Annotated in this window: 76 protein-coding genes and 3 pseudogenes; 39 read left to right on the forward strand and 40 right to left on the reverse strand. The window is 56.0% G+C overall.

What is annotated here, in order from left to right:
* Positions 1-720: 720 nt before the first annotated feature.
* Positions 721-2,121 carry a Fic family protein gene (locus tag V6N02_RS20355; protein WP_371228888.1) on the reverse strand — a complete coding sequence of 467 codons (1,401 nt, stop codon included), beginning with the start codon at positions 2,119-2,121 and terminating at the stop codon, positions 721-723.
* 150 nt (positions 2,122-2,271) lie between these two features.
* Here V6N02_RS20355 and V6N02_RS20360 point away from each other — a divergent pair, with 150 nt between their 5' ends.
* Together V6N02_RS20360 and V6N02_RS20365 are read left to right on the forward strand one after the other, a co-directional pair.
* Complete coding sequence (locus V6N02_RS20360; RefSeq protein WP_371228891.1) at positions 2,272-3,240, forward strand: hypothetical protein; 969 nt, start codon at positions 2,272-2,274, stop codon at positions 3,238-3,240.
* The gene (locus tag V6N02_RS20365; protein WP_371228893.1) at positions 3,237-3,632 is read left to right on the forward strand and encodes a hypothetical protein; all 396 of its coding nucleotides are present in this window, start codon (positions 3,237-3,239) and stop codon (positions 3,630-3,632) included. Before V6N02_RS20360 ends, V6N02_RS20365 begins: the two co-directional genes overlap by 4 nt.
* Before the next feature lie 562 nt (positions 3,633-4,194).
* On the opposite strand, the gene scpB is transcribed toward V6N02_RS20365, so the two are convergent.
* Together scpB and V6N02_RS20375 are read right to left on the reverse strand one after the other, a co-directional pair.
* A complete protein-coding gene (scpB, locus tag V6N02_RS20370) occupies positions 4,195-4,797 on the reverse strand; it encodes an SMC-Scp complex subunit ScpB (RefSeq protein ID WP_371228896.1) in 603 nt (200 codons plus the stop codon).
* Positions 4,794-5,747, reverse strand: a complete 954-nt coding sequence (locus V6N02_RS20375; protein ID WP_371228899.1) for a DUF1403 family protein — start codon at positions 5,745-5,747, stop codon at positions 4,794-4,796. Before V6N02_RS20375 ends, scpB begins: the two co-directional genes overlap by 4 nt.
* Positions 5,748-5,873: 126 nt before the next feature.
* Between V6N02_RS20375 and V6N02_RS20380 the strand changes: the two genes are divergently transcribed.
* Entirely contained in the window at positions 5,874-7,004 is a 1,131-nt protein-coding gene (locus V6N02_RS20380) for a tyrosine-type recombinase/integrase (RefSeq protein ID WP_371228902.1), read from the forward strand.
* Between the two features lie 6 nt (positions 7,005-7,010).
* Here V6N02_RS20380 and V6N02_RS20385 read toward each other — a convergent pair whose 3' ends face one another.
* The 8 genes from V6N02_RS20385 to V6N02_RS20420 form a co-directional block, all read right to left on the reverse strand.
* On the reverse strand, positions 7,011-7,346 hold the full coding sequence (locus tag V6N02_RS20385; RefSeq protein WP_371228905.1) for a type II toxin-antitoxin system RelE/ParE family toxin: 336 nt from the start codon (positions 7,344-7,346) through the stop codon (positions 7,011-7,013).
* Entirely contained in the window at positions 7,343-7,600 is a 258-nt protein-coding gene (locus V6N02_RS20390; protein ID WP_371228908.1) for a type II toxin-antitoxin system ParD family antitoxin, read from the reverse strand. The genes V6N02_RS20385 and V6N02_RS20390 overlap by 4 nt, the downstream gene beginning before the upstream one ends.
* 55 nt (positions 7,601-7,655) lie before the next feature.
* On the reverse strand, positions 7,656-8,939 hold the full coding sequence (repC, locus tag V6N02_RS20395) for a plasmid replication protein RepC (RefSeq protein WP_371228911.1): 1,284 nt from the start codon (positions 8,937-8,939) through the stop codon (positions 7,656-7,658).
* 233 nt (positions 8,940-9,172) lie between these two features.
* On the reverse strand, positions 9,173-10,216 hold the full coding sequence (locus V6N02_RS20400) for a ParB N-terminal domain-containing protein (RefSeq protein ID WP_371228914.1): 1,044 nt from the start codon (positions 10,214-10,216) through the stop codon (positions 9,173-9,175).
* The gene (locus tag V6N02_RS20405) at positions 10,213-11,568 is read right to left on the reverse strand and encodes a ParA family protein (RefSeq protein ID WP_371228917.1); all 1,356 of its coding nucleotides are present in this window, start codon (positions 11,566-11,568) and stop codon (positions 10,213-10,215) included. The genes V6N02_RS20400 and V6N02_RS20405 overlap by 4 nt, the downstream gene beginning before the upstream one ends.
* A gap of 227 nt (positions 11,569-11,795) precedes the next feature.
* Positions 11,796-12,134, reverse strand: a complete 339-nt coding sequence (locus V6N02_RS20410) for a DUF736 family protein (protein ID WP_371228920.1) — start codon at positions 12,132-12,134, stop codon at positions 11,796-11,798.
* Between the two features lie 1,296 nt (positions 12,135-13,430).
* Entirely contained in the window at positions 13,431-13,715 is a 285-nt protein-coding gene (locus V6N02_RS20415) for a hypothetical protein (RefSeq protein ID WP_371228923.1), read from the reverse strand.
* Positions 13,715-14,614 (reverse strand): LysR substrate-binding domain-containing protein, encoded by a 900-nt coding sequence (locus V6N02_RS20420; RefSeq protein ID WP_371228926.1) that lies wholly within the window; start codon positions 14,612-14,614, stop codon positions 13,715-13,717. The genes V6N02_RS20415 and V6N02_RS20420 overlap by 1 nt, the downstream gene beginning before the upstream one ends.
* A 111-nt stretch (positions 14,615-14,725) precedes the next feature.
* Between V6N02_RS20420 and betC the strand changes: the two genes are divergently transcribed.
* From betC to V6N02_RS20440, 4 genes are all read left to right on the forward strand, one after another.
* Positions 14,726-16,285 (forward strand): choline-sulfatase, encoded by a 1,560-nt coding sequence (gene betC / locus V6N02_RS20425; protein ID WP_371228929.1) that lies wholly within the window; start codon positions 14,726-14,728, stop codon positions 16,283-16,285.
* Positions 16,286-16,298: 13 nt separating this feature from the next.
* The gene (locus tag V6N02_RS20430; RefSeq protein ID WP_371228932.1) at positions 16,299-17,261 is read left to right on the forward strand and encodes an ABC transporter substrate-binding protein; all 963 of its coding nucleotides are present in this window, start codon (positions 16,299-16,301) and stop codon (positions 17,259-17,261) included.
* A 68-nt stretch (positions 17,262-17,329) separates the two neighbouring features.
* Entirely contained in the window at positions 17,330-18,388 is a 1,059-nt protein-coding gene (locus tag V6N02_RS20435; RefSeq protein WP_371228935.1) for a quaternary amine ABC transporter ATP-binding protein, read from the forward strand.
* The gene (locus V6N02_RS20440; protein ID WP_371228938.1) at positions 18,385-19,905 is read left to right on the forward strand and encodes an ABC transporter permease; all 1,521 of its coding nucleotides are present in this window, start codon (positions 18,385-18,387) and stop codon (positions 19,903-19,905) included. The genes V6N02_RS20435 and V6N02_RS20440 overlap by 4 nt, the downstream gene beginning before the upstream one ends.
* 315 nt (positions 19,906-20,220) lie before the next feature.
* On the opposite strand, the gene V6N02_RS20445 is transcribed toward V6N02_RS20440, so the two are convergent.
* The gene (locus V6N02_RS20445) at positions 20,221-20,943 is read right to left on the reverse strand and encodes a GntR family transcriptional regulator (protein WP_371228941.1); all 723 of its coding nucleotides are present in this window, start codon (positions 20,941-20,943) and stop codon (positions 20,221-20,223) included.
* A gap of 206 nt (positions 20,944-21,149) precedes the next feature.
* On the opposite strand from V6N02_RS20445, the gene V6N02_RS20450 reads away from it, so the two are divergent.
* The 9 genes from V6N02_RS20450 (at position 21,150) to V6N02_RS20490 (ending at position 29,264) form a co-directional block, all read left to right on the forward strand.
* Positions 21,150-22,337, forward strand: coding sequence for an ABC transporter substrate-binding protein (locus V6N02_RS20450; RefSeq protein ID WP_371228944.1), 1,188 nt, complete (start codon positions 21,150-21,152; stop codon positions 22,335-22,337).
* Between the two features lie 80 nt (positions 22,338-22,417).
* Positions 22,418-23,287 carry a branched-chain amino acid ABC transporter permease gene (locus tag V6N02_RS20455; RefSeq protein WP_371228946.1) on the forward strand — a complete coding sequence of 290 codons (870 nt, stop codon included), beginning with the start codon at positions 22,418-22,420 and terminating at the stop codon, positions 23,285-23,287.
* Between the two features lie 5 nt (positions 23,288-23,292).
* Positions 23,293-24,318, forward strand: coding sequence for a branched-chain amino acid ABC transporter permease (locus tag V6N02_RS20460; protein WP_371228948.1), 1,026 nt, complete (start codon positions 23,293-23,295; stop codon positions 24,316-24,318).
* Positions 24,315-25,094 (forward strand): ABC transporter ATP-binding protein, encoded by a 780-nt coding sequence (locus V6N02_RS20465; RefSeq protein WP_371228951.1) that lies wholly within the window; start codon positions 24,315-24,317, stop codon positions 25,092-25,094. The genes V6N02_RS20460 and V6N02_RS20465 overlap by 4 nt, the downstream gene beginning before the upstream one ends.
* Before the next feature lie 2 nt (positions 25,095-25,096).
* On the forward strand, positions 25,097-25,831 hold the full coding sequence (locus V6N02_RS20470) for an ABC transporter ATP-binding protein (RefSeq protein ID WP_478013489.1): 735 nt from the start codon (positions 25,097-25,099) through the stop codon (positions 25,829-25,831).
* Complete coding sequence (locus V6N02_RS20475; RefSeq protein WP_371228954.1) at positions 25,831-26,541, forward strand: aspartate/glutamate racemase family protein; 711 nt, start codon at positions 25,831-25,833, stop codon at positions 26,539-26,541. The genes V6N02_RS20470 and V6N02_RS20475 overlap by 1 nt, the downstream gene beginning before the upstream one ends.
* A gap of 143 nt (positions 26,542-26,684) precedes the next feature.
* Complete coding sequence (gene puuE / locus V6N02_RS20480; RefSeq protein ID WP_371228957.1) at positions 26,685-27,905, forward strand: allantoinase PuuE; 1,221 nt, start codon at positions 26,685-26,687, stop codon at positions 27,903-27,905.
* On the forward strand, positions 27,892-28,395 hold the full coding sequence (locus V6N02_RS20485; protein WP_371228960.1) for an ureidoglycolate lyase: 504 nt from the start codon (positions 27,892-27,894) through the stop codon (positions 28,393-28,395). The genes puuE and V6N02_RS20485 overlap by 14 nt, the downstream gene beginning before the upstream one ends.
* Before the next feature lie 32 nt (positions 28,396-28,427).
* Complete coding sequence (locus tag V6N02_RS20490) at positions 28,428-29,264, forward strand: bifunctional allantoicase/(S)-ureidoglycine aminohydrolase (RefSeq protein WP_371228963.1); 837 nt, start codon at positions 28,428-28,430, stop codon at positions 29,262-29,264.
* A gap of 153 nt (positions 29,265-29,417) precedes the next feature.
* Here the strand turns inward: V6N02_RS20490 and bhcR are convergent, their stop codons facing one another.
* Positions 29,418-30,242: an HTH-type transcriptional regulator BhcR gene (bhcR, locus tag V6N02_RS20495; protein WP_371228965.1), complete on the reverse strand. Its 825-nt coding sequence runs from the start codon at positions 30,240-30,242 to the stop codon at positions 29,418-29,420.
* A 166-nt stretch (positions 30,243-30,408) separates the two neighbouring features.
* Between bhcR and bhcA the strand changes: the two genes are divergently transcribed.
* The 9 genes and pseudogenes from bhcA to V6N02_RS20540 all read left to right on the forward strand — a co-directional run.
* Positions 30,409-31,599: an L-aspartate--glyoxylate aminotransferase BhcA gene (bhcA, locus tag V6N02_RS20500; protein ID WP_371228968.1), complete on the forward strand. Its 1,191-nt coding sequence runs from the start codon at positions 30,409-30,411 to the stop codon at positions 31,597-31,599.
* 14 nt (positions 31,600-31,613) lie between these two features.
* The gene (gene bhcB, locus V6N02_RS20505) at positions 31,614-32,564 is read left to right on the forward strand and encodes a beta-hydroxyaspartate dehydratase BhcB (RefSeq protein ID WP_371228970.1); all 951 of its coding nucleotides are present in this window, start codon (positions 31,614-31,616) and stop codon (positions 32,562-32,564) included.
* A 13-nt stretch (positions 32,565-32,577) separates the two neighbouring features.
* A complete protein-coding gene (gene bhcC, locus V6N02_RS20510) occupies positions 32,578-33,741 on the forward strand; it encodes a 3-hydroxy-D-aspartate aldolase BhcC (protein ID WP_371228972.1) in 1,164 nt (387 codons plus the stop codon).
* Positions 33,742-33,802: 61 nt separating this feature from the next.
* Entirely contained in the window at positions 33,803-34,768 is a 966-nt protein-coding gene (gene bhcD / locus V6N02_RS20515; RefSeq protein ID WP_371228975.1) for an iminosuccinate reductase BhcD, read from the forward strand.
* Positions 34,769-35,055: 287 nt separating this feature from the next.
* Positions 35,056-37,332 carry an NADP-dependent malic enzyme gene (locus tag V6N02_RS20520; protein ID WP_371228979.1) on the forward strand — a complete coding sequence of 759 codons (2,277 nt, stop codon included), beginning with the start codon at positions 35,056-35,058 and terminating at the stop codon, positions 37,330-37,332.
* Between the two features lie 20 nt (positions 37,333-37,352).
* A complete protein-coding gene (locus V6N02_RS20525) occupies positions 37,353-39,518 on the forward strand; it encodes a malate synthase G (protein WP_371228982.1) in 2,166 nt (721 codons plus the stop codon).
* Between the two features lie 66 nt (positions 39,519-39,584).
* Positions 39,585-41,024, forward strand: coding sequence for an NCS1 family nucleobase:cation symporter-1 (locus V6N02_RS20530; RefSeq protein ID WP_371228985.1), 1,440 nt, complete (start codon positions 39,585-39,587; stop codon positions 41,022-41,024).
* 394 nt (positions 41,025-41,418) lie between these two features.
* Positions 41,419-41,562: pseudogene (locus tag V6N02_RS20535) on the forward strand (transposase); the annotation flags it as partial.
* 2 nt (positions 41,563-41,564) lie between these two features.
* A pseudogene (locus tag V6N02_RS20540) lies at positions 41,565-41,774 on the forward strand (IS3 family transposase); the annotation flags it as partial.
* Here V6N02_RS20540 and V6N02_RS20545 read toward each other — a convergent pair.
* A complete protein-coding gene (locus V6N02_RS20545; RefSeq protein WP_371228988.1) occupies positions 41,769-42,956 on the reverse strand; it encodes a uroporphyrinogen decarboxylase family protein in 1,188 nt (395 codons plus the stop codon). The pseudogene V6N02_RS20540 and the gene V6N02_RS20545 overlap by 6 nt on opposite strands.
* Before the next feature lie 108 nt (positions 42,957-43,064).
* Between V6N02_RS20545 and V6N02_RS20550 the strand changes: the two genes are divergently transcribed.
* The gene (locus V6N02_RS20550) at positions 43,065-43,976 is read left to right on the forward strand and encodes a LysR family transcriptional regulator (RefSeq protein ID WP_371228991.1); all 912 of its coding nucleotides are present in this window, start codon (positions 43,065-43,067) and stop codon (positions 43,974-43,976) included.
* 57 nt (positions 43,977-44,033) lie between these two features.
* On the opposite strand, the gene V6N02_RS20555 is transcribed toward V6N02_RS20550, so the two are convergent.
* From V6N02_RS20555 to V6N02_RS20575, 5 genes are read right to left on the reverse strand one after another with little or no spacing between them, the layout of a single operon-like run.
* On the reverse strand, positions 44,034-45,581 hold the full coding sequence (locus tag V6N02_RS20555) for an ABC transporter substrate-binding protein (RefSeq protein ID WP_371228993.1): 1,548 nt from the start codon (positions 45,579-45,581) through the stop codon (positions 44,034-44,036).
* 9 nt (positions 45,582-45,590) lie between these two features.
* Entirely contained in the window at positions 45,591-46,586 is a 996-nt protein-coding gene (locus V6N02_RS20560; RefSeq protein ID WP_371228996.1) for an MBL fold metallo-hydrolase, read from the reverse strand.
* A 13-nt stretch (positions 46,587-46,599) separates the two neighbouring features.
* Entirely contained in the window at positions 46,600-48,054 is a 1,455-nt protein-coding gene (gene betB / locus V6N02_RS20565; RefSeq protein WP_371228997.1) for a betaine-aldehyde dehydrogenase, read from the reverse strand.
* The gene (locus V6N02_RS20570) at positions 48,038-49,678 is read right to left on the reverse strand and encodes a GMC family oxidoreductase (protein ID WP_371229000.1); all 1,641 of its coding nucleotides are present in this window, start codon (positions 49,676-49,678) and stop codon (positions 48,038-48,040) included. Before V6N02_RS20570 ends, betB begins: the two co-directional genes overlap by 17 nt.
* A gap of 2 nt (positions 49,679-49,680) precedes the next feature.
* Positions 49,681-51,354: a thiamine pyrophosphate-requiring protein gene (locus V6N02_RS20575; RefSeq protein ID WP_371229003.1), complete on the reverse strand. Its 1,674-nt coding sequence runs from the start codon at positions 51,352-51,354 to the stop codon at positions 49,681-49,683.
* On the opposite strand from V6N02_RS20575, the gene V6N02_RS20580 reads away from it, so the two are divergent.
* Both V6N02_RS20580 and V6N02_RS20585 read left to right on the forward strand, forming a co-directional pair.
* Positions 51,283-52,422, forward strand: a complete 1,140-nt coding sequence (locus V6N02_RS20580; RefSeq protein WP_371229005.1) for a GlxA family transcriptional regulator — start codon at positions 51,283-51,285, stop codon at positions 52,420-52,422. The genes V6N02_RS20575 and V6N02_RS20580 overlap by 72 nt on opposite strands.
* 307 nt (positions 52,423-52,729) lie before the next feature.
* A complete protein-coding gene (locus tag V6N02_RS20585; RefSeq protein ID WP_371229008.1) occupies positions 52,730-52,864 on the forward strand; it encodes a transposase in 135 nt (44 codons plus the stop codon).
* Positions 52,865-52,991: 127 nt separating this feature from the next.
* Here V6N02_RS20585 and V6N02_RS20590 read toward each other — a convergent pair whose 3' ends face one another.
* The 3 genes from V6N02_RS20590 to V6N02_RS20600 form a co-directional block, all read right to left on the reverse strand.
* Positions 52,992-54,203, reverse strand: coding sequence for an NAD(P)/FAD-dependent oxidoreductase (locus V6N02_RS20590; RefSeq protein ID WP_371229010.1), 1,212 nt, complete (start codon positions 54,201-54,203; stop codon positions 52,992-52,994).
* A gap of 120 nt (positions 54,204-54,323) precedes the next feature.
* On the reverse strand, positions 54,324-55,145 hold the full coding sequence (locus tag V6N02_RS20595) for a 3-methyl-2-oxobutanoate hydroxymethyltransferase (RefSeq protein WP_371229012.1): 822 nt from the start codon (positions 55,143-55,145) through the stop codon (positions 54,324-54,326).
* Positions 55,146-55,216: 71 nt separating this feature from the next.
* A complete protein-coding gene (locus V6N02_RS20600) occupies positions 55,217-56,380 on the reverse strand; it encodes an aromatic ring-hydroxylating oxygenase subunit alpha (RefSeq protein WP_371229015.1) in 1,164 nt (387 codons plus the stop codon).
* 142 nt (positions 56,381-56,522) lie between these two features.
* On the opposite strand from V6N02_RS20600, the gene V6N02_RS20605 reads away from it, so the two are divergent.
* The gene (locus V6N02_RS20605) at positions 56,523-57,425 is read left to right on the forward strand and encodes a LysR family transcriptional regulator (protein WP_371229017.1); all 903 of its coding nucleotides are present in this window, start codon (positions 56,523-56,525) and stop codon (positions 57,423-57,425) included.
* A gap of 30 nt (positions 57,426-57,455) precedes the next feature.
* On the opposite strand, the gene V6N02_RS20610 is transcribed toward V6N02_RS20605, so the two are convergent.
* Positions 57,456-57,797 (reverse strand): hypothetical protein, encoded by a 342-nt coding sequence (locus tag V6N02_RS20610; protein ID WP_371229020.1) that lies wholly within the window; start codon positions 57,795-57,797, stop codon positions 57,456-57,458.
* Positions 57,798-57,971: 174 nt separating this feature from the next.
* Positions 57,972-59,159 (reverse strand): saccharopine dehydrogenase family protein, encoded by a 1,188-nt coding sequence (locus V6N02_RS20615; protein ID WP_371229023.1) that lies wholly within the window; start codon positions 59,157-59,159, stop codon positions 57,972-57,974.
* Between the two features lie 158 nt (positions 59,160-59,317).
* Between V6N02_RS20615 and V6N02_RS20620 the strand changes: the two genes are divergently transcribed.
* The 9 genes from V6N02_RS20620 to V6N02_RS20660 all read left to right on the forward strand — a co-directional run bounded on the left by V6N02_RS20620 (position 59,318) and on the right by V6N02_RS20660 (position 71,840).
* Complete coding sequence (locus V6N02_RS20620) at positions 59,318-62,104, forward strand: LuxR C-terminal-related transcriptional regulator (RefSeq protein WP_371229026.1); 2,787 nt, start codon at positions 59,318-59,320, stop codon at positions 62,102-62,104.
* A 77-nt stretch (positions 62,105-62,181) separates the two neighbouring features.
* Positions 62,182-63,294 carry a class II histone deacetylase gene (locus tag V6N02_RS20625; protein WP_371229029.1) on the forward strand — a complete coding sequence of 371 codons (1,113 nt, stop codon included), beginning with the start codon at positions 62,182-62,184 and terminating at the stop codon, positions 63,292-63,294.
* 43 nt (positions 63,295-63,337) lie between these two features.
* Positions 63,338-65,401: a hydantoinase/oxoprolinase family protein gene (locus tag V6N02_RS20630; RefSeq protein WP_371229032.1), complete on the forward strand. Its 2,064-nt coding sequence runs from the start codon at positions 63,338-63,340 to the stop codon at positions 65,399-65,401.
* A complete protein-coding gene (locus tag V6N02_RS20635; protein WP_371229035.1) occupies positions 65,398-67,068 on the forward strand; it encodes a hydantoinase B/oxoprolinase family protein in 1,671 nt (556 codons plus the stop codon). The genes V6N02_RS20630 and V6N02_RS20635 overlap by 4 nt, the downstream gene beginning before the upstream one ends.
* 88 nt (positions 67,069-67,156) lie before the next feature.
* Entirely contained in the window at positions 67,157-68,476 is a 1,320-nt protein-coding gene (locus V6N02_RS20640; protein WP_371229037.1) for an ABC transporter substrate-binding protein, read from the forward strand.
* 6 nt (positions 68,477-68,482) lie between these two features.
* Entirely contained in the window at positions 68,483-69,250 is a 768-nt protein-coding gene (locus V6N02_RS20645; RefSeq protein WP_371229039.1) for an ABC transporter ATP-binding protein, read from the forward strand.
* The gene (locus tag V6N02_RS20650) at positions 69,247-69,963 is read left to right on the forward strand and encodes an ABC transporter ATP-binding protein (protein ID WP_371229042.1); all 717 of its coding nucleotides are present in this window, start codon (positions 69,247-69,249) and stop codon (positions 69,961-69,963) included. Before V6N02_RS20645 ends, V6N02_RS20650 begins: the two co-directional genes overlap by 4 nt.
* A gap of 3 nt (positions 69,964-69,966) precedes the next feature.
* Complete coding sequence (locus tag V6N02_RS20655) at positions 69,967-70,845, forward strand: branched-chain amino acid ABC transporter permease (RefSeq protein WP_371229045.1); 879 nt, start codon at positions 69,967-69,969, stop codon at positions 70,843-70,845.
* The gene (locus V6N02_RS20660) at positions 70,842-71,840 is read left to right on the forward strand and encodes a branched-chain amino acid ABC transporter permease (protein ID WP_371229047.1); all 999 of its coding nucleotides are present in this window, start codon (positions 70,842-70,844) and stop codon (positions 71,838-71,840) included. The genes V6N02_RS20655 and V6N02_RS20660 overlap by 4 nt, the downstream gene beginning before the upstream one ends.
* Positions 71,841-71,945: 105 nt before the next feature.
* Here the strand turns inward: V6N02_RS20660 and V6N02_RS20665 are convergent, their stop codons facing one another.
* The gene (locus V6N02_RS20665; protein ID WP_371229049.1) at positions 71,946-72,107 is read right to left on the reverse strand and encodes a hypothetical protein; all 162 of its coding nucleotides are present in this window, start codon (positions 72,105-72,107) and stop codon (positions 71,946-71,948) included.
* Between the two features lie 85 nt (positions 72,108-72,192).
* Between V6N02_RS20665 and V6N02_RS20670 the strand changes: the two are divergent.
* Positions 72,193-73,325: pseudogene (locus V6N02_RS20670) on the forward strand (IS3 family transposase); the annotation flags it as partial.
* Positions 73,326-73,629: 304 nt separating this feature from the next.
* Here the strand turns inward: V6N02_RS20670 and V6N02_RS20675 are convergent.
* From V6N02_RS20675 to V6N02_RS20745, 15 genes are all read right to left on the reverse strand, one after another.
* Positions 73,630-74,040 (reverse strand): universal stress protein, encoded by a 411-nt coding sequence (locus tag V6N02_RS20675; protein WP_371229052.1) that lies wholly within the window; start codon positions 74,038-74,040, stop codon positions 73,630-73,632.
* Positions 74,041-74,092: 52 nt separating this feature from the next.
* Positions 74,093-75,385, reverse strand: a complete 1,293-nt coding sequence (locus tag V6N02_RS20680; RefSeq protein ID WP_371229055.1) for a TRAP transporter large permease — start codon at positions 75,383-75,385, stop codon at positions 74,093-74,095.
* Positions 75,382-75,942, reverse strand: coding sequence for a TRAP transporter small permease (locus V6N02_RS20685; RefSeq protein ID WP_371229058.1), 561 nt, complete (start codon positions 75,940-75,942; stop codon positions 75,382-75,384). The genes V6N02_RS20680 and V6N02_RS20685 overlap by 4 nt, the downstream gene beginning before the upstream one ends.
* Positions 75,943-76,023: 81 nt before the next feature.
* Positions 76,024-77,022, reverse strand: coding sequence for a TRAP transporter substrate-binding protein DctP (dctP, locus tag V6N02_RS20690; protein ID WP_371229061.1), 999 nt, complete (start codon positions 77,020-77,022; stop codon positions 76,024-76,026).
* A gap of 256 nt (positions 77,023-77,278) precedes the next feature.
* Entirely contained in the window at positions 77,279-78,196 is a 918-nt protein-coding gene (locus V6N02_RS20695; protein ID WP_371229064.1) for a LysR substrate-binding domain-containing protein, read from the reverse strand.
* Between the two features lie 13 nt (positions 78,197-78,209).
* On the reverse strand, positions 78,210-79,412 hold the full coding sequence (locus V6N02_RS20700) for an NAD(P)/FAD-dependent oxidoreductase (protein ID WP_371229067.1): 1,203 nt from the start codon (positions 79,410-79,412) through the stop codon (positions 78,210-78,212).
* Positions 79,412-80,227, reverse strand: coding sequence for an NAD-dependent epimerase/dehydratase family protein (locus V6N02_RS20705; protein ID WP_371229069.1), 816 nt, complete (start codon positions 80,225-80,227; stop codon positions 79,412-79,414). Before V6N02_RS20705 ends, V6N02_RS20700 begins: the two co-directional genes overlap by 1 nt.
* A gap of 8 nt (positions 80,228-80,235) precedes the next feature.
* Positions 80,236-81,441 (reverse strand): pyridoxal phosphate-dependent aminotransferase, encoded by a 1,206-nt coding sequence (locus V6N02_RS20710; RefSeq protein WP_371229072.1) that lies wholly within the window; start codon positions 81,439-81,441, stop codon positions 80,236-80,238.
* Positions 81,438-83,057 (reverse strand): hydantoinase B/oxoprolinase family protein, encoded by a 1,620-nt coding sequence (locus tag V6N02_RS20715; RefSeq protein ID WP_371229075.1) that lies wholly within the window; start codon positions 83,055-83,057, stop codon positions 81,438-81,440. Before V6N02_RS20715 ends, V6N02_RS20710 begins: the two co-directional genes overlap by 4 nt.
* 3 nt (positions 83,058-83,060) lie before the next feature.
* A complete protein-coding gene (locus V6N02_RS20720; protein WP_371229078.1) occupies positions 83,061-85,148 on the reverse strand; it encodes a hydantoinase/oxoprolinase family protein in 2,088 nt (695 codons plus the stop codon).
* Positions 85,145-86,815 carry a thiamine pyrophosphate-binding protein gene (locus V6N02_RS20725; protein ID WP_371229081.1) on the reverse strand — a complete coding sequence of 557 codons (1,671 nt, stop codon included), beginning with the start codon at positions 86,813-86,815 and terminating at the stop codon, positions 85,145-85,147. The genes V6N02_RS20720 and V6N02_RS20725 overlap by 4 nt, the downstream gene beginning before the upstream one ends.
* A 158-nt stretch (positions 86,816-86,973) precedes the next feature.
* The gene (locus tag V6N02_RS20730; protein ID WP_371229084.1) at positions 86,974-87,723 is read right to left on the reverse strand and encodes an SDR family NAD(P)-dependent oxidoreductase; all 750 of its coding nucleotides are present in this window, start codon (positions 87,721-87,723) and stop codon (positions 86,974-86,976) included.
* A gap of 1 nt (position 87,724) precedes the next feature.
* The gene (locus V6N02_RS20735; RefSeq protein WP_371229087.1) at positions 87,725-88,462 is read right to left on the reverse strand and encodes an SDR family oxidoreductase; all 738 of its coding nucleotides are present in this window, start codon (positions 88,460-88,462) and stop codon (positions 87,725-87,727) included.
* Between the two features lie 291 nt (positions 88,463-88,753).
* Positions 88,754-90,163 carry an FAD-binding oxidoreductase gene (locus V6N02_RS20740; RefSeq protein WP_371229090.1) on the reverse strand — a complete coding sequence of 470 codons (1,410 nt, stop codon included), beginning with the start codon at positions 90,161-90,163 and terminating at the stop codon, positions 88,754-88,756.
* A 3-nt stretch (positions 90,164-90,166) separates the two neighbouring features.
* Complete coding sequence (locus V6N02_RS20745; protein ID WP_371229093.1) at positions 90,167-91,594, reverse strand: aldehyde dehydrogenase family protein; 1,428 nt, start codon at positions 91,592-91,594, stop codon at positions 90,167-90,169.
* Positions 91,595-91,910: the final 316 nt, after the last annotated feature.

Genomic DNA, 91,910 nt, shown 5'->3' on the forward strand with positions numbered 1-91,910 from the left:
CGCCGTGGCTCTTACGTGTTCCGGGTTTCTGTCTCATCTCCACTCCTTGGTGGTTACGATGGGCCAGAAACCCTCCCTTATCAAATCGCCCTAAACTGTCCCATCGACGCTGACGTCAGACAATACGGAACAGAGTTCGAATATCGGATCCAATCTGATGCAGGCCAAGCCTATTTCTGGGGAATACAACCCACGTTAAATTACATAATAATTCTTATGGGATAAGAACATATGTAGCGGGCACATTCTAAACTGGGTTGCGACAAATCCCCTATCTTGCTGGAAAGCAAGGAGAACGGACATGGCCCACACAGAGCTGGATTTGCGTGAGAGACGCACAATCGAAGACATGTTGTCGGCAGGCATCGCTCGACCGTCTGTCGATGTATGTCCGCCGGTCCGCCTCACTTGGATAGACCGCCTCGAACAGGGCGGCGTATTCTTCCGGTGTGTCCAGTCCAGGAAAAGATTCTTGACTGGTGACAAAGTCCTGTAGCCGGCTCCGGACCGCTGGGTTGGAAAGATCGGCGACGGTTTGCAAAGAGACGCGCCTTTGACTCACATAGAGTTGTTGTTTGAATTCCCAGATCATGTCCCAAGCCGTTGGGATGCCGGCAGAGGCAGAGGCGCCCGCACCAAGGAGCCACATGAGGCCCCCGGACCGCATCGAAAACCTGCGGGCGAAATCGTCGGCATCTACGGTTGGATACTTTGGTTCGCTCACGTATCAGTCCATTTTTCTTGCCACGCAGAGAACTCCGATGGGCGCACCTGAAAACGCGCGAAGTTGCCAGCGTGGAGGCTGAGAAGTTCTTCTTCGACGACGTTAGCAAACGCGGCCCGATCCTCTGCTCGGACAGATTTTGCAGATAATCGTGAAATTTCCTCGGCTACTTCTCTTCGTCCGATCTTGGAGCGTATTATGTGTCCGACAGCATCGCGCAGTTCTGCGCGGTATTTCAGGCGGAAAGGATCAGGCTCGCCCAGAGACTGCCTGACTGCTGCGTATTGGGCCGCGGATCGTTCATAGGCCCATAGAAAAACATCTTTTAGAAGCGCGATCTCGTTGAGTTCATATACCCCCAGAATGGCTTCGGTATAAGCGCGCTGAGGAACATCGGTGAATGAAAATGGTGCCAGATTGCTTCGGATAAGAGGTATGTTAGCCGCCAGACGTGAAACACGTTTGTTTACATCGTCGAAAGGCTGGAGATAGGGGATATGCACCATCACGAAGAACCCCTGCTCGAAGGGGTTTTCAATCGCGGCAGCTTTGGACAGAAGCGTGTTGAAGCACTCGTCGATCAGCTGTGGCACCTCGAGCGGATGGAACGCTGATTTCTCGATACCCACCGCGATGTAGCGAAGGCGTCCTGCGGCCGTCGGATCTGCCAACAGGTTGTTCGATAGAAGCGCGTGCAGGTTCAGAAAGGTGTAGGTGTTGAAGTCAATCTCGTCGATGGAACCCACCAGAAACTCAATCGCATCTTTGTGGTTGAGGATCATTTGCGCCTCGATGTGATCTCGCCCGGTCGCTTCCTCTCCGAATTCGATCAAACGCTTGGTATCGAGAAGAGAGTACGTGTTGCCTTCCAGACGGCTTGAGTTCCATGCAAGATCAATCAGCAGTCGATTGAGAATGAGCTTGGCATAAGTGCCAGCCGGCTGCGTGGCTGTTTGCGGTTTACCAAGACGTTCAAGACGTACCCTGTCTTCTTCTTCGAGATAGAACGTGGTGTTGGGCTGATATTGCTCGAGGAAATCTCGGTTATATCCCACGGGTTTTCGCGCCGCGACTGGTTTTTGAACGTAGTCGCGGATCGCCCTTGCGTGATCTGACAACAAAATGAGTTCGCTGTAGTCCAGGTCCTGATCGCTTTGCTTGCCAGCAGCGGCCCCATCACCTTTCGCAATGCGGTAGCGCGCCCATCGACCGCTGCCCTCCATCTCCAATCTTCCGCTGCCGACTAGTTGCTGCAGACGGTATTGCAGTGTCCGACGAGGAACATCGTCGGTCAGCTGTTCAGCGATATCCGGAGTGGCGATGCCATCGGGATGACCAGCTACGATATTAAGTAGCTCCTTGAGAGCATCTTCGGGGACTCTGTTGGCCATCGCCATCTTTCTTGCGCCTAGACTTTACACGCAACTATGGTTCTTATAGACGCAAGTATCAAGTCTAGACGCAAGAATTTCTCTTAGGCGCAAGAAACCTTGCGCCTAGCACTTTCGCGTCGTGAACAGCGTGCCCAAATGAGCAGGTCAAGCCAGATGGCAGATGATGATGACAGGTTGATACAAGAGGTATTGGCGGAACTCGGTCGAGATGCCGATCCAAAGGCGATCGCTGACCGGGTCAAACGCCTCGACCTCGGGCTACCGATCGAAGATGAGTTCATCGCCGTTTGCAGTTGGCTCGGGAAGACACGGCTCATTCACAAACTCGATCAGCATCAGGCACCCTCCCAATCGCGCGACGAATATCAAGTTCCCGATCTGCTGGCACAGTATCAGGATTCGGGACCGGTCCTGATCGAGGTAAAGGCGAAAAAAGCCCATACGCTGTCATTCAAACCAGACTATCTTGAGCGGCTAAAGGCCTATGCCGCGCTTCTCAACATACCGCTGCTCATAGCGTGGAAGTACCACGGCATCTGGACGCTGTTCGAGGCCCGCCACCTGAGCAAGGCGCACAAGAATTTCAACATTCGATTTGACCACGCCCTGAGAGAAAACCTACTTGGTGTGCTTGCAGGCGATGTTGCCTATAAGATCGCGCCCGGAGCAGGCATCCATTTGAGGTTCAAGAAAGAGAAGCTCTTGAACACAGAGAAGAATGAAGGTGGCTTCACAGAACAGTGGCAAATGCGCGTCGACAAGGTCGCTTTCACATCAGCAAACGGCGAGCCAATGGAGAATCTTGACGACGAGGTAGGCACGCTTTTCACGACCTGGGACCTTGCAGAACGTCAAGTTCATTCGGACACACATGTCGAGATGCAATTCATCGCGACGGAGGATGACGGAATGATGTTTGGCCATATGGCTCTGGTTCATCTTTTGAACTGGTCGTTGCCGGAAGGTACTACAATCAACTGGCGGCACGCGATCCGTCGGGACTCCGTTGTCAGCAGCATGACCAATTTTGCCCCGGTTCTCAAACGTGCTCTCGACCAGAAAGTCGTCCGGATCATCTTGAATCAGCAACCGCAAAGCTGGCCAGGGTTCGTGCCTAAATGAGACAGGGGCAGTCCGACATCGGGTGCGCAAAACCACTCCCGCGGTCACTCTTCGATCTTTACGCGCTCGCGCTTCCACGTGGTCACGGTTTTGGCAAGCGACCACCCATCGAAGCTTGGCAGAGCGAGAGCGGGACCGCATATGGTGTCGTAACAAAGCATGTGAAAACGAATGATATCGGCATCCTCGTCATGCGGCGCCGCGTGGATGGCGTTTGGGTGGAAATTGCAGAAAAGACCGGCATTGCGTCAACAAGTTTGGCGCTGAAAGAGATGAAGCGCCTATTGGAAAACGGTCCACCGAACGAACCTCTTCCCGCCAATACCGCACCTCGACCAGCCCTTCCGCCTTTGCGGTTCTCGATCCGAAAGTCCGGAGAGGGATATGGCTGAGTGACGAGTAGACCTTGCTCTCGAAGACTCGCCAGAAGCTGCGCTTCCCAGAGCCGTGTGTGGAAGTTCCCTGTTTGGCAGTCACCGGCCCAGTTCTTGTCCGGCGTTGGCATCGCCAAATAGAGCTGATTGAGTGTCCAGGCCGCCAGATGATGCGAGGGAGTGGTCAGTGTCTTAAAGACCGCGCTTGGTTCTCGCCCACACAGGTCATGAGCCGCATGGGTGGAGGCTGTAATCACAACAACCAGATGCGCCAGACCCTCTCTTAGCTCAGGCCGCCATCTGTCCCAAAATCCCTGACGACGGACAGCCCATCGACATATCTTTGTCTCGGTTCCGAAGTGATAACAATGCCGACGTCCATTGCTGGACTCTCGGCCATAGACCGGTTGACCACAATCACCGCACAGGAGGGCCGGGTTTCCCGCGTGTCGCGAGCGCGTTGCAAGGGCCCGAAGTTCAGACCATTCCGTGTCGGATAGCGCGTTCAGGTATGTCTCGGTGTGAACCGGATGGGACGACGGTGGAATGATAATTGCTTCGATTGTGAGTGTGCTTGCCTTCACTCTACGACACCCGACTGAAGCTCAGGCAGATCCCGCAGGCTCTGAAGATCAAAGGTTGCCAGAAACGCCTCCGTCGTCACGAATGTGTGCGGTGCGCCTGGCCGCGGGGATCTGGGGCCAGACGCAATCAGGTCCTTGTAGCGCAACCGTGCCAGCAGATCGCGACTGACCTCCTTGCCGAAGATGTCCTTGAGACCCGCCCGATCGATCGGCTGGTGATAGGCGATGGCGCAGAGCACGCCCATCTCCATCTCGGTGAAGGCCAGCGACTGGTCGCCCAGGTCGGTTGCGGCCTTGATGGCTTCGGCGAACTGCGTCCTCGTCCGGAACATCCAACCGCCGGCAACCTGTGCCAGCTCGTAGGGACGGCCGATCAACTCGGCCTGGATATCGTCGATCAACACTTCGACCGAGGCCCCCTGCCCCACAACGCGGGCCAGGTCGTCGCGGCCAACTGGCGACGCGCTGGCGAAGAGCACCGCTTCGATCCGCCCCATCCATTCGCGCCAGCGCAACTCTTGGGGCAGGTCGTCGAGCTCCCGGTCAAACACGGCTTCGCGTTCTTCCGCCGCATTTCGTTTCTTGGTCGCGACCGTCATGGCGCGATTCCGTAGAGCCGGAAGGTTGGTCGCCCGGTCAGCTCCCGCGCCACGCCAAGCTCGACCAGTCGGTCGCAGAACCGCCGCGCGGCGCGAGAGGTCATGGGGATCGACGTACCGCAAATGTACGGCGAGAGCATCGACGCAGGCGCGACCGCATCCTCGGTCAGAAACAGGTCGACAGCCGCGCGAGACCCTTTTGCCCGGAGCTTCGGCGCAATGGTGCGAAGGGCTTCTGCCCGACGGGCCAGGTCTCGCGCCAACCGGATCGTCTCTTCGATGGACTCGAAGATCCGCACCTGGACCGCCAGCTCACCCCCCTGCCCTTCCGCGACCAGGTCCCGCAGCGCCGCCTTTATCAACCGCCGCGCCGTGACCGGCAGCACGGTCTTCCAGTTCAGAGCCCGCGCCAGAACGATGTCCGAGAGCAGGCAGGCGAACCGTTCCGCCCGGTCGTCCGTTTCCAAAACGGCACGCAGGACGGCCACGCAGCCCGCCACCGGCCCATTGCTACGAGCGCGCTCCAAACTTGCATCGAGCCAAACACTCACCTCGCTCGCGAAGTCGGCGCCGACCAGGTCGGCAATCTCACCCATCTGGCCCGCACGAAGGCCTACGGCCTCGCGCCAGAACGCCAAGAGATCGCCATCCGGTCCTCGCGCTTCTCCAGACGGCGTCAGGTGGTACGCGTCGCGAATATCCGCCTCCCGCGCCAGCCGTCCTTCCAGTTTCGAAGTGGCTGTCGCTGCCCTCAATGCAAGACGGTTGGCCAGCAGTTTCACCGGCAAGCCATGTGCAGGATCGCTCAGCAGCTGGTCGAGCACCGTCAACGCCGCGCCAGACCGAAAGGTCACAGTTTCAGGGGTTTCTGCACGTCCAGAGGTGACCCAGGTCGGCAGTTTCGGTAGGGTGCTCAGGTCGTCAGAGATAGCAGTTGGCTGATAGGTCATACTACAACACTAGTCTCTCACGGCGCTTTCGTCTACGATATACGGTGCAAACCGCCCCACCTTGCTGCTCTGCTTTATGTCCAATAAGTTTGCATTATCAGACATAAGTGCGATAAGCTCCGGAGCATGAGCAAACCGTCTGAAAACCAGCCCTCAGATGCCGAGACATCGCGCTCAGCGTCTGTAGATACGACGAACGAGTGCGACGAGAGAAAGCCGGCAAGAAGTGATGCGATCGCCCTGCCCTCAGATGCCGGGGGCCTCGCAGGCCTCGTTGGTTCCGGCACGCTCGATCGACTGGTCGAGACCGCGCGCGACTACGCAAAGGCCTCAACCTCTGACAACACCAATAAGGCCTATGCCGCCGATTGGAAGCACTTCGCACGCTGGTGCAGACTGAAGGGGACAGAGCCCTTACCCCCATCGCCGGAGTTGATTGGGCTCTATCTCTCTGACCTGGCTACACCAACTGGACAGGCCCCTCCCCTATCAGTTGCAACGATAGACAGAAGGCTCTCTGGTCTTGCCTGGAACTACGCGCAGCGTGGATTTTCGCTCGACCGCAAGGATCGCCATATCGCAACCGTGCTGGCCGGGATCAAGCGCAAACACGCGCGGCCACCGGTGCAAAAGGAAGCCATCCTGCCCGAAGATATCCTCGCCATGGTGGCCACCCTGCCCTACGACCTGCGCGGCCTCAGAGACCGGGCGATCCTACTGCTGGGCTTTGCTGGCGGCCTCAGGCGGTCAGAGATTGTCAGCCTGGATGTCGGCAAAGATGACACCCCGGAGTCCGGCGGCTGGATCGAAATTTTTGAAGATGGCGCGGTTCTGACATTGAACGCCAAAACCGGTTGGCGCGAAGTTGAGATTGGGCGCGGGTCCTCCGACCAGACATGCCCAGTGCACACGCTGGAGCAATGGCTGCACTTCGCCAAGATCGATTTCGGGCCGGTCTTCGTGCGCACCTCGCGCGATGGCAAGAAGGCGCTGGACGCCCGGCTCAGTGACAAACACGTCGCGCGGCTCATCAAGGCCACCGTGCTGAAAAGCGGCATCCGAGCCGAGCTTCCTGAGAAAGACCGACTCGCCCTGTTCTCTGGCCACAGCCTACGTGCTGGGCTCGCCAGCTCGGCTGAAGTAGATGAACGCTACGTCCAGAAACAGCTCGGACATGCCTCCGCCGAAATGACCCGCCGCTACCAGCGCCGCCGTGATCGGTTCCGGGTGAACCTCACCAAAGCCGCAGGGCTGTGAAAACGATCACCCTTCGTTGCTTCTGAGCGCTGTCAGCGCAGCAATGTGGCGCGGCAGGTCACTACGGGAATGCAGGATGTCGACGATGATGATTTCGTTTGACCGGTCGAGGAACACCAGGAAATGCTCCCCTGCCCTGAGATAGTGCAGATCTTCAGCCCCATCGACTAGAATTGAACAGCTCTGGCTGTGCGCCTGGCCACTCACGATCGCCTCGCAACGGGCCAAAAGCTCAGATTCGTAGAGTTCCGCCTGACGCGGCCCAAAAGTCTCGATGGTCCAGCGGGCAATCTCGACCAGGCTGTCTTCCGCGCGGCGTGTCAGCCGAAAGGATCGGCTCATGACCCTGTCCGCGACCTCGCAAAAGCCCGACGCACCGCATCTGCCCCGCTGCCTTCGGCCATATCACCGCGTTCCGCCTGCCGAAGACCGTCGAGCAGACCCTCCCGAATGCCGGCCAGCTGCGCCTCTTCCTGCTCAAGCAACCGAAGACCCGCCCGCATGGCTTCGCTCACATTCTGATACCGACCGGAGGCGACCAGCGCCTGAACCAGCTCATCCTGCGGGTCTGTCAGAACAACATTACGTGTCACCATGCCAAAACTCTCCTCATTGGCAATATATGCCAGTGCCCGTAATCAATCAACACAATCACGCCGCCTGTCCGCTCAACCGGCCATAGAAGCTGCGCTCGAGATGTAACTCTCCTGCCCCGGCCTTCTGGATCATGCCGCGCAGATAACCGCCCGGAGACGCCACTTCGCCCGCGCAATGCTTGTCGAAGGTCAGAACCAGCGCTGCTGTCGCGATTTGAGGCCCAAGCCGGTCCTGCGCAAGGTTCCAGGCATGCTCTGAGACGCCGATCATCGGCCTCAGCTGCCCGGCAACCCGGTGAAGATCCCCCCAATCCCTCAAAAATCCGCCCATATTGTGCGCCCAGGATGCGAATTCAGGGCAAGCCTGCATGACAGTTGGCAAATCAAGCGCGGCTCCCCGATTCTTGCGGGTTTCGTCCACCCAATCTTCCAACTCCCTGTCAACCTGCTCTTCCGGTGGCGCATTAGGCACCACACCCGCCGCGTTCTTTTTTTCAGAGGACTTACAGATTACAGGATTAAGTTGGTTTGTAATTAGTATATGAGGTTCACAAATGACCTCCCTGGGGTTCATTTCTTGCGTCTTTTCGGACACTTGTTTGATGGTTTCAGCGGTGTTGTCCACAACCTTGTCCGTCTGAGCTGCTTTGAGATACGCCGCCTCGACGCGCTCCTGCAGCTCTCTGAACCAGGCGAGGAGCTGCTCTAGCGTCTCTGAGGCCGTTTTTCGGCGCGGAAGTCTGCTCAGGAGATCCTCAAACAGCGCTGCGAGATGCGCCCACGGGCCTCTCAGTGCACCGCTGAGCGCCGCCTCGATCCGGGCGCGGATCATGCGCCGTGCGACCGTGATCTGACGCCTCAGGCGCTGGCAGAGCTCGCGCTCGGCCTGCAATTCGGCCTGCAGCTGCTCGAATTCCTCGACACGCGCAGACAGCGGCGACAGATCGAAGCCGTAGGCTTCGACAATGACGCCGTCAGCGTCCCTGCGGCCCCACCTCTTACCATTGGGGCTATCCTTGAAGGAAATCACCCCGGTCTCGGCCAGGCGCCGCGCATGGCGCTTGAGCGCGCTCAGCGAGAACCCGGTCTGCTCCATCAGATAGGCGTTGGACACCCAGACGATCGGGCGTCGCCCCTCCTCCCAGTCCTGGGCCTGTGTGAAGGCTCCAAGCGTGTCGAGAAGCAACATATCACCGGCCTTAAGGCCGATATGCACGCCGACGCGCTTAACCGCCACAAAGGCTTGTGTTTTGGGTACAGCTACCCGTTCACCGGCTTCGGCAAGTTGCTCGGCAACTCCAAGACCCGGTGTCGGCTTGCGCCAACCTGTATGTTTCATGAGATTTTTTCGCCTCCTCTGCTCGATGGAAGGCAAAAGAAAATCGTACACCGAATCGGTGTTTCGTTGACAACGATTTGCGGAGAATGCTACCTAAGAGTTGCTACACAGATAGATTGGCTCTCTTACCGCAAGGTGGAGGGCTTTTCTTTTGCCGTTAAATCATTGCATGTTTGATCCTATTTCTTGCCTCGTTCGAGATCGAATGTCGCCGTCTCCGCGGCTCCTGCCTCTTACTTCGATCCATGTTTCTCCAGATATTCTGCGATGACGTCACCCAAGCCGTTGAGCACATCTTCATTCAATGCGAGGCCTGTAGCAGCGACTGACAGCCGCCCTCCCTGCCACGTCACACTCAGCTTTCGCGATCCGATCCTACGTTGCACTGTGAGCTTCTTGGGCTTCGCAGGCTTCGTTCTTACCTTCGCTTTAGCCTTGTCAGAAAGTTCATTCAGAACCATTTCAAGATCGCGATGACTCAGCTCGTAAACATTTTTGCACGTGTGCAAAATCTGATCTTTGGCTGCGAAGATAGCCCGACCGCGCGAGACTGCACTATTGTGAACTCCCACACGCTTCGCGAATTCTGTGGCTGACAGTTTTCCGTCAGGCATGGCATCCTGAAGTTGTTCAAACATTTCACCAATAGAGACAAGCCGTTCGAACGCACTCAGATTCTCGCGCTCTTCATTCTCACGAAAGCGCATGAACAGCATTTCAAACTGTTCTTCCCGCGAACCGCGTTGTGATTGAGGTACGAGCAACGCTCGCACCGGCAGGTCCAGGGCACCAAGGATCGCATGACGGCGGCGGCCAACAATCAAATGAAAGGTTACACCCTCGACATTCTCAGGCTCGCGAGGGTCAGGACTCCAATCGGGATCCGCTGGCCAGACATGTATGGGCGTATCCTGGCCATTCTTAGCGATGCTCTCTTTGAGCTTCTCGAAGGTTTCCTGATCGCGCCAGGTATCCCGCCGATCTGTCCCAATGACATCAATAATCTGAGACGGATCGATCCGCAACTCGTGACGGCCGGATAGAATTCGCTCCACAACCTGATTACGTTCAGTTTGCAGAATCCGCTCGGCATCCGACAAAGCGCCTGCTTTCCAGGCACTGCCTGTTCCGCCCAACCGGGGCTTCACACCCAAAACTAAATCCGGGGCAGCTTCAGCAGCTTGTTGGGGCATGCCAACGGATTGTTCTTCGGTTGGGTGCTCATCAACTCTGGCAGACTTCTTCTTGAGGACCGAACTACTCAACGTTCTTTTCATTTAGCTGCCTCCTCAAAATCATAAAAATTTTGCATCCACTCATTGGCATACCCGCGCTCAAGCCCCGGCCACAAACGAGAGACAATCGCGTCGTTCACAGCATCGGCGTTTTCGATAAAGCGATTGATGCCCTTTTTCTTGCCTGGAGTGTCAGGCTCATATTCGTAGACCGACTGATAGACGTCGGAGGCATTGGAAATGGCGTCTGAGCGTAGATAGAAGACCGGCAAAACCTCATCCGGGCAGTTCTCGAGCAAGTTTCCGACCTGCGTCAAGTCCTGCTCATTCGTGCGCTGTACGATGGTCGGCAGAAGCATATGAGCAGCGCCTCCCATATCGATGCGGTCCGTTGCGAAGATGTGACGCAACATGGTGAGCAGCCCTGTCACGAAGGTGGACAACGTCGCGATGTCAAAGCCTTTCATGGTTTGTGGGATGATCAACGAAGTTGAGGCCATCACGTTGTTCAATTGGAAGAGCGTCAGCGCCGGCTGATAATCGATGATAATACAGTCTAACGTTTCGCTCAGAGCCTTATTCAGCTTTTCCTTATCGACTCGACCATCACTCACCAACTCATTGGGCCGTGTGACTGGCGGATGTCCTTTCTTCCAGCGATCTATGGAATCCCGCAAAAATCTGTAGAAGCGTTTTTCGGGCGTTCCGGCGCGGAGAAGTCTTGCGATCTGGATCTCGCCCTCCGATGTTTCGCCATGTGCAGGGACGAGTCTCACGCCAGGCCATGATGTTTTCTTAAAGAAACCGTCCAGCGTTTCCGCATCGTGATCGGTGTATGCGATGGATTCATCGGTTTGAAACAGCCCTGCGAAATCCACCATAGTGGGCGTTTCATCATCAGGCAGGGTGGGCATATCGTCCCCGCCCACAAAGTAGAGAGTGATGGTACTCTGCGGGTCGGCATCCATGACACCAACGCGCAGACCATAGTGAAGGCTCAGGTACTGGGCAAAATGTGCCGCACTCAACGACTTCGCAGTACCACCTTTCTGACTCGCAAAGGAGATGACGGGCAAGGGGTCGTCCGGCTTGCGCCAAGCCAGAAAATGCTCCGGTCTCTTGGCGGAGGCCGCCATAAGAGCCCGAATGTGCATCAACTCGATGAGAGTGAAAACACGTTCACGTCCGACACGTTTGCCCGCTGGAAAATCTTCATTGTCCCTGGCAAATTTAGTCAGATGTTGGTGACTGATATTCAGGAACCGAGCGCATTGTCGCATCGACCAAGAGCGCTTTATGCGCTCGCGCATCGTCAGCTCTTTGTTGACCGAGACCATGGTTCGGCCAAGGCCTCGCTCGAGTTCTTGAAGGAATTGTTCTATGCTGCCGCTCATAACACCACTCTCTTTCGATTCTCTCATGGAATCGATTCCGATATTTAATAGCACGGTTTAGGGAAATATGTACATATATTGTACGCCTACCCGACTGTCAGCGCACATTATGGGCCATGCCGGCGATCTAACTGAACGGCAAACGAAAGCTTTCAGAGCTTTTGCACGCGTGCAAAAACATCGAATCGGCGACATTGCTGGCCGGGCTTCCCGGCCAGAAAAAGAGTTTAAGACGCCTCTTTCGGCCCCCAGGGGATCACCGCCTGAAGCGTGTCATCATCCTGGTTTGCGGCTTTCCCGAGATTGGCATTGAAACAGAAGCCCCGGATGCTCAAGGTGAAGTAGTCGGCACCGGTGTCACGGTTCTGTTTCTTCCAGATACCTCCGCATTCGACTAGGCGGCTACGTGGCGAGCGGCCGAGAACGCGGTGCGTGGGGGCCATCGGATTTTCGCTTGCGACCGGCTCGACGGTTATGTCGATGTCAAAAGTCAGGGTGGAGATCGAGCCGACACCCTTGGCGGTCTCGATATCGGCGCTTTCGAATTTGATGCAGTTGGTGGTCATTGCTGTGCTCCTTTTCTGGTGTTGCAATGACGGGCAGAACACAGGGGCCAACGACCTGAACACACCAAAGGCGAAGCGAAGAGGAGAAGGGCGGGGGCCTAAATTTCGCTTCGCGCGGAATGCCCATAGGGCAGGGGACAATTCTGGCAACCGCCCTTTGTGTTCCGGGCGGACCCTGCGACTAGCATGAGATGCAACACCATGTGATGGAGGACGCAAACACACCGCGACAAATCGAAACCGGTTTTCGTGAACCGAAAATGAATATCGGTGCAAGCTCAGCCCGCCATCGCTGACATCCGCTGCAACGATAGCAATCGAATGCGGAAAGGGATCACTCGAACGTTAGTAGTTGCATTGCTTCCAGTAGCCCGTAGTCAGCGATCCGCCTCGACGGTCACGTTTCGGATGACAGCCCCTTGGTGTGAACGAGAAATGACGTCTTAGGCTTGATCGTTTTCTTCGTGCCATTCGCGAATGGACCTGCATATGGTGCTCAGTGCCAAACCCGTTTTCAGTCCGCTATCGAAAAAAGCAAAACCTTCGGAGAGCACTGATTCTGTTTCTCCATCGATGATGAAACGAAACTCACCAGTGTCTTTTGCCTCGTCTCTTTTGATGGTCCAGTTCCCGAGAAATTCTCCGTCGCGGGTGATGACTTCACATTTGCGCCGCCATCCTCAAACCCAACGAAGTTGATAGGGTAAGTGAGCTCCATGGCCACTACGTATGTTGCTGGGATCACCTTCTCAATCCTTTCAGCAGGTGATCGTTCCTGGTTTTCCACCACGGAACATCGCTATCTTTCGAACCAGATCTGATCCCATGAAACGGTTGATACTTCGCATGCCGATCCGCACCACCTTCGCGGTGCTCCCGCGCGGATAGCCCGGTCCAGTGGCGGGGCAGGGGGCTTGTCCTTCTGGCCCACCGCCGGACATTTTCCCAGGTCTTGCCCCTCACCATTGACCTGAACAAAAAGGACCCCGCAGAGGCCGAGTCAGTTGATCCTTCCACGAAGGAGCCTTCAGGTGCAGTCGAAGGCCTTGGCGGCGCCGAGACTGATCTCACCTGCCGCAAGGACGTCCAGCAAGGGCGCGGGAAGACCAGCCGGTGATGAACATGTGCTTCGGTCGCGGCAAAGGCGAGGGCGATTTCCGGCACGGTGGCACCGCGCGATTTCATGTGACCGAAGGCACGAATTTCGTCGACGGATGTCTTAGACGCCCAAGAAATATCATGAACGATCAATACAAACAGAGCGTGCTCGGGAAAGGTGAGTTGAAGCTCCTCGTCTCATTGGCCGCTTAGGCGGTCATTTGCATTATCTGCAGAGAATTCGCCGCTCGAGCCTACATCGACTGACACTGTGACAAAAATCAGCGACTGTAGTACTTTGGAAACCGACGTATCTGAAAGCGTAGCCGCATCTAGAATAATATTCGCTATTGTTGTCTGTTGGCGAGACACGGACTTCAAAAAACGAATTTCCAATGCGAGATTGAAGTGTTCGTCAAAACTCTGATCTACAGAAGTTGTCGTTTTTGGCGTAAGCGATTTTTCAACTACGTTACTCACCATCAATGGGTCCCAAAGTTTTCCGCAAGGCAGGCGCGCATGGCATCCACAAACATTGACCGGCCACGTTCAGGGGACTCGAAAGACGAACAAATCAATGACAGGTCATATGGGATAGGTGGATCCAGTTCGACTGTGTGCAAACCCAGTTTCTGATAGAAAAACGCCGTCAGAGGATCAACAATCGCGATGCCCAGCCCATGATAGACGTAGCTGCAGGCGCTATGTGAGAGTGGTGTTTCTATCACCGTCGCCTCTTTTAGCTCGTTAAGATGAACCAGCTTCAGTCCCTGGGATGCGAAGTATTCGATCCCCAGCGAAATGAAGGGCTGACCTGCAATATCGGAGGGTGTCACGCGGCTCTTACAGGCAAATTCATGACCCTCAGGGACAACCAAAACACAAGGAAGTGTGAATCGGTCCAAAATGGATACGCCACGCTCATCTTCGGCCAGATTGCAAATACCTAATGTCGCCTGCTGAAGCCGGATGCGCTCAACGACATTGGGAGAACGATGAACTGACGTACTGACTGAGACATTTGATTTGCCACTTTGTATGCGCGACACGGCATCAGGCAACAGGTTGAACGTGGCGGAGGGAATAGTCGCTACGGACAAACGGATATCCGACAGGTTGCGAATGTCCTCGGCAGCTTTTGACAATTCCAAGAGGCCTGCAAATGACCGCTCCACGGCCTTAAGAAATGCATCTGCTTCATTGTTTGGAACAACCTTACTGCCGGTTCGGTGAAACAGATCAAATCCGATTTCACGTTCAAGATCGCGGATGAAACGGGTGATGCTTGGCTGGGACTTGTTCAACAGCTTGGCAGCATTGGTGATTGAGCCGGTACTCATCACAGCACGAAATGCATCTATCTGATTGTTCTTTAACACCATGAGTCCAAGTCATACAATTTTTGAATATCAGACGCATTTTATATCATTTTTGTTACATACCTCAACTGGGTAAGACTCAGCGGGAATCTAAAATTGGAGAGTAAATCAGACATGCAGCAGCCAGATGCACAGTCTTCACCAAACATCATCATGTTTCAGGCGGATCAGCTTACGGCCTTGGCGCTTGCAACATATGGCAACGCCATATGCAGCCATCCCAAGATTGATGAACTGGCGGAAAATGGCGCCGTCTTTGAAAACATGTACTGCAATTTCCCACTGTGCGCTCCTTCTCGATATTCGATGATGACCGGACAGCTGGCCTCGAAGATCGGGGCCTTTGACAATGCGGCCGAATTGCCGGCATCCATTCCCACCGTTGCGCATTATATGCGCAATCTCGGTTACAAAACCTGCCTGAGCGGCAAGATGCACTTTGTCGGTCCTGATCAATTGCACGGGTTCGAAGAACGGCTGACCTCGGATATCTATCCTGCGGACTTTCAATGGTCTGCAAACTGGATGTCTGAAACCCATGTTGATGTGACCGACACGAGAGGCGTTACCAAGTCAGGGCTGTGCGAAGACAGCGTACAAATACGGTATGATGATGGTGTTACCGAAGCGACGCAGAAGTATTTGCAGGCACAAGCCGCGTCGACAGATGGCCGCCCCCTGTTCCTGACCGTGTCCTACACACATCCGCATGACCCGTTTGTTTGTACCGAGGAATATTGGAATCGCTATGATGGTTTGGACATCCCGATGCCCAATGTCGGGGCGCTCTCTGAGAACGAGCACGACCCCCACAGCCGGAAAATCCTGACGCAGGCAGGTTTGTTCGGTGTGACCTTCACCGACGATCAGATCAGGAATGCACGGCGAGGCTATTTTGGGTCCGTCAGCTATTTTGACGACCAGATCCGCAAGATATGCGAGACGCTTGAAAGCCTTGGTATGGACGACAATACGGTAATCGTCGTCACCTCTGATCACGGCGAAATGCTTGGCGAACGCGGCATGTGGTTCAAGAAGAACTTCTTTGAATCCGCCGTCCGTATTCCACTGATCGTTTTTGATCCTCGTCAAAAGCAGGGCCGCCGCATTGCCGCGCCGGTCTCGCTTGTCGATTTGCTGCCGACCTTTGCGGCGATAGGGAATGGCGGGCAGGACATCGAAACATGCGAGCCATTGGATGGCCGAAGCCTGCTACCGCTGATGTACGATCCGTCAGTAGACTGGCCGTATCCTGTCATCAGCGAAATCCTCAGCGAAGGTGTCACCGCACCGGCGTTCATGATCCGTCGCGGTCGCTACAAATACATCCATTCAGGCGATTACGCACCGATACTCTACGATCTGGACGATGATCCAGACGAACTGACGAACCTGTCAGGCACACCCGAGCTGGCAAGCTTGGAGGAAAGCTTCCGTCAGGAAATAGCGGATCGCTGGAACGAGGATCAGCTTACGCAACGCATTATCAAAGATCAGCAGCGGCGTCTTTTCATCCAGAAAACACTCACCAAGGGCAAATACACGCCTTGGGATTTCAACGCCGGTGGTGACGCACAAAAAGACTGGTTCAGGGGGCAGACATCCTACAACGAATGGGCGTTTGACTATGTGCCCCGACAAGAGCCAGACGAAACCAAAGTCAATCATGAATAGGGAGACCAAAAAAATGAAAAAGCTGACAAAAATCGTTGCAGGAAGCGCACTTGCCTGCTGTATCGCCTTGCCGTCATGGGCACAGGAAAAGGTAATGATCGGTGAGCCTGCATGGCCCTCGGCCCGCGTTATCGCCCAGGTTATCAAGACCGTTATCGAAAACGAAATCGGCGGTGAAGCTGATGTTGTTCCGGGCAAGAACCCGGTGATTTTTCAGGCCATGGACCGTGGCAAGGGTGACATCGATGTGCATCCGGATGTCTGGTTGCCCAATCAGGGCAGCCTGACCGCGCAATATGTCGATGAGAACGGCACGGTCGCCCTTTCTGAAAATACATATCCCGGCACGAACGGTATGTGCGTTCCGGCCTATATGGCGGAAAAAGGTATTCGCACTATTCAAGACCTGGCAACACCCGATGGTGCGGCCATGTTTGACAGTGATGGAGATGGTCGCGGGGAAATCTGGATCGGGGCTGCCGCATGGGCCGGGGCAAAAACCTGGCAGGTGAAACTGCGCGACTATGGCATTGCCGAGTTCTTTGAAGCGACAACCGAAGACGAAGCTGTGGCGCTTGCCAATGTGGGCAACAAAATCCGCGCGGGCGAGGGCGTGGCGTTTGCCTGCTACAAACCGCATTATGCGTTCAAGCTCTATGATCTCGTAATACTCGAAGAACCAGCCTACGATCCTGAGATGCACAAGATGGTGCAGCCAAACGAAGACCCGGATTGGTTTGACAATTCGACCGTAAGCACCGGGGATAAACCCAAGACCGTGCATGTTGCCTATTCAAAATCGCTCGAAACGCGGGCACCCGAAGTTGCGCAATTCCTTGCAAACATCGCTCTGGATGACCAGACTGTCAGCGAGTGGACCCATCAGGTTGTCGTCGGTGAGCAGGCCCCAGAGGATGTCGCCGCTGCATGGGTTGCAGCGAACAGCGACAGGGTACAAAGCTGGCTGGGTTACTGACCAGAAACGCATAGGGCTGTCCGGTATCAAACCGGGCAGCCCTTCTGATTACTACAGGTATCCGCATAATGGCCCACCCTGAAGAAACCGCCGTCATTGAGTTGCGAAATGTCTGGAAAGTGTTCGGCGCGCGGGCGGACGCAGCCATGCAGGCTATCCAAGCCGAAGGTCTGAGCAAGGCACAGGTTCTTGAGCGGTTCGACTGTGTGGTTGGGGTGGCTGACGCCAGTTTTTCCGTCCCCAAGGCTGAAATCTTTTGCATCATGGGCTTGTCGGGTAGCGGCAAATCCACACTTGTCCGACATATCAACCGCTTGCTTGAACCGACATCGGGGCAAATCCTGGTCGATGGCGTTGATATCATGAAAAGCTCTGATGAAGAGCTGAGGGCCATTCGCAGCCAGAATATCGGCATGGTGTTTCAGAATTTCGCACTGTTGCCGCACCGCACCGTGCGGGACAATGTGGCGTTGCCGCTTGAAATCCAGGGGCTGACAAAATCGGAACGCTGGGATCTCGCGCAGAAGTCCATCGACCTTGTTGAACTATCCGGGTGGGAAGACAAGTTTGCCCATGAATTGTCAGGCGGAATGCAACAGCGGGTCGGCCTTGCCCGGGCGCTGGCGGCCGATCCCGACGTCCTGTTGATGGACGAAGCGTTCAGTGCGCTTGACCCGCTGATCCGCAGACAGCTTCAGGATCAGTTTCTGAAACTGTCCCAAGAGATGAGAAAAACCACGATTTTCATCACCCATGATCTGGACGAAGCCATTCGCATCGGACATCGCATCGCAATCATGAAAGACGGCGCGATCGTGCAAATTGGTACACCGGACCAGATTATCACCGAACCCGCAGATGACTATGTCGCTGACTTCGTGGCCGGTATTTCAAGGCTGAAACTGGTCTATGCCCATAGCATCATGCAGCCGGTCACAGAGGCGCTAATTGCTGAGATCGGACCGATAGAGGCATTCCCCGCAGTCGATGGTGGGGACGATCTGGACCGGATCATTGACGCTGCAGTTGCTGCCAACAGCCCGCTTCAAGTCATGGCGGATGGGAATTTGGCAGGCGTGATCACCAACAAGGACATCATGTTGGGCATACAGGGTGGGAAAGAATGATGGCGAGCAACGCAACCACGGACGCGACTGATACAACGGATGCCGAAAGGCTGACGGCCGAATTCGCCGGGCCGAGCGCAGGTTACTACGCGCGCGAATTTGCCCGGATCGGGCAGCACCGCGCGTTTCGTCTGACATTTAATCTGGCCGCGCTTCTGTTGGGGCCAATCTGGTTTGCTGCGCGCCATCTGTGGACCCATGTCATCATTTTTGGCGCGCTTGAAATTCTGGCATTTGTCACGCTGACACGGGGGCTGTTCAAAGACTTGGGTTTTGACGAACGCCTGCGCACAGACCGCATTACCAAAACTCTGTCTCAGCGACGGGAGCAGTTGGAGACAGCGATTGCAGAAGGCTCTGACAGTGTAGGCAATCTCAGCCGGGCGGTTGAGTCTCTTGAAGGTGCGATCCAGAATTCCATCGCCGCAGCAGAGGCCGCATCTGAATTTTCCGTCTACCTTGTCCTGATCGGGCTGTCCTTGTTTGTGGCGTTGCGTTTGATCCAATCCGTTGTCGCCAATTGGTTGCTGGAGCGCCATTTTGTCAGATGGCGTTCAGACAAGTCCACAGCTTCGGGACTGAGTTATGGAAACGGAGCGATCGCAATCGGTCTGACGCTCGCGACCTATGGTGGCTCAGCGCTGCATTATTCCCTGTCAAAACCGCTGGACGTGCTGGCCCAGTTCCCGGCGAATGGTGGTTTGCGGCGCGACACGGCCAATGCGATCAAGGCATTTCTCGAAGACCTGACCGTCATCGGCGAAGGATTCTTTGACGGGATAACCGCCGGGATCAAAACACTTCTGGACGCCCTGGAAACAGTTCTCGTTTCAACGCCTTGGCCGGTCATCGGGGTTGCCATCGTTCTGATCGCATGGCGATCCGCTGGCTCTCGCGTCGCCATTTTTTCGGCGGCTGGGCTGGCCTATATCGGTCTGTTGGGCTTTTGGGAAAAGGCGATGTCCACCGTTGCCCTTCTGGGAACCGCCTCCTGCATCAGCATCTTTCTTGGCATACCTGTTGGCATTCTTTGCGCCAAAAAGCCAAAGGTTTATATGTTTGTGCGCCCGGTACTCGACTTCATGCAAACCATGCCCAGCTTTGTGTACCTGATACCGGTCATCGCGTTTTTCGGAACAGGCAAACCTGCGGGAATTCTGGCAACATTGGTGTTCGGCAGCCCACCGGTGATCCGGTTGACCGTTCTGGGTCTGCAAAGTGTCCCGGAAACAGTGCGGGAGGCAGCACTGGCATTCGGTGCGTCCCCTCGTTTCCTTCTGTTCAAAGTTGACCTGCCGCTGGCGGCACCGACCATCATGGCCGGCGTCAACCAGACAATCATGCTAAGCCTTTCAATGGTGGTTGTTGCATCCCTTATCGGGGCCAAGGGGCTTGGTGAGGATGTTCTCGAAGCCCTGCAATTCGCCGCTGCGGGTCAGGGTATTCTGGCGGGTCTTGCAATCCTGTTTTGTGCAATGATCCTGGATCGTACAATTCAGGGCAAAAAGAAAAGCTGAGGTTAGTGGCCTACTCAGCTGGATATTGAAAGGGTAACGTCGACCTCCACGCCAAATTCTAAGAGTGGGAGCGACTTTCCAACCAAGCACGCTCGCACGGAACACATGCCGGGAAAACGCGTTACGAGGTACTCAGGAAAGAGTTTTAGGAGAAGCAGTAGATGTCTCAGAGAAACGCGTACCTCACACATTCGATGACGGACGATTAATACCTAGGTTTCCATGAAAGGTGATTGCGCATGAACATGATGATTCACCGGCAATTGCCACCAAGCATCCGAGACGTCGCGATCATACGGGTGTCCGGATAATGACCTATTCAGTAGAACGAAGTATGTTTGAAAGGCTTGATTCAATTTCTGTTGGCTTTTTCAACTCTAGGCCATCTTTGATGTGGACCAAGTGCTCAGTCACTAGCCGCTTCGCGTCTTCTTTGTCCCCATTTTCGATCGCTTGAATGATTTCTTCGTGCTCATCTTCACGGCAGCTCGTTCCTTTACCTGAGCCAAACAAACCTAAAATCAAAGATGTTCGTGTCACCAGTTCCCGAACAATCTTTGTCAGGAGGTCGTTTCCGGTGACCGCGACCATCTTCACATGGAACTCACCTGACAGTCTTATGATTTCCGGGCGGCTTCCGGTCTTTCTGGCTGCTTTCTCCATCCGAACATGGTCACGCAATACCGCTAAGCCGCTGTCGTCATCGGAGATCGTCAGGTTACTCACAATGCTCGGCTCTATGTGAAGCCGTGCCTCGAAAACTTCGTTTGCTTCTCTCGCGTCAGGGCAGGCTATGTACGCTCCCCGGTTTGAATGGAGGTCTACGATTCCCTGGCTCGAAAGGAGAAGGAGCGCACGCCGGACCTTCATGCGCCCAACGCCAAAAGTGTCGCATAGGTCGGCTTCGCTCAGCTTGGTCTTTGGTGCGAGCCTTTGCTCCATGACAGCCTTGAATATCTTATCGACAATAACGCGCTCGGATATGTCCCCAGCTGGACTCATTGGGGTGGATCTGCCTTCCGCTTTGGTGCGCATCATACCTGACTTCGTGTTCGACTACCTGGATAGGCGGCATCATAACAGCCGTTTTTGTCTGCGAAAACATGAAATTTTGTTAACCCATTGGATATTTGTGTTGACATAGATTGTTAACAAAAGCCTATTGTCGCCCACCGACTCACCAAGTGTGGGGCGGTTCTGTGGACAGAGGAGGCGTCCCCAGATTTCCAACGGAGGAGAATATGATGAAACGAAGAACTGTCTTTCGGTCGGCTGTAGCAGCGGTCGCCCTTACTGCCTTGGGTGCAACAACTGCACTGGCTGAAAACCCTACCCTGAAGATCGGCTTTGTCGGTGTGACAAGCGGTCCGGCAGCCGCTTGGGGAATCTCGAACCAACGTTCGATGGAAACCCGCGCAGCCTGGATCAACGAAATCGGTGGATACACAATTGGTGACACAACTTACGACATCGAAATTGTGTCGTTTGATGATCAAAAAGACCCCAAACGCGCAATCGCCGGCATGGAAAAGATGGCACAGGAAGGCATCCACTACGTGGTCGGTCCGAACGTTGACGACGGTGCTGCCGCTGTACGCCCGGTCGCTGAAGCAAATGGCATCATGTATTTCCCATATGCGTTTCCAAAATCCCTTTACACCGCTCCTGCGTCGAATGCAGTTCTTGGGATGGTGGCCAACTACCAATCAGGTCCAGCGATCTACAAATACCTGATGGACGACAAAGGCGTAAAGTCTGTGGCTTTCGTTGCCGCCAACGAATCTGATCCGCTCAGCCAGCGTGATGGTGGCGTCGCTGCTGCCGAAACCCTTGGACTGGAAGTTGTTTCTGCAAATGTGACCTATCAGGTGGATACAACGGACTTTACGCCTGTGCTGACGCCGGTGATGCGCGCGAAACCTGATCTGCTGGTCTTGTCGGGCGTTTCTCCTGCCAACGCGCCTCAGTTGATCCGTTCCGCGCGTGAGCTTGGTTTCCAAGGCTTCATTTCGACAGAAACCGCCCAGGATGCGCAAGTTTTGCGTGAAGGTGCCGGTGATCTGGCCAACGGGTTTATATCGGTCGGCGGCGCGTCCACTCCGGAACTCGCGTCCGATGCAATGAACGAATTCGTTCAGCGCTACATCGATATGTTCGGAGAGTACAACGACGAGTCGAACACCAAAGTCTATGCGCTGGAGTATATTCTGGAAACGTTGAAGGCCAATCCGGCGGCGATCAACGACGTGACCGAGTTTCAGGCAACCATGGACAGCTTTGAAGCACCCAATCCCTATATGAAGGGTGATGCAACGCTTCGCTATGTCGGTATGACTTCGTTTGGTCAACGGCGGCAGGTTGCAGTCCCACTGGTGGTTAACGTCTACCAGGATGGTGCATTTGAGACGCTCTTCGTTGCGGAAGTCGACTAAGATTTTCCTCACTTAGAGAACGAGTTTCTCGCCATCCGGTCCCGGGCCCGCGGCCCGGGATCAATCAGAAAGGTATTGCCATGGAACAGATATTGGCGAACGGTGTCTATCTGGGCTCTCAATACGCAATGATCGCGCTCGGCTTGACGTTGATTTTTGCTTTGATGAACGTCCTGAACTTTGCACACGGCCAAATGTACGTGGTCGGTGGTTTTGTAACCTACACGTTTTATGGACAATTGGGCCTGCCCTTTGTCGTTGCTCTTCTCATATCCTGCGTTACGCTTGCTGTGATCGGGGCGCTCATAGAAAAGTTTCTTTTTGCGCCGGTGATCAAACGTTCTTCGCGTGAAGAAAGCACTATGCTTCTTGCTGCTGGGATTGCCTTCTTGCTGGATGCTCTGATCCTGCTGATTTTTGGCGAAAAGCAACGTGGTGTGCCGAAGATCGTCGACGGAGTATTCAACTACGATTTCAAGCTGATCATGCCCTATGATCGGATATTGATTTGTGTTCTGGCCATCCTTTCCATCGTCGCCTTTATCTCATTCATGCAATTTTCAAAGACGGGGCGCGCTCTGCGTGCGCTTGCTCAAGATCGCGTCGCCGCTCAACTTATGGGCGTCAACGTGGACCGGTACTCGATGATTGGCTTTGCCCTCGGTGCAATGCTTGCCGGGCTGGTAGGCGGACTTCTGGTCACCATCACGGGGATCAACCTCGGAATGGGTGGGCCGACTTCAATCAAAGCCTTCATGATGGTGATGATCGGCGGGGCAGGCGTGATTTCCGGTGCGATCGCCGGTGGATTTATCCTTGGCATGCTGGAAGCTGTCGGACTCGCGGTTCTCTATCAGTACGGTGATATCACCTATCTGCTGATTTTTGTCTCACTCATGATCTTCCTTGCCATTCGCCCACAGGGTCTGATGGGCAAGCCGTGGGGGTGAGAGAAATGAAAAACATCAACTCAAAACACCTGATAGGCGTCGCAGCCGTTCTTTTCGCAATCTATGTGGCGGTGCCGGTGCTTATCGGTGTCACTGGCCGTTGGGATTTTTACTTCACGCTGACCTCTGTCGCCCTTCTTTCGATTGCGGCAGCAGGCGTGTGGCTGACATTCTACATCGGTCGTATCAACATTGGACAGGGCGCCTTCGCCCTGATTGGGGCCTATGCTTCGGCGGTCATGGTCACTAAGGCGGGTATGAATTTCTGGCTGACATTGCCACTGGCTGGTCTGTTCGCGGCTTTGTGTGCGATCCTGATTGGATTGCCGATCCTGCGGCTACGGGGCGTGTACTTTGCGATGATCACATTGGTTCTGACAGAGGTGGTGCGTCTGACAGCCCTCGCTCTTCCAATTACCAATGGCGCCAAGGGCATTGTGTCGATCCCGTTGCCGCAAGAAGTGTCAATCTTTGGGCTGACGATCATCCCGGATTTCGCAACGATCGGTAACGTGAAACTGGCGTTCTACTATGTTGCCTGCACCTTGATGGTGATCTGTTTTGCCGCGATGTACCGTTTGGTGAACTCAAGACTGGGTCATCTCTGCCGGTCGATGCAGCAGAACGAAGAGCTGGCCTCTTCAATCGGTGTAAATATCGCCTCCATTCGAATGATCATCTTTGCCATTTCGTCCTTTCTGGGTGGGATTGGTGGAGCGATGTTTGGCTCGATCGCGCAGTCGGTTTATCCCTCTACCTTCCAGGTCGCGGATTCGGTGAACTTTATGCTCTACTGCTTCCTTGGTGGTTTGAGCTATGTCTTTGGTCCGATCCTGGGTACATTGACGCTCTATTTCGGATGGAACCTTTTGTTTGAATTCGGAAAATACCAGTTGTTGATCTACTCTACCATCATGATCCTGCTGATGTTGTTCCTGCCGAATGGGTTGTTGAGCCTTCGCATTTCGAAATCCAAGAAACCCGAGGCTGTTTCTGATGCCGTCGAAAAATCGGAGGGATCAGCAGGATGAGTAAGCTTCTCGAAGTTAAGGACGTCACCAAGAAGTTTGGTGGCCTGGTGGCGAACAACAGCGTCAACTTCGACGTTGACGAACACGAAATCCTGTCGGTGATCGGACCAAACGGCGCGGGAAAATCAACGCTGTTCAAGATGATCTCGTCTTTCCTGCCGACAACCAGCGGGGAGGTGCTCTTGCGGGGCGAGAGGATTTCGAACCTCAAACCTCATATTGTGGCCCAAAAGGGTGTTGTTCGCACGTTCCAGGAAACGACGATTTTCAAGAGCATGACTGCTCGGGAAAGTGTGGTTGTTTCTCAGCATTTGCAATCTACCGCCTCTTTGGGGGGATACTTCTTCGGATCGCATGCCGCTCACAGGGATATCGAGGAATTCGGCGAACGGGCAGATGAGATTCTGGATTTTCTAGGGCTTGGTGACATGCGCAATGAGCTTGCCACCAATCTGCCGCAGGGCAGTCTGCGCGCTTTGGGGATCGCCATCGGTCTGGCAACGGATCCGACGGTTTTGCTTCTGGACGAGCCGTTCGCAGGTATGAACCACGACGAAACGATGCGGACAGTCGAACTTGTACGCAAGGTTCGCGACCGTGGCGTGACCGTTCTGTTGGTGGAACATGACATGCCAGCGGTGATGTCGATTTCTGACCGGATCGTCGTGTTGAACTTTGGAGAAAAGATCGCCGAAGGCTCGCCGAGTGAAATCCAAAACAATGAAAAAGTAATCGAAGCCTACCTTGGTAGCGCCGATGACGAGATTGGAATGTGACCATGGCGGAGATGCTGGATTTCAAAGATGTTGAGCTTTTTTACGACCATGTCTACGCCCTCAAAGGGGTGTCAATGCACCTGTCACAGGGAGAAACTGTCGCGTTGATCGGCGCTAATGGCGCAGGAAAATCGTCGATTCTGCGCGCGATAACCGGCCTTGCAAAGATCAAGTCTGGCTCCATCAGCTTTATTGGCGACAAGATCGTCGGGCGTACAGCATCCGATATTGTTGGGATGGGCATTGCGATGGTCCCGGAAGGGCGCAGGGTTTTCCCATTTATGTCGGTTAAAGATAACTTGATGATGGGAGCCTTCACGCGCAGTGACAGCCGGGGGATCAAAGACACATTGGAAAGCGTGCTGGAGCGGTTTCCGCGCCTCAAAGAACGCTACACTCAGGCGGCGGGAACCCTGTCGGGCGGTGAGCAGCAAATGATGGTAATTGGGCGTGCACTGATGGCGAAACCCAAGCTGTTGTTGCTTGATGAACCATCCCTCGGGATTGCACCAAAGCTGGTCCAGGACATTGCGCGATCGATCGTTGCCATTAACCGCGATGAAGGTGTGTCGGTTCTTCTGGTAGAGCAGAACTCTAGGATGGCACTGAGTATTTCCAATCGTGCTTATGCTCTCACGACCGGCAATGTTGTTATTGAGGGGAATTCGAAAGAATTGCTTCATGACGACCGTATCAAAGCGGCCTATCTGGGCGGGGAAATCGAGGAGTCTGCCTAATGGAACTATTGGTGATCAATCCTAACACGACCCACTCGATGACCAAGAAGATCGCCGCCGCAGCACGTCAGGTGGCGCGGAAAGGTACGAAAATCGTTGCGACCGAATCCAAGAAAGGGCCTGCGAGCATCGAAGGGTATTACGACATTGCGCTGTGCCACGCCGGTTTGATTGAAGAGGCTGCCAGATATGCCGAAGCCGATGCGGTTGTGGTGGCGTGCTTTGACGATACGGGGCTCGATGCGCTCCGCTGTCTCTTTGACGTCCCCGTTATTGGGATTGGCGAGGCGGCCTACCACGCGGCCAGTATGATTTCTACGAAGTTTTCTGTTGTGACGACCCTGAGCCGATCTGTACCGGGGTTAGAAGCAAACCTTGAGCGTTATGGCCTGGCCAAACGCTGTGCAAAGGTTCGGGCGTCGGACGTACCGGTCCTGAAACTGGAAGAGAATGATCCATCCAGCATCGCCCTGATCAAGGATGAAATCCGAGCAGCGATCAATGTGGATGGGGCCGAGGCCGTGGTCTTGGGGTGTGCTGGCATGGCCGATCTGATGGAAAGCCTGTCGGAAGAATTTGGCATTCCAATTATTGATGGAGTGGCCTCCGCGACATCTATGGCCGAAGCACTGGTGGCTGCCGGGCTTAAAACCTCCAAAATCGGAGCCTATGCGCGACCTCAAGACAAAGCTTTGATGTTGGCTGTCTGAAACTCATGGAACGAACTCGTGCGTTCAGTGCTTCCTAGCGGGAAGACGGTTGCTTCAGATCAGATAATGCCAGCTTTGTGCATTCAGACTTGGGTTAAACTCTTTCTACGCACAGTTAAAACAATAAACAGAGAAGGCGACACATGTATCCAAGAAATCTGCGAGGCTACGGGGCGAGTGCACCTCATCCGAAATGGCCGGAAGACGCCAGAGTGGCTGTGCAGTTTGTACTGAACTACGAAGAGGGTGGGGAGAATTGTGTCCTACATGGTGATGCTGCCTCAGAAGCCTTTTTGTCGGACATTCCAAGTACGGCTCAATGGCCAGGGCAACGTCACTGGAACATGGAATCGATCTACGAATATGGCGCTCGTGCGGGATTCTGGCGAGTGCACCGGATGTTCACAGAAGCTGGTATTCCTCTGACAATTTACGGAGTAGCGAGTGCCTTAGCACGCAGTCCGGAGCAAGTTGAAGCGATGAAATCGGCGGGATGGGAAATCGCCAGCCACGGACTTAAATGGGTCGAGCACAAAGATATGCCTGAGGATGAAGAGCGGGCATCAATCGCCGAAGCGGTGCGCCTGCATACCGAGGTCGTGGGAGAGCGTCCTGCCGGGTGGTATACCGGACGATGTAGCGCCAACACCGTGCGGCTTGTTGCGGAAGAAGGCGGTTTTGACTATATTTCCGATGCCTACGATGATGATTTGCCTCATTGGATGGAATTTGGTGATCGTGACCAATTAATCATTCCTTACACGCTTGAGGCCAATGACATGCGGTTCGCAACTGCTCCGGGTTGGGTGACAGGCCGCGATTTTGAGAACTATCTGACGGATGCCTTTGATACGTTATATAAGGAAGGCGAGGCCGGCAGACCGGCGATGATGACGGTTGGGTTGCATTGCCGATTGATCGGGCGCCCGGGCAAGATAGCTGGGCTTCAGCGGTTCATTAAACATATCCGACAGCACGTTGGTGTGTGGTGTCCGCGTCGGATTGATATCGCTCGGCATTGGGCCAATCATCACCCACACAAGCGGGGTGAGAAATTTTCGCAGATGGATGTGGCCGCGTTTATCGGCCGTTTCCAGGCAGTAATCCCAGAAGCACCGGCCATCATTGAGCAAGCGGCACAAATGGAGCGGGGGCCAGCGCATGATGCAGTTAAGGGCATACACAGTTTGCTGTGTCGTGCTGTTCGTCGCCTGTCTGAGGAAGATCTGAATAACCTGGCAGGCAGCCTTATGTCAGCGAGCAACCTCGAGCAGGGTTACGCTAAGGGCGAAACAGGTGTGCGCGACAGAATAGAATTGCTTTTACTTCAGCGTGTTACCGGGGTAGTCAATGGCGAAAAGTGAAATCGAGGCGGTCGGACTGACCAGTGCTGCTTTCCGCGACTTTGGTGACGTGATTCAAAAGACATCCACTACGCCGGACGTTTTCATCAATCAGGGCAGGTGCGGAAGGTTTCATAATCTGGCAAATTTGAATTTTGTTGATGGCGAAGCCGGAATCAGCCTGTTCGATTCTGAGGCGGCATCCGCGCCATTTCGCATTGAAATGGTCGAAAGGCACCCCCTCGGTAGCCAGGCGTTCATCCCGCTAAACGGTGTCCCTTATCTTGTAGTTGTCGCAGAGGATGACGATGGTAGACCAACGGGATTCCAGGCCTTTGTCGCAGCGGCGGGGCAGGTGATAAATATTCATCGAAACGTCTGGCATGGTGTTTTGACGCCGATAGAGCACCCTGGGCAGTACATTGTCGTCGACCGGATTGGCAAAGGAAATAACCTTGAAGAGCACTGGCTAGAACAACCGCTGACCGTATCGGGTGTGACCACCGGCTGATACCAGTGACGTACAGATCATAAGGACGCGAAATGACGGACCACAACTATTACAACGTGCCGGGGGGGCTTCCACCCCAAACTCAATTGATGACCGATCGAGCCGTTTTCACAAACGCATATGCGGTGATACCCAAAGGGACCTTCAGCGACATCGTAACCAGTTTTCTTCCGTTTTGGGAGACGTCGAGGTTTTGGGTCATTGCGCGGCCACTTTCTGGTTTTTCAGAAACGTTTTCGCATTATATCGCCGAGGTTGAGCCCGGTGGTGGAAGCGAGCGCCCTGAGGCAGATGGTGAAGCGGAGTCGGTTCTCTTTCTCACAACCGGTACATTGGATGTTTCCGTAAACGGTGAGACCCATTCAATGGGCAAAGGCGGATATGCCTTTATTCCGCCTGGCGCTGAATGGTCGGTCAGGAATTCAGGCGAGACAGCATCGCAGTTTCATTGGATTCGGAAGCGTTATCAGAAAGTTAACGGTCTGGATGTGCCAGAGGCTTTTGTGACCAACGAGAATCTGCACGACCCGATTGCAATGCCTGATACCAACGGTGCCTGGGCAACCACGCGCTTTGCAGACCCCGAAGACCTGCGGCATGACATGCATGTGAATATCGTCACGTTTCAGCCTGGCGGTATTATCCCGTTTGCGGAGACCCATGTGATGGAGCACGGGCTTTATGTTCTGGAGGGCAAAGCCGTTTACCGGCTAAACCAGGAATGGGTTGAAGTCGAAGCCGGTGATTTCATGTGGTTGCGGGCATTCTGCCCTCAGGCATGCTATGCGGGCGGACCTGGTCCCTTCCGCTATCTACTCTACAAGGATGTAAACCGGCACATGAGCTTCAGTGGCCCGATGGCGAGATAATACTCTTTAGAAATTATGCTATGCCATGAGGTTTTCTTGCAGCATGGCCTGTGGGCTGATCATGCGATCTGAGTTCTTTATGTGCTTATTGGATCGCGTTAATCGGACTAAGGCGTGTAGACACTCTGGCTTGCCGGATGCTCTGGGTAACTTTCACGGCGCTCCAAGTCGATGCGAAAGGTCCAGCGCGGCCTCGCGTACAGCGTTCCCCATTTCCGCTAGTTTTTCATCCGGCATTCGTGCGCTTGGTCCAGAGACAGAGATTCCACCTATTACCTCACCGAGATAGTCGATGACAGGAGACGCAATGCAACGCATTCCATGCGTCCGCTCTTCATCGTCCAGTGCCCAGCCCCGGCGATTTATTTGATCGAGCTCCTCAAAAAGCTTGGTCTTGTCAAAAATGGTTTTCATCGTGAATTGTTCTAGCCGACCTTGTGGAATGAGCTTGTCAACGCGTACTCGGTCGAAATGCGCAAGAAGTGCCTTTCCAATGCCGGATGCGTGCAAGGGTGCACGTGTACCTGGCTGAAAAAAGGCGCGGATGTTGGCTTGGGTTTCGACCTGACTTAGAAACAGAACCTCACCGTCTCGTTCAATACCGATGTTTGCCGTCTCGCCTGTAGTTTCCATGAGACTGCGCATCACGGGCCGGGCACGTTCTACCAGCGAGCTTCGATTGAGAAAAGCTGATCCTATTCGGAACAGTTCCGACCCAACGTGCCATGTCTGATTCTCTGGGTCCAAGTCGGCCAGACGTCGCTTCTCCAGTGTGTTTAAAATTCGATATGCAGTAGCAGGTGACATACCGACGCGCTCCGCGACATCAGACATTGATAGCCCAGGAGCGGCTGCAAGTGTCTCAAGGATATCAATCGCCCGATCAACCGATTGGTTGGTGTTTTGCTCAGGGTTGTCTGTAAAGCTTTTTGGTCGTCCGCGTTTGCGCTTTTCCTGTGCCATGATCACAAACTCCATTCGAATCATTTTTCAGTACATTCCATAGTATTGAAAAACTATAATATATTGTATTTACAATATTATATAGAGAAAATTAGGTTTTGAAATTATTTTTCAAAAAAATTGCAGTGCTGCCGTTATTCCGCGATGTTTGCCTCAACTGGTTCTGACAAAGAGGCAAGACATGAGCTTCCAAAACCCTGTATTCATTCCGGGACCAACCAACATTCCCGAAAGCCTGCGCAAGGCCTGCGACATGCCGACGATTGACCACAGGTCACCCTTGTTCGGACAGATTCTGCACCCTGCACGCGAAAGTGTCCGGCAGGTCTTGAAAAGCGACGCCGCAGAAATTTTCATCTTCCCCTCATCGGGGACCGGAGGATGGGAAACGGCGCTCACCAACACGCTCTCGGAGGGTGACAAAATCCTGGCAGCTAGGAACGGCATGTTCAGTCATCGCTGGATCGATATGTGCCAGCGTCATCGCCTGGAAGTGCAGGTCGTCGAGACACCCTGGGGTGAGGGGATTCCTGCGGATCGATACCAGGAGTTTTTGACGGCGGACAAGGATCACCAGATCAAGGCTGTTCTTGCGACCCACAACGAGACAGCCACCGGGGTGAAATCCAACATTGCTGCGGTCCGCAAGGCGTTGGACGCAGCTGGCCACCCCGCATTGCTATTCGTGGATGGTGTCAGCTCCATTGCGTCCATGGATTTCCGGTTTGACGAATGGGGGGTGGATGTCGCGGTTACCGGCTCTCAAAAGGGCTTTATGTTGCCTGCCGGACTCGCCATCGCTGGGTTCAGCCCGAAGGCAATGGATGCGACCAAATCCGGCACGTTGCCCCGTACCTTCTTTGACGTTCATGACATGGCAAAAGGATATGCGAATAACGCTTATCCTTACACTCCAGCCGTTGGCCTGATGAACGGGCTCAACGAGGCTTGTAAGATGCTGTTGAGCGAGGGGCTAGAGAATGTCTTTGCGCGCCACACTCGCATTGCGCAAGGTGTTCGGGAAGCCATTCATGCATGGGGTTTGGAGCTTTGCGCGGTTTCACCGGATGTTTATTCCGACACCGTGAGTGCAATCAAAACGCCCGAGGGGTTCAATGCCACTGATATCGTAACACATGCCGCAGAAACCTATGGCGTTGCCTTCGGCGTGGGTCTTGGGGAAGTCGCTGGCAAAGTCTTCCGAATAGGTCACCTTGGAAGTTTGACAGATGTCATGGCTCTGAGCGGAATTGCGACAGCTGAAATGTGCATGGCTGATCTCGGCTTTGATGTGCCGTTAGGAACCGGCGTTGCAGCGGCACAGGAATACTATCGCTCCCATCCTGCAGCCTCCGTCCTCAAAGCAGCGTGAACGGAGAGGACGCAATGTACATCCCAACCTATGAAGACATGCTTTCTGCACATGACCGGATCAAACCGCACATTCGCCGAACACCGGTGCGAACCTCTGACTACCTCAACGAACTCACCGGGGCGCAGATATTTTTTAAGTGCGAAAATCTGCAGGAACCAGGGGCCTTTAAAGTGCGCGGGGCCTCCAACGCAGTGTTTGCGCTGAATGACAGTCAGGCCGAAAAGGGCGTCGCCACGCATTCGTCCGGCAACCACGCCTCGTGCCTAAGCTATGCTGCAATGCTTCGTGGCATTCCATGTAATGTCGTGATGCCACGCACTGCACCACAGGCAAAGAAAGACACCGTGCGGCGCTATGGTGGCAAGATCACGGAAAGCGAACCATCGACGTCGTCGCGGGAAGAGACCTTTGCCCAGGTTCAGGCTGAGACAGGCGGAGATTTTGTCCATCCCTACAATGATCCACGTGTGATAGCGGGGCAGGGGACATGTGCGAAAGAGTTCATCGAACAGACCGATGGGCTCGATATGGTTGTTGCACCTATCGGTGGCGGAGGCATGATTTCAGGTTCGTGCTTGACCCTGTCGACACTGGCACCTGAGACGCAGGTGATCGCCGCCGAACCGGAACAGGCCGACGATGCCTATCGCAGCTTCAAAGCTGGCCACATCATCGCGGATGATGCGCCTAAAACAATCGCAGATGGCTTGCTGGTCCCGCTGAAGGATCTGACCTGGCATTTCGTTTCAAACCACGTGTCGGAAATCTACACCGCCTCAGAGCAAGAGATCGCCGATGCAATGAAACTGACCTGGAAGCATCTGCGGGTCGTGATGGAGCCGTCCAGTGCGGTTCCATTGGCCACGATCCTGAAAAACCCGGACGCGTTTAAGGGTAAACGCGTCGGCGTCATCATCACGGGCGGAAATGTCGATCTCGACAAGCTGCCGTGGACAAACTGAAAGGAACAGAACGATGAATGCACTTGTCAATTTCGACACCCTTGAAGTTGGATACGATGTCCCGGCCATCCCGGGCATGGATGAGGCTGATATCCAGACGCCTTGTCTGGTCCTTGATCTTGATGCGCTCGAGCGCAATATCAAGAAAATGGGCGACTATGCCAAGGCACACGGCATGCGTCACCGCGTTCACGGCAAGATGCACAAGTCAGTCGACGTCGCCAAGCTTCAGGAAGAGCTTGGTGGCGCGATTGGCGTGTGTTGCCAGAAAGTCTCGGAAGCCGAAGTCTTTGTTCGTGGCGGGATCAAAGATGTGCTTGTCTCCAATCAGGTGCGCGATCCCCTCAAGATTGATCGTCTGGCACAACTGCCCAAACGCGGATCACGGATCATAGTCTGCGTCGACGATCTGGAAAATGTGGCAGACCTCTCCGCAGCGGCTCAAAAGCACGGCACGGAACTGGAAGTTTTCATTGAGATTGACTGTGGTGCAGGACGCTGCGGTGTCACCACCACGCAGGATGTCGTGGCAATTGCTCAGGCCGTTGATACTGCAGACAATCTGAAATTTTCAGGCATTCAGGCTTATCAAGGTGCAATGCAACACCTCGACAGCTACGAAGACCGTAAAGCCAAACTAGATGTGGCCATCGAAATGGTGGAAAGCGCGGTACAGGGTCTGAAGGCCGTTGGTCTTGAGCCGGAACTGGTTTCTGGTGGAGGCACTGGATCGTATTACTTCGAATCCAATTCAGGCGTCTATAACGAGCTGCAGTGCGGATCTTATGCATTCATGGACGCCGACTATGGTCGCATCCTCGACAAGGAAGGCAACCGGATTGATCAGGGCGAATGGGAAAACGCGTTCTTTATTCTGACCCAGGTGATGAGTCATGCCAAAGCCGACAAAGCCATTGTTGATGCCGGCTTGAAAGCACAGTCAGTCGACAGCGGATTGCCCTTCGTCTTTGGTCGCGATGATGTCGAATACATCAAATGCTCCGACGAGCATGGTGTGGTTTCTGACTCTGGCGGCGTTCTTAAAGTAGGGGAAAAACTGCGCCTTGTACCGGGCCATTGTGATCCTACGGCAAACGTCCATGACTGGTATGTTGGTGTGCGGAACGGAAAAGTAGAAACCGTCTGGCCGGTCAGCGCGCGTGGAAAAGCTTACTAAATTACCTCCCTGTGACTCTGGGGCGAGCTTGCTCGCCCCAACTTTTTTAGGAATGGAAACCATGCGGATCGTCCCCGAAGCCATCATCAAAGATCACATTACTCGAGCGGACAGTTTTAAAGCTGTGGAACAGGTTTTCGCCTCTATGGCCGCAAAATCTGCTTACAACTTTCCTGTCATTCGCGAAGCAATCGGACATGCCGATGCCCTGTACGGCTTCAAATCCGGCTTTGACCGCAAAGCGCTCAATCTCGGTCTGAAATCCGGTGGTTACTGGCCCGGGAATGTCGAAAAGGGTCTAACCAACCACCAATCCACCGTCTTTCTGTTTGATGCCGACACTGGGAAATGCTCTGCAATCGTTGGCGGCAATCTTCTCACCGCATTGCGCACAGCTGCTGCCGCTGCTGTTTCGGTTGCACATCTGGCGCGGAAAGATTCCGAAGTGCTCGGAATTGTTGGTGCTGGTCATCAGGCAACGTTCCAGCTTCGTGCGGTAGCAGAGCAACGTAATTTCAAGAAGGTCGTGGCCTGGAACCGCTCTCCCGAAAAACTTGCGTCGTTGGAGAAGGTCGCTCAGGAACTTGGCCTCCCCTTCGAGGCTGTCAGTGTCGAGGGCTTATGTGAGCAATCGGACGTCATCGTAACGATCACCTCCAGCTTTGATGCCATCATTGGATCCGATCTGGTGCGAGCAGGTACGCATATCGCCTGCATGGGAACGGATACAAAGGGCAAGCAAGAGGTGGATGCAGCCCTTGTTGCGCGGGCATCGGTGTTCACGGACGAGATTGCGCAATCGACGACGATTGGCGAGACGCAACATGCCGTGGCGAACGGCAGTTTGTCTGAATCGGCGATTGTTGAGCTTGGTGCTGTGATCAATGGCGAGCATCCCGGGCGCGGCTCTTCCGAAGAGATCACTTTGTTCGACGGCACCGGAGTTGGCCTTCAGGATCTTGCGGTTGCTGCAACTGTGGTCGAGCGCGCCTCGAAGGCTGGGGCTGCAATTGACGTCGATTTCTAAGATCAATGTGGGGAATGAAACATGGCTGCCGTTTTAGAGAATAGGTTGCTTGAAATAATCGTTCCGAAGGCGTCTTTGCCTTCCGGGTTGGGGCATGACACTTCTCTATCGCATAACATTGGTCGTCAGCCATGGATTTGTTGAAAAGGTTTTTGAATCGGTGCCTAACCCGTATGCAAACGTTTCTAACCTCAGAGATTGCCTCGTGAAACGCCCTAGGTGCGGTCAACAAGAGCGAAATTCGCCGATCAAAGGGGCAACAACCGGCCTCTGGCACGGAGATGATGATGACAGATCAAGCTGAACTGGACGCGCGCAAAAAGGAAGCTCTGGATTACCATGAGTTTCCCAGACCCGGTAAACTGGAAATTCGTGCGACAAAACCGATGACCACGGGCCGCGACCTGTCCAATGCCTATTCGCCAGGTGTTGCAGACGCCTGCACTGAGATTGCTGAGAAACCAGATGACGCCTTTCGCTACACCGCTAAGGGTAATCTGGTGGCCGTTGTTTCGAATGGCTCGGCGGTTCTGGGTCTCGGGAACATCGGGGCTCAAGCGTCAAAGCCGGTGATGGAAGGTAAGGCCGTCCTTTTCAAAAAATTCGCTGGCATCGATTGTTTTGATATCGAGGTTAGCGAATCCGACCCCCACGCCTTGGCAGAGATCGTGGCCAAGCTTGAACCGACATTTGGCGCGGTGAATCTTGAAGACATCAAAGCGCCGGACTGCTTCCTTGTAGAAGAGCTGTGCAAGGAAAAAATGAACATCCCGGTGTTTCATGACGATCAGCACGGAACCGCGATTGTTGCTGCGGCCGCAGCTTACAACGCGCTGATGGTTGCAAATAAGAAAATTGAGGACATCCGAATAGTCGCACTTGGGGCCGGAGCCGCCGGCATCGCGTGCCTCAAGATGCTGATGGTGATGGGTGCTCAAAAGGGCAACATCACCATGCTGGACAGTAAGGGTGTGGTTCATTCCGGGCGCAACGATCTCAACCCGCAGAAATTGGAATTTGCCCGCGAGACCGATATGCGCACAACCGATGATGCCATGGAAAGTGCGGATCTGTTCCTTGGTGTATCGGGCCCGGGCCTGCTGACCCGCGATATGGTTGCAAAAATGGCGGATAATCCGATTATCTTTGCCCTGGCAAACCCGGTTCCGGAGATCATGCCGGAGGAGGCCCGAGCCGCGGCTCCGAATGCATTGATCGCGACTGGGCGTTCCGACTATCCCAATCAGGTCAATAATGTATTGTGTTTCCCGTTCATTTTTCGCGGGGCTTTGGATGTCAGTGCTTCGGAAATAAATGATGAGATGAAGCTGGCTTGCGTTCAGGCAATTGCACGGCTTGCGCGTGAAACCGCGTCGGCCGAAGTTGGGCTGGCCTATCGCGGTGAGAAGTTGGTGTTTGGTCCCGATTATCTTATCCCGAAACCTTTTGATCCACGTTTGCTACCCACGATCGCCACCGCCGTCGCAAAGGCGGCAATCGAAACCGGGGTCGCACGCAAATCGCTGGACCTGAAGGAATATGAGCAGAAACTGCAAGGTGAGGTGTTCAAATCCTATTCGGTGATGCGTCAGGTGTTCGAAGCAGCGCGGGCCTCCAAGCGCAGAATTGTTTTCGCAGAAGGAGAAGATGAGCGGGTGTTGCATGCGGCACAGGCTTTGTCTGAGGAAGGTGTCGATACACCAATTCTGATTGGACGTAAGGAGGTGGTTCTATCCCGACTGGAACGCGAAGGTTTGAGCATCCGGCCGGGTCAAGATTTTGAGCTGGTTGATCCCGAGAATGATGCGCGCTATCGCGACTATTGGATGGCCTATCATGCCCGGATGGAGCGGAGAGGCGTCACGCCTGATCTGGCCAAAGCCATCCTTCGCACGAATACAACAGCCATTGCTGCAGTCATGGTTGATCGCGGCGAAGCCGACAGCATGGTATGTGGCACATTCGGACAATATCGATGGCACCTTCAATACGCCACACAGCTCCTTGCCAATGAAGAATTCCACCCGATTGGAGCGCTGTCCCCGGTCATTGTCGACGAGGGGCCAATATTTGTCGCAGACACACATGTGAATATTGAGCCAACAGCTCAGCAAATGGCTGATACCGTTATCGCTACGGCGCGGCACATTCGCCGGTTTGGGATAGAACCTAAAATCGCTCTTTGTTCGGGGTCTCAATTCGGCAATCTCGACAGCCGATCGGGACGGGTGATGCGGGAAGCATTAGAACTTCTCCAAGCAGAAGATGTTGACTTCGAGTTTGAAGGCGAGATGCACACAGATGCCGCCCTTGATCCGGGCCTTCGCCGTCGCTTGTTCCCCAATGGAAAGCTGACCGGCAAAGCAAACGCATTAATCTATGCCAATACGGATGCCGCCGGTGCGGTTCGCAATATCCTGAAATCCGTGTCCAAAGGGTTGGAAGTTGGGCCGATCCTTATGGGGATGGGAAACAAGGTTCAGATCGTGACACCGTCCATCACGGTGCGCGGCTTACTCAATATCGCGGCGTTGGCCGGGACTGATGTGAGTTCCTACGGATGAATGGGAAAGGAAGCGATACGATGACCGAGAGGGTCGAAAGGGCGGGACTTCAAGTCGCAAAGAGCCTTTCGGATTTCATAGAGGTACATGTGCTTCCGGGCCTGGAGGTTGCTTCGGAAGATTTGTGGAACGGTTTTTCAAAGCTGTTGCATGATCTGACACCGCGAAACAAAGAACTGCTGAAGGTCCGGCAATCCCTGCAGGATGCGATTGATGCCTGGCATGTAAAGCACCGCGACAAACCGCACGATCACGAAGCCTACAAGGCATTTTTGTCTGAAATCGGGTATCTTGTCCCTGAAGGCCCTGATTTTGAGATCGAAACCAAGTCTCTTGATCCGGAAATCGCCGAAATCGCTGGTCCTCAGCTTGTTGTTCCCGTTACCAATGCGCGTTTTGCCTTAAATGCAGCGAATGCGAGATGGGGCAGCCTTTATGACTGCCTTTATGGAACAGATGCGATTGGCCCGATCCCGGAGAACTTAAAAGAATACGACCGTGGGCGTGGTGCCCGCGTTGTCGGCCGGGTGAAAACGTACCTGGATGAGATTTTTCCGGTCTCCGGAATCAGCCATGCCGACGCGTATCGATACCAGATTGAAGACGGTCAGCTCGTGATAGATGGCTGTCCTTTGGAACGGCCTGAAAAGTTTGCCGGATATCGCGGCGATCCGGCTTCACCAGAAGTTGTTCTTCTAAAGAATAATGGACTTCATGTTGCAATAAACTTCGACGCGACGCACCCGATTGGAAAGCATGATCGTGCCAACATTTCGGATGTCGAAATTGAAAGTGCAATTACCGCTATTATTGATTGTGAAGATTCTGTCGCCTGCGTTGATGCGGATGACAAGGTCACAGCCTATACGAACTGGCTCGGTCTGATGCGGGGCGACCTTGAAGAGACGTTCACCAAAAACGGGAAGTCTGTGACACGCCGCTTGAACGAGGACAGAAGCTACATTGCGCCCGACGGATCTTCTTTTTCGCTAAAGGGCTGTACTCTGATGTGGGTCCGAAATGTCGGCCACCTGATGACAAACCCAGCCATCCTTGATCCCGACGGCAATGAAGTTTTCGAAGGACTCATTGACGCTGTTTTGACCGTGTTGATCTCTTTGCATGATCTTAAGCGGGACGGCGGGAACTCAAGCAGCGGGTCGATCTATATCGTGAAGCCTAAAATGCACGGGCCCGATGAGGTTGCTTTTGCAGATCAAATCATGGCCCGTGTTGAAGATCTGTTTGGCTTGCAACGACATACCGTCAAGATCGGAATCATGGATGAAGAACGGCGTAGTTCGGTCAATCTGAAAGAGTGTATCCGCGCCGCAAAACATCGCGTGGCGTTCATAAATACCGGCTTTTTGGATCGCACAGGGGATGAAATCCACACCTCCATGGAAGCAGGCCCGTTTTCAAGGAAGGCATTCATCAAACGGAAGTCCTGGATCACTGCCTATGAAAACCAGAATGTCGATATTGGACTTGAATGCGGCCTGGGCGGAAAGGCTCAGATTGGAAAGGGCATGTGGGCCATGCCCGATCAGATGGCAGACATGCTTGAACAGAAGATTGAGCACCCCCGATCAGGTGCAAATTGTGCATGGGTGCCTTCGCCAACAGCGGCCACCTTGCACGCTCTTCATTATCACAAAGTCAATGTCCGGAGTGTTCAGCAGAAGCTGGTTCGCGGTGGCAGACGTGCCTACGTGGACGCCTTGCTTGACATTCCACTAGCCACGTATCGCGCATGGAGCGAAGATCAGATTGTCGAGGAAGTTAAAAACAACGCCCAGGGGATCCTTGGCTATGTGGTCCGGTGGATTGATCTTGGCGTTGGGTGCTCGAAAGTTCCCGACATTCATGACATGGCTTTGATGGAAGACCGCGCAACCTGCCGCATCTCTGCGCAGCATATTGCGAACTGGCTGCATCATGGCGTTGTAACTGAGGCTCAGGTTCTCGCTGCATTCAAAAAAATGGCGAAGATCGTTGATCATCAGAATGCAGAAGAACCTGACTATGAACCATTGGGGCCCACATTCGATGGTGAGGCCTTCACGGCCGCCTGCGAACTTGTTCTGAAGGGTCGCGAACAGCCATCAGGATACACGGAACCGATACTGCATCACTGGCGCCTGCGTAAAAAAATGAGCGCAAACAAGCTCACTATGAAGAACTAATACTCAACCGGGACCAAGGAATTAGGTGCTGATACCCGGCGGAGGGGGACATGAACGGAGGAAAAAATGTCGTCACAACAAACTGGAAATATCTCAACAGGCGATCACTCGCCCCATGATGGGGAGACGCTGAACCCAGTCTCAAAAGAAGAAAAGAGCTGGGGCTGGTTTGCCATCTTCAATATCTGGGCCAACGATGTTCAGTCACTATTTGGCTATTCGCTGGTCGCGTCCTTGTTCATCTCCTACGGGGTGAGTGGTTGGACAGCTTTTTCTGCACTTATTGTTGCTGGTCTTATGGTTATGTTTTTCGTCAACCTGTCCGGGGCAGCCGGCGAGAAATATGGCATCCCATATCCTGTTTTTGCACGGGCTAGTATGGGGGTTGAGGGTGCGAAGCTGCCAGCGGTGTTACGTGCCGTTGTCGCGGTTTTCTGGTACGGGGTTCAGGTCTATTTTGCATCGACCGCGATCGCCTTGCTCATCAGATCACTAACCGGTGCTGAGGGCGGAACAGAGATTATGGGGCTAACTGGAATCGATTGGTTCTCGTTCTTCCTCGTATGGGTTTTCCATATCGCGATATTCTGGCGCGGAATGGCGTGGGTTGAAACATTCCTGAACATCGCCGGCCCCTTCGTCTATCTCGTTATGATCGGCCTTGTCATCGTTTTGTGGCAGCGTTCAGATGGTCAACTTTTGTCGGCGGCTCAGACGATCTTTGCAAATCCCGAGGGTACATTCAGCAGCGAATTCAAAGGCTTTATCGCCATTATCGGAACAATGGTGGCCTATTTCGCAGCCGTTATGATCAACTTCAGCGATTTCTCGCGATACGCGAAGGACAAGAACGCAATGGTGAAGGGTAACCTGGCTGGTCTGCCGTTCAACATGATCCTGTTCTCTGCGCTGGCCCTTCTGACCACTGCTGGTGCGGCTGTCGTCTTTGGCGAAGAAATCATCAACCCAACTGAGATCGTGGAGCGCACGGATAGCGTCCTTCTTGGTGTCATCGCGGCCGTGACGTTCTTTGCGGCTACCGTTGGTATCAACCTGGTTGCGAACTTCATCCCGGCTGTAAACGGGATTGCAAACCTGGCCCCTGGCAAGATTAGCTTCCGCAATGCGGGTCTGATTACATCGTTCTTTGCACTCGTCATTGGCGGTTTCTGGACGGCCTTCATCAGCCAGTTCGGGATCAGCGGATTCGTGAATACCCTTGGCGCCACATTGGCTCCGATCTACGGGATCATGATCGTTGACTATTACATGCTTCGCAAAGAGTCCCTCGATGTCGAGGATCTCTATGATCACAAAGGTGGCCGTTACTACTATGGTAATGGTTGGAACAACGCTGCGCTTACCGCCTTTGCGATTGCAGCCGTATTCTCCGTAGCTACAGTTTGGTTGCCTGCGCTTGGAATACTGTCTGGATACGCGTGGATCATCGGTGCGTTCCTTGGCGGCTTGATTTACAAGCAGATGGCAAACAATATCGAGCGGTAACGCTGAACAAATTCAGTGCCCCTTGCTTCGAATATTTCCATGGGGCACTGATCATCTTAGGAGCGGCTCGTTTTCGCTCCGCATACGGTCGTCGGCAACGCAATGATTGATCACCTGCAAGAATTCGCCAGATAAAAAGGGCTTGTCTGACATCAGCGCCCATAGTGTCCGCAATCAAATGAAGTGGTCCGACTGAGTTGATAGCGTTGCAGAACACGACAGCGTTCTATGGGGGTGAGCATCAAGGATTCCAAAGCACTGGTCCCCCGAAAATCTTCAGCCGGCTGGTCCAAACAAAGGTAGCAGGTCAAGCCTTTTGGTCTTGACCCCTGAAACTGGTCCAAATTGAGTGCAAAATTTTGGGTACATTTCTGGCAAGAGAAGGAATGTACCGGTGCCGAAGAAACGATTTAGCGACGAACAGATTGCCTTTGCGCTGAGGCAGGCGGAATCCGGAACAACGGTCGGCGAGATATGTCGCAAGAAGGGGATCGCTGAAGCGAAGTTCTATCGTTGGAAGAGAGTCTATGCAGGGATGACGGCATGAACGATGTCTGGGCAATGGACTTCATGTCGGACCGTCTATTTGACGAAAAACCTTTCCGAATTCTGACGATCTTGGACTGCTTTACAAGAGAAGCTCTCGCGACCGCTGCGAGGATGAGCTTCCGCGCTTATCAAGTCATCGAAGAACTGGATCGGTTGGCGAGGATCAGAGGTAGGCCTCGAAGAATATCTCCGAAGTCAGGCAGCTATGACGTTAGAAACAGCCTTGCGGCGTGAAGTTTGCCGTCGACTACGCTTTGGTGTTGTATCCGGCGGCGGAGGGGCCGCTTTCGGTGAGGTTGATATGTTTGCATAGTTTCCGTATTCGAGGCCCGCTTCAAACATCGCAATTACGTTTTCAGGCTTGCAGCCCGGATGAAGCGAGTTTGACGAGCAAAAAATATACCCGCCACCAGGCGCGCCGGTTTCAATAACCTGCCGGCTTTCACGAATGACGTCATCCGGTGTACCTGTTACCAGCGTCTCCAGACAATCAACGTTTCCGCAAACAGCCATCTTGCCAAACAGATAGGCTTTGGTTTGGGCAAGATCCATGCATTGCGGCTGTACGGGGTGGAAACCGTCAATGCCAAGCTCGATAAAGTCGTCAATCAGGCTCCAGACCATGCCGTCGCTATGTTTTACGACCTTCATGCCAAGTCCATGGGCATAATCTATCAGTTCTTTTTTGTACGGAAAGATGAACTCTCTGAAATGGTCGTGCGACATCAATGTGTAGTCGTTTCCGCACAAGTCACCGTCCATGACGATGAAGTCCATCTTCAGGTTGTATTTTGCAATCCGGTACAGTTCTTTCGTGAACTCGACGACCGTTCGCATGGTTTCGTGCACCAGAACGGGGTCGGTCGCGAAGGCGAAAAGCAGCTTGTCCATGCCGCCCAAAACCAGCCACGCCTCATGAAACGGTCCTTTGGCATTCAGGGCATGGGCACGGTCTGGCAGAGCTTTTTGAACCATGCGAATTCCATCGAAGTCTTTGTCTTCAATGCGCCCAACCATGTCGTAATTCTTCAGATCCTGAACGGTTTTCACTTCCGAGCTCCAAATCCCGGGCTCCCCGTGTTCGCTCAGAAGAAACGTTCGGCCATAACGATCCCGACCGTAATCTGCATCAATTGCTTCGAATCCAGTCCCATACACATTTGACGTGCAGTCAACAGAAAGCGCATCGACAACACTACAGTACAGGTGAACCGATTCCTCAGTTTCATCGCCCCGACGCAGAACCGAGCCTTCATGATGAGTGAGCAGCCCGAGCTTCTCGGCAACTCCAATTGTCAGGGGCTCGTCAAACCAATCATACATTGGCACGCGATCTGGGATTTCGAGGTTCAGTGCCTTGAGCGTACGTTCGCGGCCGTTCATGTTTGATACTCTCGTTTGATAGCTTTCATTTGACCATGCTTTGGATTTTAAGACTGGTTTTCATAGGAGAACACTGTGAAACCCTCTATACCTCAATACGAAAAAGCTATGGAGAAAGCTGTGACATTGAAGAATGAGCTGCCGCCACCCAACAGTTTGGTTGTATTCGAGAGCGCGGCGCGCCTGATGAATTTCACACTTGCCGCAAGTGAACTGAATATTGCGCAACCTTCCGTAACCAGGCAGATTGCCAATCTCGAAAGCAGTCTTGGGGCAAAACTTTTTCTTCGAAAGAATAACAAGATTGCACTGACCAATGATGGTGAGCGGCTCAAGGCATCGGTTTCCGACGGGCTGCGCGGAATTGCGGCCACATCGGCCGCAATACGAAAATCGCAAAACTCTGAACTGTCACTCGCATGTACTTATGGAATTGCTCATTTCTGGTTAGTACCCAGATTGACAGAAATCCGGTCTGAACTGCCCGATACAGAAATCAGGCTGATCGTTAGTGATTTCCTGACAGGAGATCATGTGGCCAACGCCGATTTTTGCATTCGGTACGGCGATGGTAAGTGGCCGGGAACAACAGCACAAAGACTATTCCCAGAAACAGTTTATCCGATCGCCTCGCCTGGATTTTGCGAAATGCATGGCTTACGCCCTGAAAGTTTTCAACCCAATCTCTGGAAACCCGAGTGGCTGCTACATCAAGATGATGGTGAAATGGGGTGGCTCGGTTGGCGACAATGGTTCCGGAATTATGGAATGGAAGAGCCACCTGTCGAAGATTGTAGATATTTACACAGCTATCCAATCGTTGTAGATGCGTCGCTGCGCGGTGAGGGGATCGCACTCGGCCTCGCCGCTCTTACGGACGATTTAGTGGAAAGTGGGAAAGCAATTTGTTTGGGACCCCAGCTTCAACCGCTAAATGCGGGATACTACATTACCTTTTCCTCCGAACTCAGTGAGCGAAAGCCAGCTAGGCGTCTATTGACGTTGCTTCAGAGCATTTAGGTGACCTGCTTCCCGGCGAACCGGCCGCCGGGAAGCAGGTTTAATGAAAGGCGGTGATCAGGCCTTCCACCAGCGTTCAATAAAGCGCAGGCCGTCAAGATCCCAGTTCGACGCCATATCGTCATGCGCAACCGAGCCGTTGGTGGCAAACACATAGTTCGCGAACATCGGGATGATCACGCCGCCATCATTTGCAACGATATCCTGCATTTCCCAATACATTTGACGGCGCTTGTCGTCGTCCAGTTCAGCCCTTGCCGATTTCAGCAACTCTTCAAAGCGATCATTGCACCAGAAGCTGTCATTCCACGGAGCGCCACAGGAATAGGCGGTCGTGAACATCTGATCCTCGACCGGGCGTCCGCTCCAGTATACTGCGGAAAACGGCTTCTTCATCCAGACATCCGACCAATAGCCGTCCTTGGGTTCACGCACGACCTTGAGGTCGATTCCGGCGGCCTTGGCCGAGGCCTGGAACAACACACCGGCATCCACCGAACCGCCGAATGCGGCATCCGACGCTGACAGGCTGACAGAAACGCTGTCCAGCCCGGATTGCTGCAAGTACCATTTGGACTTGTCCGGATCATAGGTTTTCTGTTCCAACTCGCTGTTGAAATAACGTTGGCCGCTGCCGATCGGGTGGTCGTTGCCGACCGAGCCGTAACCAAACAGGATTTTCTCGACCAACTCTTCCCGGTTGATACCGTATTTCAGAGCCTGACGCACATTGTTGTCGGTGAACGGGTCCTGATTGGCAGACATCGCAAAGGTGAAATGCTGAGTGCCGGAAACACTCTTGATACTAACGTCCGGCTTGCGCTGCAACAAGGCTGCGGTTTTGAGGTCGATGCGGTCCACGGCATCAACATCGCCCGAGACAAGCGCGGTTGTGCGGGCATTCTGGTCGATCAGAGCCAGAATCTCGACACTGTCAAACCAGCCCACATCGGGATTCCAGTGGTTCTCATTGCGTTCGACAACTGCCGAAATACCCGGCTGGAAGCTTTTCAGTTTGTAGCTGCCGCATCCGATGCCCGACTGCCAGTCGATCCCGTCACCGTCGGCAGGACAGATGACCAAATGGGGATCACTCAGGATGAACGGAAAGTCAGCATTACCGCCACTAAGCTTGAAAACAACCACGTCACCTTCGATGGACAGGTCCACAATCGGTGCAACGATTGGTTTCGCGGCCGAGGTCGAATCTTCACCACGATGGTAGTTGATCGAGTTTGCAACGTCCTGGGCAGTTACCGTCTTGCCATTGTGGAATGTCACACCACTGCGAATCTTGACCCGCCATTCGGTCGCGTCATCGGATGCTTCCCAGCTCTCCGCTACTTCCGGTTTGAGCGTGCCATCCTGTGCAACCTCGGTCAATCGGCCATGAGTCGCAAAGACCACCGCCGTAATCATGTTGTTTTCATAAGTCGCAGGGTTCATTGTATCCGACGTCTGACCATGCCCCAGGCCAATCCGTAGATGACCGCCACGCTTTGGGGCGGCGGAGGCCCGTAGTGGCATGCCTGCGACAACTGCCCCTGCGGCAGCGGTTTGCAGGAAATTGCGGCGACTAAGGCGCCCGGTTTTTGAAAGTGTCATGTTTTCCTCCTAGTGGCCGGTAAATTTTGGCTTTGTGATCTGAGCGGAGTCCGGCCTTTGTCCGCCCCTGTTTCTCCTCTTATCGAGGGATTCTTTGTGCGTGAGACTATCGATCTCAGCAAAAACCGGGTATGATTTATCGTAGTCCAGTTCCACAACATCACAATCCGGCATCCGGCGAGTCATTCCCGCGCGAATTTCTTTGAAATTTCCACGTGCGAATACCGGCCCTAACCAGGCATCGTGGTGACAGATGATCGCCCGTTTCAGGCCAAGCATTCGGACATCTTCAGTCAGAAAATTCACCAGAGACCCCTGAATGGGTTCGCCATCGGTATTGGCGCGGCCTGATGCGGCTAGGATACCCACATCGGCACTGAGGCGTTCGGTGATACCCGTCCAGCGGCCCGGCGTGTCCCGGAAAAACAGGCGCCCGTCAGGCGTGTCGATGATGAAACACAGCGTACCGCCGTCGCCGCGGCCCCCCTGGTCCGAGCGGGCCATGTGCGTGGCCAGATCAGCAGACAAACTCCCCAGCCCATCCAGCATCGTTTTTTCGGCAATCCGGCGTTCCAAGTAATCGACATGCATGCCGCCTATGCAGGAAAACTCTGGGTCTTGATCGTCGTAATCCGCCCAGTTGCAGGCATGCAGTGCGGGGTAAACCTCAACGCGAACCCCATGGCCCAGCGGGATCGTCTCACCGCCCGACACCGGCCACAATTGATGGTCAGGCACCCCGGCAGCCGCCATGATCCTGATCGTTTCATACGACCCGATGATCGGCGCGCCGGTGCGCAGGGCGATACATTCCGCGCCCCAGATATGATCAAAATGGCTGTGGCCGATCAATATGAAGTCGCATTCGCTGATGTCGTCGGCAGACGCGCCCTCGCGTCCGTCTGCACCCGGCACTCGATCAATATAGGCATCCAGGAAAACGGTCAGCCCCGCAGTCTTCAGGCGGAACGTCGCGCATCCGAACCAGTCGAGTTGTGTTGTCATGAGCTGACCTGCTTCAATATGGTGCCTCGACATCGTTCAACGAAACGTAGACCGATTTCATTTCGCTGTAATGGTTGATTGCCAATTTCGAGTTTTCGCGTCCGACGCCCGAAAGTTTGGTTCCCCCGAACGGGGCCTCGACCGGTGCCAGGTTGTAGGTATTGATGAAACAGCTTCCGGCCTCCAACTCGGCAACCACGCGGTGCGCGCGGGTCAGGTCTGCGGTAAACACCCCGGCTGCAAGGCCGAATTCGGTGGCATTGGCTCGCTCGATCGCCTCTCCTTCGGTATCGAAATCCAGCACGCTCATTACCGGGCCGAAAATTTCTTCGCGGGCAATGGTCATATCGTCGTTCACATCCGCAAAGACGGTTGGTTCAAGATAGAACCCGCTGCGGTCGAGTTGTTTGCCGCCGCACACAAGTCGTGCGCCTTCCTCGACGCCCTTGGCGATATAGCCTTTGACGATGTTCATTTGCCGTTCGCTGACCATAGGACCAAAACTGACCTCAATGTCCATAGGGTCGCCGATTTTTGCATTGGCCAGGCGTTCCCTGATACGCGTGAGAAAGGCTTCTTTTATGCCCTTTTGCACAAAGACGCGGGTCCCGTTTGAGCAGACCTGCCCCGAGGAGTAAAAATTGCCCAGGATTGCACCACCCACAGCGTTCTCGACATCGGCATCGTCAAAAATGATCAGCGGCGACTTCCCTCCCAGCTCCATCGTGACATGTTTCATTTCTGCGGCGGCAGCTGCATAGACTTTCTTGCCGGTCGGAACCGATCCGGTCAGGGAGACCTTGGCGACACGCGGGTCGGTGACCAGAGCTGCGCCAACATCGCCATAACCCTGAACCACGTTGAAAACACCAGGGGGCGCCCCGGCTTCGATCAGGATCTCGGCCACTTTCAGCGCCGACAATGGCGTGGTTTCCGAGGGTTTGAAAATCATGGTATTGCCGCAAGCCAGCGCAGGCGCGCCTTTCCAGCAGGCAATCTGGGTCGGGTAATTCCAGGCACCGATCCCGACACAGACCCCAAGCGCTTCGCGGCGCGTATAGACAAAATCGCCGCCCGGAAGCTGTATGTGTTCGCCCGTCAGGCTGCCTGCAAGGCCACCAAAATACTCCAGCGCATCTGCGCCCGATGTGGCATCCGCAACCGTCGTTTCCTGCAGGGGTTTACCGGTGTCGTGGGTTTCAAGGACACTCAGGTCATGGTTGCGCTCGCGCATGATGTCGGCGGCCCGGCGCAGGACCCTTCCTTGTTCGGTGCCGGATATCGCCGCCCATTCTTTTTGAGCCTTTCGCGCCGAAGCCAACGCCAGTTCGATCACTGCCGGGGTTGCCGAATACAGGCGCGCGATCACGTCGCCCGAAGCCGGATAAATCACGTCGATGGGCGCGCCATCCGCATCCTCGATATATTTGCCATTGATGAAATGGCTTGCGTCAGGCTGACATTTCATGAAAGTTGCCTTTCGATTGTTTAGTCACGAAGTCACGGACCATGTCCGCACCTTTTTCCGCGATGACGATGGTTGCTGCATGGGTGTTACCGGTGGTCACGGTCGGCATGACGGATGCATCAATGACCCTCAGGCCTTCGATCCCGCGCACCCGCAGGAAAGGGTCCACCACGGCACCGGGATCATCGATCGCCCCCATTCGGCAGGTTCCGACAAGGTGGTGGCTCAAGCCCGCGCATTTGCGGATCCAATTATCGAGTGCCGCCGGGTCGGTCACCTCTGCACCGGGCACCAATTCACCTTTCGTCAGTTTCGCCAGGGCTGGCTGCGACACGATCTTGCGGATCATCGCCACCGACGCACGGTAGACGGCCACATCGCGGTCTTCCTGCAGGAAGTTGAACACAAACCTGGGCTGAACCGAAATGTCATCGGATACGATGTGTGACTGACCCCGACTCTTGCAACTGATCAATTCCACATAGACCTGATAGCCGTGCACGTCCTCGGCCCCCGTGGTCCCGGTCAGTGCCAGCGGCAGGAAGGTCAACTGATAGTCTGGGCGGTCGCTATCCTTGAAGGCGCGCAGAAAGGCGCCCGCCTCGAAATGGTTTGTCGCAGCGGCCCCCGTCCTCGAAAAGAGCCATTTTGATCCGGCTACAATTTTGCCAGGACCTCTGGTTGCCGAAAGTATCGAGTACGGGCCAGTGCATTTGAATGTCATGGCAATCGTAGGGTGGGTATGGAAGTTTTCCCCCACCCCCGGCAGCGCATGACGCAAAGTGATCCCGACCTCGCGCAGAACATCGGGATTGCCAATCCCGGATAGCTCCAGAAGCTGTGGACTGGCGACGGATCCGGCACAGAGCAGAACCTCGCGCCGGGCGGAAAACTGGCTGACACCGCCCCGTCTCCGGACGTCCACGCCTGTGCAGATTTTTCCGTCAAAACGTAAGCGCTGTACGGTATGGCCGGTCAGAACCACCAGGTTCTTCCGTTTGCGTACCGGATCCAGATAACCGCGCCGTACATCCCCGCGCACTCCGGAGCGCGTGTTTTGATGCAGCACGCAGAACCCGTCCTGATTGCCGGAATTGTAATTTGGGTTGATGGTTTCGCCGGCCTCCTGAGCGCTTTCCAGAAACGCCCGGCTCAACACCTGCTTTTCGGGCCGACCACGCGTGACCGGTATCGGGCCCGCATGCCCCATTCGGGGATCGTCAGCATCTTCGAAGGATTCGATACGGCGAAAATAGGGCTCGACCGAAGCCCAGTCCCACTCGGTTGCACCGGAATCAGCCCAATCGTTATAGTCTTGAGGGTGGCCTCGTACCCAAACCAGGCCGTTAATCGAAGACGATCCCCCAAGAACACGGCCCATTTTGTAAGGCTGCGTCTTGTCGGCGGCAAACGGCTCGGGCTCAGAACGGTAGGGCCAGTGATACTGGCCCTTTTGGTAGAGCGGACCAAGGCCCGCTGGCATGTTCATCAGCATCGGGCGGGCATCGGGCCCGTCTTCCAGCATCAGGACAGTTGTCTTACTATCTTCGGTCAAGCGAGCTGCGAGAACGCAGCCTGCGGTGCCACCGCCAACAATTATATAGTCGTAGGCGGCAGCACCCATGATCAGACCTGAACGTGTGGTCCTACCCCTTCGGGCAGGTCTTTCGCCATCACAAGTTCTTCTTTTGTGATGACCTGCAAGAGAACCGGGATGCCCTGATCAGCCTTCTCGATTGCACGCTTGTAGGCTGGGATCAGCTCTGCCGGGTCAGTGATGGTCTCGGCATAGCCGCCGAAAGCTTCGGCCATAGCGGCATAATCCCCGCCCAGGGCCTCGATCTGATACTTCTCGCAGGCATTCGGATGATGCTTGGTGTAGCCACCCATGATCGAGTTTTTCAGGATGATGGTGATCGTCCCGATCTTCAGTCGCACGGCGGTTTCAAAATCCATACCGGTCATGCCGATGGCCGCATCGCCCATCACATGCACGCAAGTCCAGTCTGGATTGGCCAGTTTGGCACCCTGCATCAGACCAAGGCTCATGCCCAATTGCGTGGTCTTGCCCCAGCCCATATAGCCGTGGGGAACAATCGCCTCCCAAAACGGGGTGGTCTGGTCGCGGGGCGATCCGGCTTCGTGCGTCATCACGGTCTTGGTGCGGTCAACGGTGTTCATCAGATCCCAGACTACGCGGTACGGGCTGATCGGCTGTTCATCCGAGGTCAGCCTGTCCATCCACTTGTCAAGGAAGGCCTGTTTTTCGGCGACCACCTGTTCATGCACCTCGGGGCGCGACCGCCCCGCACCAGCAGTCTTGGCCTTGATGATGTCGATCAGAGCGGCCATTGACGGCTTGGCATCTCCGATGACACCCAGGTCCACCGGATAATCCTTGGAGATGTCACCTTCCCAGTTTGTCAGTTGCAGGAATGTCCGATCTGCGGTTGGGAAGGGTGTGATATAATCAGATTTGGTGAACGACGTACCCAGACCCAACACCACATCAGCCCGCTCCAGCGCACGGTTGACCCCATCGGGACGGGCACCACCGGCACAGCCTGCCGAGAGGGGGTGGTTTTCGGGGAACGCGCTTTTGCCGTTCAGGGTCGAAATCACCGGCACATCGAGAAGATCGGCCAGCGCAACCAGTTCATCAGTGGCTTGGGCATAAAGAATGCCCTGGCCCGCGATGATGATCGGATAGTCCGCGGCCAGAACCTTGTCCGCCATGTCCGCAAGATCGGCCTGATCCGCACAGGGGGCAGAACGCCGCTGCGGCTTGTAACTGTCCAGAAGGGCCGGATCGACCTCTTCGGTGAAAATGTCGATGGGAATTTCCAGCGACACAGGTCCGGGACGGCCATTGCGCATCAGGGCAAAGGCGTTCTGCATCATCTGTGGAATGCGGTCGGATTGCAGCACCATCTCGCACCACTTGTTCACAAGCTGGGCGTTGCGGGCGTAGTTATAGTTCGGGCTGACCCCCTGTTCAGGGCGGGCATAACCGCCGGGCATGTGCAGCACCGGCACGTTGTCGGCAAAACACTGCCCTACGGCGCCCACCGCATTCTCCGATCCCGGACCATATTGCACGGTCGTACAGCAGATTTTGCGCCCCGCCGACATACGCGCATAGCCATCAGCGATGTGCAATGCGTGACGTTCCTGCCGCACGATCAGCGGTTTGATGCCAAGCTTGGCACCACAGTCGATGATGTCGCTGTGGGGAAAGGCCGGGATGAACTCGACGCCCTCTTTTTTCAGAATGCCTGCAATGAGATCCGCACCGTTCATGAGCATGCCTCCAACATGAATCACAATTATCCGACTGAGTCTTGCCACAATCAGGCCCAATCACTGTGTCTTTTTGATTTATTTTTGTGCCATTTTCGTTTAGTCAGCACCATGGCCCTGCGAAATTACCTGATCTATCTGGCACCGCAGTTCTCAATGATGAGCCTGCTGCCGCTGACCGAAGTTCTCCGCAAGGCGAATGAGCTCTCAGACACGCTCCTTTATTCCTATGAATTTGTCTCCGCCGGGCCCGAGGTGAAGGCGGTGAACGGCATGTCGATCAAGACCAGGGCCCAGCTGCTCAAGAACGATGCGTGCACCGGGGTCATTGTCTGCGCATCCTATCAGCTTCAGATCAGGAACGATAAATCCCTGCATGGATGGCTGCGCTGGAACGCCCGCCACGGTGTGCCCATCGGTGTGACGGACACCGGCGCTTTCATCGCTGCACAGGCGGGGTTGGATTGGAACGTGCCGATCTGTGTGCACTGGCAGTCACGCGCCGCCTTTCACGAACGCCATCCGGACATGGCCACGTCAGAAAAACTGTTCGAATACACGCCGCAGCGGTTTTCCTGCATCGGGGCGGCAGCCGGGCTCGATCTGATGCTGCATATCCTGGCAGAGCATCACGGGCCGGATTTTGCAGCGCAGGTGGGCAGTCATCTGGTCTTTGGGCATCAGAACGACCGCATGCTAAGCCGCAAGAGCAATCTGGCAGAATTTATTGGGCAGGTGACAGATCCACGCCTGGAACATGTGCTTCTTGCGATGGAACAATCCTCTGGCCCCCGGCGCAGTATGCCGGAATTCGCCGCAGAGGCGGGCCTGACGGTCGGGCAACTCAACCGGCTGTTCAAGAAGCACTTTTCGAAAACGCCGGCGCGTGTTTTCCAATTGTCGCGTCTCAGGCGGGCACAAGGGCTGATCCGCACCACAGCAATGCCGATCGAAGCAATAGCGGAGGCGTGCGGGTTTGCCAGCCGGTCCCAGTTCGCACACAGCTACAAGGCAGAGTTCGGACTTTCCCCCGGTCAGGTAAGGGGCACCTGGGATCAAAAAAGGTAGGCCGCAATTCGGCCCAAAGCACTTCCGGAAAAGGTTAATAGACTTATTCGGTTCGAAAATGCGTAAGAAAGACTTCTGCGTAGCGGCCAGACTTTTTGCTGATAGCGGGGGTTCTTGTCTGCTTCCTGTTCCCTGATTATCGGAATAATCTGTAGGTCAATGGATCTTGGCGTCGTTTTACGCCCTTAAGTTGGTCTTGACCTCTGAAACTGTCCGACTGAGAGCGGAATTTTTTGGTACATTCTGGCAAGAGAGGGAGTGTACCGATGCCGAAGAAACGATTCAGCGATGAACATATGCCTTTGCGATGAGGCAGGCGGAAGCCGGGATAACGGTTGGCGAGACTTGCCGAGAAATGGGTATCGCGGAAGCGACGTTCTATCGTTGGAAGAAGGTGTATGCCGGGATGCGCGCGTCGGAAAACCCGCCCAATACCCACTGAAAGGAACGCTGCGATGAGCTTGATCGTCTGCACTGATCAAGCCCACTTTCTTGCAATCCAAATTCAAGCTGAGAATTAGCTTTTGCGTGCCCCTACTATCACTGAGAAGTTGGAACCTTCGCTGTAATTACTTCTTGAGCTGCCCCTTCAGGTCGGCCTCCGGATCGGCCACCACCGCCGGATCTGCGGTCTTGCCGCCATCGATCAGCCGTTTCCCGACCATATAGGCGCGCGGCTCGTTCATCGCGTCCACGGCCAAAAGCTGATCGCCCCTGTAGTACCAGAACGATACATGACCCGCGGCCTCACCGGGCCGGGTCACGATCCGGTCATAGCCGGTATTGAGCCCGGCGATCTGCAATTTCACGTCATACTGATCCGACCAGAACCAGGGCTGCGGCACATAGGTCTTGCCCGCGCCCATAATATTTTCAGCGACACATTCCGCCATGTCGATCGCATTGGGCACGCTTTCCAGCCGGATGCAGGTTTCGCCATGCGGGAACGAGGCGCAGTCGCCCGCTGCCCAAATCGCCGGATCGCTGGTCTGGCCCAGTTCGTTGACCTTGATGCCGTTCTCGATCTCCAGCCCGGCGGCTTCGGCCAACGCTGTCGACGGCATGACGCCGACGCCGACAATCACGAAATCAACCTCCAGTCTGGTTCCGTCACTTAGATACGCACCAGTGACCTGCCGTTTTCCAGTCAATCGCTCAAGACCCACACCCTCGCGTATATCCACGCCGTGGCTGCGATGCAGATCACGGAAATAGTCCGAAGTTTCCCTTGCAGCCACCCTCTGCAGGATGCGCTCAGCCATTTCGACCAGTGTGACTTTTAGCCCTTTCGAAGCCGCGACCGCTGCCGCTTCCAGCCCGATATAACCGCCGCCCACGATGAGCACGCACTTGCCCGGCTCGAAGCCAGGCGCCATAGTGTCCACATCTTTCAAATCGCGCACCACGAACACGCCATCCAGATCACCGCCGATCGCCGCCGGCAGAAGTCGCGGGGTCGATCCTGTGGTCAGCACCAGCTGATCGTAGGCAATCCGGTTCTCACCGACGACAACCTCCCGGGCCTCCCGGTCAATCTCGCTCACATTCTCGCTCAGGCGCAGGTCGATGTCGTTTTCCGAATAGAAACTCTCGGGCCGCAGATAGAGCCGCTCCAGCTCCATTTCACCCAGCAGATATTTCTTGGAAAGCGGCGGACGCTGATACGGCGGCGCCGGTTCTTCTCCGATCAGCGTCACCGATCCGTCAAACCCGCCATTACGTAGCTTGGCCACCAGCGACGATCCGGCTTGGCCGGCGCCAATCACGACAACATGAGACATCTAGCACTCCGCGATTTTGAAAGTTACCGGATCAGTATTGAAGCCATTCGCAAACTCATCCACCCGAAACGGGCCACGTCGCATGGCCTGAGGCGGTTATCAATTGGGTGGGAATCCCCCTTAATTCTTGTCGAATTCAGCGATGAGAGCTTCAAGCTCTTCCGCAGGGATTTTTGCCGAATGCTGTGCCTTGGGAAATCCGCCCAGCTGCACATCCTCTTGAAATGCGGTAAGCGCTCTGATCCGCTCGGCCTGCGCTTGCTTAAGGATTGCGGCGAGATTGCCATAGGATTTTGCGTGCCGGGGCGGATTAATCGTCTCTCCACAAATATCGTTTGTGTAGAGGAAGATCACATCACCCCCGCCGCCGGCGCCGATCGAGAAGGTGATCAGCTTTGAACGCTTCGAAATCTCCGCCAAGGCATCACCGGCGATCAGTTCAACCTCGACCGCAACGGCCCCTGCATCCTCAAGCTGGCGAAACCGCTCCTGCACTTCCAGCGCGCTCTGCATCGTCTTGCCGAGGGCTTTCATTCCGCCATAGCGTGTCGAATGGCGCGGGAGTACGCCGATATGGCTCATCACGGCAAAGCCTTCATGGGCCAGCATCTCGATCGTGCGCAGACCGCGACATGTGTAAAGCCCGTCGCTGCCCCGTTCCATGGCCGAAAATCCCGCGCGGAGAATGTCGTCATTGGTGGTGAACTGTGTCGGCGGCAGCGCGGTGATGATCAATGTGCTGGGTGCCCCGGCACGCACCTCGTCGTAATCATCATAGTCGCATGAAATCGTGTGAATACCCGCCGCGGCGCAGGCTTCGGCCTCGGCGCGGTTCACGGCCGTGACCATGGTGTATTTTTGTTTGCCCTTGTTATCCTGAAGGTCCTTGATGGTCAGCAACCGCTGTGTGGGCTGACTGCCGTAGGTGTACATGTTCTTCATTTTGTTCCCTTCCAAGCCCAGAGCACCTGGCCGCTTCGCCAGGTGCTCTGTTTTCCGCTCGCGGTTATTTATTATTGACCGATCTGCCCAAGGGCCTTTTCAGCCCAGTTGCGATAGAGGTCATGGAAGTGGCGCATGGCATGTTCGGACACGCCATGGTCTTCGGGATCATTCACATACCATCCGTTTTTGAATGCCCGCTGGTTCATGCCGCGCTGAACACTTTCGCAAAGCTCCTTGTCTTCGTTGGTCACGACGGTTGACGTCCAGATTGACCGCAGTCGATCCCGTTCCTCGGCACCGGGATCCGTCGGTTCTTTTGGTTGCAGCGTCACCGTGTAACGCGAGGTGACGCCCGGCTCTATCGGGTCAAAGCGCGAGACATAGAAATTCTGGGTTCCGGGGAATTGGCCGAAAGTGATGTTCGGGAACATCCACCAGAATTCGCCCACCAGCACGTCGTGTTCCAGATCCAGCGGAAAGGCTTTGTTCTCCGCCCTCATTTTTGTCGGTGCATTCTGGTATGTATAGTTGGGGAACAACGAAAACCTGCTGTCACCGATGCACATCATGTCGTTGAATTCCGGATGCGCCATCTGGCAATGGTAACATTCCAGATAATTGTCCAGCATCACTTTCCAGTTGGAATTGCAAACGTAGCTGTGGCCGAATTCAGCGCCCGCGCGGTTCACGACATAGTTGGGCAGATCCGGGCACGCGCGCAGCATTTGTGCCGCCAGTCCAGGCGCAAACTCGGCCAGAGGCACAACATCCGGATTTGGACACACGAAAATGAACCCCAGAAGGTTATCGACTCTGATTGGGAGCAGCTTGTATTTTTCCGAGTCCGACTTGCGGTTGACGCCCCGGGCACCCCGCAGGTTTCCGTTCAAGCCAAAAGTCCAGGCATGGTAGGGACACGTGATACGGGAACTGTTGCCGGACCCATCAACAAGGCGGTGCCCCCGGTGCGGACAGACATTGTGATATCCCTTCAACTCACCTTCAGCGGTGCGCACTAGGAAATACTCTTGTCCCTGCAAGGAAAAAGCATAGAAATCGCCGGGTTCCGCCACGTCTGAAACGTGACAGACAAACTGCCAGTTATTGTAAAGCAGATCGCGCAGTTCTGCTTCCATAACTTTTTGGTCGGAATAGTAAATCGCTGCGAGCGTATCGGCACGCCCATTCGGATCATGCTTGATTTCGTGCAGGTTTGTCTGAACTGTTCCCATTTGGCTATCCTTACAAGTGTTCGCGACGGTCAGTTTTGTCAGTGCATAGAGTCGCTCTTTTCTTCTGAATTTAGCCTTATTGACAGGTCAAAAAAAATTATGAACTATAACAAAATTAGTAGTGAAGAGAGGCTAAGCTACGATGGTAAGTCTGAAGGAAAAACTCCCCCCAGCGAATGCCCTCGTGGTATTCGAGGCTGCCGGGCGCCATCTGAACTTCTCGCGCGCAGGAGAGGAACTCAGCGTCGTGCAGCCGGCGATCACCCGGCAAATCCGAAACCTTGAAAACAGCCTTCATGTGCGTCTTTTCCGACGTAACAACAATCAATTGAGCCTGACCGCAGAAGGCGTGCAGTTGCATCATGTCGTTCAGGAAAGCCTGCAAAAGATTGCGGCACTTTCCGAGGTCTACCGGGGCAGGCAGACAGAAAAACTCCTTATCGGATCTACTTTCGCATTTGCCAACCTCTGGCTCTCTTCGCGGCTTCCGGCTTTGCGGCGCGTTCTTCCTGAAACACATTTAAATCTTTTGATTTCAGAGCAATACGATGATTTCAATACCGGACCATCCGATATTTCAATCAGATTTGGAACCGGAACTTGGCCAGATATGAAGTCTCATCTTTTGTTTAACGAAGAGGTCTACCCAATCGCCTCCCGAAAACTGGTCGAACGCCACCGGATCGGAAAAACACTGAACTGGGCCGATGTCAGATTGCTAGATCAGCCGAATACCACGCGCGACCTGAACTGGATGACCTGGCTTGAATGGCAGGACCGGACAAAGAACACAGATTTTGAGGCATGCGAGCGAATAGAGTTCGACAACTATCTCTACGTGCTCGATGCCGTTCGTCTCGGAGAAGGAGTGGCCCTCGGAATGGCGGGGTTGACGGCACAGTACGAAGCCAACAACGATCTCGTTCGGGTTGGGCCCAGTGTGAAAAGGCAAAAAGCTGGCTATTACCTTGTTCACCACGATTGGCATCCTGGAGATAAACTCATGTCTTATGTCCTGAAGGTGCTGCAGGCACCAAGCGGGTAAAGAACGCCTTTCAGCGAGGCAACAGGTGCTTCATTTGAAGCCATTTTCGAAGCGCTTCGTAAGGCGTTTTTCCTTCTTAAATGCAAACGTGGACGACTGCTTTGGTGAAATCGACTGCAACGCAGCGATGACTCTGCCGCACCTGCGAGCATTCTCCAGCACGATGATGTCGCCAAGTTTGGGTTCCCGATCGTCCCCGAAGATCTGTTGTGTGATCGGCCCCGCGATATAGCTGTCATTGGCGTCAGCCCCAACATGAATGATGCGGGACTTCGCCGCCGTTGCTCTTCCGGGCGTTTGCTGACGCAGCATCTGCTCACAGGTGCGGCACACACATCTCTGCGTTACAGCCGAATTTGCCAGAACGGTCATTGAAAGTCAGCCTGAGGGGCGAAACTCAATCCGCCCTTTCTCTACAGCCGGGACCGATCATTGGAGAGCCGGACGAACCGAACATTGGCCACGCAATAACAGATGACCGCTTTGATCAAAATTGTACAACATCTTTTGCCTTGGAAGCACGGTCAAGTGGCAAAAAAAGCCGTGCTAAAGCACTGAGGTTGAAACTTGGAATCGCCGTTTTTCAAGCTCCGGAAAATAGTCTGCCGGCCTGAAGAACTCTTCCGGGGCCCAAACCCCCGGTTTGCTTCCTCTGGCAAACATAAGTTGCGCTGCGATGGAGGCGTTCATTGACGTGCATGCATCTATATAGCCATCATACATACTGTCGGGCCGGACAACGACCTGGCACTTTACCGCATGTTCCTTCCCGTCCTTTGTCCCGCGACCTATAGCAAAGTGAATCTCGTGGCTGTCCTGCTCGGGAATGTCCTGCGCGTTTTCGATCATGTTCCTTTGAATGACCGCGTTCAACACATCAATCGGGCGAACTTCATTTCCGCCAATGCTGACGACACGGTCGAAATCGCCAAAACCTGCCTTGACCAGCCCGATCCAGGCTTCGTGTTCCCGGTGCGGCAAATGCAGTTTCCAGGTGAATTCGCGAATGCCTTTTTCACGAATACCATCGGCCAGCGGGACCGTGAGCTGTTCGGAATGGGGTGAGTACATGAACTCGCAATGCCCCCAAGGCTCGGGCAGGTCGAGCGTTTCAACACCATTCATGGGAGCACATTCCACATGTTTGCCGTTCAGAAACTGGGTGCTGGGATGGGCATATTCCGCCAGAACGGTCGAAACGCTGTAGGGGGGCAGCAGGACCGGGCTTTCCGGTCCGACGCTTTCGGCAGCCCAATAGAGATTTATCCTGTCGATCTGGTCGAGTTCATCGGCAACGGCGCGGCACAGAACATTGGACATACCCGGATCGGCGCCTGCGCCCAGCACGGCCATGACGCCGCTGTCGCGAAAGCGGTCATGGTATTCCAGCTGTTTGACCGTGTAGGTGCCCAGCCCGCCCAGATCCAGGTAATCGACGCCGACGCCAAGGCAGGTTTCGAAGATGACCATCTGGTGGCCTGCCAATGTGGGCACCGCGTTGATGCACAGATCGGCAGACGCGAGCGCGGCACGCAGTTGCGTCGCATCGGTGACATCCACCTCCTTGGCTTCGAGCCTGGGATCGCCAAGCGTCTCGATGAACGCGGTGATGCGTTCCATGTCCAGGTCGCAGACAACGATGCGTTCGATCTCGATGATCGCACGATCAGACAAAAGATCGCGCAGAATGCCTTGCCCCATCATGCCGATCCCACCAAGAATTGCGATGTTCATGTGTCGTCTCCAATTGCGTATGCTTGGCTAGCTGATAGCAGTGGCGATCTGCGCGCTCACCACCCCAAAGGGTGGCTGCTTGCGCGGTTTTTTGTGCGATTGGCAGACAATGACACTTGGGTCGTCTATCATGAGAGCCCTGAGCCAAAGGAAGCCGGATGCCAGATCGCGATCCACTTTCCAGCCCTGCATCGTCACCACAGGGCGATGATTCCCCAAAGACGTTCCGGCGGACCGAAATTGCCCGCCCCGACCTGATCCGGAAGTTTCGCGATGCATCGCAAAGCGCATTGGTCGTGCTGCGCGACATCGCCGGGTCAGGAAAAACGATGGCGGCTCGACAATGGGCCGGTGAATGCCGGGCGCGCGGTGATCTTCTGGGCTGGGTCTCGCTTGAGCCCGATGACAACGATCTGAACACATTTCTTATTAAACTGATCGAGGCTTTGACAACGGCGGGCCTGCCCATGGATATCGAGATGTCGATCCTGGTACGATCAAGCCCGGTGTCGCCGTTTCGCCTGGTGCTGGACACGTTGCTGGATGCGATTGTCGACGTGCCGACGCGGGCAACCATCATTCTGGATGATCTTCAAACTGTGACGACGCAGGAGGTGAAAGAGGCGCTGAACAGGCTGGTCGAGCATGCCCCGCCCAATCTTCAGATTGTCGTGACAACGCGTGAAGCCCCGCCGTTCAGGATGTCCCGATTGCGCGCGCAAGGGCGCGTGTTCGAGTTTCCGCCCGCCGCGCTGCGCTTTTCGATGGAGGAAACCCGGTCCTTTTTCATCAACGAACTGGGTGATGCGGCGCTTTCTACCCAACAGCTTGAGCAGACCCTGTCGGTAACACGCGGATGGCCGGTCGCGTTGCAATTCATGGTGATGGCGGCCAAGCAATCCGGCGAGCACGAGGTCAAGCTGCTCAGCCATGGGTCGGCCAACGGGCTCTATACGTTTCTGCGCGAGGATGTACTGGCCCCGCTGCCCGACGAATGCCGGCGCTTTCTGGTAAGCTGTGCCATCCTTCAGGAGCTGAACGCGGGCATCTGCGATGTCATCCTTGATGCATCGGGCAGCGCGGACATGCTGGAGTGGCTGGAACGCCGGAACTTCACGGTGCGAGACAACCAAGAGAATTATCGGTTCTGTCATCCCTTGTTGCTGGAATTTCTGCGTGATCAGCAAAAAACCATGGACCGCAAAGAGATCGCAAAGCTGCATGAAAGAGCCGCGGAGTATTTTCACGCGCGGCAAAACTATCTCAATGCGATTGAACACGCCATCAAGGCAGGCGCCTATGACCGGGCCGCCGAGATACTTGAGATGGAGGGCATGATACTGGTGCGCGCAAGCCGCATTCAGGAGCTCAAGGCCTGGCTTGAAATCGTGCCCGAGGCTGTGATTGCGCAGAACCGTCGGCTTGAGCTGTTCTGGGTCTGGATCCTGTTCCATATTCCTCAGCCGCGCAAAGCCCTGAGGAAAATGGTGAAACTGCTGCGCAGCATTCGGAGTGGGGTGCTGACCGAAGCGAGTTTCGGCATGTCGGCGGAAGATCTCGATGCCGAGCTCCGGGTCCTGTCTGCCGGTGTGCTGAGCGCGAATGGCCGGTCGGCCCTGGCACGGCAGACCGCGTTGGCGTCGATGAAGGCGCTGCGCAACCGCTCGGGCTTCAACAAGGGCACCTTGTGCAACATCCTGTCCTACAGTGAGGTCATTCTGGGGGATGTGACCGCGGCGCGCTCTGCCAGCCGTTTGGGTCTGGAAAACCACAAAAGGGCCAACTCGGTCTTTGGCATCACCTATTCGGAGCTTCTGACGGCGGTGGCCGAGATCGAGATCGGTGAGCCCTTCAAGGCCGAGCACACATTGCGCCGAGGCCGGGATTTCGTGGTCGCCAGCATCGGACGGGATTCCTATGCCGAAGCGCTGTTGTCGATTGCGGAATGCGAGGTCAGGTACTGGTGGAACCAATGTGACAGCGCGCATGCCCTGCTGGAACCACGCTTGCCGCTGGTCGAGCAGAGCGGCACGCTGCTGTTCATTCTAAATGGCGGGCTCCTGCGCGCCAAATTGGCCGCCGCCCGGGGGCGGCCGCAGCACGCGCTGCAACTCCTCGACGCACTGGATGCCGGTGACAGCCGCCGGTTTCCCATGACGATGCGCCACTGCATCCTGGACGAAAAAGTACGGCTTCTGCTGCTATCGGATGATCTGATCTCGGCCAAGGTAGCGATCCGATCCGCTGGCTTGAACCCGGATCACCCTGCGATCCCGGACGCCGAAAACCTGTCGATCGGGATGATTGCCGGGCATATGGCCATGGCCCGGCTCTACATTGTCGAGGGTCGCTTCAACGAGGCTTTGCAGATATTGAAGGCGCTTGAGGCTGATGCGGTGGAACGGGAAAGGAACAGGTCACTACTCAGCATTCGTGGTCTGATGGCCATCGCGCTCTGGAAGGGTGGCGCGCATCTGGAAGCCACTGATATCGTGCTGAGCGCGATGAAGGAGCTGGCAGAGAAATCCGTCGTGCGCACATTTCTTGATCTGGGACCCGATATGCTGGACCCGCTCAAAAGTGCTGCGGAGAAGGCAAGGCTGATTGACCGCAAGGTTGATATCATCGCTTACTGCAACTCGATCATCTGCGCGCTTGAGGCCGAGTATGCCCAAGGGCCCTCGGGTCAGGCTGCCTCGCTTCCCATGACGGGGGATTATGACGACGTTGATCTGATCGAGCCGCTGACAGAACGCGAGCACGAGATCGCCCGGTTGCTGGCCAACGGAATGACAAATTCCCAGATATCCAAAGCGCTTGCGGTGTCGGTGGATACGGTAAAATGGCATCTCAAGAACCTGTTTCAAAAGCTTGGCGTCTCCAACCGGACACAGGCCGTTATTGCCCTGACCGGGCAGAAATCCTTCCTGATCGACGACAACTAATCACCATGCCCCCCCTTTGGGTGGGGCCGAATCGTCCGGGTGGTGGAATTCTCAACGTGAAACTTGGGAGTTCCGCCATGACCGACACGCCAGACACTGCTTTTCTGTGCAATGAAGCCTTCTTCTGGCATGATACCGGCCCGGCGGCGGTGTATATTCCTGCTGGCGGATTTGTCGAGCCAGGCGAGCATGTGGAATCCGCCCAATCCAAGCGTCGGCTGCGAAATCTGATCGAGCGCACAGGCCTTCTGGCGCAGTTACAGACACCGGCATTTGGACTGGCCAGCGATGAACAGATCCTGAGGTTTCACACTTCTGAGCATCTGGCGCGCGTCAAGTTGGTTAGTGAGGCGGGTGGCGGTGAATCGGGGGAATACACCCCGATCGGCCCCGGCGGTTTCGAAATCGCGGCGTTGTCGGCAGGCGCGGCGGTGGCCGCGGTCGAAGCGGTGATGAATGGCGAGGTACGCAATGCCTATGCGCTGACCCGCCCGCCGGGCCATCACGCCCAGGCCGAAATCAGCCGTGGTTTTTGCGTGTTCGGCAATCTGGTGATCGCGGCGAAACATGCCATGGCGGCCCATGGGGTCAGAAAGGTCGCCATCGTCGATTGGGATGTGCATCACGGAAATGGCACGCAGACCGCTTTTTACGACAACCCTGATGTGCTGACGATCTCGATCCATCAGGATCGCCTGTACCCGGCGGATATGGGCATGGCTGAGGAGCGGGGAACCGGGCCAGGCGAAGGCTATAACCTGAATATCCCGCTACCTTCAGGCTGTGGTCACGAGACCTATCTGGCCTCCATGACGGATATCGTGTGCCCGGCCCTGGATCGGTTCAAGCCTGATCTGATCATGATCGCCTGCGGATATGATGCCGCCTTCACTGACCCGCTCGGGCGGATGCTTTGCCACAGCGACACGTATCGGGAAATGACGGCCGTGCTGATGCAGGCGGCCGAGACGCATTGCGACGGGCGGCTCGTTGTCACCCATGAAGGCGGTTATTCGCCGGGCTATGTGCCGTTCTGTGGCCTAGCTGTGCTCGAGCAGCTGAGTGGCATTGAGACGGGATGCGAGGATCCGTTCCTGGCGCTCGGACGCGATTACCCGGATCAGGTGCTCAAACCAGAACACCGGAACCTTTTGAACGATCTGACCGGCCTTCTGGACGGCATCGGATAAGGCCGCTTCGGAATGTGCAGCACAAGAACAAAGGGAAGAAACGATGCGATATCTTGCTGCTGATGTAGGTGGGACATTCACGGATCTGGTGCTTGTCGATGGGCTGGCCGGACGGCACTTTGTCGAAAAAGTCCCGTCCGGGCAACGCGGTGCTGCAGAGCCTATCGCAAATGGGATCAGGCAAATCCTCGATCAGGCAGGCCTGATCGCTTCTGACGTTGACCTTTTCGTTCACGGGTTCACCGTGTCGACAAACGCGCTGCTGATGGGCAGCGGTGCCAACAGTGCGCTCGTCACGACCAAGGGGTTCCGGGATATTCTGGAAATCCGAAACCAGCTGAGGCCCAAGCTCTACTCGGTGACAACCAATCGGCGCGACCCGGTAATCCCGCGCAGCATGGTCTTTGAGCTGGATGAGCGGATTGACAGCTTTGGCGATGTTCTGACGCCGCTGCGCGAGGATGATCTCGATCAGCTGGTCGCGGACGTCAAGGCCGCCAATCCGGCTGCTATTGCCGTCAGCCTGACCTTTGCACAGTTGAATTGCAAACACGAACAACGGGTGGCAGACCGGTTGCGTCAGGAGATGCCCGACATCCCGGTCTATGTGTCGCACAAGGTCAATCCGCAAATTGAGGAATGGCCGCGTGCCAACACCACGGCTATCGCCGCCTATATCGGTCCGATCGTCGATGGCTATCTGCATCAGCTTGAGGAAACGCTCAGCAATGTGGGGCTGACCGCCCCTCTACAGATCATGCGCAGCGACGGCGGCGTCGCAACGCCCCGCTCCAGCCGGGACAACCCGGCGCATACTCTGCTCTCCGGCCCGGCAGGCGGTGTGGTCGCCGCGGCGCAATTGATCGCTGGCCTTGGGATAAAGGATGCGATCACCTTTGACATGGGTGGCACGTCTGCGGACTTTTCCGCGATCGTGGATGGCGAGGCCCGTGTCGTTGGGGATCGTGCCATCAGCGGCCATCCCCTGCGTCTGCCCGCGCTTGATGTGGAAACAATCTCGGCAGGTGGCGGGTCCATCGGGTGGATCGACCTGGGCGGGGCCTTGCGCGTCGGACCTGACTCTGCCGGATCTGTGCCCGGTCCGGCCTGCTATCCGCAAGGAGGCGATCAGCCGACGGTCACCGACGCCGCCGTAGTGCTGGGCCTGCTTGATCCTGAAACCTATCTGGGTGGGCGCATCCGCCTTGATGCCGAGGCGGCACGGCAATCCATCAACGACAAGATCGCGCGCACCATCGGCATTTCGGTCGAAGAGGCCGCACTGGGCATTGTGCGGATTGCTACCGCCAGCATGGCACAGGCGATCCGCGCCCTCTGCGTCGAGCGCGGTGTCGATCCGCGTCGGTTCTGGCTGGTGGGCTTCGGCGGTGCCGGGCCGCTGTTTTCGGGCTTTCTGGCGCGCGAGCTTGAGATGGAAGGGGTCATCGCCCCGCCGCATCCGGGCGTGTTCGCTGCCGAAGGTCTGTTGATGAGCGATACCCGGCACGCCATGCAAACGCCCTTTTCGGGACTGGTCGAGGGCAAAGGCGGCGATGCTCCTTTCCTCTCCGTTGCAAAGCGGCTGAAGTCTGAGACCAACCAGCTTCTGGAAGATGACGGGATCGATGACGCTGCGCGCAGTTTCAGGTTCCTTGCCGGAATGCGCTATGTCGGGCAGTTCCACAATCTGACGATCCCCATAAGTCCCGATCAGCTCGGGGACTGGAATGCCGACGCGATCAAGGCGCGGTTCCATGAAAACCATAAGGCGGTCTATGGCCATGCGGCCCCGGAAACGCCTGTTGAATTCGTTTCGCTGCATGTCGAGGCGTTAGGGGTCATCCAGCGACCCGACCGGCTTGAAAACCCGACGACGGTTGCCAATGATCGCATCACCCCCGTCGGGGAACGGCAGGTCATGTTCGATACGGAACGGGGTTTTGTCGCGACGCAAGTCTATGATCGCTCCGCCTTGCCGGTCGGGACAGAAATCTCCGGTCCCGCGATCATCAACCAGCTCGATTCGACGATTGTCGTCGCGCCCCAGGAACATGCACAGGTCGCGTCCGACGGAAGTGTCAAAATCACACGGGAGGGCCACCAGTGACTGTTTCAATTGATCCGATCAGCCGCGACGTTTTTCAATACGAAGCCGTCAGCGTCGCCGAGGAAATGTCCATGGCTCTCAAGGGGTCGGCCTTTTCCTCAATCATCTGGGACATGCTGGATTACGCCTGCGGAATCCTCGACGTTAACGGAAACACCATCGCCCAGGCCGAGACGATACCGGCTCAGCTGGGGATCATGCCAACAGCCGTAAAACGCATTTTTGAGGTGATCCCGCTCAGCGATTGGAACGAAGGCGATGTGATCATCTGCAACGATCCCTATTTCGGATGCACCCATACGCTTGATATCGTCCTGTTCAGCCCGGTCTATTTCGAAGGCGAGATCATCGCGATCACGTCGACCGTCGCGCATCACATCGACCTGGGCGGCAAAGTGCCGGGGACCGAAGCGGCGGATGCTGTCGAGATATTTGAAGAGGGCCTGCGCTTTCCGCCACTGAAGCTGATGGACCGGGGTGAGCCGAACCAGACCATCTTTGCCATGATCGGAAGAAACGTCCGGGATCCCGAGGCCTGCGCCGGGGACCTGAGGGCGCAGATCGCCGGTTGCCGGATGGGGGAGCGGCGCATGAAAGCGCTCTGCCAGCGCTATGGAACGGCGCAGTTGCGGGCGCTGATCGACGCCAGCCAGGATTATGGCGAGGCCTATGTCCGGGCCGCGCTGGCCAAGGCCGAGCAGCGAGAGAACACCGCGACAACCCTGATCGAGGACGATGCCACCAGCGATGAACCCATGAAGCTGGTCGTCCATGCGCGGATCGAGGACGACCATTCGCTGACCGTTGACTTTACCGGCACCAGCGAACAGCGACAGCACGGCATCAATTGCCCCGTCGCTTCGACAATCGGGATGACCTATTACGCGGCCAAGGTCATTTTCTCACCCGATGTGACGCAGAATGAAGGATGCAATCGTCCGCTCAACATTATCATTCCCGAAGGGTGTTTTCTGAACCCCGTCGCTCCGGCGGCTGTTTCGGTGCGCCATCTCAGCCAGCAGGCCGTCGCGGATGCGGTGCTCAAAGCCCTGACGCCATTGCAAACCGCGCAGGCGTCAGCGGGATGCCATGTCTCTTTCCCGACCTTTACCGCTGGCGGGATGGATGACCGGGCCAAGGCGCTGAACCATTCGGGTGAGCATCCCTATTTCGTGATCTGCGACATCATCAGTGGTGGCATGGGCGGCCACGGGGGGGGCGACGGTCTGAGCGCAATCGACACCCATGGCGGGCATTGCGCCATCCTGTCCGCAGAGGTGATGGAGACGATGAGCCCGTTTCGGGTTCTTTCTACAAAGCTGGTGCCGGATTCGGGCGGAGCCGGGAAACATCGCGGAGGGCTGGCCATCACCCGCGACTACGAAGTGCTGTCGAGCACGCTGACGCTGTCGGGTTATCTGCAACAGGCCCGACCGGAAACAGCAGCCTGGGGCTATGCGGGCGGTGGCAACGGCGCGCCCGCTTCGGCAGAACTCTTTGCAAAAGGGACCGCGCCCAAGCCGCTCACGACCAAATTCGTCGGCCTCAAAATGTCCAAGGGCGATATCATACGTTTGACCGGCTGCGGCGGTGGCGGCTGGGGCGATCCCGCCGAACGAGATCCCGCACTCATCGAGGCCGACAGGAAGGCCGGTTTCATTCTCTGAACATCATGCGCCTCGCTCGCGGCGCATATCCCAAGGGAAAAGCCGAGCAAAAAACAGACTTGTCACGAACATCAATAGGGAGGTTGATATGATGATGAAGAAAAACAACACACAGACCCGCCGCGGGTTTCTGAAAGGGGCAGGTGTTACCGCCGGCTCTGCGGCCATGCTGGCCGGACTGAACCAGCCGGCACAGGCACAATCCTCGGACCCGATCATGATCGGATGTCCCGCGCCGCTTACCGGGATCGTCGCTGCCGACGGGATCGAGTTCCAGCGCGGCCTTGAAATGGCCCGAGACGAGATCAACGAGATGGGCGGGATCCTCGGACGGCCAATTGAACTGGCCATCGTCGACACGGAAAGCAAAGGGGATGACGTGGTCATTCAGGCAGCACAACGTCTGATCGACCGCGACAATGCCAGCGCGCTTATCACCGGCTACAACCTCGAAACCGGTACCGCGTTGCATGATGTCGCCGCTGACGCAGGCGTGATCGCCATGCATACCAACACGGTTGCCGTGCACGACGAATTGGTCAAGTCCGACCCTGACAGATATTGGGGGACCATTCAGTATGACCCGCCTGAGACGATGTACGGCGCCGGTTTTCTGAAATTCGTTGCTGATCTGGAAGAAAACGGTCAGTTCAAGCGGCCGAACAACAAAATCGCGATCATCACCGGGCCCGGCACATACTCGGTCAACATCGCCAACGCGGTGAACGAGGGCGCCGCAGCCTATGGCTACGAGGTGTCGCTGTATGAGACGGTTAAAGTGCCTGTCACCGACTGGGGTCCGACACTGGCGAAATTGCGTGCCGATCCGCCCGCGATCATCGCAGTCACGCATTTCTATACGCAGGACCAGGCGCAATTCATGAACCAGTTCATGAACGACCCAACCGACAGCCTGGTATACCTGCAATACGGTGCCTCGCTGGCGGCCTTCCGTGACATTGCGGGGGACAATTCGGTCGGGGCCATCTACGCCACGGTGATCGGCGCACTGCAGGATGAAATCGGAACAGCCTTTGCCGACGCCTACAAGGCGCGGTTCGGCGATAACGCGTCTCCCAACGGCGGTGGCCAGACATACCAGGCACTTCATGCCTATGCTCTGGCTGCCGCTTTGGCAGGGGGACCGGGTGCGCCCTACGAAGAGGATCAGAACCGCGCTGTCGCGGATCGCCTGAAAGCTCTGATTTATCGCGGTCCGATGGGAACCATGCGCATCCGGCCGGATACGCAATCGGCCTACAGCTATCCCACGGAAACCAACGATCCGTCGCTTGGAATGCCGCATATCTTCAGCCAGGTGCATGACAAATCCAAGGATGGCGTGTTGATTTCACCGCAACCCTATGACGTGGGCAACTTCATGATGCCGCCCTGGATGAAGGGCTAACGGCCCATGGCCGACGCGCCTGAAAACATTCTGGAGTGCCGTGGCGTGATCAAACGCTTCGGCGCTCTGGCTGCTGTGGACGGGGTCGATTTTTTGGTCAACCGCGGCGAGGTTGTGGGCGTCGGCGGGCCGAACGGTGCTGGAAAGACTACGTTCTTCGACCTGATCACTGGGCTCACCCCTGTCACCGAAGGTACGATCAGGTTTCTCGGTCAGAACATTGTGGGGATCGCGCCGCACAAACTGTGTCACCTGGGCATGTCGCGCACGTTTCAGCTGAATTCGGCGTTTGACGGCATGAGCGTCTTTGAAAATGTGCTGGCGGCGAAAGTTTTCGGAAGGCGCAGCGCGGGCGGATGGGTGACAACCCGGCGCCGTGACAAAGACGACACGCGCGCCTTGCTGGCCGATATCGGCCTGGAAGATGTTTCGCGGGATATGGCAGCAAACATTCCGATCCTGGCACGCAAGAAACTCATGGTGGCGACCGCCCTGATCAACAAGCCAGACGTTCTGTTGCTGGACGAGCCGGTGGGTGGACTGACCCCCTCCGAGATCGACGATTTCATCTCGCTGGTCTTGACGCTCAAGGGGCAGGGCATGACGCTCATCTTCATCGAACACGTCATGCATTTTCTGACAAGTGTCGCGGACAGGGCGGTGATGATGCATCAGGGGCAGATCATCTATGACGACACACCGTCAGGGCTTGCCACAAATCAGACAGTCGCCGAGGTCTATCTCGGGTCGACCGGGCTTGGAGGTGCGACATGACTGCGCTTCTGACGTGCGATGCGTTGGTGTCAGGATATCTGAACCGCCCGGTCCTGCATGGTGTCTCGCTTGAGGTGCCTGAGCAGGGGATCGTCGCCCTGATCGGACCGAATGGGCATGGCAAGACCACCTTGCTACGCACCATATCGGGATTTCTGCCACTGCGCGGCGGCCAGATCAGCTTCGCGGGTAGGCCGATGAGCAAGGTTGCCGTCGACAAACGCGTGGCCGCCGGAATGACCCATGTGCCGCAGGGCGATCAGCTGTTTACCGAAATGACGGTTGAGGAAAACCTCTATATGGGGGCCTACCTGTGTTCGGACATGTCCGAAACCAAACGAAGACTGGACGACGTGTTTGCACTGTTTCCCCGTCTGAAGGAGCGCCGGAACCAGGTGGCGAGCGGCCTGTCGGGCGGCGAGAGGCGCATGGTCGGCATCGGGCGCGGCCTGATGGCGAACACCCGGCTTCTGATGCTGGACGAACCTTCCTTGGGGTTGGCGCCGCTGGTCATCGAACAGATCTACGATGCGCTAGATCTTCTGCGCGAGCGCGGCATGGCCTTTCTGGTGGTCGAGGAAAACCCCAGCCGGCTGCTGAATTTCGCCGATGGGCTGTGTCTGATGGACGCCGGCCAGATCGTCTGGCGCGGCAGCACCGAAGAAGCAAGGAACTCAGGCGATATTCTCAACACATATCTCGGGGGGCACTAGGCGATGGAAATCCTGATCCAGATTGTGATCACCGGGCTGACGCTCGGGTCAATGTATGCGCTTGCCTCGGTTGGGCTGTCGCTGATCTACGGAACGCTCGGCATGTTCAACATGGCGCACGGGCTGTTCATGACCCTAGGGGCCTACGTGGCCTACTCGGCCGCCACCGCGTTCGGCATTCCCTTGGTTCTCGGCATTCTCGTCGCAATGGGGGCCGGTGCCCTCATCGGGATTCTGACGCATCTTCTGATAGTTCGTTTCATGCTGGGTACCACCGGTTTCGGAACCAATGTCCTGGTGGCGACGGCGGGGCTTGGGATTCTGATCGAGGACCTGCTGCTGAAAACCTACGGCGGATACCCCTATCCGCAGCCCCTGGCCGTCGGTGGCACCATGCGCCTGGGCGGCGTAACCGTAACCTACCAGGCAATGATCATCTTCGCCGTGGCGCTGGCATTGATCCTTGCCATCGCCTGGCTATTGATGAAAACGCGGTTTGGGCGTGCCATTCGCGCCACAGCGCTGAACCGTGAGGCCGCGATGCTGATGGGCGTCAAGGCCGACACCGTCTTTCTGCAGGTGATGGCACTGGCGGGGATGCTGGCCGGGGTGGCCGGGCTGATGATCTCAACCCAGGCCACCCTCAGCCCCCAGATGGGCGGCGATCCGCTGCTCAAGGCCTTTGTCATTTGCGTGGTGGCCGGGCTGGGCAATGTTTGGGGGGCAGGGATCTGCGCCTTCGGCCTGGCGCTTCTTGAAGCGGCCATCGGGTATTATGTCGGTGTGCGCTTCGGCTTCCCGGCGATGTTGCTCTTGGTGATCCTGGTGCTGATCTGGCGTCCCCAGGGTCTCTTTGGCCGGGAAAAGGTGGTGCGGCTATGAGCAGGTTCGACAATCTGACACGTCATTTGCTGATTGCCATCCTGGTCATCGCGAGCTTTGCGGTGCTGCCGGTTTTTGTCACGCAGCGCTACCTGCTGGGCGAGGTCATCGTGTTCTTCATCTGGGCCATGGTGGCGATCAACTGGAACCTCCTGATGGGACATGCAGGTGTTTTTTCCCTGGCGCAGATGCTGTTCTTCGCGGTTGGCGCCTATGGCATGGCCATGGGCGTCACGTTCACGGGGCTGTCGGTTTGGACGGCCATTCCGATCGCGGCGGTCTCATCGGCCCTACTGGCGCTCGTGATCGGCATGGCCTGTTTGCGGCTGACCGGGGCCTATGTCGCGCTGCTCACCTATGCGATTGCCGAGATGATCCATGTTTTGATCATCACCGACACTGAGTGTTTCACGCTTGTGCGCAACAACTGCCAGCAGCTCTTCGGCGGGTCGACCGGCTTTTCGCGATTTGACGATTTCGGGTTCCGGCCGTTGCTGAAAAAGCATTGGATCCTGGGAAATTATTACGCGGTTCTGGTCGCGTTCGGGATCACGATCATCACCGTGGTGATGGTGATCCACGGTCGTCTTGGGCTGGCTTTCCGCGCCATCCGGGACAATGTCGGCTATGCCAGTAGCCGCGGGATAGATCGCAAGAAATACCAGGTTATCGCCTTTGCACTGTCTGCCTTGCTGACAGGATTGGCCGGCGGCGTATATGCAGCCCATTTCCGGTTTGCCGGGCCAAGCCTTTTCGAATTTTCCACCCTCATGTTCATTCTGGCCATGGTCGTTGTGGGCGGGCTGGGGTCCACATGGGGGCCTCTGATCGGGACCGGCGTGATGATGGTGGTGGTGGAGCTTTCGAAAGAGATGGGAGATGCGCGAAACCTGGTTCTGGGACTGGCGCTAATCGTATTTGTTGTTCTCATGCCAAAGGGTCTGGCCCATATCGCGGGTTTGTTCGCAAGCAAACGCTGGGAGGCCAGAAACTGAGTGACGCTGGTGTTTGGGATGCGGGGTCAAAATGCTCTCAGCAATGATGGTGCGTGAAACGTCAGGAGCCGCCCTGAGCGGGAAGGCTGCAACGATCAATCCCATCTAACCAGCGGTCAGGATCGCCTGAATTTCGCTCAAGCGTTTTTTTGCAATCAAACGATCCGGCTGGTCCGGAAAAAACGATGTCATCAACAGCTCGACCTGTGCCAACGCGGTGTCGCGGGTCGGGGCGTTCGTGCAGCTGGCCAGCAATGACGGCACCACTGAGATTGACAGCGAACCGGACGCAAGGGACCGGTTTGCGCAGTGATTTACCGAGCCGGATGATCATGCGCTGATCAAGGAGTATTTGCTGGAGGACGCACTTTACTATGGTGCGGGTCGGCTCGAAGACAGGGGCATCAAACGCAAAACGCGCAAGCACTACTCTGCGGAGGAGAAGATTAGGATCGTCCTGGCGGGCCTGCGTGGCGAGGAGAGCATCGCCGCGCTGTGTCGCCGCGAGGGGATTGCAGAGAGCTTGTATTATTCTTGGTCGAAGGAATTCCTTGAAGCTGGGAAGAACCGCTTGGCGGGTGACACGGCGCGACAAGCGACATCCCCGGAAGTCAAAGAACTGCGGTCGGAATCTTTCGCCCTGAAGGAGGTGGTCGCCGAGCTGACGCTTGAGAACCGTCTGCTCAAAAAAAGCATGATCGGGGATGGGGGCGGCGAAGAATGAGATACCCCGCCTCAGAGAAGCTTGAGATCATTCGCACGGTCGAAGCGTCGCATCTGCCGGTGAAGCAAACACTTGCCATGCTCGGCATTCCCAGCAGTACCTATTATGATTGGTACGCCCGTTGGAGCGAGGGCGGGATCGATGCATTATCGGATCGTTCACCGCGCCCTCGGTCAGTGTGGAACCGTATCCCAGATGATATCCGTGAGCACTTCGTCGAGTTTGCGTTGGACCACGAGGACCTGACGCCGCGCGAACTGGCGGTCAAATACACCGATGAGAAACGGTATTTTGTCTCGGAATCCTCGGCCTATCGTATCCTCAAGGCTGCGGACCTGATCACGGCTCCGGCCCATGTGGTGATTTGTGCGGCCGATGAGTTCCGGGACAAGACGGCCCGCCCCAACGAACTCTGGCAGACCGACTTTACCTATCTCAAGGTCATCGGTTGGGGTTGGTTCTACCTCAGCACAATCCTCGATGATTACAGCCGCTACATCATTGCCTGGAAGCTTTGCACGACGATGAAGGCTGCGGATGTCACCGACACGCTGGACTTGGCGTTGGAGGCCTCGGGCTGCGATCAGGCCACGGTCGCGCGCAAGCCGAGGCTGCTCAGCGATAACGGCTCGTCTTACGTGGCGGCCGATCTGGCGGATTATCTCGACGGTAAGGGAATGGATCACGTTCGCGGTGCACCGCATCATCCCCAGACCCAAGGCAAGATCGAGCGTTGGCACCAAACCATGAAGAACCGTGTCCGTACAAGCTAGACGCGGGATTTTCCCAACGTGCGCGTATCTATCGGGAATGGCCGCTCCAAGCTCAGATCGAACAATTTCGCCTCAATCGCTTTTACCTGAAAATACTCTAGAGATTTGCTTGCGGCCTCAAGTACGGGGCAGGGTACGATACCAATATTTGAGAGCTCGTCAGACCTATCTACAGGTAAGCTGGTGTTGCTACTTTCGGGAAGCTCATTCAGGCGATCCCCAACCAGAACCGTAACATCCAACTCAGCCTCTAGGGGCCTGTCGCGCGGCCTCGTGCCGGATCCAAAACGACTCAAACACGGAGCACATGAACCGAACAATGCGCATGTCGAACCACAAGCGCGGCTGTGGAGCCGAGAAAGAACTCTTTCATTCCGGGTTTGTGCGAAGCAAGAACAATGCAGTCAGCGCTATGTTTTCTGGCGTACTCGGTGATCGTCCGGCCGGCTGACTGGCCTTCAAGAAGGACTTCTGAAACAGTGGCATCCGTCTTGACGCGTTCGACCAGCCGTTCCTCTGCATTTCTGTGCGATTTCTCTGCAACCTCATCATCCAAGTATGCAAGAATCGAACTGTTTGGAGGCTCATACACGTGAACTGCGGTAATCTTGCCCCCCTCCGAGACCAGAGTATGCGCGGCGGAAAGCGCCTGTTCGCTGATCCCGTGTTCCAGAGACAGAGCAACCACGATATTATTGTACATTCTTGATTTTCCTTGTGTGTCGTGTGCCTTGCTAGAGCACGCGTTTTGGAGGTTAAGAACCCAACAGCAGATCCGGCAACCAAAGTGCCAGTTCCGGGATGAAGGTTGTCAGCATCAGCGTGGGCAACCATGCGAATACGATGAACACCAATGTGGGCCAGAGCATTTTGGACACCGGCGTGTCACAGATCTGAGCACCGAGATACAGCAAAGGCGCAGTTGGTGGTGTGATGTTTGCCATCCCCAGGTTCACGCCGATAATGGCCGCAAAGTGGATTGGGTCCACGCCAACGCTTTGTGCGATTGGCAGCAAGATGGGCGTGGCAAGCAGCAGGCCCGAGATGTCGTCCATCAGCATACCGATCAGGATCATCACGACGTTGATCATCAGAAGGATCACAATTGGGTTGTCCGAAACAGAATAAACCAGCTCCTTGGCCAGTTGCGGCGCACCCTGGGCGATCAGATTGTCTGACACGATAAGCACCATAAAGATCATGGTCATAACGACACCGATGGTGATCCCGGAGCGGCTGATGGTCTGCGCCAGGGTTTTCCAGGTCAAACCACGGTAAAAGTAGATCGCAACCGGAATAGCATAAACGACGGCGATACCCGCAGCCTCTGTCGGGGTCATGATGCCCCCGTAGATTCCACCCAGAATGATCAGTGGCATCATCAGTGCCGGTCCTGCAAGGCGGCCCTGGCCCAATAGAGTGGGCATGAACGGTTTGGGGCGGTCAGTCAGAAGGATGTCGCTGTGTTTGCGCAGCATGAACTGATTGGTCGCGATCAACAAGGTGATCAGGATGATTGCCGGAAGCACGGTGGACAAAAAACATTTCAGCACGTGTTGTTGTGCCACCCAGCCATATAGAATGTGCGACGCGCTTGGTGGAATGAGCAAACCCAAAGGGCTGGCGGACACGATCAGAGCCGCAGATGTACCGGTCGGGTAATTGGCTTTCTTCAGATGCGGCATCATGATGCCACCAATGCAGGTCAACGTCGCATTTGCGCTGCCAGAGATCGAACCAAACACGCCACAGGCCAATACACCGGCGGCGCTCAGGCCCCCTTTGATATGGCCAATGAATGTTTCGGCAAGCGATACGAGCGGTGCCGCAATCCGACCTTTTTCCATGATACCGCCAGCAATCATGAACAGAGGAATAGCAAGCAAAACAAGTGAGCGTATACCGGTTGCGCCAGTCGGCAGATACCCGGAAATGGATTGATCCCCGACAAGGGCTATGAACACCAATACCGAACCAAAGGCCACAAAAACGCTGACGCCAAGCAGCAGCATGACACAAACGATGAACAGGCTACCTGCGATAATCATTGCCCGGCCTCCAACTTGGTTTCAGATTTCAGAGGAAGGCCCAGACCCTTGCGGATATGCACATAGAGGTACGCCATGGAGAACATCGCCATGAAGCCGAAGGCGATCATGATAGCGATGCGCCAGGTCACGAATGGAATACGCAGTACCGGGGTAGACCTCAGGCGCGGGAAAGAAAAGTCGTCTGCAAGCGAAACATAGCAGGCATAGACAATGAACAGAGTCACCGAGACTTCGATCAAAAGAACGACGAATCCTCGCCACCAGATCAAGCGGGGGTTCTGGATGACTATGCCAAGAATATCGGCATTGATATGAAGCCTGCGTTCAGATGCCAGCACGGCACCTGCAAAAAAGCCAATGATGCTTATCGCAAGAAGCCATTCCTCGTAGGCAAAGAGATCACCCCCGAAGCCATATCGAATGACAACAACAGCACCGAATGTAAAGGCCATCAGAAAGCCTGAAAAAGTCGTGATTATCTTCATGATAATCAGCATCCACTCCATCGGCTTGCCGATTATTGCGGGCAATTCATGAGTTACCTGCGTCGCCATATTCGTCCCCCCTCTTCATGTAATTTTTTGGATGCAAAAAGGGCCGGCCGCTTGGGCCAGCCCGATCTGATTTTCGGGAAATTAGTTCTTGGCGGCCAAAAGACGGTCAATGATATCCTGTCCAACGCTTTCCGCCATGAGCGGCCAGATTTTTTCCTGAATATGAGCGGCCATGGCAGCTTGATCCTCAGCGTTGAGGGCCAGGATGGTGTAGCCCTTGTCTTCCAGTTTCTGTGCGAACAAGGCATCGTTCTCACGGTTGTAGGCAAAGAACTCAGCGGACGCTTTGGTCATCGCGGCTTCCAATGCGGCACGCTGTTCGTCATTCAGCTTGTCGAGCGAACGCTGAGACGCGTAGAAGGTGGTCAATTCAGAGACTGAATTATACTCGATGAAATGCGTACCAACGTCCGACTGTGCAAAGATCGAATAGGTCGCGGTCTTGGTACAACAAATTGCACCATCAACGATCCCTGACTGAATGGCCGGGAAGATGTCACCCCATGCCATCGTTGTTGCCTGATATCCAACCGCTTCGACCATTGCCTTGATGGCCTGGGAAGACCAGACGCGGATATTCATCCCTTTGTCTTCGAAAGTGTTCCAGTTCTCCGGTTCCTTCGTGGCGACGATGCCGACGAGACCTTCCGGGTTCTGCGAAATCACCCTGACGCCGTATTCGTCGGTGATTTCCTGCAAGATAGTGTTGAACTCGGAATCCATGTTCAGCATGGTGTTCTCCATGTCATCCCAGTTGTTAACAAGGAATGGCATGGACAAGAATTCTAACCGGGGGTCTGTGTCCGCGTAGATGAAGGCCGCAGCGAGATCGATGTTGCCACGTGCCACGTCTTCGAACAGCGCTTCGCCGGATCCCAATTGGTTGGCAGGGAACGTGTCGATCTTCAGGCCGACGTTCGCCGCTGCGACGTCTGCGGCGACCTGCTCCATCATTTTTGTACCCTGATGGTCAATTGGGAACACGCCTGCAAAACGCAGTGTGATATCTTCTGCAAACGCTGGCATCGCAAAGCATGTTGCAGTCGCTCCGACCGCCAAGGCGCGGATCATTTTTTTCATAGACATTGAATAATTCCTGTTGAGTTTGGGTCCAGAAAGTGAGCGCACAGACGCTCCAATCCGCAATCAAGTATTTCTTCCGAACCATTTGAAATTCTGAACAATCAACGTAGGCTTATTCTGATAACACCCTCCGGACGGTCAACCGACCGGAGTCCATGCAGGGCAAATCGCGCCCTCGGTTTGGCCAGCTGCAATGCTGTAGCGGCCCCGATCACCGAAGCTGCGCCAGTGATGATTGCCGAAATTACCGCGATCATACTTCGGGCTCCCTCCAGGTTTGCCGGGTGATCCAATCACAGAAATTTTCGATCCCGTTGACGCGCCGGTGCGCACGGGGAAGAACCAGATAAAAGCCCGGCACCTGTTCGTTCGGCATATCCAGCAACAGGTCTTCGCCAAGGGGCGCAACCAGATCGCCTGCGCGGATGTCGCGTTTCGCGTCAAGCCGGGAGATCAGACCGACGCCCATGCCCGACAGTGTCGCGCGGCGCATGGTGGCGGCGTCATGGAAGGCCAGCTCTGATGAAATGTCCGGTTGAGAAACCCCTAAATACCTCAATGCGTCCAGCCAAAGGGTGTTTTGCAGCAACGGATTTAGCAATCGCTGACGCGTGAGATCTTGTAGGGACCGGATCTGCACCGCCAGTTCCGGCGTACAGCAAATGACTTTGTGATCCTTGATCAGCAGTTCTGCGTCCAGATCACCCCATTCGCCAAACCCCCATTGCACAGCGATATCGATATCATCGCGTTTGAAGTCCGGCATCTCGACCATGGTGGTCATGCGCAGATCGGATTGCGGCACGGATTCCCGAAAGTTCTCCAGTCGTGGCAACAGGTAACGGGTCGCGAAATAGGGCGAAACATTCAGGGTTATCCGATCCCGGTATTTCTTGGTGGTCACACGACGCACACCTTCGGCCAGTTCCTCAAAACCCGCCTCGACGTAGCGGGCCAGCAGGACGGCAGCCTCGGTCGGTTCGATGGATCTGCCCCGCCGTTCGAACAAGCGGATTTGCAACGTGTCTTCCAACAGTTTGATCTGCTGGCTCACGGCCTGGGGCGTGACCAGCAACTCATCAGCCGCGCCCCTGATTGAGCCGTGGCGCGCTGCCGCGTGAAAGGCCTTGAGAGCATTCAATGGCGGAAGCTTGAAGCGGTTCGGGCTCATGGGATTCCTTGAATCAGATCACCGCCTTTTCCAGAAACGGTTCGTTGCGTACAACCCTTTCATACCCGATTTCATGCAAATCAAGTGTTCGAAATGCGCCATAGGTGATCCATTCGGACACGCCGCGTCCTATGGCAGGCGATTGCTGCAAGCCATGACCGGAAAAGCCATTGGCAAAGATGAAATTCGACACCTCATTATGCGGCCCGGCGATCACGTTGTGATCCAGTGTATTGAACGCATAGTGCCCGGCCCAGAAGTTGATCAGCTTGATAGCCTCAAACGCTTCTGATCGCTCTGCCAGATCCATCCAGATGCGTTCAAACTCATCATGGCGCACCTCGAAGTCGTCCCAGGCAACTGCCGGGTCCACGGACGGTACAGTTCCGGACAGGAAGAATTTCCCTTCAGGACGACAGAAAGTGCCGGAAGGATCAATCATCAAGGGCAGACGCCCCTTGTTGACGGTTGCCGTGCCTTCTGGCGTCTTGGCGCAGTCGAATATGAAAAGCGACCGTTTACGCGGTTCAACCGGAACGCTCAATCCCGCCATTGCAGCAGTTTGAGCCGCGCGGGGACCGGACGCATTAACCAGGGTCCCACAGGTGATCGTCTGGCCGGTTTTCAGGACGACACCGGTAATGCGATCGCCTTCGCGGTTGATGTCAACAACTTCGTCGATCAGGTAAACGGCGCCCTGCGCCCTGGCTTTCTTCCGAAACCCGTTCATAAGACCGGTGTTGGAAAACCACCCCTCGCCAGACTGGCCATAACTTGCCAGTTGCAGATCATCCACCTTCAGATGGGGAAAGGCGTGTTTGATCTGGTCCGGCTCCCACAGAACGACATCCGCGCCAAGCGATTTCTGCACCTCGTGGTTTTCGCGCAAAATCTGTACCTGTGCATCGGATGAGGCCAGAAACAGGTAACCGCCCTCGTGGAAGTGGAGGTCGGGCTTGTCCCCGTCCACCTCCATCGTCTCGGAAAACTCCCGAATGAACCTGGTGCCGAACTGGCCGATTTGCACGTTGATCGGGTTTGAAAACTGGTTGCGAATGGCGCTGGAACTTAACGACGTTGAGGCATGCTCGAACGTGGGATCCCGTTCAACGATCAGAACAGATCCGCCAAAATCCGGGTTCGCGGTCAGGAAATAAGCAACCGCCGAGCCTATGACGGCACCACCGATTATTACCACGTCATAGCTGTCGCGCATCACTTTGCCTCATCATCCGGATGACCCAAGTCGCAGAACCAGCCACCCAGGAATTTGACACCGGGCGCTTTCGGATCGGGGGTATCTGTCTTTGCCTCCATCGCCTCGCGATAGGGTTCGGTATTGTCCAACGGATGGAAACCGATATGGCCTGCCTTGCTGTCATCCACGACCTTGAGCCGATTGTCCGAAATGCCGAACCCGATGGTGTGACCCACGCGCGGTGCCGTCAGGCCACGTTCGACATAGAGGACACAATCCGAGAACGACAGCCAGCTCCACAGCATGCGCCGATCTGCCGGTTCCGGGAAGGACGAGAAGATGCGCAGGCACAGGCTTTCGATGCCGAACTTGTCCCAATAAAGGCGGCTGAGGCTCTCGACAAAGTTCTTGGACACGCCATAGAGGCTGTCAGGTCGCACGGGGCTGTCGGCGTCGATCTGGGCTTCGACTTCGTGATAGCCGATGGCGTGAACCGAAGACGCGTAGATGACGCGTTTGACCCCGTTTTTCCGGGCCCCTTCGTAGATGTGGTAGGAGCCGCGGATATTGCTATCGAGGATGGTCTCGAAATCGACCTCCAGCGGTGCGCCGCCGAAATGCACAATGGCGTCAACGTCTTTGGTCAGCGCCATGGCGGCGTCGTAATCGCCCAGCTCGCAAACCACGGCTTCTTCATGTGGCTGCATATCGGCCATTTCCACCCGGTCGGAAATCCGCACATGGGTTGCAAGATGGGCCAGTCCCTTGCGCAGTTCAGTGCCAAGGCGGCCCGCAGCCCCGGTGATCAGGATTCTGTCAAAAGGTTTTGTCATTGTTTTTCTCAGCGTTTCAGTTTGCCCACCGCATTGGCGATGCGGCTCATGGCTTTGTTCAATTCTTCGTCGGATGTGGCTGTCGAGATGCGGAAGAACGGCGACAGACCGTAGGCCGTGCCCGGAACCGCTGCCACATGGCCATCATCCAGAAGGTATTGCGTGACGGCAATGTCATCCGACAGAACGTCGCCTGCGGGTGTTTTAGCCCCGATCAGCGCCGCGCAGCCGATATAAGCGTAAAACGCCCCTTCCGGTGGGTCGAGCGTCAGCCCCTCAATGCTGGCAATGGCTTCGACAACCAGATCCCGGCGGCGCTCGAAGGCCTCCCGGAACCGGGCCACGTCATCTTGCGGACCGTCAAGCGCGGCCTGGGTGGCGATCTGCGCAGGTGTGCAAACCGAAGTGCAGGATTGGCTTTGCACCGTGGACATCGCCTTGATCAGGTCGGGCGGCCCAGCGGCGTAACCCACCCGCCAGCCTGTCATGGCATAGGCCTTGGAGACACCGTTGACAATCAGGGTCCGAACACGGAGCTGCGGGCAGGCGGCGCCAAAGGACACAAATTCGCGTCCGTCAAAGACGATATGTTCATAGATTTCATCGGACAGGATCATCACTTGCGGATACCGCTCCAGAACCGCGCCAAGGGCTTGCAACTGCTCAAGGGTATAGACGGCACCCGATGGGTTGCCGGGCATGTTCAAAAACAGCCAGCGCGTTTTGTCGGTAATGGCGTCTTCCAGAAGCTCGGGCGTCAGACGAAAGCCGGCTTCGGCGGGGCACGCCGGGGTCACCGGCACACCGCCGAACAGTTTTGCCATTTCCGGGTACGAGACGAAGTAGGGTGCGGGCAGGATCAGCTCATCGCCGTCTTCGACCGTGGCCATCAGCGCGTTGAAAATGATCTGCTTGGCTCCGTTGGCCACCGCGATCTCGTCAATGGCATAGTCCAACCCGTTTTCACGCTTGAATTTCGCGGCGACAGAGCGGCGGCAATCGGGAGACCCCAAAGCCGCCGTGTAAAGCATCCGTTCGCGCTGCGCTGCCTCGAATGCAGCCTCGGTCACATGGGCCGGGGCGGCAAAATCCGGCTCTCCCAGCCCCAGATTGCAAACATCGACACCTGTGGCAGCCAGATCTTTGGCAGCCTGACTAACAGCCATCGAAGCAGAGGGTTTAACGACGGAAAGGCGCGTGGCGATTTTGGTCATGTTTCTTCTCCGGCCACGTACCCCTTGAGGCGATCATCAGCGTTTGCCTCTTCGTCGCGTTCGGATGCAGGGCCAAACCCACCACCACCGGGCGCTTTCAGGATAAGGCGCTTCCCGGCAGGGACATGTTGCCAGCCTTTCGGGCGCAGTTGAGTGCCATCGCACAGTTCCACCACGCCGGGCGCGCCATCCTCGCCGCCGTCACGTCCCCGGGCGGGGTGGTTCACGCGGTCAAACATGGCGGAAAAGTCGAACTCGTGCCCCTCGGCCGGAGCAATTTCGATAATCTGCCCCAATCCACCGCGCAGCTTTCCTGCGCCGCCGCTGTCGGGGCGCAGTTCCTTGCGCCAGACGATGATGGGGCCGGTGTGCTCGGTCGCCTCAATCGGCATCGTGTGAACACCCGATGGGAATGCTGTCGCGCCCAAACCATCCAGTTCAGGACGTGCGCCGGTGCCGCCGGAGTTGAACATCAAAATTTCAGACCTGCGGCCCTGACCACCTGCTGAGGGACGAGCAGAGATATGAATGTTCCAAAGCGCTGCAGCCCCTTCGGCCATGATCTGCCCGGGAAGGGCCTTGGCCATTGCCCCCAGCACCAGATCAGGCACCATATGACCCATGACATGGCGAAGAGACACCGGCGCGGGCCGCTCTGCATTCAGGATGTTGGTGGGGGATGAGACCGTGAATGGCTCCAGCGACGCAGAGTTGTTGGGGATATCAGGGGCCACCACGCATTTGACCGCATAGCAGGCATAGGCCTTGGAATAGATCAGCGGGCAGTTGATGCCCCAGTTGCTTTGTCCATCGGTCCCGGTGAAATCCACATTCACCTCGCCGTCCCGGACCGAAACGGTGGTCGCGAGTTTGACTGGCACGTCATAACCGTCGACCGTCATCTCGTTTTGCCAATGGCCTCTCGGCAGACCTGCAATCCGCTCAAGCGTGGCCGCGCGGGAGCGGTCGAAAATGAAGGCGCCCAGATCATCCAGACTGGCCATACCGGTTTCCGACATCATATCGATCAATCGGCGGTGACCCACTTCGTTACAGGCCGCCAGGGAATAGAAATCCCCCACCACCTGATTGGCCTCGCGCACATTGTTGCGCAGGATGTTGATCAGGTCACGGTTTACCTCGCCGCGCTCGGCGAATTTCATGATCGGGATCAGGATACCTTCCTCGTAGACCGACTTTCCATCGGCCCCGAAACCCCGGCCACCCACATCGACGACATGCGCGGTACAGGCGAAAAAGGCGACCAGTTTGCCATCCTTGAACGAAGGCGCGACCATGGTGATGTCATGCAGATGCCCCGTGCCCTTCCACGGGTCGTTGGTGACATAGCAGTCACCCTCGTACATTTCATCGCCCGGTATCTCGGCCAGGAAATTCAACACCGCTTCGGCCATTGTGTTGACGTGTCCCGGGGTGCCGGTCACAGCCTGCGCCAGCATCAGACCGTCGGGTGTAAAGACGCCTGCGGACAGGTCGCCCGCCTCGCGCACCGAGGTTGAAAAGGCGGTGCGCAGCAGTGTCAACGCCTGTTCCTCGACCACCGAGATCAGGCGGTTCCACATCACCTGCATGCGGATTTCTGTAAGTCCGGCCATGGCTCAGGCCTCCTTCCGAATGAGAAGAATGGTACCGTCGCCCTGCAAAACAGCATCAAACGGCGAGGTGACAACGGTTGAGGTTTCACGCTCGACGATCACGGCGGGGCCTTCGATCCGATCGCCCGGCGACAAGGTGTCACGTTCGACAATGCGACTGTCCTGCAACCCGTCGCTGCTGGGATCAAAGACCGGGCGTGTCGCTGCACCGGTGGACATTTTTCCGTCCGTCAGCATGTCCTGGCGCTGTGGCAACGGTCGTATATCACTGGCTTTCATCGACCAGGTGACAATTTCGATCTCCAGCCCGTCCAGCCCGTCGATGGCGCGGCCAAAGAACCGGGCATAGTTTTCACGGAACCGATCACGGATCAGGGCGACATCATCGGCACCAAGGACCCGATCCGGGATCGCGACCGGAATTTCCCAACCTTGCCCCTGATAGCGCATGAAAGCCACGATTTCGCGTTTGATTTCACCATCGGTCCCGGCGCGCACGAACCCTTCTGCGGTTTCGCGCAGATCAGTCAGCATGGCGTTCACCGCATCCACGTCAAATTCCGAAAGACGCACAAGGCGCGAGGCCAACGCTTCGTATCCAAACGGCGCTTTCAGGAATCCAATGGCCGACCCGACACCCGCGCCGGGCGGGATCAGGCACTGATCAACGCCCAGCTTTTCACACAGGCGCGCGGCGTGTAGCGGGGCGGCACCGCCAAATGCGATCATCACGTTGTCCGAAATGTTCTTGCCGTTCTCAACCGCATGAACACGGGCTGCGTTGGCCATGTTCTCGTCCACAACCTCGACAATGCCAAAGGCAGCCTCCAGTGGATCAAGTGACAGCTTGTCGCCCACATCCCTGGCAATTGCCGTGCTCGATGCATCTTTCGACAGTTTGATCGCCCCACCGGCAAAGTTATCCGGGTCGATCTTGCCCAGCATGACATCGGCGTCTGTAATCGCAGGATGATCACCACCGCGATTGTAGCACGCCGGGCCCGGTTCCGAGGCCGCGCTTTCAGGTCCCGTCTGGATGCGTCCCATAGAGTCGACCCAGGCAATTGAACCGCCACCGGCACCGATCTCGATCATCTCGATCACAGGGATCGAAATCGGCATGCCGGACCCTTTGCAGAAACGATAGGTGCGGGCGACCTCAAACGTGCGCGCGGTTTGTGGTTCGAAATCCTCGATCAGGCAGATCTTGGCTGTGGTCCCACCCATGTCATAGCTGACGACTTTTTCCAGACCAAAGCGCGCCGCCACATCAGCTGCAAAGATCGCGCCGCCGGCCGGGCCGGATTCAACCAGTCGAACGGGAAATTCACTGGCCGTTTCCACCGAAATCAGGCCACCGCCTGAATGGATCATAAAGACCGGGCAGTTTGCACCCTGCTCTTTCAGGCGGGATTGCAGCCGCGTCAGATAATCTTCCATCTGAGGGCGCACATAGGCGTTGGCGCACACCGTGTTGAACCGTTCGAATTCCCGCATCTGCGGGCTGACCTCGGCACTGATCGAGATCGGTAGACCGGGCAGTTTTGCTTCCAGAATTTCCCGTGCACGTTCTTCATGTGCCGGGTTCTGGTAAGAGTGGATAAAGCCAATTGCCACGGCGCCAAAGCCGCCTTCGCGAATTTCGTCCGCCAGTGCTTCAAGCCGGGCTTCATCCAGCGGCTGAAGTTCATTGCCCTGTGCATCAATCCGGCCCGCGACCGGGAAACGGTCCTGACGCGGGATCAGGGGCGCGGGCAGTTTAATGTTCAGGTCATATTGCTCAAACCGGTTTTCCGTCCGCATTTCAATGACATCGCGGAACCCTTCGGTGGTCACGAGCGCCGTCCTGGCCCCGCGCCGTTCGATCAGAGCATTGGTGGCCAGCGTAGTGCCGTGGATGATGATATCCAGATCAGAAAAACTGATCCCCGCTTGTTCTACGACAATGGCGATTCCGTCCAGAATGGCCTGTTCGGGGGCCGTATAATTGGTCAGCACCTTGGTCGAATAGAGGTCGCCGCGCACGTCCAGCGCGACGTCGGTGAAGGTGCCGCCGATATCGGCACCCAGGCGAATGTCCTGCGTTGTCATGCCTGGGCTCCTTTTGCGGCGTCACGCATCTGGCTGAGGGTCTGGCGCGGTGTCAGGGCCTCGGGAGAAATATTGAGTTCCAGAACCGCACCAGATTGTGAGGCCATGGCACGTTCGAACGCGGCCTCGAAATCTTCGGTCTTTTCCACCCGTTCGGCGTGATAGCCATAAGCTTTGGCAAGCGCCACGAAATCCGGGTTTTCAAGCGTCGTTCCGGACACACGCTCGGGATAGGTTTTTTCCTGGTGCATCCGGATGGTGCCGTAAATTCCATTGTTCAGGATCAGGATGATCGGCTGCGCCCCGGCCTGCATGGCGGTGCCAAGCTCCTGACAGTTCATCTGGAAATCACCGTCCCCGGCAAAGCAGACGACCGTGCGCTCAGGATGCGCGACCTTGGCGGCAATGGATGCAGGCACGCCGTATCCCATCGCACCCGATTGCGGGGCCAGCAAGCGTTGGCCGGGGCCGAATTTGAAGAACTTGTTGGGCCAGACGGTGAAATTGCCCGCACCGTTGGTCAGCACAACATCCGCAGGCAGGCGGTCGCGCAGATAGGCCGTGACCTTACCCATATCCACCGGGCTGGGCAGGTCCGGCAGGTCGAATGCGGCCTCGTAACCGACGCGTGCATCTGCGCGCCAGTCGGCCCACTGCCCCCTTGCAGTATGTCCCGCCAATGCGGAGGCAAAGGCGTTGGGTCCGGCCTGAATGCCCAAGTCCGGAATATAGACCTTGCCCAGTTCTCGGTCTGAAACGTGGACATGGATCAGCTTTTGCGTTGGCTGCGGCACATTAAGCAGTGTATAGCCGTCAGTCGTCATTTCGCCAAACCGAACACCGATGGCAAGGATCAGATCGGCAGCCTTGATCAGGGATTTGGTCGCGGGTGTCATGCCGACACCGGCATCGCCCACGTAGCTGTCAGAGTGGTTGTCATAAATATCCTGAAACCGGAACGCGGCCAGAACCGGCACGTCCGAGCTTTCGGCAAAACGTTGCAACGCAGCACTGCCGTCGCGGCCCCAACCGCCGCCACCCATCAGGATCAGCGGGCGTTTGGCCTGTTCAAATGCCGAAAGGACCGCCGTTACGGCGCTGGAAGAGGGCGCGGGCTCTTCGACCGACATCGGACCGGCGAGAGCGGGAACCGTGGATGTCTCGGTCAGCATATCCTCCGGCAAGGCCACGACAACCGGCCCGGGGCGACCGGTCCTTGCGGTGCTCCAGGCGCGGGCGATGATCTCGGGGATACGGTCAATATTGTCGATCTCGGTGGCCCATTTGGCGACCGGGCCGAAATAGGCGCGATAGTCCACCTCCTGAAACGCCTCGCGGCCTTTCATGTCGGTGCCGACCTGACCGACAAAGAGGATCATCGGTGCGCTGTCCTGCATCGCCGTATGCACCCCGATCGAGGCATTGGTGGCACCCGGGCCTCGGGTCACAAAGCACAAACCCGGCTGTCCTGTCAGCTTGCCATAGGCTGCCGCCATGAAGGCTGCGCCACCTTCGTTCCGGCACAGCGTGAAGTCCAGAGCGCCCCGGGTGTCATGCAACGCATCCAGTACCGCCAGGTAGCTTTCCCCGGGTACGCCAAAGCTGTGCTGGGCACCGAGCGCCTGCAAGCATTCAACAAGGATCTGTCCGCCGTTTCGTTCCGTCATGTTCGCCGAGCCCTCTGAAACCGGTTTTCGCCTGAGATTAGCATCGCATGGTGCGGTTTGTCGGTGCAGAAAATCTTGTGATTGGCAAGAAAAACTGCATCCAGGCAGCGTCTGATCCGCCACAACCCGACTGGATTGTGCGGATCAGACGCTGACCCTCACGCGTAGATGTACCCACCTGAAACAATGATGTTTTCGCCGGTCATATAAGTGTTCCTGGCGCCGCCGGCCATCATGACCCATTCAGCCATCTCGCGCGGCTCACCGCCGCGACCCAACGGGCTGGCCGCCGCCAGTTCCCCCAGGAAGCCAGCCTCGCGCGCCTTGTCCGTTGCCATGCCCGCGGGTGCCACGGAATTGACCAGAATGTTGTCCGGGGCAACCTCATGCGCGAAGCTCTTGGTCAGGCTGACCACCGCGGCCTTGGTCGCGGCATAATGCGCGTTCTGCGGATGCGCCTTGAAGGCGTCCACCGATGTGATGTTGACGATCCGCCCCTTCACCACGTCCTCCGTGTCCTGCGCGCGGAACTGTTTGATGGCCGCCACGCAGATGTGGAATGTGCCCTTGATATTGACCGCGTTTGAAGCATCCCAATCCGCATCCGTGATCTCAAGCATCGGCTTGCGCGGGTAGATCGCGGCAGAATTGATCACCGTATCCACGCGGCCCAGTTGCTGTGCCACTTGTGCAAAGGCCGCATGAGCGGCATCGGCGGTGCGGATGTCCCCGCCAGCCGAGGCCGTTTTCAGCCCTGCCGCACGGGCCGACGCAAGCGCGGCATCAGCCGCGTCACCATTCACATCAATGATGCCAACCCCGGCAGCACCGTTTTCAACAGCCATATCCGCCAGCAGCAGCCCCAGACCTGTGCCGCCACCCACGACAACAACAGACAATCCGTCCATGTCAGTTTTCCTTCTTGGCAAAGCCCCCGCCGCCGACAAACTGGGCAGTGGGCAGAATATCAAATCGTGTCACATCCACATGGGGTGGCATTTGCAGGACCGACAACAGCATCTGTGCAACGTCATCGGGTTGCACTGCGTCAAAGGCCGCGTACATGTCGGCCCGCAGACGGTCGGTCAGAATGTCATTATAGAGGTTGGTTTCGACCCGACCTGCGACAATCTCGGTCACGCGGACACCGGACCCGGAAATGTCGCAGCGCAAGGCGGCGGCAAAACTCGAAATCGCCGCCTTGGAGGCCCCATATACCGCCATATTCGGAAAAGGCGCCTGACCCGCAGTGGAGCCGGTAAAAAACACATGCCCTCGGCCCCGCGCCATCATCCCGGGCAGGATCAGGCGGGTGGTCGCAATGGCCGCACTCAGGTTCACCTCAAGCGTGGTGTCGATATCGGACTGGTCCATCTGGTCAAAGCCGACAATCGGTGGAATGACACCCGCATTGTTGACCAGCACATCAATGTCTTCCCCATCCAGCGCTGTTACCAGAGCCTCACGGTCGGTGAGGTCCAGCGCCAACGGGTGGACCCCTTTCGTTGCCTGCATCTGTTCAAGCGTAGCCGAACTGCGCCCCAAAGCGATAACCTGATGACCCGCACCGGCCAGCGCAAAGGTGATGGCCTTGCCGATGCCACTTGTTGCACCGGCCACCAAAGCAGTATGAGTTCTTTTGATCATGACGTGACCACCTCCTGTAAACCTCCTTTGATCATGCTGTTCGCGCGGGGCTGCGGAAAGCAAGTGCAACAAAAGGTCCGCGATTGCCGGCATCAGGATAAGACAAATCAAACACGCGCCCTTGGGCTGACACGGTCGTGTGGGACTTGGAGTTCGCAATGAAAGACATGAGGCCCTTCCCGATTGATTGCCGAAGTCTGGATGCGTGAGGTTCTCGCCTGCATACGGAATACCCAAGCTTGAGGCTACTTCGCGAGGAAGCGAAAACAAGAATTTCCGCGAATAGAAAAGTTATTCTTGCGAGGGGTTTTCCCGGACAATGACGCCTGGATTCAATATCCCCTTCGGGTCCATCGCGGCCCTGAGGGTGCCCATGAGATGTCGTTCTTCCGGGCTACGTAATTGATCCGCATAGGTTATCTTTGATCTGCCCAATCCATGCTCCGCCGCAAAACTCCCCCCCGCCGCTTCGGCCGCACGATACAGGCACAGCGAAAGCGCCGCTTTGCTCTCTCCGAAATCGGACAACCCGGATGGTGGCGACAGATTGAAGTGGATGTTCCCGTCGCCAAGATGCCCGAACGGGTTCGATCTGACACCCGGTAGGATCGCCTCCAGCTTTGGAATGGTCTCATCAATGAATTGGCCCAGACTTGCCACGGGCACCGAAATATCATGCTTGATCTGTGCATTTTCCAGCCGCTGACCTTCGGGCATTTCTTCGCGCAGATGCCACATCGTACCTCTTTGGGCCTCATTGGCCGCAACCGCGCCATCTACGACCAAACCGGCCTCTAACGCTGTCCCAAGTGCCTCTTCCAGCATGGCTGAAAGGTCAATGCCGTGGGCCGAGGTCGACAATTCCACCAACGCATAGGCGGGCGTACGTTCGGTCAGCGGATACGCCGCCCCCGAGACATTTCTCAGCAACATCTCTAGCCCGGTGTCGCAGAAGAACTCCAGTGCCGAGATGAACTCGCCCAGATCCCGGCGCAATGCCGCACCCAGACGGACCAGTGTCTCGAAATCCTGAACCGCCAGCAGGGCCGTCGCGCGCGAGACAGGCGCGGGGTACAGGCGGAGCGCGGCGCGTGTCACAACGCCCAACGTACCTTCGGACCCGCAGAACAAGCGGCGCAGTTGATACCCCGCATTGTCCTTGAGCAGGGGCCGCAACCCGTTCCAGATGCGCCCGTCCGCCGTCACGACCTCAAGCCCCAAAACAAGATCCTGCATCATGCCATAACGAAGCGCATGGCTGCCCCCCGCATTGGTGGCAATCAGCCCGCCAATCTGCGCGCTGCCTTCGGCCCCCAGATGCATGGGAAAAATCAGGTTTTGATCCTCAACCGCCTTATGCACTGAAGCCAGAATTGCCCCGGCCTCAACCGTGACCGAAAACGCCAGCGGATCAACCGGTTCAATCCTGTTCATGCGCGAGAGTGACAGAATGATATGCCCCGCTGCCCCCGGCACCGCCCCTGCGCATAGGCTGGTATTGCCGCCCTGAGGTGTCACCGGAACGCCCGCAGCATGGGCGCGCCGCATCACCTCGGCGACTTCTGCCGTGTTGGCCGGACGCGCAACGCCCAAGGGTCGGTGCGCGTGCATTTTCAGCCAATCCGTCTGATAGGATTCAAGATCGTCCGTCAGCCAGCCTTTCGGCCCCAGCAGTGTAGCAAGCTCTTGGTCCAGCGCCATACCTTACCCCGCAAATGTATATACGGTCTTGACCGAGGTGTAGAATTCCACCGCGTATCTCCCTTGCTCGCGGGATCCAAATGACGAGCCTTTGCGCCCGCCGAATGGCACGTGGTAATCCACCCCTGCAGTCGGCAGGTTGACCATCACCATTCCCGCCTCAGAACGGCGCTTGAATTCACGCGCATAGCGCAGCGAACTGGTGCAGATGCCGGAACTCAACCCGAACTCGGTGTCATTCGCCAGCGCAACTGCGTGTTCAAAATCGCTGGCTTTGATCACACTTGCGCAGGGGCCAAAAATCTCTTCGCGGCTCGATCGCATGTCGTTGGTTGCATTCACGAACAATGCAGGGGCCTGAAAATAGCCAGGACGATCCATATGCCCGCCGCCAATCACCTCGACCCCTTCCTTGCGTGCCAGGTCCACATAACCAAGATTGCCACGCAGCTGGCTCTCGGATGACACCGGCCCGATCTGTGTTGCCGCGTCCAGCGGGTCGCCCAACACAAGCTTGCTCATGGTGGATTGCATGCGCTCGACAAATTCATCGTGAATGCTCTCTTCCACGATCAGCCGGGACGAAGCAGTACAACGCTGTCCGGTCGAATAGAAGGCACCGTTGATGCAAGCACCAACCGCCACATCCAGATCAGCATCGCCCATCACCACCATCGGGTTCTTGCCGCCCATCTCCATCTGCAACTTCTTGCGATGACGTGCGCACCCTTCGGCAATACGCTGGCCCACACCTTCGGAGCCTGTGAAGGAGATTGCGGCCACATCCTTGTGATCAACCAGCGCGCTTCCGATCACCGACCCCGGCCCCATGGCCAGATTGAACACGCCCGGCGGGCAGCCGGCTTCTTGCAGGATTTCAGCCATCAGGTGCGCCGAGGCTGGCGTTTGTTCTGCCGGTTTCATCACCACCGTATTGCCAAAGGCCAACGCTGGCGCCGCTTTCCACGCAGGGATTGCGATTGGAAAGTTCCAGGGTGTAATCAGACCGATGACACCCAATGGTTCGCGCGTGACCTCGACATCAACGCCGTCACGGATCGAGGCAATCGCATCACCGGCCAGTCGAACGGCTTCACCTGCATAGAACTTGAACAACTGCCCGGCGCGCACTGCTTCGCCCGTTGCCTCGGCCAGGGTCTTTCCCTCTTCGCGCGCCAGAATACGTCCAATCTCGGCGCTGCGGGACAAGATTACAGCGCCGACGCGATCCAGAATATCGGCGCGGTATTGCGGAGAAGATGCGGCCCAGCCCGAAAAAGCTTGCGCGGCAGCATCAACGGCTCGGTCTACCGTTTGGGCATCTCCCCTGGCGAAAAGCCCTATCTGGTCGTCCGGATTTGCGGGGCTTCGGTTGTCGGATTGGGATTGGGTCGCCACCCATTCGCCGCCGATTAGGTTCAACTTGGTCATTTTCAGCTCCTGCGACCGGGATTCCCCCAAACTATGAGGCAATCGCAGCATGAAAGTGTGCAAGAAATTCTGGTGATGGAAAATAAATTCTTCTGAATTGGAATTGCCGAAAGTCTCCACTGAAAATGATGCTGGCCTGACGTCATGAAACTGCTCACTGCAGAACAAAGCGGCAATATTACGCGTTTCCGAACGGGACTGTTGCGTTAATTTACTTGAGTCAAAACTACTGAGTTTGCCCTGCGTATCATGCGGCTCCGAACAGTTGACTGATGAACTGGATCTCGCCCTTCACACCTGGTTGTTTGTTATGAAT

Origin of the sequence: Roseovarius conchicola, assembly GCF_041403425.1 — a bacterium.
Lineage (GTDB): Bacteria > Pseudomonadota > Alphaproteobacteria > Rhodobacterales > Rhodobacteraceae > Roseovarius > Roseovarius conchicola.

Bases quoted from the DNA above. Each gene is read 5' to 3' on its own strand.
- V6N02_RS20355 (WP_371228888.1), bottom strand. From the start codon at position 2,121: ATGGCGATGGCCAACAGAGTCCCCGAAGATGCTCTCAAGGAGCTACTT.
- V6N02_RS20360 (WP_371228891.1), top strand. From the start codon at position 2,272: ATGGCAGATGATGATGACAGGTTGATACAAGAGGTATTGGCGGAACTC.
- V6N02_RS20365 (WP_371228893.1), top strand. From the start codon at position 3,237: ATGAGACAGGGGCAGTCCGACATCGGGTGCGCAAAACCACTCCCGCGG.
- scpB (WP_371228896.1), bottom strand. From the start codon at position 4,797: ATGACGGTCGCGACCAAGAAACGAAATGCGGCGGAAGAACGCGAAGCC.
- V6N02_RS20375 (WP_371228899.1), bottom strand. From the start codon at position 5,747: ATGACCTATCAGCCAACTGCTATCTCTGACGACCTGAGCACCCTACCG.
- V6N02_RS20380 (WP_371228902.1), top strand. From the start codon at position 5,874: ATGAGCAAACCGTCTGAAAACCAGCCCTCAGATGCCGAGACATCGCGC.
- V6N02_RS20385 (WP_371228905.1), bottom strand. From the start codon at position 7,346: ATGAGCCGATCCTTTCGGCTGACACGCCGCGCGGAAGACAGCCTGGTC.
- V6N02_RS20390 (WP_371228908.1), bottom strand. From the start codon at position 7,600: ATGGTGACACGTAATGTTGTTCTGACAGACCCGCAGGATGAGCTGGTT.
- repC (WP_371228911.1), bottom strand. From the start codon at position 8,939: ATGAAACATACAGGTTGGCGCAAGCCGACACCGGGTCTTGGAGTTGCC.
- V6N02_RS20400 (WP_371228914.1), bottom strand. From the start codon at position 10,216: ATGAAAAGAACGTTGAGTAGTTCGGTCCTCAAGAAGAAGTCTGCCAGA.
- V6N02_RS20405 (WP_371228917.1), bottom strand. From the start codon at position 11,568: ATGAGCGGCAGCATAGAACAATTCCTTCAAGAACTCGAGCGAGGCCTT.
- V6N02_RS20410 (WP_371228920.1), bottom strand. From the start codon at position 12,134: ATGACCACCAACTGCATCAAATTCGAAAGCGCCGATATCGAGACCGCC.
- V6N02_RS20415 (WP_371228923.1), bottom strand. From the start codon at position 13,715: ATGGTGAGTAACGTAGTTGAAAAATCGCTTACGCCAAAAACGACAACT.
- V6N02_RS20420 (WP_371228926.1), bottom strand. From the start codon at position 14,614: ATGGTGTTAAAGAACAATCAGATAGATGCATTTCGTGCTGTGATGAGT.
- betC (WP_371228929.1), top strand. From the start codon at position 14,726: ATGCAGCAGCCAGATGCACAGTCTTCACCAAACATCATCATGTTTCAG.
- V6N02_RS20430 (WP_371228932.1), top strand. From the start codon at position 16,299: ATGAAAAAGCTGACAAAAATCGTTGCAGGAAGCGCACTTGCCTGCTGT.
- V6N02_RS20435 (WP_371228935.1), top strand. From the start codon at position 17,330: ATGGCCCACCCTGAAGAAACCGCCGTCATTGAGTTGCGAAATGTCTGG.
- V6N02_RS20440 (WP_371228938.1), top strand. From the start codon at position 18,385: ATGATGGCGAGCAACGCAACCACGGACGCGACTGATACAACGGATGCC.
- V6N02_RS20445 (WP_371228941.1), bottom strand. From the start codon at position 20,943: ATGATGCGCACCAAAGCGGAAGGCAGATCCACCCCAATGAGTCCAGCT.
- V6N02_RS20450 (WP_371228944.1), top strand. From the start codon at position 21,150: ATGAAACGAAGAACTGTCTTTCGGTCGGCTGTAGCAGCGGTCGCCCTT.
- V6N02_RS20455 (WP_371228946.1), top strand. From the start codon at position 22,418: ATGGAACAGATATTGGCGAACGGTGTCTATCTGGGCTCTCAATACGCA.
- V6N02_RS20460 (WP_371228948.1), top strand. From the start codon at position 23,293: ATGAAAAACATCAACTCAAAACACCTGATAGGCGTCGCAGCCGTTCTT.
- V6N02_RS20465 (WP_371228951.1), top strand. From the start codon at position 24,315: ATGAGTAAGCTTCTCGAAGTTAAGGACGTCACCAAGAAGTTTGGTGGC.
- V6N02_RS20470 (WP_478013489.1), top strand. From the start codon at position 25,097: ATGGCGGAGATGCTGGATTTCAAAGATGTTGAGCTTTTTTACGACCAT.
- V6N02_RS20475 (WP_371228954.1), top strand. From the start codon at position 25,831: ATGGAACTATTGGTGATCAATCCTAACACGACCCACTCGATGACCAAG.
- puuE (WP_371228957.1), top strand. From the start codon at position 26,685: ATGTATCCAAGAAATCTGCGAGGCTACGGGGCGAGTGCACCTCATCCG.
- V6N02_RS20485 (WP_371228960.1), top strand. From the start codon at position 27,892: ATGGCGAAAAGTGAAATCGAGGCGGTCGGACTGACCAGTGCTGCTTTC.
- V6N02_RS20490 (WP_371228963.1), top strand. From the start codon at position 28,428: ATGACGGACCACAACTATTACAACGTGCCGGGGGGGCTTCCACCCCAA.
- bhcR (WP_371228965.1), bottom strand. From the start codon at position 30,242: ATGGAGTTTGTGATCATGGCACAGGAAAAGCGCAAACGCGGACGACCA.
- bhcA (WP_371228968.1), top strand. From the start codon at position 30,409: ATGAGCTTCCAAAACCCTGTATTCATTCCGGGACCAACCAACATTCCC.
- bhcB (WP_371228970.1), top strand. From the start codon at position 31,614: ATGTACATCCCAACCTATGAAGACATGCTTTCTGCACATGACCGGATC.
- bhcC (WP_371228972.1), top strand. From the start codon at position 32,578: ATGAATGCACTTGTCAATTTCGACACCCTTGAAGTTGGATACGATGTC.
- bhcD (WP_371228975.1), top strand. From the start codon at position 33,803: ATGCGGATCGTCCCCGAAGCCATCATCAAAGATCACATTACTCGAGCG.
- V6N02_RS20520 (WP_371228979.1), top strand. From the start codon at position 35,056: ATGACAGATCAAGCTGAACTGGACGCGCGCAAAAAGGAAGCTCTGGAT.
- V6N02_RS20525 (WP_371228982.1), top strand. From the start codon at position 37,353: ATGACCGAGAGGGTCGAAAGGGCGGGACTTCAAGTCGCAAAGAGCCTT.
- V6N02_RS20530 (WP_371228985.1), top strand. From the start codon at position 39,585: ATGTCGTCACAACAAACTGGAAATATCTCAACAGGCGATCACTCGCCC.
- V6N02_RS20545 (WP_371228988.1), bottom strand. From the start codon at position 42,956: ATGAACGGCCGCGAACGTACGCTCAAGGCACTGAACCTCGAAATCCCA.
- V6N02_RS20550 (WP_371228991.1), top strand. From the start codon at position 43,065: ATGGAGAAAGCTGTGACATTGAAGAATGAGCTGCCGCCACCCAACAGT.
- V6N02_RS20555 (WP_371228993.1), bottom strand. From the start codon at position 45,581: ATGACACTTTCAAAAACCGGGCGCCTTAGTCGCCGCAATTTCCTGCAA.
- V6N02_RS20560 (WP_371228996.1), bottom strand. From the start codon at position 46,586: ATGACAACACAACTCGACTGGTTCGGATGCGCGACGTTCCGCCTGAAG.
- betB (WP_371228997.1), bottom strand. From the start codon at position 48,054: ATGAAATGTCAGCCTGACGCAAGCCATTTCATCAATGGCAAATATATC.
- V6N02_RS20570 (WP_371229000.1), bottom strand. From the start codon at position 49,678: ATGGGTGCTGCCGCCTACGACTATATAATTGTTGGCGGTGGCACCGCA.
- V6N02_RS20575 (WP_371229003.1), bottom strand. From the start codon at position 51,354: ATGAACGGTGCGGATCTCATTGCAGGCATTCTGAAAAAAGAGGGCGTC.
- V6N02_RS20585 (WP_371229008.1), top strand. From the start codon at position 52,730: ATGAGGCAGGCGGAAGCCGGGATAACGGTTGGCGAGACTTGCCGAGAA.
- V6N02_RS20590 (WP_371229010.1), bottom strand. From the start codon at position 54,203: ATGTCTCATGTTGTCGTGATTGGCGCCGGCCAAGCCGGATCGTCGCTG.
- V6N02_RS20595 (WP_371229012.1), bottom strand. From the start codon at position 55,145: ATGAAGAACATGTACACCTACGGCAGTCAGCCCACACAGCGGTTGCTG.
- V6N02_RS20600 (WP_371229015.1), bottom strand. From the start codon at position 56,380: ATGGGAACAGTTCAGACAAACCTGCACGAAATCAAGCATGATCCGAAT.
- V6N02_RS20605 (WP_371229017.1), top strand. From the start codon at position 56,523: ATGGTAAGTCTGAAGGAAAAACTCCCCCCAGCGAATGCCCTCGTGGTA.
- V6N02_RS20610 (WP_371229020.1), bottom strand. From the start codon at position 57,797: ATGACCGTTCTGGCAAATTCGGCTGTAACGCAGAGATGTGTGTGCCGC.
- V6N02_RS20615 (WP_371229023.1), bottom strand. From the start codon at position 59,159: ATGAACATCGCAATTCTTGGTGGGATCGGCATGATGGGGCAAGGCATT.
- V6N02_RS20620 (WP_371229026.1), top strand. From the start codon at position 59,318: ATGCCAGATCGCGATCCACTTTCCAGCCCTGCATCGTCACCACAGGGC.
- V6N02_RS20625 (WP_371229029.1), top strand. From the start codon at position 62,182: ATGACCGACACGCCAGACACTGCTTTTCTGTGCAATGAAGCCTTCTTC.
- V6N02_RS20630 (WP_371229032.1), top strand. From the start codon at position 63,338: ATGCGATATCTTGCTGCTGATGTAGGTGGGACATTCACGGATCTGGTG.
- V6N02_RS20640 (WP_371229037.1), top strand. From the start codon at position 67,157: ATGATGATGAAGAAAAACAACACACAGACCCGCCGCGGGTTTCTGAAA.
- V6N02_RS20645 (WP_371229039.1), top strand. From the start codon at position 68,483: ATGGCCGACGCGCCTGAAAACATTCTGGAGTGCCGTGGCGTGATCAAA.
- V6N02_RS20650 (WP_371229042.1), top strand. From the start codon at position 69,247: ATGACTGCGCTTCTGACGTGCGATGCGTTGGTGTCAGGATATCTGAAC.
- V6N02_RS20655 (WP_371229045.1), top strand. From the start codon at position 69,967: ATGGAAATCCTGATCCAGATTGTGATCACCGGGCTGACGCTCGGGTCA.
- V6N02_RS20660 (WP_371229047.1), top strand. From the start codon at position 70,842: ATGAGCAGGTTCGACAATCTGACACGTCATTTGCTGATTGCCATCCTG.
- V6N02_RS20675 (WP_371229052.1), bottom strand. From the start codon at position 74,040: ATGTACAATAATATCGTGGTTGCTCTGTCTCTGGAACACGGGATCAGC.
- V6N02_RS20680 (WP_371229055.1), bottom strand. From the start codon at position 75,385: ATGATTATCGCAGGTAGCCTGTTCATCGTTTGTGTCATGCTGCTGCTT.
- V6N02_RS20685 (WP_371229058.1), bottom strand. From the start codon at position 75,942: ATGGCGACGCAGGTAACTCATGAATTGCCCGCAATAATCGGCAAGCCG.
- dctP (WP_371229061.1), bottom strand. From the start codon at position 77,022: ATGAAAAAAATGATCCGCGCCTTGGCGGTCGGAGCGACTGCAACATGC.
- V6N02_RS20695 (WP_371229064.1), bottom strand. From the start codon at position 78,196: ATGAGCCCGAACCGCTTCAAGCTTCCGCCATTGAATGCTCTCAAGGCC.
- V6N02_RS20700 (WP_371229067.1), bottom strand. From the start codon at position 79,412: ATGCGCGACAGCTATGACGTGGTAATAATCGGTGGTGCCGTCATAGGC.
- V6N02_RS20705 (WP_371229069.1), bottom strand. From the start codon at position 80,227: ATGACAAAACCTTTTGACAGAATCCTGATCACCGGGGCTGCGGGCCGC.
- V6N02_RS20710 (WP_371229072.1), bottom strand. From the start codon at position 81,441: ATGACCAAAATCGCCACGCGCCTTTCCGTCGTTAAACCCTCTGCTTCG.
- V6N02_RS20715 (WP_371229075.1), bottom strand. From the start codon at position 83,057: ATGGCCGGACTTACAGAAATCCGCATGCAGGTGATGTGGAACCGCCTG.
- V6N02_RS20720 (WP_371229078.1), bottom strand. From the start codon at position 85,148: ATGACAACGCAGGACATTCGCCTGGGTGCCGATATCGGCGGCACCTTC.
- V6N02_RS20725 (WP_371229081.1), bottom strand. From the start codon at position 86,815: ATGACGGAACGAAACGGCGGACAGATCCTTGTTGAATGCTTGCAGGCG.
- V6N02_RS20730 (WP_371229084.1), bottom strand. From the start codon at position 87,723: ATGGACGGATTGTCTGTTGTTGTCGTGGGTGGCGGCACAGGTCTGGGG.
- V6N02_RS20735 (WP_371229087.1), bottom strand. From the start codon at position 88,462: ATGATCAAAAGAACTCATACTGCTTTGGTGGCCGGTGCAACAAGTGGC.
- V6N02_RS20740 (WP_371229090.1), bottom strand. From the start codon at position 90,163: ATGGCGCTGGACCAAGAGCTTGCTACACTGCTGGGGCCGAAAGGCTGG.
- V6N02_RS20745 (WP_371229093.1), bottom strand. From the start codon at position 91,594: ATGACCAAGTTGAACCTAATCGGCGGCGAATGGGTGGCGACCCAATCC.